113 protein-coding genes, 2 tRNA genes and 7 pseudogenes (2 of these 122 running past the window's edge) are annotated in these 110519 nt (G+C 68.8%); 52 read left to right on the top strand and 70 right to left on the bottom strand.

The window, feature by feature from the left end:
- Both RF645_RS04165 and RF645_RS04160 read left to right on the top strand, forming a co-directional pair.
- A protein-coding gene (locus RF645_RS04165) for an NAD(P)/FAD-dependent oxidoreductase (RefSeq protein ID WP_040561362.1) crosses the window boundary here: on the top strand, positions 1-921 show its 3' portion. The gene continues 468 nt to the left of window position 1, outside the view; 921 of the gene's 1389 nt are visible here — the last part of the coding sequence; its start codon lies beyond the left edge, outside the window; the stop codon is at positions 919-921.
- Between the two features lie 60 nt (positions 922-981).
- Positions 982-1058 (top strand) — tRNA-Leu (locus RF645_RS04160).
- A gap of 103 nt (positions 1059-1161) precedes the next feature.
- Here the strand turns inward: RF645_RS04160 and RF645_RS04155 are convergent.
- On the bottom strand, positions 1162-1584 hold the full coding sequence (locus RF645_RS04155; protein WP_006215493.1) for a YccF domain-containing protein: 423 nt from the start codon (positions 1582-1584) through the stop codon (positions 1162-1164).
- Between the two features lie 197 nt (positions 1585-1781).
- Here RF645_RS04155 and RF645_RS04150 point away from each other — a divergent pair, with 197 nt between their 5' ends.
- The 6 genes from RF645_RS04150 (at position 1782) to RF645_RS04125 (ending at position 8384) form a co-directional block, all read left to right on the top strand.
- Positions 1782-2360, top strand: coding sequence for a YceI family protein (locus tag RF645_RS04150; RefSeq protein WP_006215492.1), 579 nt, complete (start codon positions 1782-1784; stop codon positions 2358-2360).
- Positions 2361-2396: 36 nt separating this feature from the next.
- On the top strand, positions 2397-3131 hold the full coding sequence (locus RF645_RS04145; RefSeq protein WP_006215491.1) for a DsbA family oxidoreductase: 735 nt from the start codon (positions 2397-2399) through the stop codon (positions 3129-3131).
- A 202-nt stretch (positions 3132-3333) separates the two neighbouring features.
- Positions 3334-5646, top strand: coding sequence for a choline BCCT transporter BetT (betT, locus tag RF645_RS04140; RefSeq protein ID WP_006215490.1), 2313 nt, complete (start codon positions 3334-3336; stop codon positions 5644-5646).
- Positions 5647-5767: 121 nt separating this feature from the next.
- Positions 5768-6310 (top strand): YbfB/YjiJ family MFS transporter, encoded by a 543-nt coding sequence (locus RF645_RS04135; RefSeq protein WP_006215489.1) that lies wholly within the window; start codon positions 5768-5770, stop codon positions 6308-6310.
- A gap of 28 nt (positions 6311-6338) precedes the next feature.
- Positions 6339-6863, top strand: a complete 525-nt coding sequence (locus RF645_RS04130; RefSeq protein ID WP_006215488.1) for a YbfB/YjiJ family MFS transporter — start codon at positions 6339-6341, stop codon at positions 6861-6863.
- A gap of 108 nt (positions 6864-6971) precedes the next feature.
- Positions 6972-8384 (top strand): TIGR01777 family oxidoreductase, encoded by a 1413-nt coding sequence (locus RF645_RS04125; RefSeq protein ID WP_006215487.1) that lies wholly within the window; start codon positions 6972-6974, stop codon positions 8382-8384.
- A 1-nt stretch (position 8385) separates the two neighbouring features.
- Here the strand turns inward: RF645_RS04125 and RF645_RS04120 are convergent, their stop codons facing one another.
- The 15 genes from RF645_RS04120 to RF645_RS04050 all read right to left on the bottom strand — a co-directional run bounded on the left by RF645_RS04120 (position 8386) and on the right by RF645_RS04050 (position 17015).
- Positions 8386-9159, bottom strand: a complete 774-nt coding sequence (locus RF645_RS04120; RefSeq protein ID WP_006215486.1) for an SDR family oxidoreductase — start codon at positions 9157-9159, stop codon at positions 8386-8388.
- 336 nt (positions 9160-9495) lie between these two features.
- Positions 9496-10101: a hypothetical protein gene (locus tag RF645_RS04115; RefSeq protein WP_368818649.1), complete on the bottom strand. Its 606-nt coding sequence runs from the start codon at positions 10099-10101 to the stop codon at positions 9496-9498.
- 119 nt (positions 10102-10220) lie between these two features.
- Positions 10221-10412 (bottom strand): hypothetical protein, encoded by a 192-nt coding sequence (locus RF645_RS04110; RefSeq protein WP_368818648.1) that lies wholly within the window; start codon positions 10410-10412, stop codon positions 10221-10223.
- A 131-nt stretch (positions 10413-10543) separates the two neighbouring features.
- Positions 10544-11020 (bottom strand): hypothetical protein, encoded by a 477-nt coding sequence (locus RF645_RS04105; protein WP_368818647.1) that lies wholly within the window; start codon positions 11018-11020, stop codon positions 10544-10546.
- Between the two features lie 264 nt (positions 11021-11284).
- Positions 11285-11644, bottom strand: coding sequence for a terminase (locus tag RF645_RS04100; protein ID WP_368818646.1), 360 nt, complete (start codon positions 11642-11644; stop codon positions 11285-11287).
- A gap of 732 nt (positions 11645-12376) precedes the next feature.
- Entirely contained in the window at positions 12377-13231 is an 855-nt protein-coding gene (locus RF645_RS04095) for a hypothetical protein (protein WP_368818645.1), read from the bottom strand.
- A gap of 20 nt (positions 13232-13251) precedes the next feature.
- Positions 13252-13440 (bottom strand): hypothetical protein, encoded by a 189-nt coding sequence (locus RF645_RS04090; RefSeq protein ID WP_368818644.1) that lies wholly within the window; start codon positions 13438-13440, stop codon positions 13252-13254.
- Positions 13437-13634, bottom strand: a complete 198-nt coding sequence (locus tag RF645_RS04085) for a hypothetical protein (protein ID WP_368818643.1) — start codon at positions 13632-13634, stop codon at positions 13437-13439. The genes RF645_RS04090 and RF645_RS04085 overlap by 4 nt, the downstream gene beginning before the upstream one ends.
- Before the next feature lie 175 nt (positions 13635-13809).
- A complete protein-coding gene (locus tag RF645_RS04080; RefSeq protein WP_368818642.1) occupies positions 13810-14094 on the bottom strand; it encodes a WhiB family transcriptional regulator in 285 nt (94 codons plus the stop codon).
- Positions 14091-14429 carry a hypothetical protein gene (locus RF645_RS04075; RefSeq protein ID WP_368818641.1) on the bottom strand — a complete coding sequence of 113 codons (339 nt, stop codon included), beginning with the start codon at positions 14427-14429 and terminating at the stop codon, positions 14091-14093. Before RF645_RS04075 ends, RF645_RS04080 begins: the two co-directional genes overlap by 4 nt.
- A gap of 68 nt (positions 14430-14497) precedes the next feature.
- Complete coding sequence (locus RF645_RS04070) at positions 14498-15568, bottom strand: AAA family ATPase (RefSeq protein ID WP_368818640.1); 1071 nt, start codon at positions 15566-15568, stop codon at positions 14498-14500.
- Positions 15565-15807 carry a hypothetical protein gene (locus RF645_RS04065; RefSeq protein WP_368818639.1) on the bottom strand — a complete coding sequence of 81 codons (243 nt, stop codon included), beginning with the start codon at positions 15805-15807 and terminating at the stop codon, positions 15565-15567. Before RF645_RS04065 ends, RF645_RS04070 begins: the two co-directional genes overlap by 4 nt.
- Positions 15808-16069: 262 nt before the next feature.
- Entirely contained in the window at positions 16070-16363 is a 294-nt protein-coding gene (locus RF645_RS04060; RefSeq protein ID WP_368818638.1) for a hypothetical protein, read from the bottom strand.
- A 100-nt stretch (positions 16364-16463) separates the two neighbouring features.
- Positions 16464-16709: a hypothetical protein gene (locus RF645_RS04055; protein WP_368818637.1), complete on the bottom strand. Its 246-nt coding sequence runs from the start codon at positions 16707-16709 to the stop codon at positions 16464-16466.
- Positions 16710-16811: 102 nt separating this feature from the next.
- Positions 16812-17015 carry a helix-turn-helix domain-containing protein gene (locus RF645_RS04050; protein WP_368818636.1) on the bottom strand — a complete coding sequence of 68 codons (204 nt, stop codon included), beginning with the start codon at positions 17013-17015 and terminating at the stop codon, positions 16812-16814.
- Between the two features lie 130 nt (positions 17016-17145).
- Between RF645_RS04050 and RF645_RS04045 the strand changes: the two genes are divergently transcribed.
- Positions 17146-17781: a hypothetical protein gene (locus tag RF645_RS04045; RefSeq protein WP_368818635.1), complete on the top strand. Its 636-nt coding sequence runs from the start codon at positions 17146-17148 to the stop codon at positions 17779-17781.
- 53 nt (positions 17782-17834) lie between these two features.
- Positions 17835-19043, top strand: coding sequence for a tyrosine-type recombinase/integrase (locus tag RF645_RS04040; protein ID WP_368818634.1), 1209 nt, complete (start codon positions 17835-17837; stop codon positions 19041-19043).
- Positions 19044-19136: 93 nt separating this feature from the next.
- On the opposite strand, the gene RF645_RS04035 is transcribed toward RF645_RS04040, so the two are convergent.
- A tRNA-Ala gene (locus RF645_RS04035) sits at positions 19137-19209 on the bottom strand.
- Between the two features lie 74 nt (positions 19210-19283).
- Between RF645_RS04035 and RF645_RS04030 the strand changes: the two genes are divergently transcribed.
- A complete protein-coding gene (locus tag RF645_RS04030) occupies positions 19284-20309 on the top strand; it encodes a LysR family transcriptional regulator substrate-binding protein (RefSeq protein WP_285729058.1) in 1026 nt (341 codons plus the stop codon).
- Between the two features lie 30 nt (positions 20310-20339).
- On the opposite strand, the gene RF645_RS04025 is transcribed toward RF645_RS04030, so the two are convergent.
- The gene (locus RF645_RS04025) at positions 20340-21347 is read right to left on the bottom strand and encodes a mechanosensitive ion channel family protein (RefSeq protein ID WP_006215484.1); all 1008 of its coding nucleotides are present in this window, start codon (positions 21345-21347) and stop codon (positions 20340-20342) included.
- A gap of 151 nt (positions 21348-21498) precedes the next feature.
- On the opposite strand from RF645_RS04025, the gene RF645_RS04020 reads away from it, so the two are divergent.
- On the top strand, positions 21499-22314 hold the full coding sequence (locus tag RF645_RS04020; RefSeq protein ID WP_006215483.1) for a DedA family protein: 816 nt from the start codon (positions 21499-21501) through the stop codon (positions 22312-22314).
- Between the two features lie 79 nt (positions 22315-22393).
- On the opposite strand, the gene RF645_RS04015 is transcribed toward RF645_RS04020, so the two are convergent.
- Positions 22394-23398 carry a magnesium and cobalt transport protein CorA gene (locus RF645_RS04015; RefSeq protein WP_368818633.1) on the bottom strand — a complete coding sequence of 335 codons (1005 nt, stop codon included), beginning with the start codon at positions 23396-23398 and terminating at the stop codon, positions 22394-22396.
- 68 nt (positions 23399-23466) lie between these two features.
- On the opposite strand from RF645_RS04015, the gene RF645_RS04010 reads away from it, so the two are divergent.
- Positions 23467-24519 (top strand): glycine betaine ABC transporter substrate-binding protein, encoded by a 1053-nt coding sequence (locus RF645_RS04010; protein WP_006215481.1) that lies wholly within the window; start codon positions 23467-23469, stop codon positions 24517-24519.
- A 19-nt stretch (positions 24520-24538) separates the two neighbouring features.
- Positions 24539-25762: a pyridoxal phosphate-dependent aminotransferase gene (locus RF645_RS04005; RefSeq protein ID WP_006215480.1), complete on the top strand. Its 1224-nt coding sequence runs from the start codon at positions 24539-24541 to the stop codon at positions 25760-25762.
- 166 nt (positions 25763-25928) lie between these two features.
- Here RF645_RS04005 and RF645_RS04000 read toward each other — a convergent pair whose 3' ends face one another.
- Positions 25929-27509: an MFS transporter gene (locus RF645_RS04000; RefSeq protein ID WP_006215479.1), complete on the bottom strand. Its 1581-nt coding sequence runs from the start codon at positions 27507-27509 to the stop codon at positions 25929-25931.
- Between the two features lie 222 nt (positions 27510-27731).
- Here RF645_RS04000 and RF645_RS03995 point away from each other — a divergent pair, with 222 nt between their 5' ends.
- The gene (locus RF645_RS03995; RefSeq protein WP_006215478.1) at positions 27732-28277 is read left to right on the top strand and encodes a TetR/AcrR family transcriptional regulator; all 546 of its coding nucleotides are present in this window, start codon (positions 27732-27734) and stop codon (positions 28275-28277) included.
- Positions 28278-28286: 9 nt separating this feature from the next.
- Here the strand turns inward: RF645_RS03995 and RF645_RS03990 are convergent, their stop codons facing one another.
- Both RF645_RS03990 and xseA read right to left on the bottom strand, forming a co-directional pair.
- Positions 28287-28547, bottom strand: coding sequence for an exodeoxyribonuclease VII small subunit (locus RF645_RS03990; protein WP_006215477.1), 261 nt, complete (start codon positions 28545-28547; stop codon positions 28287-28289).
- Between the two features lie 36 nt (positions 28548-28583).
- The gene (gene xseA / locus RF645_RS03985; RefSeq protein ID WP_006215476.1) at positions 28584-29870 is read right to left on the bottom strand and encodes an exodeoxyribonuclease VII large subunit; all 1287 of its coding nucleotides are present in this window, start codon (positions 29868-29870) and stop codon (positions 28584-28586) included.
- A gap of 82 nt (positions 29871-29952) precedes the next feature.
- Between xseA and RF645_RS03980 the strand changes: the two genes are divergently transcribed.
- Positions 29953-31008 (top strand): hypothetical protein, encoded by a 1056-nt coding sequence (locus RF645_RS03980; protein WP_157796665.1) that lies wholly within the window; start codon positions 29953-29955, stop codon positions 31006-31008.
- Positions 31009-31087: 79 nt separating this feature from the next.
- Positions 31088-32170 (top strand): 4-hydroxy-3-methylbut-2-enyl diphosphate reductase, encoded by a 1083-nt coding sequence (locus RF645_RS03975; protein ID WP_040561387.1) that lies wholly within the window; start codon positions 31088-31090, stop codon positions 32168-32170.
- 21 nt (positions 32171-32191) lie between these two features.
- Here the strand turns inward: RF645_RS03975 and rmuC are convergent, their stop codons facing one another.
- The 9 genes from rmuC to RF645_RS03930 all read right to left on the bottom strand — a co-directional run bounded on the left by rmuC (position 32192) and on the right by RF645_RS03930 (position 39654).
- Positions 32192-33430 (bottom strand): DNA recombination protein RmuC, encoded by a 1239-nt coding sequence (gene rmuC, locus RF645_RS03970; protein ID WP_006215473.1) that lies wholly within the window; start codon positions 33428-33430, stop codon positions 32192-32194.
- Positions 33431-33516: 86 nt separating this feature from the next.
- Entirely contained in the window at positions 33517-34281 is a 765-nt protein-coding gene (locus RF645_RS03965; protein ID WP_040561360.1) for a hypothetical protein, read from the bottom strand.
- Between the two features lie 67 nt (positions 34282-34348).
- Complete coding sequence (locus RF645_RS03960; protein WP_006215471.1) at positions 34349-34963, bottom strand: response regulator transcription factor; 615 nt, start codon at positions 34961-34963, stop codon at positions 34349-34351.
- Positions 34960-36060, bottom strand: coding sequence for a sensor histidine kinase (locus RF645_RS03955; RefSeq protein WP_006215470.1), 1101 nt, complete (start codon positions 36058-36060; stop codon positions 34960-34962). The genes RF645_RS03960 and RF645_RS03955 overlap by 4 nt, the downstream gene beginning before the upstream one ends.
- Positions 36057-36890, bottom strand: coding sequence for an ABC transporter permease (locus RF645_RS03950; protein WP_368818632.1), 834 nt, complete (start codon positions 36888-36890; stop codon positions 36057-36059). Before RF645_RS03950 ends, RF645_RS03955 begins: the two co-directional genes overlap by 4 nt.
- 43 nt (positions 36891-36933) lie before the next feature.
- Positions 36934-37899 carry an ABC transporter ATP-binding protein gene (locus RF645_RS03945; RefSeq protein ID WP_051990499.1) on the bottom strand — a complete coding sequence of 322 codons (966 nt, stop codon included), beginning with the start codon at positions 37897-37899 and terminating at the stop codon, positions 36934-36936.
- A gap of 99 nt (positions 37900-37998) precedes the next feature.
- Positions 37999-38334, bottom strand: coding sequence for a hypothetical protein (locus RF645_RS03940; RefSeq protein ID WP_006215467.1), 336 nt, complete (start codon positions 38332-38334; stop codon positions 37999-38001).
- Between the two features lie 116 nt (positions 38335-38450).
- On the bottom strand, positions 38451-38975 hold the full coding sequence (locus tag RF645_RS03935) for an LppP/LprE family lipoprotein (RefSeq protein ID WP_006215466.1): 525 nt from the start codon (positions 38973-38975) through the stop codon (positions 38451-38453).
- A 97-nt stretch (positions 38976-39072) separates the two neighbouring features.
- On the bottom strand, positions 39073-39654 hold the full coding sequence (locus tag RF645_RS03930; protein ID WP_006215465.1) for an LppP/LprE family lipoprotein: 582 nt from the start codon (positions 39652-39654) through the stop codon (positions 39073-39075).
- Between the two features lie 151 nt (positions 39655-39805).
- On the opposite strand from RF645_RS03930, the gene ychF reads away from it, so the two are divergent.
- The 7 genes and pseudogenes from ychF to RF645_RS03895 all read left to right on the top strand — a co-directional run bounded on the left by ychF (position 39806) and on the right by RF645_RS03895 (position 47209).
- Entirely contained in the window at positions 39806-40885 is a 1080-nt protein-coding gene (gene ychF / locus RF645_RS03925) for a redox-regulated ATPase YchF (RefSeq protein WP_006215464.1), read from the top strand.
- A gap of 592 nt (positions 40886-41477) precedes the next feature.
- Positions 41478-42050 carry a hypothetical protein gene (locus RF645_RS03920; protein ID WP_040561382.1) on the top strand — a complete coding sequence of 191 codons (573 nt, stop codon included), beginning with the start codon at positions 41478-41480 and terminating at the stop codon, positions 42048-42050.
- Between the two features lie 108 nt (positions 42051-42158).
- Entirely contained in the window at positions 42159-43067 is a 909-nt protein-coding gene (locus tag RF645_RS03915) for an Abi family protein (RefSeq protein ID WP_235044770.1), read from the top strand.
- 452 nt (positions 43068-43519) lie between these two features.
- The gene (locus RF645_RS03910) at positions 43520-45067 is read left to right on the top strand and encodes an Abi family protein (protein ID WP_006215463.1); all 1548 of its coding nucleotides are present in this window, start codon (positions 43520-43522) and stop codon (positions 45065-45067) included.
- A gap of 344 nt (positions 45068-45411) precedes the next feature.
- A complete protein-coding gene (locus RF645_RS03905; RefSeq protein ID WP_040561356.1) occupies positions 45412-45966 on the top strand; it encodes a GNAT family N-acetyltransferase in 555 nt (184 codons plus the stop codon).
- A gap of 102 nt (positions 45967-46068) precedes the next feature.
- Positions 46069-46388 (top strand): annotated as a pseudogene (locus RF645_RS03900) (HigA family addiction module antitoxin).
- Complete coding sequence (locus RF645_RS03895) at positions 46388-47209, top strand: alpha/beta fold hydrolase (protein WP_040561355.1); 822 nt, start codon at positions 46388-46390, stop codon at positions 47207-47209. Before RF645_RS03900 ends, RF645_RS03895 begins: the two are co-directional and overlap by 1 nt.
- A gap of 274 nt (positions 47210-47483) precedes the next feature.
- On the opposite strand, the gene RF645_RS03890 is transcribed toward RF645_RS03895, so the two are convergent.
- Together RF645_RS03890 and RF645_RS03885 are read right to left on the bottom strand one after the other, a co-directional pair.
- The gene (locus RF645_RS03890) at positions 47484-47666 is read right to left on the bottom strand and encodes a type II toxin-antitoxin system RelE/ParE family toxin (RefSeq protein ID WP_327059365.1); all 183 of its coding nucleotides are present in this window, start codon (positions 47664-47666) and stop codon (positions 47484-47486) included.
- 78 nt (positions 47667-47744) lie between these two features.
- Positions 47745-47990, bottom strand: coding sequence for a type II toxin-antitoxin system prevent-host-death family antitoxin (locus tag RF645_RS03885; RefSeq protein WP_024291015.1), 246 nt, complete (start codon positions 47988-47990; stop codon positions 47745-47747).
- Between the two features lie 226 nt (positions 47991-48216).
- Here RF645_RS03885 and RF645_RS03880 point away from each other — a divergent pair.
- The 3 genes and pseudogenes from RF645_RS03880 to RF645_RS03870 form a co-directional block, all read left to right on the top strand.
- Positions 48217-48342: pseudogene (locus RF645_RS03880) on the top strand (IS3 family transposase); the annotation flags it as partial.
- Between the two features lie 51 nt (positions 48343-48393).
- Positions 48394-49291: pseudogene (locus RF645_RS03875) on the top strand (integrase core domain-containing protein); the annotation flags it as partial.
- 126 nt (positions 49292-49417) lie between these two features.
- Positions 49418-50635, top strand: coding sequence for a hypothetical protein (locus RF645_RS03870; RefSeq protein WP_051990497.1), 1218 nt, complete (start codon positions 49418-49420; stop codon positions 50633-50635).
- Positions 50636-51008: 373 nt separating this feature from the next.
- Here RF645_RS03870 and RF645_RS03865 read toward each other — a convergent pair whose 3' ends face one another.
- The 3 genes and pseudogenes from RF645_RS03865 to RF645_RS03855 all read right to left on the bottom strand — a co-directional run.
- The gene (locus RF645_RS03865; RefSeq protein ID WP_157796664.1) at positions 51009-51197 is read right to left on the bottom strand and encodes a hypothetical protein; all 189 of its coding nucleotides are present in this window, start codon (positions 51195-51197) and stop codon (positions 51009-51011) included.
- A 115-nt stretch (positions 51198-51312) separates the two neighbouring features.
- On the bottom strand, positions 51313-51942 hold the full coding sequence (locus tag RF645_RS03860) for an isochorismatase family protein (RefSeq protein ID WP_368818631.1): 630 nt from the start codon (positions 51940-51942) through the stop codon (positions 51313-51315).
- A gap of 86 nt (positions 51943-52028) precedes the next feature.
- A pseudogene (locus tag RF645_RS03855) lies at positions 52029-52346 on the bottom strand (hypothetical protein); the annotation flags it as partial.
- A 248-nt stretch (positions 52347-52594) separates the two neighbouring features.
- On the opposite strand from RF645_RS03855, the gene RF645_RS03850 reads away from it, so the two are divergent.
- Positions 52595-52846, top strand: a complete 252-nt coding sequence (locus tag RF645_RS03850) for an LLM class flavin-dependent oxidoreductase (protein ID WP_137801899.1) — start codon at positions 52595-52597, stop codon at positions 52844-52846.
- Between the two features lie 43 nt (positions 52847-52889).
- On the opposite strand, the gene RF645_RS03845 is transcribed toward RF645_RS03850, so the two are convergent.
- Positions 52890-53279, bottom strand: a complete 390-nt coding sequence (locus RF645_RS03845) for a heavy metal-responsive transcriptional regulator (RefSeq protein WP_006215441.1) — start codon at positions 53277-53279, stop codon at positions 52890-52892.
- Positions 53280-53384: 105 nt separating this feature from the next.
- Here RF645_RS03845 and merA point away from each other — a divergent pair, with 105 nt between their 5' ends.
- Positions 53385-54806, top strand: coding sequence for a mercury(II) reductase (merA, locus tag RF645_RS03840; RefSeq protein ID WP_006215442.1), 1422 nt, complete (start codon positions 53385-53387; stop codon positions 54804-54806).
- Positions 54807-55176: 370 nt separating this feature from the next.
- On the opposite strand, the gene RF645_RS03835 is transcribed toward merA, so the two are convergent.
- The 7 genes and pseudogenes from RF645_RS03835 to RF645_RS03805 all read right to left on the bottom strand — a co-directional run bounded on the left by RF645_RS03835 (position 55177) and on the right by RF645_RS03805 (position 61376).
- Entirely contained in the window at positions 55177-56076 is a 900-nt protein-coding gene (locus RF645_RS03835) for a hypothetical protein (RefSeq protein ID WP_040004151.1), read from the bottom strand.
- A 334-nt stretch (positions 56077-56410) separates the two neighbouring features.
- Positions 56411-56950 (bottom strand): annotated as a pseudogene (locus tag RF645_RS03830) (relaxase/mobilization nuclease domain-containing protein); the annotation flags it as partial.
- A complete protein-coding gene (locus tag RF645_RS03825; RefSeq protein ID WP_006358982.1) occupies positions 56947-57537 on the bottom strand; it encodes a hypothetical protein in 591 nt (196 codons plus the stop codon). The pseudogene RF645_RS03830 and the gene RF645_RS03825, both read right to left, overlap by 4 nt.
- Positions 57534-58955, bottom strand: coding sequence for a Rep family protein (locus RF645_RS03820; protein WP_040004150.1), 1422 nt, complete (start codon positions 58953-58955; stop codon positions 57534-57536). Before RF645_RS03820 ends, RF645_RS03825 begins: the two co-directional genes overlap by 4 nt.
- Positions 58956-59297: 342 nt before the next feature.
- The gene (locus RF645_RS03815; protein ID WP_006215448.1) at positions 59298-59546 is read right to left on the bottom strand and encodes a hypothetical protein; all 249 of its coding nucleotides are present in this window, start codon (positions 59544-59546) and stop codon (positions 59298-59300) included.
- On the bottom strand, positions 59546-59758 hold the full coding sequence (locus RF645_RS03810; RefSeq protein ID WP_006215449.1) for a hypothetical protein: 213 nt from the start codon (positions 59756-59758) through the stop codon (positions 59546-59548). Before RF645_RS03810 ends, RF645_RS03815 begins: the two co-directional genes overlap by 1 nt.
- A gap of 181 nt (positions 59759-59939) precedes the next feature.
- A complete protein-coding gene (locus tag RF645_RS03805; RefSeq protein WP_368818630.1) occupies positions 59940-61376 on the bottom strand; it encodes a recombinase family protein in 1437 nt (478 codons plus the stop codon).
- Between the two features lie 38 nt (positions 61377-61414).
- Between RF645_RS03805 and RF645_RS03800 the strand changes: the two genes are divergently transcribed.
- Positions 61415-62227, top strand: coding sequence for an LLM class flavin-dependent oxidoreductase (locus tag RF645_RS03800; protein WP_368818629.1), 813 nt, complete (start codon positions 61415-61417; stop codon positions 62225-62227).
- A 142-nt stretch (positions 62228-62369) separates the two neighbouring features.
- On the opposite strand, the gene RF645_RS03795 is transcribed toward RF645_RS03800, so the two are convergent.
- The 9 genes from RF645_RS03795 to RF645_RS03755 all read right to left on the bottom strand — a co-directional run bounded on the left by RF645_RS03795 (position 62370) and on the right by RF645_RS03755 (position 67606).
- Positions 62370-62948 carry a methylated-DNA--[protein]-cysteine S-methyltransferase gene (locus RF645_RS03795; RefSeq protein WP_235586766.1) on the bottom strand — a complete coding sequence of 193 codons (579 nt, stop codon included), beginning with the start codon at positions 62946-62948 and terminating at the stop codon, positions 62370-62372.
- Positions 62949-63001: 53 nt separating this feature from the next.
- Complete coding sequence (locus RF645_RS03790; protein ID WP_058871371.1) at positions 63002-63499, bottom strand: RNA polymerase sigma factor; 498 nt, start codon at positions 63497-63499, stop codon at positions 63002-63004.
- Between the two features lie 281 nt (positions 63500-63780).
- Positions 63781-64086: a hypothetical protein gene (locus tag RF645_RS03785; RefSeq protein WP_058871370.1), complete on the bottom strand. Its 306-nt coding sequence runs from the start codon at positions 64084-64086 to the stop codon at positions 63781-63783.
- A 123-nt stretch (positions 64087-64209) separates the two neighbouring features.
- Positions 64210-65238: a hypothetical protein gene (locus RF645_RS03780; protein WP_058871369.1), complete on the bottom strand. Its 1029-nt coding sequence runs from the start codon at positions 65236-65238 to the stop codon at positions 64210-64212.
- Positions 65235-65594 (bottom strand): PadR family transcriptional regulator, encoded by a 360-nt coding sequence (locus RF645_RS03775; protein ID WP_024290992.1) that lies wholly within the window; start codon positions 65592-65594, stop codon positions 65235-65237. Before RF645_RS03775 ends, RF645_RS03780 begins: the two co-directional genes overlap by 4 nt.
- 238 nt (positions 65595-65832) lie before the next feature.
- Positions 65833-66552: a CorA family divalent cation transporter gene (locus RF645_RS03770; protein WP_058871368.1), complete on the bottom strand. Its 720-nt coding sequence runs from the start codon at positions 66550-66552 to the stop codon at positions 65833-65835.
- 49 nt (positions 66553-66601) lie between these two features.
- On the bottom strand, positions 66602-67066 hold the full coding sequence (locus RF645_RS03765; RefSeq protein WP_058871367.1) for a hypothetical protein: 465 nt from the start codon (positions 67064-67066) through the stop codon (positions 66602-66604).
- A 5-nt stretch (positions 67067-67071) separates the two neighbouring features.
- Entirely contained in the window at positions 67072-67311 is a 240-nt protein-coding gene (locus tag RF645_RS03760; protein WP_006215424.1) for a PspC domain-containing protein, read from the bottom strand.
- Between the two features lie 85 nt (positions 67312-67396).
- Positions 67397-67606 (bottom strand): hypothetical protein, encoded by a 210-nt coding sequence (locus tag RF645_RS03755; RefSeq protein WP_368818628.1) that lies wholly within the window; start codon positions 67604-67606, stop codon positions 67397-67399.
- A 231-nt stretch (positions 67607-67837) separates the two neighbouring features.
- On the opposite strand from RF645_RS03755, the gene RF645_RS03750 reads away from it, so the two are divergent.
- Positions 67838-68785 (top strand): alpha/beta fold hydrolase, encoded by a 948-nt coding sequence (locus RF645_RS03750; protein WP_058871365.1) that lies wholly within the window; start codon positions 67838-67840, stop codon positions 68783-68785.
- 96 nt (positions 68786-68881) lie between these two features.
- Here the strand turns inward: RF645_RS03750 and hchA are convergent, their stop codons facing one another.
- A complete protein-coding gene (gene hchA, locus RF645_RS03745; RefSeq protein WP_058871364.1) occupies positions 68882-69742 on the bottom strand; it encodes a glyoxalase III HchA in 861 nt (286 codons plus the stop codon).
- 188 nt (positions 69743-69930) lie between these two features.
- Between hchA and RF645_RS03740 the strand changes: the two genes are divergently transcribed.
- The 3 genes and pseudogenes from RF645_RS03740 (at position 69931) to RF645_RS03730 (ending at position 70804) form a co-directional block, all read left to right on the top strand.
- The gene (locus RF645_RS03740; RefSeq protein ID WP_058871363.1) at positions 69931-70272 is read left to right on the top strand and encodes a HEPN domain-containing protein; all 342 of its coding nucleotides are present in this window, start codon (positions 69931-69933) and stop codon (positions 70270-70272) included.
- 1 nt (position 70273) lies between these two features.
- Positions 70274-70558 (top strand): annotated as a pseudogene (locus RF645_RS03735) (VOC family protein); the annotation flags it as partial.
- 114 nt (positions 70559-70672) lie between these two features.
- Complete coding sequence (locus tag RF645_RS03730) at positions 70673-70804, top strand: hypothetical protein (protein WP_006215416.1); 132 nt, start codon at positions 70673-70675, stop codon at positions 70802-70804.
- A gap of 111 nt (positions 70805-70915) precedes the next feature.
- Here the strand turns inward: RF645_RS03730 and RF645_RS03725 are convergent, their stop codons facing one another.
- Positions 70916-71110 (bottom strand): hypothetical protein, encoded by a 195-nt coding sequence (locus RF645_RS03725; RefSeq protein WP_201023878.1) that lies wholly within the window; start codon positions 71108-71110, stop codon positions 70916-70918.
- An 82-nt stretch (positions 71111-71192) separates the two neighbouring features.
- Between RF645_RS03725 and RF645_RS03720 the strand changes: the two genes are divergently transcribed.
- From RF645_RS03720 to RF645_RS03700, 5 genes are read left to right on the top strand one after another with little or no spacing between them, the layout of a single operon-like run.
- Complete coding sequence (locus tag RF645_RS03720; protein WP_161937526.1) at positions 71193-72590, top strand: sugar porter family MFS transporter; 1398 nt, start codon at positions 71193-71195, stop codon at positions 72588-72590.
- A 59-nt stretch (positions 72591-72649) separates the two neighbouring features.
- On the top strand, positions 72650-73756 hold the full coding sequence (locus RF645_RS03715) for an aromatic acid exporter family protein (protein ID WP_058871360.1): 1107 nt from the start codon (positions 72650-72652) through the stop codon (positions 73754-73756).
- Positions 73753-74565, top strand: a complete 813-nt coding sequence (locus RF645_RS03710) for an NAD(P)-dependent oxidoreductase (protein ID WP_024290980.1) — start codon at positions 73753-73755, stop codon at positions 74563-74565. The genes RF645_RS03715 and RF645_RS03710 overlap by 4 nt, the downstream gene beginning before the upstream one ends.
- Before the next feature lie 3 nt (positions 74566-74568).
- Complete coding sequence (locus RF645_RS03705; RefSeq protein WP_058871359.1) at positions 74569-75441, top strand: hypothetical protein; 873 nt, start codon at positions 74569-74571, stop codon at positions 75439-75441.
- Positions 75438-76613, top strand: a complete 1176-nt coding sequence (locus RF645_RS03700) for a winged helix-turn-helix domain-containing protein (RefSeq protein WP_368818627.1) — start codon at positions 75438-75440, stop codon at positions 76611-76613. The genes RF645_RS03705 and RF645_RS03700 overlap by 4 nt, the downstream gene beginning before the upstream one ends.
- Before the next feature lie 35 nt (positions 76614-76648).
- Here the strand turns inward: RF645_RS03700 and RF645_RS03695 are convergent, their stop codons facing one another.
- Complete coding sequence (locus RF645_RS03695) at positions 76649-77125, bottom strand: MarR family winged helix-turn-helix transcriptional regulator (RefSeq protein ID WP_368818626.1); 477 nt, start codon at positions 77123-77125, stop codon at positions 76649-76651.
- Between the two features lie 103 nt (positions 77126-77228).
- Here RF645_RS03695 and RF645_RS03690 point away from each other — a divergent pair, with 103 nt between their 5' ends.
- The gene (locus RF645_RS03690) at positions 77229-78491 is read left to right on the top strand and encodes an MFS transporter (RefSeq protein WP_368818625.1); all 1263 of its coding nucleotides are present in this window, start codon (positions 77229-77231) and stop codon (positions 78489-78491) included.
- A 110-nt stretch (positions 78492-78601) separates the two neighbouring features.
- Here RF645_RS03690 and RF645_RS03685 read toward each other — a convergent pair whose 3' ends face one another.
- Together RF645_RS03685 and tdh are read right to left on the bottom strand one after the other, a co-directional pair.
- Positions 78602-79789, bottom strand: coding sequence for a glycine C-acetyltransferase (locus RF645_RS03685; protein WP_368818624.1), 1188 nt, complete (start codon positions 79787-79789; stop codon positions 78602-78604).
- Between the two features lie 49 nt (positions 79790-79838).
- Positions 79839-80876, bottom strand: coding sequence for an L-threonine 3-dehydrogenase (tdh, locus tag RF645_RS03680; protein ID WP_368818623.1), 1038 nt, complete (start codon positions 80874-80876; stop codon positions 79839-79841).
- A 484-nt stretch (positions 80877-81360) separates the two neighbouring features.
- Here tdh and RF645_RS03675 point away from each other — a divergent pair, with 484 nt between their 5' ends.
- Both RF645_RS03675 and RF645_RS03670 read left to right on the top strand, forming a co-directional pair.
- A complete protein-coding gene (locus tag RF645_RS03675) occupies positions 81361-81939 on the top strand; it encodes a CAP domain-containing protein (protein WP_006215406.1) in 579 nt (192 codons plus the stop codon).
- 233 nt (positions 81940-82172) lie between these two features.
- Positions 82173-82442 carry a DUF3072 domain-containing protein gene (locus RF645_RS03670; RefSeq protein ID WP_171004084.1) on the top strand — a complete coding sequence of 90 codons (270 nt, stop codon included), beginning with the start codon at positions 82173-82175 and terminating at the stop codon, positions 82440-82442.
- A 136-nt stretch (positions 82443-82578) separates the two neighbouring features.
- On the opposite strand, the gene RF645_RS03665 is transcribed toward RF645_RS03670, so the two are convergent.
- From RF645_RS03665 to betT (RF645_RS03655), 3 genes are read right to left on the bottom strand one after another with little or no spacing between them, the layout of a single operon-like run.
- Entirely contained in the window at positions 82579-84189 is a 1611-nt protein-coding gene (locus RF645_RS03665) for a GMC family oxidoreductase (RefSeq protein ID WP_368818622.1), read from the bottom strand.
- An 8-nt stretch (positions 84190-84197) separates the two neighbouring features.
- Entirely contained in the window at positions 84198-85679 is a 1482-nt protein-coding gene (locus RF645_RS03660; protein WP_368818621.1) for an aldehyde dehydrogenase family protein, read from the bottom strand.
- A complete protein-coding gene (betT, locus tag RF645_RS03655; protein WP_368818620.1) occupies positions 85672-87903 on the bottom strand; it encodes a choline BCCT transporter BetT in 2232 nt (743 codons plus the stop codon). The genes RF645_RS03660 and betT (RF645_RS03655) overlap by 8 nt, the downstream gene beginning before the upstream one ends.
- Before the next feature lie 311 nt (positions 87904-88214).
- Here betT (RF645_RS03655) and RF645_RS03650 point away from each other — a divergent pair, with 311 nt between their 5' ends.
- The gene (locus RF645_RS03650; protein WP_058871357.1) at positions 88215-88727 is read left to right on the top strand and encodes a ferritin; all 513 of its coding nucleotides are present in this window, start codon (positions 88215-88217) and stop codon (positions 88725-88727) included.
- A gap of 78 nt (positions 88728-88805) precedes the next feature.
- On the opposite strand, the gene RF645_RS03645 is transcribed toward RF645_RS03650, so the two are convergent.
- Entirely contained in the window at positions 88806-95672 is a 6867-nt protein-coding gene (locus RF645_RS03645; protein WP_368818619.1) for a DUF4011 domain-containing protein, read from the bottom strand.
- 98 nt (positions 95673-95770) lie between these two features.
- Positions 95771-96559, bottom strand: coding sequence for an enoyl-CoA hydratase (locus RF645_RS03640; protein WP_368818618.1), 789 nt, complete (start codon positions 96557-96559; stop codon positions 95771-95773).
- Between the two features lie 54 nt (positions 96560-96613).
- Here RF645_RS03640 and RF645_RS03635 point away from each other — a divergent pair, with 54 nt between their 5' ends.
- Positions 96614-97507, top strand: a complete 894-nt coding sequence (locus RF645_RS03635; RefSeq protein WP_368818617.1) for a Dyp-type peroxidase — start codon at positions 96614-96616, stop codon at positions 97505-97507.
- A 94-nt stretch (positions 97508-97601) separates the two neighbouring features.
- Here the strand turns inward: RF645_RS03635 and RF645_RS03630 are convergent, their stop codons facing one another.
- Positions 97602-98240, bottom strand: coding sequence for an HD domain-containing protein (locus RF645_RS03630; RefSeq protein ID WP_024290963.1), 639 nt, complete (start codon positions 98238-98240; stop codon positions 97602-97604).
- A 102-nt stretch (positions 98241-98342) separates the two neighbouring features.
- Between RF645_RS03630 and RF645_RS03625 the strand changes: the two genes are divergently transcribed.
- Positions 98343-99314 carry a GlxA family transcriptional regulator gene (locus RF645_RS03625; protein ID WP_368818616.1) on the top strand — a complete coding sequence of 324 codons (972 nt, stop codon included), beginning with the start codon at positions 98343-98345 and terminating at the stop codon, positions 99312-99314.
- A 43-nt stretch (positions 99315-99357) separates the two neighbouring features.
- Here the strand turns inward: RF645_RS03625 and RF645_RS03620 are convergent, their stop codons facing one another.
- Together RF645_RS03620 and RF645_RS03615 are read right to left on the bottom strand one after the other, a co-directional pair.
- Positions 99358-99741 carry a hypothetical protein gene (locus RF645_RS03620; RefSeq protein ID WP_368818615.1) on the bottom strand — a complete coding sequence of 128 codons (384 nt, stop codon included), beginning with the start codon at positions 99739-99741 and terminating at the stop codon, positions 99358-99360.
- 116 nt (positions 99742-99857) lie between these two features.
- Positions 99858-100313, bottom strand: a complete 456-nt coding sequence (locus RF645_RS03615; RefSeq protein WP_053447028.1) for a hypothetical protein — start codon at positions 100311-100313, stop codon at positions 99858-99860.
- Positions 100314-100506: 193 nt separating this feature from the next.
- Between RF645_RS03615 and RF645_RS03610 the strand changes: the two genes are divergently transcribed.
- Positions 100507-101088, top strand: coding sequence for a mismatch-specific DNA-glycosylase (locus RF645_RS03610; RefSeq protein ID WP_368818614.1), 582 nt, complete (start codon positions 100507-100509; stop codon positions 101086-101088).
- Between the two features lie 51 nt (positions 101089-101139).
- Here RF645_RS03610 and RF645_RS03605 read toward each other — a convergent pair whose 3' ends face one another.
- Positions 101140-102450, bottom strand: coding sequence for an Nramp family divalent metal transporter (locus tag RF645_RS03605; RefSeq protein WP_368818613.1), 1311 nt, complete (start codon positions 102448-102450; stop codon positions 101140-101142).
- A gap of 100 nt (positions 102451-102550) precedes the next feature.
- Here RF645_RS03605 and RF645_RS03600 point away from each other — a divergent pair, with 100 nt between their 5' ends.
- On the top strand, positions 102551-103348 hold the full coding sequence (locus tag RF645_RS03600; RefSeq protein WP_368818612.1) for an alpha/beta fold hydrolase: 798 nt from the start codon (positions 102551-102553) through the stop codon (positions 103346-103348).
- A gap of 35 nt (positions 103349-103383) precedes the next feature.
- On the top strand, positions 103384-103914 hold the full coding sequence (locus tag RF645_RS03595; RefSeq protein WP_024290956.1) for an O-acetyl-ADP-ribose deacetylase: 531 nt from the start codon (positions 103384-103386) through the stop codon (positions 103912-103914).
- 1 nt (position 103915) lies between these two features.
- Here the strand turns inward: RF645_RS03595 and brnQ are convergent, their stop codons facing one another.
- A complete protein-coding gene (gene brnQ, locus RF645_RS03590; protein WP_368818611.1) occupies positions 103916-105352 on the bottom strand; it encodes a branched-chain amino acid transport system II carrier protein in 1437 nt (478 codons plus the stop codon).
- Positions 105353-105520: 168 nt separating this feature from the next.
- Between brnQ and RF645_RS03585 the strand changes: the two genes are divergently transcribed.
- Complete coding sequence (locus RF645_RS03585; RefSeq protein WP_368818610.1) at positions 105521-106375, top strand: arylamine N-acetyltransferase; 855 nt, start codon at positions 105521-105523, stop codon at positions 106373-106375.
- Positions 106376-106379: 4 nt separating this feature from the next.
- Here the strand turns inward: RF645_RS03585 and RF645_RS03580 are convergent, their stop codons facing one another.
- Positions 106380-106979: a hypothetical protein gene (locus RF645_RS03580; RefSeq protein ID WP_368818609.1), complete on the bottom strand. Its 600-nt coding sequence runs from the start codon at positions 106977-106979 to the stop codon at positions 106380-106382.
- Between the two features lie 60 nt (positions 106980-107039).
- Here RF645_RS03580 and RF645_RS03575 point away from each other — a divergent pair, with 60 nt between their 5' ends.
- The gene (locus RF645_RS03575) at positions 107040-107621 is read left to right on the top strand and encodes a PH domain-containing protein (RefSeq protein WP_368818608.1); all 582 of its coding nucleotides are present in this window, start codon (positions 107040-107042) and stop codon (positions 107619-107621) included.
- Here RF645_RS03575 and RF645_RS03570 read toward each other — a convergent pair.
- Positions 107596-107817: pseudogene (locus RF645_RS03570) on the bottom strand (arginase family protein); the annotation flags it as partial. The gene RF645_RS03575 and the pseudogene RF645_RS03570 overlap by 26 nt on opposite strands.
- 110 nt (positions 107818-107927) lie before the next feature.
- On the opposite strand from RF645_RS03570, the gene RF645_RS03565 reads away from it, so the two are divergent.
- Positions 107928-110150 (top strand): multicopper oxidase family protein, encoded by a 2223-nt coding sequence (locus RF645_RS03565; protein ID WP_368818607.1) that lies wholly within the window; start codon positions 107928-107930, stop codon positions 110148-110150.
- Positions 110151-110217: 67 nt separating this feature from the next.
- Positions 110218-110519, top strand: partial view of a bifunctional 2-polyprenyl-6-hydroxyphenol methylase/3-demethylubiquinol 3-O-methyltransferase UbiG gene (locus tag RF645_RS03560; protein WP_235444570.1) — the 5' portion only. 403 nt of this gene lie beyond the right edge of the window; the window shows 302 of its 705 coding nt (coding positions 1-302); it begins with the start codon at positions 110218-110220; the stop codon falls past the right edge of the window.

Here is a 110519-nt window from a genome sequence, read left to right as displayed (position 1 = left end):
GCCTCCCAGATGGAGGACGGTCCGGAGCGCCGCAAGGCCCTGACCTTCGTGCTGGTTGGCGGCGGCTTCGCAGGCATCGAGACCATCGGCGAGCTCGAGGACGCGGCACGCAGGGCCGCAGAGCGCAACCCGCGCGTGAAGGTCTCCGACCTGCGCTTCGTGCTGGTCGAGGCGGCCGGGCGCATCATGCCCGAGGTCTCCCAGGACCGCGCGGAGAAGGTCGTGGCCGAGCTGCGCTCGCGCGGTGTGGAGGTGTTGCTGAACACCTCGCTGGAATCCGCTGAGGACGATCACATCAAGCTGATCAACATGCAGGACAAGTCCCCGGCCGGCGAGTTCGACGCCGACACCCTGATCTGGACCGCTGGCGTCCAGGCGAACCCGCTGTTCAAGAAGAACACCCCGTTCCCCGTCGACGACCGCGGCCGCGTCCGCGCCGGAGCAGACCTGCGGGTCACCGGCGACGACGGCCCCATCCCGGGCGCCTGGACCGGCGGTGACAACGCCGCAGTTCCGGATCTGTCCGGTCAGGGCCCCGGCGGCTTCTGCGTCCCGAACGCGCAGCACGCCATCCGCCAGGCTAAGGTCATGGTCAAGAACATCCTGGCCGCTCGAGAGGGCAAGCCGCTCGAGGACTACTACCACGAGAGCCTCGGCACCGTGGCGGGACTGGGCCTGTACAAGGGTGCTGCCAACCTCAAGGGCGTCGAGTTCTCCGGCCCCCTGGCTTGGCTCATGCACCGCGGCTACCACGCCTACGCCATGCCGACTCTGGATCGTAAGTTCCGGATCCTCAGTGAGTGGGCCGCCAACATGGTCTTCGGGCGCAACACGACCCAGATCCGCCACGTGCGCGATCCTCGCCTGAACTTCGAGACCGCCACCGGTCAGGAGGTCGTGCGCAAGCAGGTCAAGCTCTGACCCTGCGGACATTGACCGGACGCCCCTTCCGCCCAGGCGGGAGGGGCGTCCGACGTCCAGGCCCCCATAGCCCAATCGGCAGAGGCAGCGGACTTAAAATCCGCTCAGTCTGGGTTCGAGTCCCAGTGGGGGCACCAGCCGACCCTCGGTTCGACGGCCCGCATCCGATCAGTGACAGATGAGCACCCCATCAGCGCTGATGGGGTGCTCATCTGTCACCAACCGGCAGATTGCCGGGGATCAGGCCCGTGCGACCGGGTACATCTGTGCGCGCAGCTGCGAGGCGGGGACCACCTCGCGACCGAACGGGAAGCAGGTCACGGGGATCAGCTTGAGGTTCGCCCATGCCAGCGGGATGCCGATGATCGTGACCGCCTGGGCCACTGCGGTGATGACGTGGCCGAGAGCCAGCCACCAGCCGGCGATCACGAACCAGACGATGTTGCCGAGCCCGCTGAAGGCACCGGCGCGTCGGGTGGTGATGACCTCGCGGCCGAAGGGCCAGATGACGAATCCGGCGATGCGGAACGACGCCAGCCCGAACGGGATGGTCACGATCAGCAGGCAGGCCAGGATCCCGGCCAGCGCGTAGCCCAGGAAGAGGGTCCATCCGGCGGTCAGGAACCAGATGATGTTGAGGATGAATGACAGGAGGCTTCTCATATACCGAGACTAGCCGACGGGGCGCTGCGGCCGCGGGTCCCCGTGACTGCCCGGTAATGCATCGCTCCAGTTCACAGGGCAGATGAGCGCCCCTGAACTGGGGACCGATAAGGTGCTATCGGGGTGGGGCCCGGTCCTACGATGGGGGAGCGGGTCTGGTCGCCCGCGCAGCTACGACGCAGGCAGAGGAGACGAACATGAGCGCTCAGAGCGAGCTGACAGGGACCTGGAGCATCGATCCGACCCACAGCCGGGTGGGCTTCTCCTCGCGCCACGCGATGGTCACCAAGGTCCGAGGCGCCTTCAACGACGTCTCGGGCACCGCGCAGCTGGATGCCGAGGACATGTCGCGCTCGCAGGTGCGAGTCGTCCTGCAGGTGGCGAGCGTGGACACCCGCAGTCCTCAGCGCGATGCCCACCTGCGCAGCGCCGACTTCTTCGATGCGCAGCAGCACCCCACCATCGAGTTCGACTCCACGGCGGTGGATGAGGTGGACGAGAATCAGTTCATCGTCACCGGCGAGCTCACGATCCGGGGCGTGACCCGCACGATCTCCGTGCCGCTGGAGCTGCTGGGCGTGGACACCGATCCGTTCGGGCAGCTGAGGGCCGGCCTGGAGGGCTCGCGGCGCATCGACCGCAAGGACTGGGGCGTCTCCTGGAACACCCCGCTGGACTCCGGCGGCGTGCTGGTCTCGGACAAGATCACCCTCGAATTCGAGCTCTCCCTGGTGAAGGATGCACCCGCAGGCGCCGATTCTGCCCCGCAGGGCTGAGCGGCTGCCGTCGCGGCCGACGGTAGTGTCCCGGACATGGATTCTCCCCTGAGCGCACCCGAGCCCGGCACCCTGAGCATCGACATCTGGTCGGATGTCATGTGCCCGTTCTGCTGCCTGGGCGATCGCCACCTGGAGCTGGCGCTGGAGCAGTTCGAGCACCGCGACGCCGTGCGCGTGCTCTACCACTCGTTCCTGCTCGCCCCGGAGCTCCCCGAGGGCGAGACCATGCCCATGATCCAGATGCTGGCTGAGCACAAGGGCATGAGCCTGGAACAGATCCATGAGATGCATCGTCCGCTGATCGCCCGAGGCCGCGAGGTCGGGATCGACTATGCGATGGATGACGTGATCTCGTCGTCCACGCGCAGGGCCCACGAGCTGGGCCATTTCGCCCAGGCGCGCGGCCGCGGTCCGGAGATGATGCGGCGCCTGTTCCGCGCCCACTGGTCCGAGGGCCTGAATCTCGATGACGTCGACGTCCTCGTCCGCCTGGCCGAGGAGGTCGGGCTGGATCCCGAGCAGGCCCGTACCGCTCTGCAGGAGCGCACCTGGCAGCGGGCGGTCGAGGACGATCTGACGGTGGCCCGCAGCCTGGGGGTGCAGGGCGTGCCGTTCTTCGTGCTCGACTCGCGCTATGCGGTCTCGGGAGCGCAGCCGCCGGAGGTGCTGCTGGAGGCGCTGGGCACCGCTTGGGCCGCCTCAGCGGAGGGCTCAGAGGCGGACGACGACGGCGCCGCGGGCACTGACGGGCATCGGTCCGCGCACTGATCGGCGGGACGTCAGACCGCTCCCACTTCGATCGGATACCTCGCTGTTTCGAGAGAATCCTTTATCATCGCAAGGTTGCTCGAATCGTAGGAGTCGCCTGGGAATCTCCCCATAGCAGTCGTCATGCCCTCTGGGCGAGGTGCTCGCACGCCCGCTCCTGCGGTTCGACCCGAGCACTCGAATCCAGCGAAGGGAGCACTGCGTGAGCGAATCCGAGCACGAGAGGACAGCAGGAGAAGGAGGACAGCGGACGCCGCTGGACCGCCAGCGCCTCGGCGGCACGGACAAGGACCAGCAGCGCGAGACCAAGCGCGAGGAGAGGCGGGCCCCCGTCTCCTCCTCGGAGCTCTCGGCCGGATACTCCGCCCTGACGCAGGACAGGGGCCCGCAGGTCAACTGGGTGGTGTTCCTGATCGCGGCGTGCGCGATCCTGGCGTTCTCCGCCTTCGCGATGGCCGCCCCGGACAGCGCTCGGGAGACCATGCACGGCATCGTGCTGTGGATCGCCGAGAACCTGGGCTGGTACTACGTCCTGACCGTGACCCTCGTGATCGGCTTCGTCCTGTGGGTGGCCTTCTCCAAGGAGGGCTCCGTCCGTCTCGGTCCGGATCATTCGCGCCCCGAGTACAAGTTCTTCACCTGGCTGGCCATGCTCTTCGCCGCCGGCGTGGGCATCGACATGCTGTTCTACTCGGTGACCGGGCCCATCACGCAGTTCATCCACCCGATCGACGGGGACCCGCGCAGCCTCGAGGCCGCGGAGGAGTCGGTCGTGTGGACCATGTTCCACTACGGCGTGGCCGGGTGGTCCATGTACTCCTTGATCGGCATGGCCCTGGGCTACTTCGCCTACCGCTGGGGCATGCCGCTGTCGATCCGCGCGGCGCTGTACCCGCTGCTCGGCAAGCGCGTGCGCGGGGCCACCGGCGATGTGATCGACATCTTCGCCCTGGTCGGCACCGTGTTCGGCGTGGCCACATCCATGGGCATCGGCGTGGTGCTGCTCTCCGTCGGGTTCTCGACGCTGTTCGGCATCCCCGATGGGCTGGGACTGCAGATCGCCCTGATCATCGTGGCCGTGGTGCTCACGATCGCGGCCTGCACGTCGGGCGTGGACAAGGGCATCCGCATCATCTCGGAGCTGAACATCTGGTCCGCTGCGGCCATGCTCGTCTACATCCTGATCTTCGGGCAGACCGCGTTCCTGATGAACGGCATCGTGCAGAACATCGGCCGGTTCATCTTCACCCTGCCCGAGCGCACGCTGCAGACCATGGGCTACAACCCGGACGGCGCGGAGTGGATGGGCTCCTGGACCCTGTTCTTCTGGGCCTTCTGGCTGGCCTGGGGTCCGTTCGTGGGCCTGTTCCTGGCGCGGATCTCCCGCGGTCGCACCCTGCGCGAGTTCGTGCTCGCCGCGATCACGGCGCCGGTGCTGTGCGACTTCCTCATCGTGACGATCTTCGGCAACTCCGCGCTGCACGAGGTCATGGTCAACGGCAACGAGGAGTTCGCCCAGCTGTCCATGGACAGCCCCGAGCAGGGCTGGTACGCGCTGCTGGAGATGTTCCCGGGGGCGACCTTCCTGATCGGGCTGGCCACGCTGTCCGGGCTGCTCTTCTACCTGACCTCCGCCAACTCCGGCGCCATGGTCATGTCGAACTACTCCTCGACCATCCCGGACCCCGCCGACGACGGCCCCAAGTGGCTGCGCATCTTCTGGGCCGTGCTCACCGCGATCCTCACGATCGCGATGCTGATCGCCGGCGGTGTGACGACCATGGAGTACGCCACGCTCATCTTCGCCCTGCCGGTGACGATCGTGGCCTACCTGATCATGGCCTCGTTCACGAAGGCGCTGCGCATGGAGAAGGCCGACCGCGAGGGCCGTGAGCTGCGTCGTTCCAACACCGCCGCCAGTGGCGGCCACGCCCCCGAGCGCAGCTGGCGCCAGCGCCTCGCCAACCTGCGCTCCTACCCGTCCAAGCGCCAGGTCGCCGAGTTCGTGACCAGCACCGTGCAGCCCGCGCTGAGCGATGTCTCCCGCGAGTTCGAGAAGCAGGGCTATGCATCCACGATGGCCGTCAATGAGCTGGCCGAGCACGGGATCCCGTCCTCGAGCATCGAGGTGGACATGGGCGATCATCGCCCGTTCCGCTACGAGGTCGCCGCCGTGGAGACCAACGTCCCCATGGTCGGCGCGCGCATGGGCCAGAACCCGGAGCGCTACTTCCGCCTGGAGGTCTTCACCCAGACGGGCTCCGAGGGCTATGACCTGATGGGTGTGACCCGCCAGCAGATCATCGACGACGTCCTGGACCGCTTCGAGTCCCACCTCGGGTTCCTGGACTACTCGACGCTGCACTCGACGGCCTCCGTGCTGACCCCTCCGCAGGAGACGGATCCCGCAGACGACCTCACGCCGGTGCCCGGAGATCTGCCCGGCCCGCAGCCGGATTCCTCGCGGGTGGTCATGCCGTCGCCCGATGCCCCGGATCCGGATCAGCGCCGCTGAGGCTCCTGACCGGACACAGGCCCCCGTCCCGACGCCGCGCGTCGGGACGGGGGCCTGTCGCATCCGCGGCTCCGCTTCGACGGCGCCTTCCGACGGCTGCCACGGGGATAGCCTGCTCGACATGAGCACGTCGCACGCGGGGCCGAGCACCGGCCCGAGGGAGGCCCCGGCAGGATCCCCCGCCGTCGTCCTGCGCGGGACCCTGGGGCTGGCGGTGGCCATGGGGCTGGGCCGCTTCTTCTACACCCCGGTGCTCCCGCTGATGGTCGCGGCCCTGAACTGGGGCACCGGGCCGAGCGCCTGGATCGCGACCGCGAACTACGCGGGCTACTTCCTGGGCTGCCTGGCCGTGGCCCGGGGCTGGCTGCGGCCAAGCTCCGCGCTGCTGCGCGTCGGGCTCCTGTCCACCGCCGTCCTGCTCGCACTGGTGGCGCTGAGCGGCGAGCCGCTGTGGCAGGCGTCGGTGCGCCTGGCGGCCGGAGTCGCCTCCGGGCTGGTCTTCGTGTGCATCACCCAGCGCATCCCGCAGGTTGCGCGACGCCCGCATGATGCCGGGCTGGTGTACGCGGGAGTGGGCACGGGCATCCTGGCCTCGGGGGCGCTGGTGCTGGCGGTGGGCGGCGCCGTCGGCTGGCGAGGCCTCGGGCGCCCCGGTCCCGGATGACGAGACCCCGGGCTCCCGGCCCGACGGCATGCTCCAGCTGTCCGTGGGCTACTTCTGCCAGGGCGCGGGCTACATCATCATCGGCACCTATCTCGTGGTGCTGGCCGAGCCCGTGTTCGGAGCGACGGCCGCCGCGGCGACCTGGCTCGTGGCCGGAGCGGCCACAGCACCCTCGCCGCTGCTGTGGTCGCTCGTCGCCGCCAGGATCGGCCTCCGCAAGGCATTGACCGTCTGCTACGGGCTGCAGGTCCTCGGCGCGGTGCTGGCGATCTTCGCCTCCGCGCCCGTCCTCCTGCTGGCGGCGGCGGCCCTGTTCGGCGCGACGTTCATGGGCGTGACCATGATGACCATCGGAGTCGGGACGCAGCTGGGGTCCCCGGTCGCGGCGGCCGAGCTCACGACCTGGTACAGCCTGGGGCAGATCACCGGACCGGCTCTGGTGGCGGCGGTGCTCAGCGGCACGATCATGGGCAGCTTCATCGTGGCCGCGATCGCGCTGGCTGCGGGCATGGCGCTGAGCCTGCTCGGGGCGCGGGCCGCGCAGGCTCGGTGAGCGCCTCCGGCATCGTCCGCGGCAAGGCGGCTGGCATCGTCGGCCCGTATCGAGGACAGTGAGGGGATCGGCCACGAGGCCGATGACCCGAGGCCGAAGGAGAGCATCATGGCGGTCTTCCACCATCAGGAGGTCCTCGAGCATCCGCTGGAGACCGTCTGGGACTGGCACTGCCGCAGCGGAGCCCTGACCCGGCTGAGTCCCGAGTGGGCCCAGACGGTGCTGCAGGAGTCCTGGCCGCCGCTGTCGACGGGTTCCCGGGCCCACCTGCGCACCAGCGCTCCGGGCACCGCCGGGTCGGTGCGCGTGCCGTTCGTCAGCGAGCACGAGCCCGGGCCCACGGAGCACTCGTTCGTCGATCGGATGGTGCGCGGCCCGCTGAGCAGCTGGGAGCACACGCACACCTTCGCCGCGCATGAGGACGGCGCGACGCTGATCGCCGATCGGATCGCCTACGAGCCGCTGCCGGGCCGCCTGGGTGAGAGGGCGAGGTTCGTCGCCTCCGCCATGCGCCCCACGCTGGAGGCCACGTTCCGCGCGCGCTCCACCAAGCTGCGCGCGGACCTGGACTTCCAGGGCCAGCTCGACGGGATCAGCGGAGGGCGCAGGCTCAACGTGCTGATCGGCGGTGCCTCGGGGCTCGTGGGCTCCCAGGTCGCGGCCATGCTCTCGACCGGTGGGCACAGCGTGCGCAGACTGGTCCGGCGGGCGGCCCAGCGCGAGGACGAGGTCTCGTGGGACCCGGGCACAGGGCACCTGAATCCCTCGGACGTTGCCTGGGCGGACGTCGTCGTGCACCTGGGAGGAGCGAGCATCGCCCGACGCCTCACCGAATCCGGCAAGCGCGCCATCCGCGAGTCGCGGCTGTCCTCCACCGGGCTGATCGCCGACGTGTGCGAGCGGCTGCCCGCCTCCGTGCGCCCGGAGGCCTTCGTGTGCGCCTCAGCGATCGGGTACTACGGCGGCCAGCGCGGCAGCGAGCAGCTGGTCGAGGGCTCGGCCTCGGGAGGCGGTTTCCTGGCCGAGGTCTGCCGCGACTGGGAGGCGGAGGCCGCCCGTGTGGAGGCCCTGGGCATGCGCCGGGTCAGCATCCGCACGGGCGTGGTCATGACGAGCCTGGGCGGGATGCTGCGGCTACAGCTGCCGCTGTACCTGGCCGGGCTCGGCGGCCCGCTGGGCGGCGGGCGCAATCACCTGTCCTGGATCTCGCTGGATGACCTCACCCGGATCTACGCCCGGGCAGTCGTCGACGGCGGGCTGGAGGGGCCGGTGAACGCCGTGGCCCCGGAGCCGGTGCGCCAGCGGGAGTTCGCCCGCGAGCTCGGCCGCGCACTGCACCGGCCCCGGATCGTTCCGACCCCGGCGCTGGGGCCCAGGCTCCTGCTGGGGAGGCAGGCGAACGAGGAGTTCGTGATGGCCGACCAGCTCGTGCGCCCGGCCGCGCTCGAGGCCCACGGGCACGCGTTCCGCCACCCGAAGCTGGCCGACGCCCTGGGGGAGACGCTGCCGCCGAGAAGCTGATTCAGCTACTCGGCTTGGAATCGCGGGCGAAGCGCTCCGCCTTGATGCGCTCGGGAAGGACGCGGTTCACAGCCGCGGCGCGCTTGGTGGCGGCGTCTCCGCCCACCACATGATCCTTGCCCGCGAACAGCGCGTCGAGGCCCTGCCGCGCGACGACGGACGGATCGTTCTTCCAGTCGTTCGAGCCGAACTTCGTGTCGTCCATGCCGGCCGTGTGGTGGAAGTCGGTGGCCGTGGCCCCGGGCATCAGGACCGTGACGCTCACGCCGAACTCGCGCAGCTCCTGGCGCAGTCCCTGGGCGAAGCTGCTCATGAAGGCGCGGGTGGGCCCGTAGATCGACTCGTAGGGGGTCGGGGTAGTGGCGGACAACGACGACGTGATCAGGATCCGCCCCGCTCGGCGCTGGGCCATGTGCCGGGCCACGTGCTTGGCCAGAACCACCTGGGAGGTCACGTTGAGCCCGAGCATGGCCAGCTCGTCGTCCAGGTCCGTGTCCAGGAAGGACCCGCCGAGGCTGCGTCCGGCGTTCAGCGCAGCGACCTCGAGCGGTGGATCCAGCTGCTGGACAGCCTGCCAGACCGCCTCCGCGCCCTCACGAGTCGACAGGTCGGCCTGGACCGGGTGCACCTCGACGCCCGGCAGCTGCTCGGGCAGGTCGAGGATCCGGTCTCCGGACCCGACGCCCACGATGTCGAAGCCGCGCTCGGCGAGGCCGTGGGCGAGCTGGAGGCCGATGCCCGCGGAGGCCCCGGTGATCAGTGCGAGAGAAGACATGCCACCAGCTTAGGACGTGGCGCGCCAGGCAGCCTTGCGGGGAGGCGCGGACTCACACTGAGAGGCCACTCGACCTGCTCGGGGGCTGGGCGCGGGGCGATTGCTGCAACAGGGCATGAAGAAGGCCCTCCTACCTGACGTCATGCCTGGTCGGAGGGCCTTTCACGGGGTGGAGCTAAGGAGAATCGAACTGCCGGGGGCCTGCCAGCATCCCGCGACCAGGAACCGCGCCAACATGCCTGTCATGGTGCCGATCGTGCCGCCGCTCCGAGCCGGAACAGCATCCTGAGACACCCCGCTACGTTGGCGGCGTTGCAAGGATTGTTGCAAGGATCCTCAGAGTTGCTGGATCCGGTCAAGCTTGATTCCAGGCGCTCGAGCTTGTCCCTCCCACGACACGACGAATCCCATGTCATTCAACACATCAATCGCGCATTGCGGATCATCTCTCACCGCGGCGGCCAGCTGCCCCCACTTGAACGACCTGCGCCCCTCGGCTAGCCGGTCTTCCCACCCCGACTCCGCATCGAGCTTGAAGTCGAGGATGATGGCCTCCAGGAAGTCCTCGAGGCTTGGCCGGAACCGGCGCCCTCCAGTCGGTAGGTGCAACGTCTCGGGCTTCGGCTTCTTCTTCGCCCGCGACCCTTTCCCAGCCAACCCCATCGCCTCCTGCAAGGCGGGGTGATGTGAATGGACATTGAAGTGCGAAGAAGGCACCTTCCGGGCGTTGCGGTCGTAGTCCAGCCTCAGCAGCGGCTCGCCGTGACCCTCACTCGAGAGCTGAAACTCGGACGACTCCACCGACAGGTACGTCCCCACTCCGTCCAGGCTGCACGAGTACGAGAGGTGCAACCGGTAGCGGGTCGCTCCATCAACTCTGAGGGGGAGGCCTTCGGGATCAGCGGCCGCCAACAAGCACGCAGCGTCATCCACGATGGTCAAGTGCAGCACTTCGCCGGATGGACCTTGGATCAGCGGCCCCAGCGCGGCGACGAGGGTCGCCTCAACATCGGCATAGAAGCCTCTCGCTTGGTCTTCAAGCGAACGACCAGAGCCTTGAGTCACGCAGTAAGCCGCAGGAGCGACGTGAGCTCACGGCACCGAGTCAGCACGTTGCGCTGCGGCACCGAAATGCGCCCCTCCCTCTCGCGCTCCGCAAGCTCCTCGGCACTCAGGCCGGTCGACGACAGGACCTGATCTCGCTCTGCCTCCAGCTCGTCTCGGGATACTCGCGTGACCGTAATGGTGGTCATAGCCCTCTCCTTACAGCTGGGGTCGTCGTCTGGGGACAACCTGTGGATAACATGTGGATTAGTGGATTCTATCAGCATTGGATAGCCCCTCCTGGTTCTGACTGAGTTCGTTACGGTCCTGTAATCGGTCATCAGTGGGCGGTGTACAACCGGCCCGTCACAGCGATGTAGCGCCCCGAGTCAGGCGGGTACGTCTCCACCCTGCGCCCGCCGGCTCGTTCCTTCGTGCCGCGGCCTGGCTCCATCGGCAGGAAGATGTGCAGCCCCCGGCCGGACTGCGACACCTCGATCAGCAGCGCCTCCGCCCGGTGAGCATCCACGAGCTCCCGCGCCCACGGCGCCAGCGCCCCAGACAGGCCGATGCAGTAATCGAGATCCAGGCAGCCGACGCCCTCACCGAGCACCCACCCCAGCCCCACACCGTGCCGTGAGCCCACAGCGGCCTCATACGTCGTCCAGGTCGCCGGGTTCGTGGACGAGGCGTAGCGGCCGTTGTCGGCCCGCACAGGGGCCTTCTGAGCGTCATGACGCACCCACCGGGCCGAGCCCGTCATCACCGCCGGGAACACCGGCTGCGCGGCCTTCTTCCGTGCCCTGTGCGCGGCCACACGACACGCACCAGAGCAGTACCGAGCACCAGCCCTGTACAGCTTCATCGACGCCCCGCAGTGCTGGCAGGACTGCTCAGTCATCGACGAACAACCGATCCCAGGACACCACGGTCCCCGCGATCACGTCAGCGAGAGCCTGTGCCTCCGCAATGAGCCCTGAGACGTCCTCAGCGCCCGTCTCCCGCGTCGACGCCGCGAAAGCCTCCGCCCGTGCCCGCAGAGCCGTCGGAACCTCCTGAGCCTCCACAGCACGCCGCCGCCTCACGACGCCGCCACCCTCAGCCCATACGCGCCACGCGCACCACCACGCCGCTGCGGCTGGTTGTCCTCAGCGTCCGGGATACGCAGAGAAGCGATGAGCTTCACGTACAGGGCGCCCTGCTGGCGGGCCTCCACCAGCGCAGGGTGCACCGTCTGGTCCCCGCGGGCATTTAGCACCGTGACCGGGTTCGCCTCAGCCTCCGCGAACAGCACATCGAGCCGGTCGGCCACCCGGCACGCCTCCCGCAGCGTCAGCAGCTCGTGTTCCTCGAGTTCGTGCTCTTCCACGATCGACCGCCAGAGCTTCTTCCCCGAGGTCGCCAGCCCTTCCGGTGCCCTCGGCGCCTTCTGTCCGTCCATGTTGATCCTCCATCCGTTCTGCCGCTCAATCACGGCGATTATCTGTTACAAGGATACCCCCTCAGAGGCCCCAGCGCACCCCACCAACACCACAACGGCCCAGCATTTCCCCTAGTCAGAGGCACCTTTGGGAAGTTTCAGCCCGCACGCTGTCCGAGGCCCTATAGCGCGAAGCGGCGTATAGGTAGGGGGACGGGTGGGGGCCGGGGTGCCTGTGAGGTGGTCGTGGCCGCTCAGCCCTGGTCCCTGGGGCGTAGCAGGCCTGGGTGGTCTTCTCTGCGGGCTGCTCGTGCGCGTTGGAGTGCGCTGGGTCCGCGGGGTGTGCGTGGTGCGCTTCCTCCCTCGGCGGATGACTTCGCGGCGTGGTGTGCTCGGCATAGCCATTGGAGGTTGCTGAGGCTGTGGTCGTCGCCGCGAACGATGTGATCGCACTGGTTGCCCTGTGCTGTGCATCGGATGCCGTCGATGGTGTGCTCGCACTGTCCGCCTGCTCGTGCTCGGACTTGTTCGCGGAGTCGGTGCCAGTTCTTTGGGAGTCGTGCTCGTCGTGTCGAGCCCTGCCAGTTCGGCATGGTGTCCTCTCTGTGGCGCTGTGTGCCGTTCTCCGGGCTTGGTGTGCCCGTGGTGGCCCCCGGTGGCCTCGTGGGCTGTGAGGCCCGCAGACGGGCGCACAGGGCTTCTGAGCATGGGTTAAGGCCCCCTGCCGCGTGTGTGCGACAGGGGGCCGGGTGGTCAGTGCTTCTTCTCTGCCCAGAACTGCAGGGCAAAGGTGGCGATGCTGGCGAGGTGTCCGCCTGCGCCGTTACCCCAAGCCTCGGCGATCGAGCGCAGCTGCGCGATCTCATGCCGCTGCTCGTCCGGGTCCAGGGCCTTGATGACCGGGCGGCCGTGGCGGCCCTGCGCGTGGAGGATCCGCAGCCAGCGGGCGATCGGGGCGATGTCGGGGGTGCGCATCCAGTCGTACGCGCTGCCATTGTCGGCGGCGCTGAGTGCCCACCCGTGGGCCAGGCCGGACGCATACCTGGTCATCTGGTCGACGGCTTCCTCTCCCCTGTCCGTGGGGTCGAGTCCTGCTCCTGCTGCGGCTGCGGCGTCGATCACGAGCGCGTGGGCGTCGAGGGCTTCGGCCGCAGCCGTGAGGTCTCGCCAGAGCTGTGCTGAGTGCTCGTTGCGGATCAGGGAAGCTGGGGAGAGCCGGGAGCCGCCGAGCTCGTCATACGCGGTGGTGAAGTCCTGGGCGGCCTTGTTGAATGCTGCCCGTGCCTTCGGGGCGATCTGGACCAGGTGGTCCTGTGCGGCGGCCTGGGCCGTGGCGTCGGCGGCTGCGGTCAGGCGGTTGAAGATGGGGCCGATCTGGTCGAGGCGCAGCGCCTGCTGTGTGGCCCATGCGGTGGTGGCGGCCTTCGTGTCGCCGTTGGCGAGGGCGCGCTCATAATCCACCTGGGCCGTCTGGCCGGCTTGGTGAACTTCGTCGCGGCGGGTGGCGATCTGCTGCTTCTCCGCGATGGCGTGCTTCACGTCGGCGGGGACTGGTGCGAGGTTGAGGGCCGCGGCGGTGTTGGCGGCGGTCAGTGCGTTGCTGTTCATGGTGGGGTTCCTTCCTAGGGTCACCAGGTGTTGGGCTGATCGAAGAACGCTTCTGCGACTTCGCGTGCGTGGTCGGGTTCGGGCGCCCAGCTTTGGGCGGGGTCGGGCTGCCTGTTGGGCGGCTGGTCCGGGTCGGGCGGTGGGGCTGCGGGGGTGCTGGTGCCGAAAGCGGCCGCGATCAGCTCTTCCCGTGTGCGGCGGTCGGTCACTGGTCGGTCTTCTCCTGGGCCTCGGCGTTCGCGGCGTCGATGAGGTCCGCGAGTTCGCAGCAGGTGCGGTATGCGGCCTCATCATCGAGAAACATGAATCCGGCCCCTCTCCGGATCATGTAGCCGCTCTCATCGCGGCCGTCGTCGTGCGTCCAGGTGTAGGGCTTCACGGTGAGGCGGTGCTTGGTGCTCACAGGTCCTCCTTCTCGATGTGCTCGGCTATGTCGACCAGCTCGTCCGCGAGGGCGTACAGCTGGTCGGTCGGGATGAATACGGTTCGCCGCTCGCGACTGGTGATTTGCGCGGAGATGAGTGCCCCGCGGGTGCTGCCGGCACGGTTCCGCCATGTCCAGGGCTGCGCTCGGACTCTCACGCGGCGGCCTCCTTCGCGGTGATCTCAGAGCGACGCCGCTGCCGGGCAAGGCCGGCGCGCTCGGTAGGAGTCGTGCCGCCCCAGACCCCGGCCGGCTCCTCGGCCTCGACCGCGTAGGACGCGCAGGCGACACGGGCGGGGCAGGACTGGCAGGCCTCGGCCGCGAACCACATGTCGGCAGGCGTTCCCGTGATCCATCGGTTCCCGTCCGGGCCTCGGCACGGGATGACTCGGGGGCTGTGCTGCTCGAGCTTCTGGAGCAGGCGATCGTGAGCGCTCATGCGTTCTGCCTCTCGGGAGCCAGGACGAGCCGGTCAATGAACTGCGCCCAATCGGTGTGCCCGGTCCAGGGCTTCTGCATCAGGTGCACCGTCCAGTGCAGGGCGTCGTGGACGGTGGTGATGCGGCCGGCGTCGACTTCGTAGGCCCGCCGGGTGGTGTCCGCGCAGCGGGTGTGTTCCACGCGCCAGCGAGCCGGGGGCGGTGGCCGTAGCAGATCGTCCACAGCGAGGGTCAGCTCGAGCGGGTCGAGGATCTTCTCGGCTGCGGCCCATGCCGCCTGGTGGGCCTGATAGGCGGCCTCGGCGGTGGCGAGGTCGTGGTCGTAGAGCCGCACTCCGCCGCGTCCGGCATGGACAGGGCGGGCGCAGTGCTCACAGGTCAGTCGAATTGGTGTAGTCGTGTTCATGCTGTAGCTCCCTCCTGAGGGGGTGTCAGTTGTGTCAGTTGTGTCAGATTGGGTGCCCCTGGTTCCTCAGAACTGACACTTCTGACACTTCTGACAGGGGTGTAGCGGCCACGGCCGGCCTTCTCGATCCGCCCAGCCTCAGCAGCTCGGCGGAGATAGGTGTCGAGCGTCCCCGGCTCCATGTGCATGAGGGTGAGCAGCTCCTGCCGGCGGATGCCCTCGGGGTAGCGGCCCACGACGTTCACGAGCTCCGTCATCTGATCCCCCAGACCTGCGACGGCCTCACGCTGGTGAGCGGCCTGTGCAGCGCCGGCCAGATCGGAGCCATCCAGCGTCCAAGACCCGTCCGTGAGGGTGACGGCGTACTCGCCCTCCCGTGCGTCTCGCGAGGTGACGTGCAGGACTGCGCCCTCGGACTGCCGATCTCGTCGGAGCACGAGGATGGAATCGGCAGCGCCGGCCAACCCCTGCGTACCGGAAACGCTGTCGAGGAAGTCCTGTGCCTCCGCCTTCTTGGTGTGGTGGACGACGATCAGGCTGGTGCCCGGCCAGGCGTCCACGAGGTCCTTCAGAGCCGACATCTGCCCGTAGTCCTTCTGATAGGCGTCATTCCCCGTGTACACGCCGCGGATTTTTCCCAGGGTGTCGAGCACGACCATTGGCCGCTGGTCGGCATGCCGCTCGAGAAACGCCGCGATCGTCTCCAACGGGGAGACGCCCGGAGGGATGCTCGTCATCATCGTCAGCAGCCGATGTCCCTGCGGGGCGCCGATGGTGCGCAGCCGGCCTTGGAGACGGCGCTGGCCGTCCTCGAGGGCGAGGTACAGCACGGGGCGCTGCTGGACGCGGATCGTGCCGAAGGCCAGGCCTCCGGTGGCTGCGGCGTAGCCGAGTCCGAGCACCATCCACGACTTGCCGATCTTCGGCGCCGCGGTCAGCATCGTGAGTCCTTCTGGAATGAGGCCGGGCACGACGTACTCCAGGGGAGGGAAGCTCTGTTCCATGAGCCAGGCGCTGTTGAACGCCCCGTCGAGGGGGTCGGGGCGGGTGGCTTCACGATCGGTCACGCGGCCACCTCCGAGACGATCGCGCCTGACGCATAGAGCGCGCGCCAGGCGGACACAGCGGCGTCTCTGACGGCCTTCCCGGCCTCGGGGGAGCCCTGATCCGGCACGGCCCGCAGACGCGGCTGTAGGGCCGGTGAGGGGCCGAGGTCGGCCCCGAAGTCCGCGGTGAGCAACTGGGCGCGGGCGCGTTCGGCGGAGACACCGGCCCGGTAGCCGATGTGCCAGACGTTCAGAGCCACGGGATCGTTGGATTCCAGGAGATTTTCTGTAACATCGGAGACAGAGCGCCCTGGTGCCGCTACGCTGGTCGTATTCATTCAGAGGTTCCTCTCAGTCGCCATGGTGGGCGACGGGATGCAGCAGCCCCCGTGGTGCTCGCCGGCGGGGGCTGCGTGCTATGGAAGTTGGATCAGAGGGTGACGAGGGCCTGGAGGCCTAGCGTGTTCATCCAGAACAGCCCCGTGACGGCCAGGACGGTGATCGAGGCGTCTCGCATGGTGCTCATGCCTGGGCCTCCGGTCGGGACGCGAGCTCGTGCTGTCGCTGCGCGGTCCGCAGCGCGTCGTGGATGCGCAGGAGCCGACACGCGTAGCCGAGAAGGTGGCCGGCCGGGATCACGTTGCCGTCGGCGTCGTAGGCCTGCGGCCCATGGTGGGGGTCGGAAGCCGTGTAGATATTCACCCCGGCCTCCCAGATGCTGGGCCCCATGGCGTGGGTCTGACGGCCGTTCTCGTCATGCTCAACGACCCACGCGGACGCGAGGCGGTGAAGGCGGGGATGCGGTACGGTGGTCATGATGAACTCCTGTCCTCGTGATGGGTGTTCGATCGGCCCGTCTCCTGCGTCTTGCCGGCAAGCGTTCGCAGGGGGCGGGTTTCGTCATTTCTTGCCTGGGTCATCGGGCGTACTCCCGCAGGATGTTGCGGATCGCCGTTGCTGGGGTGGGGTCGGCGTAGGTTGTGCGCCTCGCATCCCAACCGCGGTCCGCTCGAACGCCGTCCTGCAAGTCGAGAACGACCTTCGCGATGTCGCTGGCCTTCCGATTGGAGAGCGTCAGCATCGCCAGGTCGTACCCGTCTGCTCCTTCATCGGAGAGGTGCGCTCTGAGCTTCGCGGCTTCGTAGTGCACGCGCTGGCGCATGTCCGTGAGTCTGGTCATGGGGGATCTCCGTTCCGGCCCCGTCTCAGGGGACCTTCGGCACCAGGTGGTGCCTGCCGCGGCATGCGGACTCGGCTGGGTGGGTCAGGCGGCGGCGGTCTCTGTTCCGGTGAGCATCCGCACGAAGGGCTCACGTGGAATGACCACGCGCCGGCCGATGCGGATGGACGGGATCGTTCCGTCCTCAATGCCGCGGCCGAGGGTCCGGGGGTCGATCCCGAGGACTTCGGCGGCCGTGGCCTTCGTGATGGTCGCGGCGGGGCTTTCCCGCAGCTCGTCGAGGGTCATGTCGTCTCCTTCATCGGTGGTGAGGTGAGGGCCAAATGCCTCATCTACGAGCATCAGAGTACACGATCCGGTGCGCTTGTCCAACACCTCACCCGAGGCGCTTGTCCGACACCCCCGTTACCCTCGGCGCATGGACTCCACACCCAACGACGACGAGCACGAGCCCGGCGCCCTGGTCGTGCCCCTGCCCACCCCGTGGCGCTCCGTCGCAACGCTGAACCAGCGCGACAGCCAGCAGCTCGAGTCAGCCCTTGGAATCGACCTCACGGCCCAGGATGACCGCTACAAGGGGCAGTACAGGTGGGACCGCCTGGTCAACGAGCAGACCGGCGTGATCGCTTTCATTCGCGTCCACTTCCCCACGGACGGCCGTGCCACGATCAGCGCAATCCAGTTCGTCTCCCCAGACGGCGACAGCAGCATCACGCAACAAGACATGCGAGCCTTCCCGGTGGCCGCGATCAGCGACGCCTACGTTCGCGAGCAGGCCGAAGGTGACTACTTCCTGCGGGCCGCGATGGTGGCCGGTGACTTCGACCGCTCCCAGCCCCTCGGTCGCCCTGACGGCACCGATCGGTTCTACGCCCGCGTCGCCCAGCAGTTCCGCTACCTCGAGCACGAGTCCTCCGAGGCCCCGGCACGAGCGATGGCCGCGCTGAATGGCATCGGAGGGTCCACGGCCCAGCGGTGGATCACGGAGGCACGCAACAGGCACTTCCTCGCACCTGGCAAGCCGGGGCGCCGCGTGGGTCGCGGGGGTGCGTGATGCCAGCCAAACGGCGCTACGGCGGCGGGTCCGTCACGTCCTACAGCTACCAGGTGAAGGCCAAGAACGGCCGCGGCACTCGCAAGGTCATGCGGTGGCGCTGGCAGCTCCGCGTGCCCGTGGATCCCGAGCGGCCAGACGGGGCTACCCGGCTTGCCGGCAAGTCCGGGTTCGAGACCGCAGCCGAAGCCGAGGCGGCCCTCACGGATGCCCGACAGGCCCTAGCCGCCGGCAGCCCCGCTGAGGGTCCTAGGCAGATCACCATGAGCGACTATGCCCAGGAGTGGATCGCCGGCCTTCAAGTCACAGACGCCACCCGCGTCTCCTATCAGCGCATCCTCCGCAACCACGTTGTTCCCCAGCTCGGGCACCTGCCGCTGACCGGCATCACGGCGACGCGGCTGCGGAACCACTACGCGCAGCTCCGATCTCACGGGGCGAAGCGCGGGCCGAACGCCGGTGGGGGACTGTCGCCCAATACGATCTCCAAGGTCCACGCCGTCATCGGGTCGATCCTTGACTCGGCTTTCGATGACGACCTTGTGCGCGAGAACGTAGCCAAGAAGGCCAAGGTGGGCGCCCCCAAAGCCAAGGAGATCCGCGCCTCAAAGCCCGAGATCACGACGTGGACGCCTCAGCAGCTCCGTGCGTTCTTGGACTGGAATCGGGACGTGTCGCAGGACGACCTCAACACCTTCTGGACCGTGATCGCTCACACGGGGCTGCGGCGTGGTGAGGCTGTCGCGCTCCGGTGGGGCGATCTGAACACGGACGCCGGGACACTTGCAGTCAGGCGCGCAGCCGACGAGGCCAATCCTGGGCAGGTGAAGGTGCCGAAGTCATCGCGGCCGCGGGTCGTCGATCTGCGCTCGGCGGACGTCGAGCTCCTGCAAGCCTGGCGGCGGCTGCGCGGCACCATGTCCTTCGAGTTCATCAAGCCTGAGGCCTACATCTTCGGGAATCACCGGCACGGGGGTCTGCGGGAGACCGACACGCTGAGTCAGCGGTGGGCGCGACAGATGACGAAGGCGCGGGGGAGCGGCGAAGCCCCAGGGCCGCTGCCGGACCTGCCACGCATCACGATCCACGAGCTCCGCCACTCGCACGCCACGCACCTGCTCCAAGCCGGCGTGCAGCCCAAGATCGTCCAGGAACGCCTGGGGCACGCCTCCATCTCGATCACGATGGACACCTACAGCCACGTGCTGCCGTCGATGCAGCGGCAGGCAGTCGAGCGGCTGGACCAGCTGCTCGAGGGCTGAGCACGGGGCGATTGTTGCGAGGATTGTTGCAACAGGGCATGAAGAAGACCCTCCGACTCAGCGTCATGCCTGGTCGGAGGGCCTTTCACGGGGTGGAGCTAAGGAGAATCGAACTCCTGACCTCTTCATTGCGAACGAAGCGCTCTACCAACTGAGCTATAGCCCCGGAACGAACCAGATCAGCGTACGCCCCAGGGGGCTGGGCGTCCAACTCCGGGCGCAGCCTCTAGTCTGTGCGGCATGGAATCCCACGCGCACCCGGAGCCCGATCAGCCGGCCCCCACTGACCAGCAGGACGTGCCGGGGCCGTCGTCGGGCGCTTCCGACACCGCACAGGGCCCCGTCCTGCGGGTGGGCTACGAGACCGGGATGATGCCGGGCAAGTGGCTGCGGCGCTGGCGCGAGCGCGGTGACGGGCTCGAGGAGCAGCAGCTGGCACCCGGGCAGTGGCCGCAGGCGCTGGGGGAGACGGTCGACGTCGCCCTGATCCGTCTGACGCCGCACCCGCACACCGAGGCCGGGGCGGCGCTCGCGGACCTGACCCAGCTGCGGGAGTCGTTCCACGTCGTGGAGCTCTATGACGAGCAGCAGGTCGTGATCCTTCCGGTGGACGACGAGCTGACGCTGCTCGACGACGTCCCCGTGGGAGAGCTGGCCGATGAGTGGCTGCTCCAGGAGCTCGACCAGCTGCCCGAGCACCGTCCCTCCGCCGAGGGGCGCGGCACCGACGACGCCGGTGCGCCGCGCCAGCTGCCCGAGATCGCCGACTCCGGGGCCGCCGTAGAGCTTGTCGCGGCCGGGGTGGGCCTGTACGTCGCGCCCATGTCCGTGGCTCGGTGGCACCACCGCAAGGATCTGACCTACCGCCCGATTCAGGACCTGCCGCTCGTGCCGGTCGTGCTGGTGTGGCCGAAGGACCTCCCGGAGCAGACCGAGGCGATGGTCCAGGACTTCCAGGGCATCGTCCGCGGGCGCCGTGAGGGCAGCTCCCGCGGCAGCGAGTCCGAGGCGATCGCTTCCCGGGGAGACGAGGACCTGTCCAACAGCCGCGATCCCGAGGTGCAGCGGGCGGCCAGTGCGGCGCGCAAGCGCAGCAAGGCGAAGTCCGGCTCCGCCTCGGGCGGCTCCCGCACCGGCAAGGGCACGAGCCGCGGCGATCAGCTGGCAGGCAAGCGACTGGCCGGAGGGCGGCCGCGCCGCTCCGGCGGAGGTCGACCCGGTGGCAAGCCCAAGGGCCGCGGCGGAAGGCCCGGCCGGGGGCGCTGAGCAGGCGCTGCCGAGCAGGGTGCCCCGGCCTCAGCCCTGCTTCGGCTGCCCGCCGCCCACGATCGGCTGCGCTCCGGTGGGCGGGGTCGAGTCGTGCGGGGAGTCGACGGTCAGGCCGCCGCCGCGGATGACCGCCTGGTTGACCAGGGGCACTCGAAGGCCCTCGCGGTCGAGCATCTTCTTGATCCGCACGCGCAGCACCCGGGCCACGGCCCACTGCTGGGCCGGAGCGGTCTTCACGGCCAGCCGGACGGTCAGGGACTCGCCGGACAGGGCCTCCACGCCCCAGACCTCCGGCACGCCCATCACGTGCTGACCGACCTCGGGATCCCGAGGCAGCGAGGAGAGCTCAGCCTCGAGGCGGCGGATCATGTCGTCCAGGTCGGCGTCGTAGGGCAGGGGGACGTCGAGCACGCACTGCGCCCAGCCCTGGGACTGGTTGCCCACGCGCAGGATCTCCCCGTTGCGCACGTGCCACAGGGTCCCCTCCACATCGCGCACGCGCGTGATGCGCAGGCCCACGTCCTCGACCGTTCCCGAGGCCTCGCCCAGGTCCACGATGTCGCCGATGCCGAGCTGATCCTCCGCGACGATGAAGATGCCGGAGAGGTAGTCCTTGATCAGCGACTGGGCGCCGAAGGACAGGGCCACACCCGCGATGCCCGCTGAGGCCAGCACCGGGGCGATGTTGAACCCCATCTCGGCGATCACCATCAGCAGGGCGACGGCCCAGATGACGAGCACCACCACGGAGGAGAGCACCGCCCCGACGGTGCGGGCGCGCTGGGCCTGGCGCTTGGTGGCGATTCCGGAGTCCTCGACCCAGCTGCGTGCCCCGGACTCCTCGACCTTCGCGATCACGCGCGCGTGGGTGCCCTTGGCGATGCCGCGCGTGACACGGCGGATGATCAGCCGGACCAGGGCGGAGGCGACCAGGGCGATCATGATGATCAGCAGGATCCGGGAGGGGGCTCCGAGCCAGAAGGACCAGGTCGCCAGGTCCGCGGGGGAAGTCTCTGAGGAGGCCAGCAGCTGCATGCCGGGAAGGATAGTGTCCGCGGCTTGACGACAGCTGATGGCTCCCAGCGGATACCCGGTCCGGTCTGGAACAATGCTGCGACACAGCCGCCCGCCGACGTGCGCCCCGCATGCGCGCCGTCCGCGCGACCGACTTCCCGCAAGGAGACCCATGCCCCTGACCAGCTCTTCCGCGCTGACCATCGCAGCCCAGTCCGCACCGCAGATCGCTGCGCAGTCCGCTTCCGAGGAGGCCGGGCTGACCGGCATCGCCGGATGGTCCGTGGACCTGATGGATGCGATCGGCGCCCCCGGCGCGGGCCTCCTGGTGGCCGCGGAGAACCTCTTCCCGCCGCTGCCGTCGGAGATCATCCTCCCGCTGGCCGGCTTCACGGCCACCCAGGGCGGCTTCACTCTGTGGGAGGCCATCTTCTGGACCACGCTGGGCTCCGTCGTGGGAGCCATGGCGCTCTACGGGTTGGGCGCCTGGCTGGGCCGTCGTCGCCTCTACCTGATCGTGGACCGCCTGCCGCTGGTGGACGTCCACGACGTCGAGCGCACGGAGGACTGGTTCGACAAGTACGGCCCGTACACCATCTTCCTCGGCCGCATGGTGCCGCTGTTCCGGTCGCTGATCTCGATCCCGGCGGGAGTGGAGCGCATGCCGTTCTGGTTCTTCACGGGCCTGACCACGATCGGCTCGCTGATCTGGAACACGATCTTCGTGGTGGCCGGCTGGATCCTGGGGGCGAACTGGCACCTCATGGAGCAGTGGGCCGGGGTGTTCTCCAACATCGTCTACGTCGTGGTCATCGTCTTCCTGCTCTGGTGGGTCGTGAAGCGCGTCCTCAAGATCAGCAAGGGCCGCACCGACGGCTCCCGGGAGGAGTCGGTCGAGGAGATCCTCGAGCGCCGCGCCCGCAAGGACGAGCAGATGCGGCATCAGCGCGAGGAGAAGAAGGCGGCTCGTCGCGCCAAGCGCGCCTGAGTCCCGCACACCGCACGACGACGGCCGGTCACCTCCTCCGGGGAGGCGACCGGCCGTCGTCGTACTCAGGCACGAGCGCTCACAGCCAGTCCTTGTGCTTGAACACGAGGTAGAGCACGAGCGAGCACAGCGCCATCAGCCCCAGCGAGTACGGGTAGCCCAGCGCCCAGTGCAGCTCGGGCATGTCGTCGAAGTTCATGCCGTAGATGCCCGCGATCAGGGTCGGCACCACCAGGATGGCGGCCCAGGACGAGATCCTCTTGGTCTGGTCGTTGAGCTGCATGGCGGCGTCGTTCTGCCGGGCGGCGGTCAGCGTGGCGTCGAGCTGCATGGCGTCGTTGAGCGCCGCGCGCAGCGACTCCACGCGGCGGGTCACCGACACGGCGTGATCGGACACATCGCGCAGCAGGTGGCGCAGGGTCTCGTCGTCCCGGACCCGCTCGGCCCGGGCAGCCTGCCCGAGCATGTCCTCGAGGGGCTCGCAGGCGCGGTGGAAGCCGGTGACCTGCCGGGCGAGGCTGTAGATGCGCGGCGAGACCCGGTCCTCGCCGGCCAGCAGATCGTCCTCGATCTGATCCAGATCGGCTGAGACCCCCTGCAGGACCGGGAAGTAGTCGTCCACCATCTGATCGACGACGGTGTAGTGCACGGCAGCCGGCCCCCGGGCCAGCAGCTTGGGATCGTCCTCCAGGCGCCGAGCGGCTCGGCGCAGCACCTCCGACGGCTCGTAGCGCACGGTCACCGCGTAGTCGGTGCCCAGGAAGACGTGGATCTCCCCGATCCGGATCTGCTCCTGGGCATCGTCGTAGACGGCCGGGCGAAGGACCGTGAACATGTCCGGCCCGTAGCGCTCGACCTTGGGCCGCTGATGGGCCTGCAGCGAGTCCTCGACGGCCAGATCGTGCAGCGCGAAGCGCCCCTGCAGCTGGTCGAACTCCTCCCGGGTGGGCGATTCCAGGGCGATCCAGATGAAGCTGCCGTCGTGCTCGGGGGAGTCATCGAGCAGCCGGGCTCCTTCGCGGATCGAGCTCGGGGACGCCAGGAGGCGCCCGTCACGATAGACGGCGCAGTGCTGAAGGGGCATGGTGTCGATCCTAGGGGCGTCGGCGTCGGCGTCGGCGCCGGAGGTCGGGCTTCCCTAGACTGGCGCGCATGGGAATCAGCGGGCAGCAGGAGACCACGGCGCGATCCACCGGCAGGAGCCTCCGGCGCGGCCTGCTGGCGGTCTCGGCGACCGGGCTGCTCGTGCTCACCGGCTGCGGCGACCGCGGCGACGATCCCCAGCCGGCAGTCTCGGAGGAGGGGCCCGTGCTGGTCGGCGCCGGTCCCACCGTCCAGACGCAGGCCGTCGCGGATGCGTGGGTGCTGGCGCTGGAGGACAGCGGCATCGCAGCCGAGGTCCGCGAGGTGGAGGGAGGCCGTGCCGGCTACCTCCAGGCGGTCGAGGACGGCACGGTCGACGTCTACCCGGACTTCACCGGCGACCTCTACCTGGAGCTCGACGCCGCCTCGGCCGAGCAGTCCCCAGCAGAGCCGACCCCAAGCCCCGGGGGGGAGGCGGCAGCCGACAGCGGGGGACTGATCGATTCGCTGACCTCCCTGGTGGGACAGGACCCAGGAACCGCAGGGTTCTCGGATGCCGATGTTGAGGCAGCCGTGCAGGAGCAGCTGCCCGACGGCCTGACCCTGCTGGCCACGGGCTCGGCGGATCGCACCCGGGCCATGGCCGTCACCGCGGCCACGGGTGCGCAGCTGTCCGGCAGCACGCTGGATTCGCTGAGCGGGGACTGCTCGAAGATGACCATCGGCGTCCCCAACGAGGAGACCGAGCAGCCGGTCACCGTGCCGGCGCTGGAGGAGCTCTACGGCTGCGAGCCGCAGAAGGTCGTGGGCTACGGATCGCCGGAGGAGACGGTGGAGGCCCTGCTGCGCGACGACGTGCAGGCCGCAGTGGTGGTCACGACGCGTCCGGAGATCCAGGACAACGCGCTCGTGGTCCTCGAGGACGGCTCCGGCGCCATGATCCCCGAGCGCGTGGTGCCCGTGGCCGATGATGAGCTGCCGCAGAGCGTCCGGACTGTGGTCGATGACGTCGACGGCCGCCTGGATGCCGATGCCATGACCCTGCTGACGCGGATGACGACCTCCCAGGACCTGTACACGCCGTACGAGGCGGCCGATTACTGGTGGGGCACTCAGAACTAGGTCCGCGTATCGTGGGCGCATGCGCAAGATCACCCAGTCCAAGAAGCTCGCCGATGTCCGCTACGACGTCCGCGGTCCGGTCCTCGAGCAGGCGGAGCGCATGGAGGACGCGGGACACCGCATCCTGCGCCTGAACATCGGCAATCCCGCGCCGTTCGGCTTCGAGGCCCCGGACGCCGTGCTGGTCGACATGATCAAGAACCTGCCGAACGCGCAGGGCTACTCGGACTCCCGCGGCATCTTCTCGGCGCGCACCGCGGTCGTGCAGTACTACCAGACCCGCGGGATCATGAACCTCGACGTCTCCGAGGTCTTCCTGGGCAACGGCGTCTCCGAGCTGATCACCATGTCGCTGCAGGCGCTGTGCGACGACGGCGACGAGATCCTGGTCCCCTCCCCGGACTACCCGCTGTGGACCGGGGCCACGGCCCTGTCCGGCGGCACGCCCGTGCACTACGCCTGCGACGAGGCCGACGGCTGGAATCCGGACCTCGAGGACATCCGGGCCAAGATCACGCCCTCCACCCGGGGCATCGTGGTGATCAACCCGAACAACCCCACCGGTGCGGTCTACTCGCGCGAGACCCTGCAGGGGATCGTCGACCTGGCCAAGGAGCATGATCTCATCCTGTTCGCCGACGAGATCTACGAGAAGATCACCTACGACGGCGCCGAGATGATCAACCTGGCCTCGCTGTGCGGCGAGGACGTCCTGTGCCTGACCTTCTCGGGGCTGTCGAAGGCGTACCGCGTGGCGGGCTACCGCTCCGGCTGGCTGGCGATCACGGGCCCCAACTGGAAGGCCGAGTCCTACCTCGAGGGGCTCAAGCTGCTGTCCAACATGCGCATGTGCGCCAACGTCCCGGCCCAGCACGCCATCCAGACGGCCCTGGGTGGGTACCAGTCGATCAACGACCTCATCCTCCCGGGCGGGCGCCTCAAGGCCCAGCGCGATCTGGCCTACGAGCGCCTCAACGCGATCGACGGGGTGACCTGCGAGCCGGCTCGCGGCGCGCTGTACCTGTTCCCCAAGCTGGATGTCGAGAAGTTCGGGATCGAGGACGACGAGCGCTTCGCCCTGGACCTGCTCAAGGAGCAGAAGATCCTGGTCAGCCACGGCTCGGCCTTCAACCTCCCCACGCCCGATCACTTCCGGCTCGTGTTCCTGCCCTCGGTGGAGATGCTCGCCACGGCGCTGGATCGCATCGAGGAGTTCCTGGGCAGCTACCACCAGGTCCGCTGATCGGAACCCCTGACGACGCCGGCTCCCCGACTCCTCGAGTTGGGGAGCCGGCGTCGTTCCGGGCGAGGAGGATCGCGGCACCGCCGATGCGGCGGGCTGGTGACAGATCAGCAGGCCATCAGCTCTGATGGCCTGCTGATCTGCCACCAGCCGGGACTGCGGCGGATCAGTCCTCGGGATCCGTCGAGGCCGGGGGCACGATCGACATCTGCCCCGTGCGGGCATCGACGGTCGCGGTGAACGACGGGCTGCGCAGCATGCGCAGGACCAGCAGCGCGAAGGCCACCAGCACGATCGTCGAGACGACGCCCGTCATGTGGATGGCCTGTGTGTAGGCCTGCCCGGCGGCGTCGATCAGGCGCTGGCCGCCGTCGGACTGCGCGCCGATCGCGTAGGCGCCGCCCAGCGTCTCGCGAGCCGCCTGGGTGCTCTCGGCGTCGAAGCCGTCGGGGACCCGCAGGAAGCGCTGGTAGAGCCCGGTGACGATCCCGCCCACCAGCGAGGTGCCCAGCACGGAGCCGAGTTCGTAGCCGGTCTCGGAGATCGCCGAGGCCGAGCCCGACTTTTCCGGGGGGACCGAGCCGACCACGAGCTCGGTGGACAGCGTGGTCGAGAAGCCCAGCCCCAGCGACAGCACGGCGTAGCCGAGGGTCAGCGGCCACCAGGACTCGTTCGCGAACACCGCGATCACGCCGTAGCCGGCCGCGATGAGCAGCACGCCGGTGACCACGACCGTTCGGGGGCCTGCGGTGCCTGCCCAGCGGGCGCCCACCAGGCCGGAGACGATGGCCAGGGTCATGCCCGGGATGATCATGAGCCCTGCGGTGAAGGAGTCCATGCCCACGACGAGCTGCATGTGCTGGTTCAGGAAGAACAGGAAGCCGAACTGCGCCATGTTGGAGGCGATGTTCACCAGCACGCCGCCGGAGAAGCGGCCCGAGCGGAACAGCCCGAGCTCGAGCATGGGGTGGCTCAGCCGGCGCTGGCGCAGCACGAACAGGGTTCCGAAGGCCAGGCCCACGAGCATGGTCACCACGGCGGTGAGGAGAGACCCGGCGGTGGCCGCGGTCTTGATCCCGTAGACGATCGGGGTCATGGTCAGGATCGCCAGAGCGGCGGAGATCAAATCCAGCTTGCCGGGGTTGGGATCCCGCGACTCGGGCAGGACCAGCGGGGCCAGGACGGCGAAGAGCAGGCAGAAGGGAACGGGCGCCAGGATCGCGGCGTGCCAACTGAACCAGGTGAGCAGCCCTCCGCCGATGATCGGCCCCAGCGCCGCTCCGGCGCTGAAGCCCGCGGTCCACACAGCGATCGCGATGCGGCGGGAGGCGTCGGACGGGAAGAGCACGCGGATCAGGGACAGAGTGGCCGGCAGCAGCATGGAGCCGAAGATGGCCACGGCCACACGGGAGGCGATGAGCATCTCGGGGCTCGTCGAGAGCCCGCCGGCCACCGACGACAGGGCGAAGCCGACGGCGCCGATCATCAGGAGGCGTCGACGGCCGATGTGATCGCCCACGGTGCCCATCGGGATCAGCAGCCCGGCCAGGATCAGCGGGTAGATGTCCACGATCCACAGCAGCTGGGTCCCGGTGGGGCGCAGATCCGCGCCGATGTCCGGCAGGGCGAAGCTCAGGGTGGTGGTGGTGACGGCGACGGTGAGCACCGGGAGCATCAGGGCGGCTAGCCCGATCCACGCGCTGCGCTGGGTGCCCTGCTCCTGGGCGGCGGTCTGGGCAGTGGACACGCTGACCTCCTCACATGCTCTCGGCTCGCGATCTCGAGCGCGGCCGGGGCTGTGCCTCACCGGCGGCTCGGGCGAGCGGTGGCTTCTCGGTGCGCCGTGACAGCGGCGCCCGCGTAACTGTACCGTCTGGACGGTATGGTTTCACGCGAGTGTCGTGAGGCTCACCGCAGCGGCGCAGGACGATCGGATCGACCCGTCGGGTCGACGAGGGAAGGAGGCGGCGTGGCACGCAAGCCCCAGGCCCGGGAGCGGCTCCTCGACGCCTTCGACCGGATCGTCGTGGATGAGGGGGAGCGCTCGGCGACCCTCGAGGCCGTGGCGGCGCGCGCCGGGGTCTCCAAGGGCGGGCTGCTCTACCACTTCTCCACCCGGCAGGAGCTGGCCGACGCCTCGGTGGAGCGCATGCGGCAACTCGCCGAGGAAGGCACGCAGGCCATGGAGGCCTCCGCCGAAGGCTCCGCCCGGGCCTACCTGCGCTCCTCCCTGTGGGCCGATACCGCCCTGGACCGCTCGATCCTCACGACCTCGCGCCTGGTCCAGAGCGGCGATCAGGGTGCGCGGGAGGCCATGCTGGGCCTCGAGGCCCGCTGGTACCGGATGCTCGAGGCCGAGCTGGGCGATCCTGTGACCGCCCAGGCCGTGCTGCACATGGGCGACGGGCTGTATCACAACGCCGCGCTCGGGATCCTGGCTGATCGCGCGCAGGACCGCGAGGCGGTCATGGAGCAGCTGCTCGAGGCGCTCGAGCGGCTTCGCCCGAGCTCCTGAGCCGCGGTCTCAGTCCTGGTCCTCGGCGCTCTCGCGGCGCGCGCGGGCGGCATCCAGGCGGTCTCGGGCGCCGTCGAGCCACTGCTCGCAGCGATTGGCCAGTGCCTCGCCGCGCTCCCACAGCGCCAGCGACTCCTCCAGCGCCGTGCCGCCGGCCTCGAGCTTGGACACGGTGGCCACGAGCTCCTCGCGGGCCTGCTCGTAGCCCATGGACTCGATGTCGGAGAGGTCCGGGGCGGCACCGGGGGAGGACGGGGTGGTCTCGGTCATGAGTGCGGTCCTTTCGGGGAAAGCGGTGATCGTGGGTCAGTCGTCGCGCAGCTGTCCGGGGCGGCGCTCGGAGAGCTCGAGGGTCCGCACCGACAGCTCGCCTGCGGCCAGGCGCACCGTGAGCTCGTCGTCCACGGCCACCTGATCGGTGCCGCGCACCACGGCGCCGCTGTCATCCTGGACCACGGCGTAGCCGCGGTTGAGGGTCTCCTGCGGGGACAGCGCGCGCACCCGCAGCTTCATCTGCTCGATCGCGGTGCGGTCCCGTTCGATCCGGTGGGCGGTGGTGCGCTGGGAGCGCTCGCGCAGGCGGTCGATGTCCTCCTCGCGCACCAGGATCATGCCCTCCGGCTGGTCCAGGACGGGGCGGGAGCGGATCGACTCCAGGGCTCGCTGCTCCCGGTCGAGGAACTGGGTCACCGCGCGATCCAGCACCGCTCGGGCGCGGGCGACGTTCGCCTTCTCCTCCACGAGGTCCGGGACCACGCGCTTGCCGGCGTCGGTGGGCGTGGAGGCGCGGACGTCGGCCACGTGATCCAGCAGCGGCTGGTCGTTCTCGTGGCCGATCGCCGAGATCACGGGGGTGGTGGCATCGGCGACGGCGCGCAGCAGGCGCTCGTCGCTGAACGGCAGCAGGTCCTCGAAGGCGCCGCCGCCGCGGGCGATGATGATGACGTCGACGTCCGGGTGGGCGTCGAGCTCGGCGAGCGCGCCCATGACCTGGCCTGCAGAGGCGGCGCCCTGCACGGCGACGTTGCGGATCTCGAACTGCACCGACGGCCACCGCAGGGACGCGTTGCGCACGACGTCCTTCTCGGCATCCGAGTTGCGCCCGGTGATCAGCCCGACGCGCTGGGGCAGCTGGGGGATCGGGCGCTTGCGCTCGGCGTCGAACAGGCCCTCCTCGGCCAGCGCGCGGCGCAGCTGCTCGATGCGCACCAGCAGATCGCCCAGGCCCACAGGACGCACGCCGTGGCCGATCATCGACAGCCGCCCGGTCTTGGTCCAGTAGTCGGGGCGGACCTGGGCGACGACCCGCATGCCCTTCTCGAGCGGGGTCTCCAGGGCCTGCATCTCGCGAGGGAACAGGGTCACGGGGACCGAGATCTCCTGGTCGACGTCGCGCAGGGTCAGGAAGGTGACGCGCGGGCGCTCGTTGATCTCGATGATCTGGCCCTCGACCCAGGTGGGGTCGCACCGGGCGATGTACGCGTGGAGGTTCTCGGCCAGCAGCCGCAGCGGCCACGGGTTCTCCGGCGTGGTCAGCCCCGCGCGCGGGGCCGGTGCCGGGCGCTGATCGCCGGCGGGGGGCTGTTCCGTCATGTTCCATGCATACCACCCGAGTCGTGCAGGTCACGGGTCCGACGCCGGTGGGTGGACAGCCTGTCCCGGTAGCGTGGTGCGCATGACTGCTCAGCGCTCCGAGACCCCCGCCGGAGGCCTTCCCTGGGACCGGCCTGCGCCCGCGGCGCGACGTCGCGGTCCCGGTGCGCTGGGCGTTCTGCGCACCGTCGTGGCCTCGGTCCTGGCGCTGTGTGCCGGGCTGGCGGCGGTGATGGCCGTGGCGACCACCTGGATCGATGACACCGTGATGGATCGCGAGGGCTTCTCGGCGCTGTCGGAGGACCTGCTGGCCGATCAGCAGCTGCGCGGCGAGATCGAGGACATGGCGCTGGACTCCGCCTCCCAGGCCGTCCAGAACGCCGACACCGGGGACATCCCGCTGGGCGGGACGATCACCGGCTGGGTGGACCGCAGGGTGCAGTCGACCATGAGCGACTACTTCGACGGCGACGCCTACCAGCAGGACATGCGCGAGGTCCTCGAGGGCACGTACGACGCCAACGTCGCCGCTGCCGAGAGCCCCGACGGCGCCCCGGAGGACCTGCAGGTCGAGGTCGCGCCGGTCATGGACGGGCTCTCCGAGGCGATCAGCGACCGGCTGAACTTCGGCCTGGAGGTCGATCTGTCCTCGATGGATCTGGTGGGCATCCAGGACGGCGTGGCCGAGATCCCCGACTCGGCCACCGGCCCCGCGCTGGATCAGCTCTCCGAGGTCTCGGATCAGGCGCCGTACTGGTGGATCGCTGCTGCGGTCGCCGCTGTCCTGGCGCTGCTCATCGCCCGGCATCGCGAGTGGGCGCTGCTGGGGGCAGGCATCGGTCTCATCGGCGGCGTGATCGCAGCCGGGATGGTCCTGCAGGGCTTCGCCGACTCGGTCATGGCCTCCCCGGACCTGGAGGGGGTGGGTCGCACCGTGGTCGATCGGCTGTTCGCGGTGCTCGGTGCCGGCCTGGACCAGCGGCTGAGCCCCTGGCTGTGGACCGGGGTGGCGCTGACCGCAGCAGGGGTGGTCCTGGGCGGGCTGCGCCTGACCTGGCGCCTGGGCGGCGACGACGCCTCCGGCGGTGACTCGACGACCGGGCTGAGCCGAAGCGGTCGGCGGGTCATCGAGGCCTGATGCCGCGTGGCCGCCGGCAGTGATCCGGTGACACGCATGACATGTCCCCGGCACCTGTGGAGCCCGTAGAATGCGGGGCATGTCCGCACCCGTCGCTCTCTCCATGCCCGTCGTCCCCCGCGTGCGCCGCTCTCCTGAGGAGGTCGCGGCGGCAGCGCCCGTCGAAGGGGACAAGAAGGTCCTGCTCGCCTCCCCGCGCGGCTACTGCGCCGGCGTGGACCGGGCCGTGATCGCGGTGGAGAAGGCGCTCGATCACTACGGCGCGCCGGTGTACGTGCGCAAGGAGATCGTGCACAACAAGCACGTGGTCCAGACCCTCGAGGCCGACGGCGCGGTGTTCGTGGAGGAGGTCGACGAGGTCCCGGAGGGCTCGCTGCTCGTGTTCTCCGCCCACGGCGTCTCCCCGGCGGTCGTGAGCTCGGCCGCCGATCGCGGCCTGCAGACCATCGACGCCACCTGCCCGCTGGTGACCAAGGTGCACCGCGAGGCCGTGCGCTTCGCCAAGCAGGGCCGTCAGATCCTGCTCATCGGCCACGTGGGCCACGAGGAGGTCGAGGGCACCTACGGCGAGGCCCCGGACCGCACGATCATCGTCAACGGCCCGGAGGACGTGCCGAGCCTCGAGGTCGAGGACCCCGACAACCTCGTGTGGCTGTCCCAGACCACGCTGTCCGTGGACGAGACCCTCGAGATCGTCACCGCCCTGCGCGAGCGCTTCCCGAACCTGCAGGATCCGCCCTCCGACGACATCTGCTACGCGACCTCCAACCGCCAGGGCGCGATCAAGGAGATCGCGCCGCAGACGGATCTGGTGATCGTGGTGGGCTCCCCGAACTCGTCGAACTCCGTGCGCCTCAAGGAGGTCGCCGCCGAGTACGGCGCGGCTCGCGCCGAGCGCGTGGACAACGCGAACGAGGTGGACGAGTCCTGGTTCGAGGGCGTGCGCACCGTGGGCGTGACCTCGGGCGCCTCCGTGCCGGAGGTCCTGGTCCGTGACGTCATGGCCCTGCTGGCCGAGTACGGCTACGCCGACGTGGAGGAGGTCGTCACGGCCGAGGAGGACATCCTCTTCTCGCTTCCCAAGGAGCTGCGTGCGCGTCTGACGGCAGACGGCGACGCCACCCGCAACCTCGGAGGCCGCGGAGCGCGCCCGGCGCGCTGAGCCTGTCGGCCGATCGACAGGTCAGTCCTGCGGCCCCTCCTGCGTCTCCTGGTCCAGCAGCTCCGGGGCTGTGATCGCACGCGGGGTGGACTCGACCGTGGCCGTCTCCAGGCGGTCGTCGGCGGGTGCCGTGACATCCAGGTCGTTGAGCCGACGAGCCGTGGGCAGCACGCGGGTCTCGAGCGAGCCCACGAGCTTGTTGTAGGTCTCCACGGAGCGGCGGATGGACCCGCCCATGGCGCTGAGGTGCCCGCCCACGGTGCCCAGCCGGTCGTAGAGGTCCCGCGACAGCTGCAGCAGCTGCGACGCGTCCTGAGCCAGCGACTCCTGGCGCCATGAGAAGGCGACCGCCTTGAGCGAGGCAAGCAGGGAGACCGGCGACACCAGGGCCACGCTGCGCGCCGCTGCATGATCCAGCAGCGAGGGATCCGCCTCCAGCGCGGCCGACAGCGCCGACTCCACGGGCACGAAGCACAGCACGAGCTCGGGCGAGCCGACGGTCGAGGTCCAGTACTTCTTGGAGCCCAGGGCGTCCACGTGCGCTCGCAGGGCATCGGCGTGGCCCTTGAGCAGCTTGGTCCGGGCGGCGAGGGCCGGCTCCGAGCCGTCGTGGCCGAGGTCCTGGGCGCGCAGGTACGAGGCCATGGGGGCCTTGGCATCAACGATCAGCCGCTGCTCCCCGGGCAGCTTCACGACCATGTCCGGACGGTGCGCGCCGTCCTCGGTCTGCACATGGACCTGCTCCTGGAAGTCGACGTGGCGCAGCATCCCCGCGGCCTCCACCACGCGGCGCAGCTGGACCTCGCCCCAGGTGCCGCGGGCGGAGTTGGAGCGCAGCGATCCCGCCAGCGATCCCGTGACGCGCTGCAGCTCGGCGTCCGCCTCCCGAGCCTGCTCGAGCGCGCGGGAGACCTCCCCGAACTGCTGGGAGCGATCCTTCTCGAGCCGGGTCACGTGCTCCTGGACCCCGCGCAGCCGATCGGCCAGCGGAGCCAGAGCGGTGAGGACGTCCTGGTCCTGAGCAGAGCGCTCCTCCAGCGCGGCCACCCGCTCGGTCTGCAGTCGGGAGCTCTCCTGGGCCGCAGCAAGGCGGCGCTGCAGCTCGGCGTTGTCCTGCCGCATGCTCTCGAGCTCCCGGGCGTCCGCTCCACCGGCCGCACGACGGGAGGCCAGCAGCCAGCCCACGGCCAGACCGGCCACCGTGCCTGCGATGAAGAGCAGCAGGGGGAGGACGATGCCGAGGGAGGAGGTCTGTTCCATGCGACTCAGATTCTCAGCTCGCTCCGACAGCACAGCGGGGCCCCGTCCTCGGACGGAGCCGCGCTGCGACGAGAACCCTCAGTAGGTCAGAGGCTCCACTCCCAGCCTTCGGAGTCGAAGAGCGGGGCATACACCAGCGTGCCGGAGGAGTCGGTCACGTCGAGGATCAGTGATCCGGAGACGTTCTCACCCGGGCCGATCTCATCGGGCAGGGATTCGCCGGTGTCAAGGCACATGTAGCTGGCCACAGTGCCGATGTCATTGGCCGTGCGACCGGAAGAGTCCACGAACTTCCAGTCGTACGGATTGAACATCATGGAGTTGATGTAGAACAGCTCCTCCAGGTCCTCGGCGGAGCCGGTGCTGGCCATGATGTCGACCTTGACGAAGGACTCATTCTCCGGGGCCTCCGCGTAGGGGCTGGTGCACTGGAAGTCCGACTGGATGTCGGTGACCTCGAAGGACAGCGCTTTCTCCCCGGAGGAAGCGGTGAGGCTCGCCTCCTCGCCGATCTGCTTGGGGATGTTGCCGCGCTCGCTGAGGCCGGAGGCGTCGGCGGCAGGCTTCGCCGCCGCATCGCTATCGGCCGCCTCCGAGGCTTGCCCCGAGGCCTCGGCGGAATCGTCGCCTTCGGTCGAGGGGGAGTCCTCTGCGGCTTCCGGGGACGCCTCGGCGGAGGGCTGATCCTCGGCCGGGGCCGTCTGCGTCACCGTCACGGTCTCCGGGGCCGGCTCGGGCTCGTCGGAGGGCTGCGCAGTGCAGCCGGACAGCGCCAGCGTCAGCCCCAGGAGGCTCGCGGCGAACAGGGGGTGACGGGGGTGGGACACAGGGGCCTCCGGGTTCTCGGGCATTCGGCCATCGTTCAGGCTGTGTCCAACATCCTAGGAGGTTCTCCATGCGAACCGATGCACTGACAGCTCAGAGCCACCCGTTGTCCTGCGCCGCCCGTGCTGCCGCGGCGCGATTGGCCGTATGCGTCTTGCCGATCGCCGAGGACAGGTGGTTGCGCACCGTGCCCTGGGACAGGTGAAGGCGGGCGGCCATCTCCTTCACGGAGGCGCCGTCCAGGGCGATGCGCAGGACGTCGCGCTCGCGCTCGGTCAGGGGGCTGCCGCCGGTGATCAGCGATTCCTCGGCCAGGGAGGGGTCGATCACGCGTCCACCGACGTGGACCGTGCGCACCGCGGCGGCAAGCTGCTCGGCAGGCGTGTCCTTGACGACGAAGCCGCGTGCCCCCGCCTCCAGCGCCCGGCGCAGGTACCCGGGGCGCCCGAACGTGGTGACGATGAGGCTGCGGCACCCGAGCTGCGCGTCCCGCAGGGCGGCTGCGGTGTCGATGCCGTCGAGCCCGGGCATCTCGATGTCCAGCAGCGCTACGTCGGCCCGGTGCTCGCGCGCCAGGTCCACGACCTCCGTTCCCGAGCCGGTCTGGGCCACGATCTCCAGGTCCCCCTCGAGCTCCAGCAGCGCGGCCAGGGCGCCGCGGACCAGCGCCTGGTCATCAGCCAGCAGCAGGCGGATCGGGTCGGTCATGGCAGCCGCACTTCCAGTCGGGTTCCGGGTCGATCGGGGGAGGCGTCGGCGGCGCTGAGGATCAGCTCGCCGCCTGCCTGGCGCACGCGCTCGCGCATGCCGCGCAGGCCGTTGCCCGTGCCCGCGCCCGGATCGGTTCCGACGCCGTCGTCCTCCACCACCAGTCTGCCGGGTCCGGCCTCCACCGTGCAGACGGTGGCCTGGGCATGGCGGATCACATTGGTCACGGCCTCGCGCAGGCACCAGGCCAGCAGGGTCTGCTGCTCGGCCGGCAGACCAGCAGGGCCGGGCAGCCGTGCCTCGATCTCGGCGGCGTCCAGGGCCGTGCGCGCCGCCCGCAGCTGCGCCGCCCACTCGGGGCTGTGCAGACCGCCGACGGCCTGCCGCACCTCGCTGGCGGCCTCGCGGGACAGTGCGAGCACCTCGTCGAGCTCGGCGATCGCGCGCTGCGGGTCGCGCTCGACCATCCGGCGAGCGAGCTCGGTCTTGACCGTGATGACGGTCAGCGAGTGCCCCAGCAGGTCGTGGACGTCGCGTCCCAGCGATTCCCGCTGCTGCGCCAGGAGCAGTTGCTCAGCGAGGTCGCGTGTGCGCTCCTCGCGGTCTATCACGGAGGCCAGCACGGCCATCAGGACCGAGGACATGGCGATGACCGGGACGGCCCAGAACAGGTGCTGAGGCCACACCCAGATCAGCAGGGCCGCCGTCAGCGCGTCGAGCACCAGGATCCACATCACGCGGGAGCGCACCGAGGGGAGGCGGAATGCGAGCAGCGCCACCAGGAAGGGGAAGCACCCCAGCACCGACCCGCCCAGCAAGGGGGTCAGCAGGGCGAGGCACAGAGTCAGGCCGAACAGCCACATCAGGGTGGCCGGGATGCGCGGCAGGCGGCTCAGGGCGCCCGGCTCCCACCAGGACAGGACGTAGACGACGGCGAAGAGCAGCAGGAGCCCGACGCCGACGGCCATGGCCGCCGGGCCGTGTGCGCTGCGCAGCAGACCGACCACGGGGAAGGCCAGGAAGATCAGCCAGATGGAGGCATAGAGGGTCGATCCGACGCGCTCGTCGTGCGTGGTCTCGGCGGGGGAGAGGGTCATGCCCGTGCCTTCGAGCGTCGGGCCGCCAGCAGGGTGGTGACGGCGAAGATCGCGGTCCAGGCGAGCACGTTGACCAGAAGTCCCAGCAGGCTGTCCTCCTGTGCGGCGTTCATCCCGGTGGTCATCCCCTCCATCTGCGGCCAGGAGGCCAGTCCCTTCAGCCCGTACATGGGAGTGAACTTGGCGATCTCCAGCAGCGTCCCGGACAGCGGCATGAACAGGTTGCCGAAGAACGCGAGCACCACGAGCAGGCCCGAGGCGGCCCCGACGGCGGACTCCGAGCGGAACAGCAGCCCGAAGGTCAGCCCGTAGAGCGCGAACATGGCCGAGGCCGCCACGGTGATCAGCCCGGTGGAGATCCAGGTGCCGATCGGGCCGATGTCGGCGCCCGTCAGCGCAGCCACGATGAAGACGACGATCACCGGAAGCGCGGCGATGGCCAGCGCCACCAGGACCTTCGCGGCGGCGTACTCCGCCTGGCGCATGGGGGTCAGCCCGAGCAGCCGGCCCCATCCCTTGGAGCGCTCGACGGCTGCGGTGCCGGCGATGCTGGTCGTGGCCAGCGTGGCGCCGTAGACGGCCATGGAGACGGCGATCGTCCCTGCGACATTGCCTGAGCCGGCCGGGAAGTCGCCGAACTCCGTGAGGGCCCCGAACATCAGGTACAGCGCCGACGGCAGCACGATGACGAAGAACAGGCTCTCGACCATGCGCAGATTCCGTCGCAGGTCGTAGGCGGCGTAGCGCAGGACCGCCAGGACGGGGCTGCGTCGAGCTGTGGAGACAGGCGAGGGCGCTGCCTGCGTGCCGTGTGCGGTGGAGGTGGTCATGACGAGGGCTCCTTCATGCGGGCGGAAGGCTGTCCGGGGACGCTCAGGCGGCGTCGTCGTCGGCGGTTGTCGAGGTCAGTCCCACGAACGCCTCCTCCAGGCCCGCCTGCTCGATCAGCAGGTCGCTGGCCCGGGTCGTGGTCAGCAGCGTGCGGGCGATCAGGTCGGTATCGGCGCCGCTGAAGACGGTGCGCTCCGGGGTCTGTTCGATCTGCACGCCCTCCGGAAGACGGCTCAGCACGGAGGCGGGGTCGCCGTCGGCGGGGTCCCAGCGGCAGGTGACGCGCCGCAGCCCGCCCAGGGCGCGGATCTGCTCGGTCGTGCCGTCGGCGATGATGCGCCCGGCGCTCACCACGACGATGCGGTCGGCGAACTGCTCCGCCTCCTCGAGGTAGTGGGTGGCGAAGATGATCGTGCGCCCCCGCTGGGCCTCCTGGTGCATGGAGGCCCAGAACTCGCGTCGCACGGTCACGTCCATGCCGGCGGTGGGCTCGTCGAGCACGAGCAGCTCGGGTTCGCACAGCAGGGCCAGGGCGAAGCGCAGACGCTGCTGCTCGCCTCCCGAGCACTTGGAGACCTTCCTGCGGGCGATGCCGGAAGCCCCGGCGCGCTCCAGGGCCTCGTCGATGGGAAGGTGGCGGGGATGCTGCGTGGCGACCATGGCCACGGTCTCGCGCACGGTCAGGTCATCCAGCAGGGCTCCGCTCTGCAGCACCGCCGACACCCGTCCCTGGTTGACGGCCTGGCGCGGGGGAAGCCCGAGGACGCGGCAGGTCCCGGACGTGGGGTCGGTGAAGCCCAGCACCATATCCAGCGCTGTGGTCTTGCCAGCGCCGTTGGGGCCCAGCAGGGCGACGATCTCGCCTTGGGCGATCGTGAGATCCAGTCCGTCGACGGCTGCGACCCGGCCGGAGCGTGTGCGGAAGCTCTTGTGCAGGTTGTTCAGCTCGACAGCCGGGGGAGCGACGGGCTCCGAGCGGGGGTCTGGGGCATCGGGTGCTGTGCGCATGCCTCCATGGTCCACCGCGCGGGGCCCTGTCCGCCGTCAGGAGGTGTCACGACCTGGCCATGACAGATGGCCCATATGTGCGGGACGATCCCGACGGGATCAGTAGATGCCGTCGGGGCTGGTCGCCCTCTGGTTGTAGTCCTTGACCACGGAGGGGTCGAGGGGCAGGCTCCCGGGCTCGACGATGCGCCCGCCGGCGATGCTGCGGATCACCACCGTGTTCGTGATCCGGCCGGCCCCGCTGGTGCTCGAGGCGCCGTCGCGGAACGTGAACAGGATCTGCGGCTTCCTGCTGGAGCGCGATTCGCCCGTCACGCGGGTCCCTGCCGGGATCATCCACTGCAGGCGCGTGGTGCGGGTGGCGGGATCATATGCGGAGTGGAGGACGCGGCGACGCGAGATGGTCGACGGGGTGGGTGCTCCGAGAGCTGGCATGGACTCCTTTCGCGGTGAACTGCGCCCGGGTGTCGTCGAAGTCACGGGGTCCCGCACTCATGCGAGTGCGGGACCCCGTGGCCTTGGAGCCGAGATCTGAGATCTGTCGACACAGGTCAGGCGGTCGGCGGGAACTCGCCCTCGTGGTCGACGGAGTCGCTCGCGTCGTTCCAGGTGAAGGTCGACTCGGCGCGGCCCTGGGGTGCGGCGTTGGGTTCGTCGCCCTCCAGATACCGGTAGGTGATGGAGATCGAGCCGTCGTCGATCCGCTCGATCTGCGGGACGAAGGCCTGCGGCTCGGCCGTGGCAGTGCCCTTGTAGATGCCGTGGTGGAACAGCATCACGCTGTTGGCCGAGGAGGCGGTGCCGCCGTGCGGGACGACGATCCACGACAGGTCGGCGCAGCGGTCGTAGCCGGAGGTGTCGGCATGGTCGAGCAACTCCGTGCTGTCGTCGGCGCTGAGGACGAGGGCGCCCCAGACGGAGACGGCCTCCTCTCCGGTGAGGTCGGAGCAGGACTGTGAGGGCTGGTTCTGGGGTGGGGCGACGTCGGCGGCATGCGCTGCGGTGCCGGTGCCGAGCAGCAGAGCGGAGGCCGCTGCGCCGGCGATGACGGAGTCTCGGAGCTGGGTGCGGTTCATGAGTCTCACCTCGTGAGGGTCGATCGTGCTGAAGCGACTGGATTTCGGTGCTCAGAAAGGCCGCCGCCTGCCCAGGGGTCGGGCGGCGGAGAGGGGATCAGAAGGTGTCCGGGAACTCGCCCGAGTGCTCGACGGAATCGGACGCCTCGTCCCAGGTGAAGGTGGACTCCGTGGTGCCCTCGAAGCCGACGGCATCGTCGCGGTGGCCGTAGGGGTACTCGATGCTCAGGGTGTCGTCGTCCACCCGCTCGATCTCCGGGGTCCACTCGTAGGCCTCGGCGGTGTCCGTGCCCAGGTACTCGCCGTCGTGGAAGAGCATCACGATGAAGTAGCCCGGGCTGCCGGCCGGCACGCCCTCGTCGGTGGCGTAGCTGACGGTGATGGCCGAGAGGCCGTCGCAGGGGTCGTAGTGCTCGGTGTCGGCAATGCCGCTGTCGGCGGTCCAGGTGTAGTGGCCGTCGTCGGAGTCCGGCAGGTCGTCGGCCTTCTTGTCGAAGGCCTCCTGGCCGGTCAGTCCGTCGCACTTCTCGGCGGCGGCGGCCTGGTCGGCCTCGTACGGGTCAGTGGGGTCGGTTCCGGGGCAGGCGGGGGCGGCCTGTGCCGCGACGCCCGAGCCCAGGAAGAGCAGGGAAGCCGCTCCGGTGGCGATGGCGGTGCTGCGGATCTGCTTGCTGTTCATCGTGCTCACCTCGTCGATGTGTCCTGCATCGCGATTTGCGATGGCACCTACGTTTGCAGTCGTGATTCGCGGTCGCAAGGGGTTGTGATCGGACCGTGATGTTCGGCCGCTGGGCGGACCGCCGCGCCCGTCGCCGGTAGGGTGTCCTCCCGTGGCTCTTACTATCGGAATCGTCGGTCTCCCCAACGTCGGCAAGTCGACCCTGTTCAATGCGCTGACCCGCAACACCGTGCTCGCGGCGAACTACCCGTTCGCCACCATCGAGCCCAACGTGGGCGTGGTCAGCCTTCCGGACGAGCGCCTGGATGCGCTCGCGGGTATCTTCGGGTCGCAGAAGATCCTCCCGGCCACGGTGTCGTTCGTGGATATCGCGGGCATCGTGAAGGGCGCCTCCGAGGGGGAGGGGCTGGGCAATCAGTTCCTCGCCAACATCCGCGAGGCGCACGCCATCGCCCAGGTGGTCCGCGCCTTCGACGACCCCGACGTGGTCCACGTGGACGGGAAGATCGATCCCGCCTCCGACATGGAGACCATCAACACCGAGCTGGTGCTCGCCGACCTGCAGACCCTCGAGAACGCGATCCCGCGCCTGGAGAAGCAGGTCAAGATCAAGAAGGCGGACCCCGCCAAGCTCTCGGCCTATCAGGCGGCCTACGAGGTGCTCTCCGAGGGGCACACGATCTACTCCCGCAAGGACTCGCTGGAGCTCGATCAGATCCGCGACCTCACGTTGCTGTCGGCCAAGCCGTTCATCTTCGTCTTCAACTGCGACGAGGGCGTGCTCGGCTCGGCCGAGCGCCAGGCTGAGCTGGCCGAGCTCGTGGCCCCGGCCGAGGCCGTGTTCCTGGACGCCAAGCTCGAGTCCGAGCTCGTGGAGCTCTCCGAGGAGGAGGCTGCCGAGATGCTCGAGATGTCCGGGCAGGACGAGGCCGGCCTGGACAAGCTGGCGCGTGTGGGCTTCGAGACCCTCGGGCTGCAGACCTACCTCACCGCCGGGCCCAAGGAGGCCCGTGCCTGGACCATCAACAAGGGCGACACCGCTCCGCAGGCGGCCGGTGTCATCCACACGGACTTCGAGCGCGGGTTCATCAAAGCCGAGATCGTGTCCTTCGACGACCTCGTGGCCGCCGGCTCCATGGCCGATGCCAAGGCCGCCGGCAAGGTGCGCATGGAGGGCAAGGACTACGTCATGCAGGACGGGGACGTGGTTGAATTTCGTTTCGCCGTATAACCTCTGGCGTCCGTGACAGGTCGTGAACGGGCCTGTTAGACCGACGAACTGAAGCGCCAGCCAACAACATTCCTGTGTGAAGGCATCGGGACTGCCGCCCAAATGGGTGACATCCAATCTGGCTTGCCCGTTGGGCGGCCAGGAAGGATGCGCGCCACGGCTGCTCCCTACCCGAGTGAGTTCCGCGAGTGTGTCGTGCGCGTGGTTTGGCCCCGTGAAGACGGCGTTTCCCTCGCTCGGATCATTAAGGACTCCGGCATCCACGGGACGACGATCGACAAGTCGTTCCGTCAGGCCGACATCGACGGTGACCACCGTTCCGGAGCTACTCGTGAGGAATCCTCCGGGCTATGGGATCTCCACCGCCGGAACCGCCAATTGGAGCAGGAGAGCGAGGTCTGGTGCCGCGCGACTGCCTACCTCTTCTCGCAGGCACGCTTGCCGGAATAGGTTCTACCCGCTCGTAAGGGAGCCCACTGCCGATCGGATTCGTGCCGCGTTGTCCCTTGCAGATACCTGACCGCATAACAGTCCCCTTCCCGCAACGTAGCGATTCGCGATGTTCCTGTGCGGTCAATGGGAAGATGCCCGCATGGACGTCGCCGCCTTCGTAATCTCCTGCCTCTCACTTGTCGTTGCCGGGCTCGGCACCTGGTTGGCGAATGCTCGCGCCAAGGAAGCGCTTGAGGAGGCTCGGCGTGCGGCTGCCGATGCGTGCTGGTCCAAGCTCCAGGAGGCGGTGCAGCGGCTCATCGGCTTCGATCCCGCAGCTGAGCCAATCAACGATCGCCTGACAAATCTTCGCATCGCGATGACGGAGCTCGTCGAAAAGCTCGGCGACGAGTGGAAAGGTCTCGATCTATGGCTCGACTCCGAGCGGACCCTCGGCGTTACCTTCGGCCGGCTAGTCATGGAGCAGGCGAGGTCGGACGACTCGATCGACCGGCGACTGAAGAGCCTCGAACCTCTCATGTTCTGGGCGCAGGTGCTCGGCCAAAACCTCCGCTACCTCCGGTCAAAGGGCCATGACGGCCCGGCGCTCAGCGAACTCACTGAGCACGCCACGAGCATGACCCTCAGCGTTCACGAGCAGCAGGGCTGGGAGCCGCCTCGTACGTCCAACCCACGGGTCCGTCCGCTCGACGAGGACTTCCCACGGTCATGAAGGCGAGTTGTCGGCTGTCGGCCGCTCGCGTACACTGGCTACTACTAAGACCGGTTCCGCCTACCTCGGTAGGTCCAGGGCCGGTCCTCATTCTTTCAGGCGGTGTTCGTGGACAGTGGCGTCAAGGCGCACGAGTCCTACGCCCGGCAGGTCGAGATCCTCGCCGCCCGTGGCATGGACATGGGCGACCGCGAGTCGGCCGAGGCAACGCTCCGGCGAGTGAACTACTACCGGCTGAGCGGTTACTGGTATCCGTTCCGCAAGCAGTTTGAGGGTCGGCGCGAGGACGACTTCTACGACGGCACACGCTTCAGTGACGTGGTCGCGCTCTACGAGTTCGACGCTAGGCTTCGAGCCGCGACGTTCACAACGCTGACTCCCGTCGAGTTGGCCATCCGCGCGCTGCTCGGCCATGAACTCGGGCGCATCGATCCCTGCGCGCACCTCGACACGGAACTGCTCGGCCCGACAGCTCGCCAAGGCGATCGCTACCCGAGGTGGCTGAAGAAGTACCAGCGCGAACTCAACTGGTCACGCGAAGACTTCGTGAAGCACCACGACATGAAGTACGGCGGGCGCCTTCCGGTCTGGGTTGCCGTCGAGATCATCGACTGGGGGAGCCTCACGCGTCTCTACAACTTCGCGCCAGTCGGGGTTCGCGAGGACGTCGCCGATGCTTGCGGGCTCAGCCCTTCCCAGCTGGCGAGCTGGCTAAAGTCGCTCAACGTTGTGCGTAACACGTGCGCTCATCACGGCCGTCTCTTCAACCGGGTGCACACGCTCAAGCCGAAGCTCCCACCTGTCGGCCGTCACGCTGATCTCGACGCCAGCGCTGCGGACTGGAGTCGCACGTTCGGGCAGTTGACGCTCGTGCAGTTCCTATCGGACCGGCTGGGGCTCGGCCGCAGCAGCCTGCTCCGGGCCGTTCTGAAGAGCTATCCAGCAGTTCAGGCTGTGCCCGTCGCGCACATGGGCATCCCTGACGACTGGCAGACCAGCAGTCCGCTCTGGGCCTGACGAGGCTGTGTCGGAAGTTGAAGCCTAGAGGTTATTCGGCTACGGAACGTGGTCGAATTCAGGTTCAATGTCTAAGAATCGCCTTTGACCAGGGATTTTATCTTCTCGGCCCCCGTTTGGGTCCGATGGGTGAGTTCCGATCTACCATCAGTTGCTGAGCGTTAATGGCGCTGACCTTCGCTTTTAACCGGCCCCTGCGGAACCTCCGCAGGAGCCGACTGCCTCCCTAACGGAACCCAGGGCGCTTCACCAGCGCGTTGGTTCCAGCACCGAGGTCGTGGCCGGGGCAAGCAGTGCCCGGAGCTGCCGACGCTGAGCGACCGAGCAGTGTTTGACCTGCGCAGGTGGAACCCGTATCCTCGAAGTAACACGACAGGCTCGCTTCTCTAGATGAGACGCGGGCCTGTTCTCTTTCTACCCCCGGGTACCGGGGACAGCAGGACGATGCGCACGTGACGACCCCGAACAGCACCTACGCCAAGCCGTTCCTCACGGTCCCCGAGCAGATCCGCCGGCTGCGCGGGCGCGGCATGGACTGCGGAGACAACGCCTACGCGGCCGAGGTCCTGCAGCGATACGGCTACTACCGGCTCTCGGGTTACTGGCACCTCTACCGCGACCGGCCCGCTCCTCCTGCGCCCCGGTTCGACGAAGAGCACCGCGAGATCCGCCTGGACACGTTCGTGCCCGGGACCGGCCTCGCGCACGTGGTCTCGCTGTACGAGTTCGACCACGAGCTGCGCATGCGCCTCGGCGACGTCCTCAGTACCGTCGAGACGGCCTTCCGGTTCTTCATCGGCCACCGGCTCGGCAGGATCGACGCGTTCGCGCACAGGCACCCCTGGGCGCTCGGCGCGACGAGGCAGGAAGATCCCGGCGCGCCGCCCGAGCCGACCGCCGCCTACCGCGAGTGGCTCGAGGAGTACGACCGGCACGAGCAGCGCGCCCGGGGCGACTTCGTCGTACATTTCCGCCAGCAGTACGGTCCGCACCTGCCCATCTGGGTCGCGACAGAAGTGATGTCCTTCGGAGTGCTGAGCAGCCTCTACGACCTGATGCTGCAGCCCGACCAGGAGATCCTCGCGGCACGGTTCCAGGTCCGCACCGCCGACGGCCACGGAGATCGCGGCGCTCTCGGGAACTGGCTCAACAACCTCAGGAACGTGCGGAACATCTGCGCCCACTACGGCCGTGTGTGGAACCGCGCGTTCGATGTGCTCATCGACGCGCCGGGGCAGGCTCGAAAGGACGCCGACGACCTGCTCGCGTCGCTCGCGGAAGAAGGGACGAACAACAGGCTCTACGGAGTGCTGCTCGTATTGCGCCACCTCCTGCTGAGCATCGCGCCGGAGAAGGGCGACGTCGTGGACCTGGCCGACTTCGTCGAAGAGAAGTCCCGCACCGTCGGCTTCGGCATGGAGCAGCTCGGATTCCCTGACAGTTGGAGGAGCAGCCCGATCTGGGATCGGGCCTTCGCGCTCGACCGCTCACCGATGATGGCCGCGAGCCTGCTCGACCGAGCCGAGTGCATGACCGCCGCCGAGACCCGCGCATCGCTGACGGGGGCGGAAGTGATCGACGCGGAGCGGACACGTACCCCGGCGCAGGCGGCGCGCGCGAAGAAGGCCGCCCAGCGCAGCCTGCTGCGGACCTACCTCAAGCACAACGTCGTGATCGAGGTCGAGCTCGGAGGGACGAAGTTCTATCCGGCCTTCCAGTTCCGCGACGGGAAGATCATCGACGCGCTTGCCGAGATCAACCAGGCGCTCGCCCGGTCCTGCGGAGGCTCGGATCCGACCGACGTCGCCAGGGCGCTACTGGACTGGTGGCAGACGCCGCACCCGGACCTGCCCCATGGCGCGGACGGCTCGGACCGATCGCCCCTCGAGCTGCTGAGCTCGGCCACCGAGGAGGAGTTCGCCGCGGCGATCGACGAGGCGGACGCCATACGCAGCTTCGTCGTGCCGCACGACCTTGACCGGGGCAATGCGTGCGAGTAACGCTACGTGTCGGAGTGCCGGGGCACGAAGAACCATCCGCGAGCTGACTCGCGTCGAGGTGGAGGAAGGCGCTGGCCGAGGTCAAGGACAGTCGTACGGCGACCTCGAGGCTATCGACGTCGGCTTCGCGCCCGAGTGTGTGGCCGGCACATCAGGTGACAGTCTTCAGACGTTCGCTAACTGCGGCGACGTGGTCGAATTTCGTTTTGCGGTTTAACCTCTGAAACTACAACTCCTCTTGATCGAGGCTCTTCAGGGTGGCCTGCGCGAGGTCGGCAAGTGGCACGTCTGCGATTCGAGATGTTGACCAGATGCACGATGACGACGTCCGTAGACTTGGAAGCATGCCAGAAGTCGCGATCGAGATCGTTGCGCACGAGGAAATGGCGTCCAGTGACCTCGAGGGGTTGCGTCGACTCTTCGATGCCGAGTACCTGGATGACTTCGGTGAGTGGGACCCCGATAAGCCGTACGGGTATGCGCCTTACGCCCTTCATGTCATCGCGCGGAGAGGCGGGGAGATCGTCGGTCATGTTGGCTGGGCGAGGCGGACGATAGCCGTCGGCGGTGCTGAGATCGAGATCGGCGGTGTCGGGGGAGTGCTGATCTCTGATGCTATGAGGGGTGAGCGCGTCGGGAGTCGGCTCATGAGCGCTGTTGCGGAGTCGATGAGGGGAACCAACGGCGTCGCATTTGGGTATCTCGGCTGTCGAGAAGAGGTGGTCTCGTTTTACGCCTCGTGCGGCTGGACTCGGATCTCTGCTGAGGAGCGTTCGATCGATACGTCTGGCCGACCTCGCGAAGACCCGCCCGGCCAGCCGTTGCTGATCCTGCCGGTTGAGGGTGAGATCGCCGATTGGCCGGTGGGTGCGGTCGACCTGCGGGGTCGGGCCTGGTGATCGGTCGTAAAAGGTTGGTCGGCGATCGTCGAAGCCAGCACAGCATCCGCGTGAATGCCCAGTGCCGGACCTGCTTCGTCTGGAGAGATGGAGGTGCGGAAGATGTCGAACTCGTCGACTACCACTAGGCAGATCGGATCGAGACGATCCGCCTGGGAGAGATCCTGATGGAGGACTTCATCGAGGGTTTCGGGATCACGCAAAACAAGCTTGCGGTGTCGATCGGTGTGCCCCCGCGCCGGATCAATGAGATCGTGCACGGCAAGCACGGGATCAGTGAGGACACAGCTTTCCGTTTCGCGCGCTACTTCGGCACGTCCGAGGAGTTTTGGATGAACTTACAGTCGAACTATGAGCTGCGGCTCGAGCGTCGAGCGCTGCGCGACATGGTCGCGGCGATCACGCCACTGCGCTTGACGTGATGGACCGCACAGTGCTGCGCCCCGACGGCGTCTGGATCGCGGTCACCGACCTCGGTGGCGATGGCCCCACCGTCGTACTGTTGCACGGCCTCGCGGGGAGTTCACGCGAACTGTTGCCCACGGCGCATGCGCTACCGGGCTATCGTGTGCTGCTCGTAGACCAGCGGGGGCACGGCGCGAGCACGCGGCTTCCCGATGATCTGTCGCGCGATGCCTTCGTCGGAGACGTCGTCGCAGTGATTGAGGAACTCGTCCCTGGGCGGCGGGCGACGCTTGTCGGGCAGTCGATGGGAGCCCACACCGCGTTCCTTGTCGCGGCGGCGAGGCCAGACCTGGTCGAGGGGCTCGTGATGCTGGAAGGGCACGTGGCGGGCAACGGTGATCCGGGAGAGGCTGTCGGACTCGGCAGCTACTTCGAGTCCTGGCCGGTGCCGTTCGAAGACGAAGCTGCCGCGCGGGGGTTCCTCGGTGATGACGCGATCGTCAATGCCTGGGTGGCCGACCTTCTTCAGACCGATGATGGCCTGGTGCCGCGCTTCGATGCCTCGGTCATGCAGCGCACGATCGAGGCCGTCCATGAGCCGCGCTGGCAGGAGTGGGAGGTTCTGCAGGTTCCGACGCTCGCGGTCTTCGCAAAGCATGGGATGTTCAGCGATGCCGATAAGGACGAACTGGTCCGGCGCAGGCCCGAAACGGAGAGAGTAGATCTGGCCGACGGCAGCCATGACGCCCACCTTGACGCCTTCGACGAGTGGACCGATGTGCTCCATCACTGGCTGTCCCGCGATCAGACCGGGCCGTTGCGACCCAGCGGCCGCTGAGGTTGGTCCGTGCCGGAACTTGGTGGAGTTCCGGTTCAACGTGTGAGCGAGTCGCCGTTCACCCTCGCGACCGGGTGAGTTCCTCTGCGAACTCCGTCAGGAACTGGCCGCCAGCCGCCGTGCTGCGGGGGGGGCGACGGTGCCCAGGGGACATTGCCCTCGAGGTGATGTTACGCCGCGAGATGGGCGATGAGGGCCCGGGTGGAGTCGCTGGCGAGGCCTATGGTCTGGGCGCTCCGGCGCGCGTCAGCGATGCTCCGAGATCCGTCCCCGCTCATCGGTAGACCTCTCTGCGGTGCCCGACACGGAGGATCAGCACGACCAGCTCATCATCCACGACGTCATAGACGACTCGGTAGTCACCGATTCGGAAGCGCAACTCGCCCTCGCCGCCCTGAAGCTTGAGGCAACCGGGTGGGCGAGGGTCATCAGCAAGGGCGTTGAGTGCCTCGAGAATACGTCAGGCGGTCTGACGATCGAGCTTCCGAAGGGCTTTCGCCGCCGAGGCGACGTAGGTGACGCGATACGCCACGGATCAGAGTCCGAGCTCGGCGACCAGATCCTCATGGGAGACGCGCTCGGTCTCTTCACGCGCGGCCGCCGCCGCACGGATGTCGGCCTGATCTTCCAACGCCTGGAGTGCGCGATCGTAGAACTCCGGGGACACGACGACCGCGCGACGACCAGCGCCGCGCGAGGTGATCTCGACGGGCTCGCGCTGTGCTGCGGCGATGAGATCGGCCTGGCGGCTGCGGAAGTCGGAGAGCGTTACGGAAGTCATGTCCTGATGGTACATCTTGTACAAGATGGCGTGATGGTCACTTGCAGGGGCCGCTCTGCGCGGCGCCGTGATCGGGATGTCGAGGACCTGGGGATCCCGCCGGGGAACCAACCGTCTGGAGAGGCTTGCAGGCGATCGTCGCGGACAGCTCCGTCGGGCGGTCCGAGGCAAGGTGGCGCGCTTCCATGATCCCGTGTAGGTCGGGGCCCGAGCCCAGGGTGGCGAGATCGAGCTCGCGAACGCGATCTTCGAGCACATCGAGGTGTCCTACAACCGTCGTCGACGGCACTGCTGCCTCGAGTACGCGACACCCCACGACTACGACCTCGCCGGCATCCCGCGGGCACTGTGAATCGGCCCGGGTTTGATGCCGCTGCTGTTTGAGTCCGGAAGGATGGACAGCATGCCGAAGAAGATCGATCCCCAGCTGCGCGCCAGGTGCGTGCGGCTCGTCAGGGAGCACCTCCAGGAGTAACCCCACCCTCACTGCCGCGCTCGCCCGGCAGGAAGGCGCCTCGCTGGAGTCCGCGCGGCGCTGGCTCGCGCAGGCCGAGGTCGATCACGGAACCCGCCTCGCCGATCGGACCGTCACAGACGCCCTGGTCGAGGACAAGGTCCGCGACCTCGCCTGGAGGGCCAACCCCGTCACCGGGCAGGCCCCGATGACGCCCGAGGGCCTCTACGGACGGCGGAAGTGGGTCGCGCTGCTGCGCCGCCTGGAAGGCCTGGCCGGCACGTCCCGTGGGGCGGTGGACCGGGCGATGCGCACCCTCGGCCGCGAAGGTATCCGGCGGGCGAAGAAGCTCCGCACGACGATCGCCGATCCTGACGGGAAGCGAGCCGGTGACCTACTGAATCGCGACTTCACCGCTACCGCCCCGAACCTGGTCTAGGTCACCGACTTCACCTACGTCGGCACCTGGGCGGGGTTCGTCTACGTCGCGTTCGTCGTGGACGTCTTCGCTCAGCGGATCGTGGGCTGGCACGCGTCCTCGAGCTGCGCACCGATCTCGTCATGACGCCACTGCGGATCGCAGTACACGTCGATCCGGTACACCGAGCACCTCGACCTCGAGGGCATCACCCCGTCGATCGGGACCGTCGGAGATGCCTTCGATATCGCGCTGATGGAGACGATCAACGGGCTCTACAAGACCGAGTGCATTCGGGCCATCGTCTTCCACGCCGGCCCCTACCGGGCCCTCGCGGACGTCGAGTTCGCGACTGCCGGCTGGGTCGACTGGTACAACAACCGGCACCTCAACGGCTCCCTCGGGATGCTGACCCCGATAGAGTTCGAGACGCTGCACAACGAGGCCCTCACCCGAGAGCCAGCCCGCACCCACAAAAGCAGCGGCGGAGAAACCGGGCCGATTCAGAGAAGCCGGCAGGAGCACGCGAACTGACAACGCGGAAGGAGTCGACTTTTGACGACTCACAAGAGTGAACCCATCGGGACGACGCAAAGCCCGACGGGGGAGGTAGTGGTCGGGGTGATAGCCGACCCCGTCGCCACCGCCCTGACAGTCGCGAAGCATCTCGAACGGGAACTGCCTGGCCTACTCGCCGAGCAGCTCGTTGACGGTCACTGGAGAGTGGAGGTGCACCGAGAGAGGCTGCCTCCCAGTGACGAGAAGCGGTTTGAGATGATGGACCTGGCAGCTGAGCGTAAGCGGGAACATGGCTGGGACCTCGCGGTATGCGTGACCGACCTCCCACTGATGATCGACCGGCGCCCCGTCGTCGCTGACGCCGACCACAGTCGGAATGTGGCGGTGGTTTCACTGCCGGCCTTCGGGGCCATGAGCCTACGAAGGCGAGTTTCAGAGGTGGTGACACAGCTCATTGGGGACATGCGCGGCGGGACCATTCTGAAGGACGAGTCCCAGGCGCATCGGCGGTCACGGGTCTCGGCTCTGGGCGGCGCCTTCGAGCGGACGACCCCAGACCAAGACGGTGTCGACGTCCGTATCTTCGCGAACCGCGGGCGTCTGCGGCTGCTCGTGGGAATGGTCCGGGATAATCGTCCGTGGCGGCTGGTCTCCGGTCTCCGAGGGGCGTTGGTGGGAGCGTTCGCGTTCAGCGCATTCTATCTGTTGAACGCCACGCTGTGGGAACTCGCACTCACCATGGCAGCGTGGCAGCTGGTCGCCGTCGTCGTTGCCTCAATTACGGTGATGATCACTTGGCTCATCGTCTATCACCACCTCTGGGAACGAGCCAAAGATCTGCCGCCGCAGGAACGTGAACGAACGGTGCTGTTCAACGCGTCGACTGTATTGACCCTCGCTATTGGGCTGACGTGCGGCTATGCGGGGCTGTTCGTCCTGAACCTGACTGCCGCGCTGATCGTTTTCACTCCGGAGGTGTTCAGCCAGTACGCCGGAGACGAATACGGGCTGGGCGAGTATCTCCTGGTGACCCTGTTCGCGACCGCCGCTGCGACGATCGCGGGTGCGATTGGGTCTGGCTTCGAAAGTGAAGAGTCGGTGCTCGAGGCCGCCTATAGCTACCGGGAGCGCAAACGGCGCGAGGCGCGGCGCCGCTCACGCAGCGAAAAGAACAATGACAGCGCGGTCCACGACGCAGCGCAGAACGACGACACATCTCGCGTAGAGGACTCCGATGCAGGCCCGGACCACTGAGGAGGCAATAGGCCGGCGGTGGATGGCGGGGCTGAAGTTCTTGGCGTACGTAAGCCCTGCCCGAATGAATGCCCGCTGAGGGATCCCTCAACGAGCTGCTACTTTCGTTTTTGGTACGACATAGAAGCGATCACCACAGCCATAGTGAATCGGCCCGGTTTCTCTGCCGCTGCTTTGTGGGTGCGGGCTCTCTGGTGAGGGCCTCGTTGTGCAGCGTCTTGAAGCGCCCTGGGTTTCGTTCCGAGGCTGTCGGTTCTGGCTGGTGTCATCTCTCGGAAGATGCTTCCCACCCGCAGTCATCGCAGACTCCGGTGGTGTCGCCGATGCTGTGCACCGGGTGCAGGACAGGCCGCAGCTTGCGACGCTCGTAGAATTAGCGTTCGACGTCTCCGGCGGCTTCCATAGCTCGGCCTTTCGAGGAGAAGCCGCCGGTGTATTCGGGGTAGATGTGCAGGGCGGGGCCGTCGTCGCCGCGGATGGCCTTGATGTATCCGGTCGTGAGCTCGTATCCGCTGATCCCGATGGTCGAGGTGATGCGGCGCAGCAGCGGCCTGTTCTCCATCAGCATGCGCTTGGCCGTCAGGGCTTCATCGAAGGACGCAGCGCGCTGACGCTGTTCGGGTGCATCCGGGGTTCCGCAGAACGGGGTGCTGCGGGAACATGATGACCTCGGGTCCTCAGCCGTCGGCGCGGCCGTTTGCAGCAGAGGTGACGAGATCGCTCTTGCCCAGAGCCTGGCCGGCCTGAATGGCAGCGATCCATGAGTCAGTGTCAGCGACGGCGGCCCAGTTCGAGTGCAGCAGGGCCATGAGCGTCTCGTGCACCTGCTGGGCGGAGGCGCGGCCGGCGCCGTTGGCGATGTCGATCGCGCCGGTGGCGTCGGAGAGGACCTCGACGGCGAATCCGAGCGGCTCGGCGCCGACGGCCGAGCCGATGACGCAGTTGTTGGTCATGTAGCCGACCAGGGTGACGGTGCCGACGTCCTGCTCGCGCAGCCACTCCGCCAGTCCGGTCTGGGCGAAGACGCTGGAGAACTGCTTGCTGACGCGCTTGGCGGCCCGGTCCTCGAAGGCCGCGATCTCAGGGTGGTTCCCGACGGTGGCCGATCTGGAGGCGAAGATCGGAGCTCCCTCGGGCAGCTCGTGCTGCACGATGACCACGGGGATGTCGGCGCTCTCAGCGGCCTCGATGGTCGACCGGATGCGAGCGAGCGACTGTTCGCGGGGCGGGTGCTGGATCGGCAGAAGGCCATCGAAGTACTCCTGCTGGGCGTCGATGACGATGAGGGCACGGCGAGGTGCGGTCATGACGGGCTCCTGTTCTGAAGATGCGCGCTCGTGTTCCCCGCCATCGTCGCAGACCCACGTCGCGGCCGTCTGCCAGTTCCGACAGATCAGTGCGCGGACCCGAGGTAGAGATCGGCGGCGTTGTCCCAGAACACGGCGGAGACCTGCTCCGGGCTCAGCGACTGCGCTATGCGCTCGAGGTCGTGGACGCGGCGGGCCAGGGTCTCCAGGCCGTCGAGGTCCGCGGAGCCGCCGTGCGCGATGTTGAACCGCACGGCTCGGACGCGGGCGTCGTGCAGTGCCCGGATGTCGTCGTCGGTTGTGTCGCTGGGGATCTGCGTGACCCTCGCGAATGTGGGGCCCAGCGCGGCCAGCGCGTCGATCAGATACCCCTGGTCGAAGGCCTGGAACGATCCGGACACGACTGCGCCGCCGGCGCGGCCTCAGCTGCTCCTCCGTGGCGTGCAGGGGCGCTGATGGGAGTGGCGTGATCCATCGGAGAGCATCCTTGCTCGCCCGCAGGGGCGGAGAGGGCGAAGCGGCAGCGCGGACGTCGATGACGGCAGGGGAGCGCTGAGGCTGCTCACTCATCGTGCGAGTGCCCGAGGGCGCGGTCAAGAGTCGGCTCGAGCACCCCGGGAATACGTGACACGTCCACCAGGTTGACGGGGGCATGAAGGCATTCGGATTCCTCAGCTTCGGTCACTATGGCTCCGGGCGCGGCCCCGGCGATCCCGACGCGCGTCAGGTCCTCCACGACGCCGTCGAGATCGCCGAGGGTGCCGACGAGATGGGCGTCAACGGCGCGTACTTCCGCGTCCACCACTTCGCGCGGCAGGGTGCGGCTCCGGTGCCGCTGCTCAGTGCCATCGCCGCACGCACGCAGCGCATCGAGGTGGGCACCGGCGTCATCGACATGCGCTAGCGCATATCGGGGTTGTAGCGTTGGAGTCATTGGCTACCGTCGTCTACAAGTACCTACACACTTGATCGGTGCTGCACGTTTCAGGGTCCGGGTGCGCGGCGTCCTGTCTGAGGTCCGCGATAGTGTCGCGCAGCACGGAGAGCTGCGCGATCTGCTGCTCGATCTCAGCGAGGCGCACGTCAAGCAGGTCGCGCACGTGCTCGCAGGGCGCATGGCCGCCGTCGCGGATGTCGAGGATCTGGCGGATCTGGGCGAGGGTGAGGCCCGCGGCCTGGCCGCGGTGGACGAAGTCGATCCGGGCGACCGTCTCGGGTGCGTAGTCGCGATAGCCGGACTGCGTGCGCTCGGCCGGCGGAAGCAGCCCCTGCCCCTCGTAGAAGCGGAGCGTCTTCGCCGTGGTGCCCGCGCGTTCGGCGAGTTCTCCGATGCGCATCGCGGCCTCCGATCGTTCGGCAGGAGCAGGCTTGACCTTCCCCTGCACTGGAAGGTCCAGTATGGCTGAGACAGAGCAGAAAGCCAAGGACTGACAGGAGCAGCGATGCCTACCAAGTACGACCTCGCCATCATCGGATCCGGAGGCGGAGCATTCGCCGCCGCCATCCGTGCGACCACGCTCGGCAAGTCGGTGGTGATGATCGAGCGCGGGACGCTCGGCGGCACCTGCGTGAACACCGGCTGCGTGCCGTCGAAGGCCCTCATCGCCGCTGCCGACACCCGTCACGTCGCCGCCGACGCTTCAGGCCGGTTCCCGGGGATCGCGGCGACGGCTGAGACAGTGGACATGCCTGCGCTGATCGCCGGGAAGCAGGCGCTGGTCGAGTCGCTGCGCGGCGAGAAGTACGCCGACGTCGCCGACTCCTACGGCTGGCAGGTCCGCCGCGGCGATGCATCGTTCGCCGGCGGCCCAGACGCCCCGGTACTGGAGATCATCGCCGGCGACGGGACGGTCGAGACCATCGAGGCCGACCACTTCCTGGTCGCGACTGGTTCTCGCCCGTGGGCTCCGCCGATCGACGGCCTGGAGGAGACCGGGTACCTGACCTCGACCACGGCAATGGAACTCGCTGAGGTTCCTGAGTCGTTGCTGGTGCTCGGCGGCGGCTACGTCGCCCTGGAGCAGGCGCAGCTGTTCGCTCGCCTCGGCTCGCAGGTCACGCTGCTGGTGCGGTCCCGGCTCGCCTCGAAGGAGGAGCCGGAGGTGTCCAAGGCGCTTCAGGAGGCGTTCGCCGACGAAGGCATCCGCGTCGTCCGCCGCGTGGTGCCCACCCGGGTCTCCCGCGGCACGGGAGGCGAGGCCGTCGTGACCGCCGACGTGTCCGGCGACTCGCAGGAGTTCCGCGCCGAGCAGGTGCTCGTCGCCCTCGGACGCCGTCCCGTCACCGATGGCCTGAACCTCGATGCGGTCGGGGTGAAGACCGGGGACTCCGGCGAGGTGGTCGTCTCCGACCGGCTGCGGTCCTCGAACCCGCGGATCTGGGCCGCGGGCGACGTGACCGGGCACCCCGAGTTCGTCTACGTCGCCGCCCACCACGGCACCCTCGTCGCCGAGAACGCGTTCGCCGACGCCGATCGTGCCGTCGACTATTCCCGCCTGCCGCGGGTGACGTTCACCGGGCCCGCGATCGGAGCGGTCGGGATGACCGAGAAGGAAGTGCTTGCTGCGGGGATCCGCTGCGATTGCCGCGTCCTGCCGCTGCACCACGTGCCCCGCGCGCTGGTCAACCGCGACACCCGCGGGTTCATCAAGATCGTCGTGAACGCCGACACGAACGAGATCCTCGGCCTGACCGCCGTCGCCAAGGACGCCGGAGAGCTCGCCGCCGCCGGTGTCCACGTGCTCGGCAAGACCGTCGCCGAGATCGCCGACGCCTGGGCTCCCTACCTGACGATGGCCGAGGGCATCCGGATCGCCGCGAAGGCCTTCACCACCGACCCGTCGCTGCTGTCGTGCTGCGCATGACCGGCAGCGCAGGCAATCGGGGAGATCTCATCCTGAAGAGGTGCAGACGACGAGCGCCGATCAGGACCGCGACGAACGGCGCGCCGGTCCCGTCGTCGCTGCAGGGACCGGACTGCTCTTGCTGGCATGCTGCGCGCTTCCGTTGCTGCTCTGTTGCGGCCTGCCGCTCATCGCGGCGGGCGGAGCACTCGCGGGCGTCGGTGGGCTCCTCGGTAACCCCTGGATCATCGGTGCCGGGATCGCCGTCGTGATGGCCGTCACGGCGGGGATGCTCGTCAGGTTAGGGCGGCGGCACCGAGGCCGCAGGACCGGCTGCTGCGAAAATCCTTCGACCGCTGATCGGAACCGGTAGCTCGAGCGGATCCAGCCATCATCGCCACCTCGGCCACTTCGGCACCCCGCGACCCTTCCACGTCTCCACGAGACCGGCGGCCGAGCGGACGGACGCGAAGAGCCCGTAGCCGGCCCCGGCGAGACCCACGGAGACCACGAGCCAGCGCCCGATGCCGAGCCAGATGCGCCCGTCCACGTCGAGCGCCCACTGAGCGCCCGTGATGAGACCGGCGATGCCCATCCAGAGCCCGGCGACGACCACGACCACCGGCAGCAGGGCGAGGCACATCGCAGCGGCGGCCGACCAGAGCTGACGCGCTTCGAGCTTCGCCGTCGCCGCCATCATCCGCTCGGCGCGCTCGTTCGAGGCGTCGAGGTTCGCGGTCATCGTGGCCGAGGCCTCCCCGGCGACCTGCTCGACGGCCTTCTCGACCCGCTCCTCAGTACGCTTCTCGATCCGCTGCACCGCGCCGCCGACCTGGCTCACAAGCTTCTGGTTCGTTGTGGCCTGCACCTTCAGACCCTCAATCGCCGAGGCCGTAGCCGCGCGATTCTTCTGCGCCTCCGCGACCAAGGTTCGCGACGCGGCGTTCAAGCTCTCGCCGTTGAGACTCTGCGCGAACTCGCCGAGCGTGCTCGCGATCTCGTTCTGCCTGCTCTCGATACTCGCGATCCTCGCGGACACGTCGCTGGAGGGCGAGGAGGTCGACGCCGGGGTCGTGATCCGCTCCAGCCGCCTCGTCGTCTCCTCGTCCATGACCTTCACGAACCCCGCGAGCTTCTTCTGCTGCTCGGTCAGCGTGGCAATCCTCGTATTCTGCGCCTCGACGGCGGCGAGGATCGAGGTCAACAGCTCCATCGTCTCCGGACTGCCGAGCGGCTGCGGCGACTGCACGGGCCCGTTCTGCTGCTTCAGCCTGTCGAGCGCTGCGCTCATGTTCCTGCTCCTTCTGCTGCTGGTGGTAGTCGAAGAACGCCTGCGCGCCCTCCGGGGTGAAGTCCGCCGAGAGCGCGCTCGCGCGTTTGCGGCGATCGGCGCGGCCGGACTCGCCGCGGCGGTCCTCGATGTAGAGCGTCCAGGTCTCCTGCCCGGCGCGCTTGCCCTTCTTGCTGACGGGGCTGTGCAGCCGCATCCTCGGCACACGTTCCCCGGCGTCGTCGAGCTGCTGGTTCTGCTCCTCGATCACCGCTTCGAGACCGGCCTTGTCCACCACGCGGGGGTCGGCCAGTGCGGCGCTCATCCGGTCACCCATCTCGCGGTCGAGCCCGCCCTCCGCGAAGTCCTCGCGGCGCAGCTCCCAGTCCTTCGGCGCGTGCTCCAGCCGCTTCACGACCGAGAGCCCGTGCTCTCGCATCAGCTCGTCGTTCGCCGACTGCACGCCCCGCTGGTTCCCGGCCTTGCGATCGTGGAACGTCCGGTAGTCCGAGAGCGCCTTTCCGGTCCGGTTGCTGTGATTGATGACCAAGATGTGGTTATGCGGCTTTCTGCCCCGGCCATCCACGTGACTGACCACGAGGCAGTCCGAGTCGGGGTGCATCCTCTTCGCGAGCTGATAGCCGAGATCGTTCACCCGCTGCACGTGCTCCGGGTTCTTCGGGTCGAACTCCTCGTCGCTGAAAGACTGCCGGTAATGCAGCGCCTCGACCTCGCGCGTGGTGTTCTGCGTGAGCGCCCGTGCGCGCGCCGAGAATGCGCCAGGGCCTCCCGGCACTTCGCACGTGATCGCGACGCCCCGCTCGTCCTCCTTCCCGCGGATATAGCGCTCGGTGTCGGCGGCGCTGGTGCTCGGGCTGTAGTGGGTGGTGCTCATGCGGCCGTCCGATCCCCGAGCAAGGCGCGGACCTCGCGCAGCAGCTCGATCAGCTCGGGCACCTCCGACGACAGCGCCACCGCCTCACCGGCGCGCGCGCGGCGATCCAAGTCGTTGACGTTGATCGCCAGCGGGCGCACCTGGGCAGCCAGCTCACGAGCGTCCGCCGACGCCTGCACACGCGCCTCGACCCCGAGCAGGTGCGCCGCCACGGCGGCGTCCAACTCCTCCGAGCGGGAGGCGTGGAGGGCATCGCGTACGACGGTCCGTACCCACGTGCTCGGAGCCAGCCCGAGCCGCTTCGCACGAGTGCGAAGCGCCGCGAGCGTCTCCTCCCCGAAGTCGGTATCGAGCTTCGCGCGGCCCCCACGACGACGCTTCGCGCCGCCGTGACTCTGACGCACAGCCTCCGCATCAGCCCGACCGGTGTTCACCTGGGAGTCGGTCTGCTGCTCCACCTGTACGCCAGAGTGGCAAGCAGTAGGCCTGTCGGACACATCGCTGACGCTCGTGTCCTCCAGCCCTGCTTGCGAGGGGCCTCCGGCCCCCTCGACCCCCTGGAAGAGCGAATGCTGATCGGTGCTCATGCGGCACCTTCGATCAGCGCCAGCGGCACGTCCGGACTTCGCACCGCGAGCCCGCTGAGCAGCTCCGCGACCGCACCGTCCGCGTCGTGTTCCGCCGAGGTCTCCGGACCGTACGTCAGTTCCCGCGACCCGGCGTTCTGGTGGTACGCGTTGCCGTACATGCCGGGCGTGTGCGCGGCGGTCGGGATGCTGCACTGGTGCCACTCGTAGGGCTCGATCTTCCCGATGTGCTGCACGAGGTAGCGGTTGATGTCGTCGGCGCGGTAGACCTTCACGACCGACGCCAGGCGGCGGATGAACTGGTCCAGCGCCTCGTCCACGTTGCCCTTCTGGCGGGCGTAGTAGAAGAACTCGACCGGCTCGATCGTCGCCGTAATCACGATGAGGCGCGGAGCCACCTCGCCCTTGTTCTTGTACCGAGCCTTCGCAGGCGAGGCGTTATACGGATCGAGCAGCAGCAGCCAATCGTTCGCGTCCATCGCCGAGGCCCGCAGATCGTCCAGCAGCAGCACCTCCTCGCCCCGCCAGTCATCCAATGGGTTCCCCGTCGCGGCACGGTAGACCTGCCACCGCTCGCCATGTGCATTGGCCGCGCTAATCGCCTCGGTGATGAAATCCGTTGCGAACCGAGTCTTGCCGATCCCGGCATCCCCGTGGACGAACACCACGTGCGTCGAGAAGGCACCGGCGCGCAGCTTCGCGGCCGCCCGGTACGCGCGGCGCTGGCCGTAGGCCGACAGCGCGTCGTCGATCTCCCGCTGATGCCGCGAGTAGATGTCGAACAGTTCGTCCGTGAGCATGATCTGATCCCGCGTGATTTCGCCCTGCAGCACCCGCTCCCGCATGTCCTCGAAGTTCTCCGCGACGACCTTCTTCTTCACGTGGGCGCGCCCCTTGAGCCAGGTCTCCCGGCGCTGGGCGTCGATCCCGAGGTAGTCCGGCCCGCGCACCGTGGCGACCTCCGACGGCGCGTACTGATGCTTGTCCGCATACTTCACGTGAGTCAGGTACGACAGCATGTTGTCGAAGGCGTACCGACCGCGGCCCGGCTTCTCGACGTACTGGGGCTCGACGCCGATGCCGAACGCGAGCCGATCCAGCGGCGCGCTCTTCGCACGGCTGGCGAACTTGATGACCGCGTGCAGGTGATCGGGCTTCGGCTCGACCACCAGAGCCTTCTCCGTGTCGCTCCAGACCTCGCGCTCATCCTTGTCGTGCACGATTCCGTAGGCCTCGATGACCTCGCAGCCGATGGCCTCGAGCCGCTGCGCGACGTAGGCGAGGATCGCCCCGGCTCCCTGCTCGAGCAGCGCGGCCCCGTTCGGGTCCTCGGCAGCCCAGGTCCAGTACGACGGATCGAGGTACTGCGTGAGCCCGATGCTCGTCGGGTTGTTCTCCTGCTTAGCCACGGCGACCACCCCCGTCGCAGGCGGCGTGGAGGGCCGCAGAGGGGGTGCGGCGCCTAAATGACCCCGTATTGACCCCCAAATGAGACCTCAAATGAACCCGCGAGGCGACGCGACGCAGCGAAGACGGAATCGGCTTCTGACCAGGCGCGTTGTTGCAAGGCGCGGCAATCGACAAGCCCTTGCCGCGCCCGTAGGAACGAATGAGGCCCCCGAAACTCTTGGAGTGCGAAGCACGGCTGCGGACCGTCATCACGGCGATGGGCAGCCCGCCTTCGGCGGGTGCCAGGCCAGGCCCTCCGGGCGGGGTCAGGTCGGCGGGTGCGGTGCTGAGGTTGCGTGCGTCGGCGTGCATCAGCGACCACCGCCCCGGCCGTAGCGCTTGATGACAGCCTGATGCGTGACGCCGAGGGCGTCGCCGATCCTGGCCCAGGTCACCCCGTCGGCGCGGGCGTCGGCGACGGCGATCTCGACGGCCTCCTCCAGCACGGAGCGGAGCACGCCGAGGTCGTAGAGCTGGGCCTCGCCATCGGCGAGGGACGGGTCGCCCTGTCGCCAGCGGAAGCTGGTCAGGTGATCGAAGGCGGCGGAGTTCGCGCTCATCAGCGACCACCGCCCATCACGGCGGCGACGGCGGCGCGCTGTCGCGGCGTCAGCGGAGTGAGTGCCAGGCGCTCACCGGCTCGGCGACCGGCGGCGCGGGCGGCGGCAATGACGGGATCGAGCCCATCAGCATGCGGAACGGGAGACGAGTCCTGATCGAGAGCAGGGCAGTCAAGCGCGGATGCGCGGGGAACGTCGATAACGACAGACATCGGAAGTCCTCAGATATGAGTATCTTCCGGTTCCCCGCCACGGTAGTTGGGCTGTTTGACCGGCTACTCATCCGGGAGCAGAACCCCGCGCTTCTAAGTCGCGGCCCCGGTGGGATCTTCTTGTCTGCAACCACTCTCCCACGAGTCGACTCACCATTGCAATGACGAGTTGACTCATGAGTCAGTCGCGACGCGGCTCTATGCGAATGAGGTCGGGATCGAACTTCACGTGACCGGGCGCGATGGGCTCGATGGTCACAGTCACCAGCTCGTCCACGAGCATCCGGCGGCGGTCTATGTCCAACGCCTTCCACTTCGACTCGACAACCTCGCGACGCTCCGCGGTGCCGACCGCCTCCTCCACGTCTGCCAGCAGCTTCGCCGCCACGGATACCGAGCGGTCGAGCAGCTCCGCGTCGATCTCGTCGATGCGGACCTTCACGTCGTTGATCGCCGCGGTGATCTCCAGGACCGGCTGATGGATGTCGCGCAGCAGCGGGCTCAGCTCCTTTACGCGCTCGACCAGGGCGTTCCGCTCGGTCAGCAGCTCCTCGCGGTCCGGCCCGTCGTGCTCCTGCGGCATCACGAGGTCGTGCACGTCCACCGACGACAGGCGGGTGAGCACTGCCTCGGTGACCATCGCATCGACGGGCTCGCGTTGGCGGGTGAGGTGGAACTGCTCGCCGCAGCGATACGTCGGCTGCTTGCGGCTGTTCGTCCCCGAGACGAGCGTCGCACCGCACTTCCCGCACAGCCCGATCGTCGACAGGAGGTATTTCGGCTGGTTGCCCTGCCTGGCCGACCTCCGCACGTTGTCCTCCAGCTTCGCCACCGCGGTCCGCCACGTCTGCTCGCTGACGATGGGCGGGAACGCCTCGCCCTGCACCGGGTACAGCTCGCCGGATGCGTAGTGCTTGATGTAGCCACAGTAAAGCGGGTTCGCGAGCAGGTAGCGCACGGCATCGACGGAGAATTCCGAGCCGCGGGCGGTGAGGTGACCAGCGCTGTTCAGGTCCTCGCGGATGCGCCGGATCGACAGCGACGGCTCGCCGAGGAACGCGTCGAAGGCCCGCCGAACCGCGTCGGCCTCTTCCTCGATCAGCTCACCCTCCCTCGACCATCCGAACGCCTTCCAGGCGGACGTGGGGATGCCCTCGGCACGTCGGCGCTCGTTCGACCTGATCTGTCGCTCGGCCTTGCGACGCGCCTCGAACCGGGCGAGAGCGGCGAGCATCGTCGCCCGGAACTCGCCGTCCGCCGTCGAGAGATCGATCTCGCCGTCCACGGTGACGACGCGCAGACCGAGGTCGATCAGCGTGTTCAGGTCCTTCGTGCTGCGCAGGAGCCGGTCCATGTCCACGGCGACCACCATCGAGAACCGGCCCGCGCGGGCGTCGTCCAGCATCTCGGCCCACCGGGTGCCAGCGCGGCGCTTCTTCGTCGCCGACACCGCGTTGTCCTCGTAGACCTCGACGACGTTCCAGTCCTTGGCCTCGGCCAGCGCCCTGATCTTCCTCAGCTGCGTATCGACCGTCCAGCGGTCGCCCTTGCGGTCCATGGAGGCGCGGACGTACGCGGCCACCTCGTTCGTCTTCCTCAGCGCTACCAGTTCGACCATGCAACCAAGCTTACGTGAACGGGCGTTGCAACCACGATATGCGGTACGAGAACCCCCTCTATCTGGCCGAGGAGCTGGGGGCGCTGGATCTGCTCAGCGATCAGCGCCTGGCCATCGGCATCAGCCGCGGATCGCCCGAGCCGGCGCTGCGCGGCTGGGAGGCCTTCGGCTACACCGGTTCCACCGACCCGCGCGGTGCAGATATCGCCCGCCCCAAGTTCGATCAGCTGATGGCGGCCGTGCGAGGGGAGACGATGGTCGACGCCGATCCCGCCCAGCACGGACGGGGCATGCGGCTGCGCGTCGAGCCGCATTCGCCGGGTCTGGACGAGCGGATCTGGTGGGGCGCCGGCAGCCGTGAGACGGCCGAGTGGGCCGGGCGCGAGGGCGTGAACCTCATGAGCTCGACCCTGCTCACCGAGGCCACCGGCGCCGCATTCGCCGATCTGCAGGCCGAGCAGCTGCAGCAGTACCGGGAGGCGTGGAAGGCCGCAGGCCACAGCCGGACTCCGCGCACGAGCGTGAGCCGCAGCATCTTCCCGATCGTCACCGCCGAGGACCAGGCGCTGTACGGGCAGCTGCAGCGCGAGGGCCAGGACCAGATCGGCATCATCGACGGCTTCCGCAGCACCTTCGGCAAGTCCTACGTCGGCGAGCCGGACCGGCTGGTCGAGCAGCTCAAGGCCGACGCCGCCGTCATGGAATCGGACACCCTGATGCTCACGATCCCCGCCCACATGGGTCCGGAGCTGAACCTGAACCTGCTGGGCAGCTTCGCCGAGCACGTGGCTCCGGAGCTCGGCTGGGAGCCGAACGCCCAGGGCCCGGTCACCGGGTACCCGATCGGCTGATCGGTCCCCGGCCGCACCCGTCGTCGACGCCGCCGATGCTCGAGGCCCTGGCCAGGGCGAATGACGTGCCGGATGAGAGCCTCATCGAGCTCTACAGACCGGCTGTGTCGGAGGGGGCTGAGAAGTTCCCGGTCGTCGGCGCTCAGGCCGCCTTCTCCAATGAGAGCAGCGCAGTCTTGGCTTCCAGGCCGCCGATGTATCCGCCCAGGCCGCCGTCGCTGCGCAGCACGCGGTGGCAGGGCAGCACGACCGGCAGCGGGTTGGTCGCGCACGCCGTGCCGACGGCACGCACCGCCCGGGGGCTGCCGACGAGCTCGGCGATCTCCTTGTAGGACCGGGTGCGCCCGTAGTCGATGCCCAGCAGGCTGGTCTGGACGCTGCGGCGGAACCCCGAGGACAGGGCGAAGTCCAGCGGCACGTCGAAGCTGTGCCGGCGGCCCGCGAAGTACTCGTCGAGCTCCACCGCCGCAGCATCCAGGCGGTGCGGCGCCTCCAGCACCCGCGGACTGATCCGCTGCGCGAGCGACTCCAGCACTGCGTCGAAGCCCTCGCGCTCGAAGGCCACACGCACCAGCCCCGTCTCGGTCGCTGCCAGCAGCAGCGGACCCACGGGGGTCTCCAGGGTGCGATAGGCGACGTCGACCAGCCCCCGCTCGCCGGCCTGCGCCGACAGGCGCGATCGCAGATCCGCCACCGCAGAGGACTCGATCGGGAACAGCATGTCCCGCTCGGTCGCGAGGTCGTCGCCGGGGCAGGGCGTCGGGGTCTTCTCGGTCATCGGGAGGCTCCTCTCGTGGGGTGGTCCGCGCCCATGCCGTGACGCAGGTTCTTGAGGCCGTCGGAGACCGCTCGGCGCACCGCTTCTGCGCTCCCGCCGATGATCCGTGCGGTCTCAGCATGAGGAAGGCCGCCGAGGTGGTGATAGGCGATCGCCAGGCGCTGCCGCTGCGGCAGTGCGGCCACGGCCGTCCACACCTCGCGCCCGTCGTCGCCGGGCAGCTCCTGTGAGGCGCCTCGCTCGGGGAGCGCGTCGGTGGGGATCGCCTGCCGCCCGCGGACCCGGGTGATATCGATCGCCTTGCGGTGGGCCACGCGCACCAGCCAGGCCTCCACGTTCGTGTCCTGGGGCAGCTCGGGCCATGCCTGCAGCGCGGCCAGGAACGTCTCGGACCAGGCGTCGTCGGAGTCGGGGCCGGGCCCGAGCACGGCCCGGCAGACCCGCAGCACGGTCTCGCCGTGCCGCTGGACTGCTTGATCGAAGGGCTGATTCATCGTCATCGCCCTGAAGACGCGCGGGATGGGTGAGATGTGAGGTCCGGAGCGAGAAGATTCTGCGAACGCCCGTGCGCGGTCAGAGCCATGTGCCCCCGGTGGGGCGCCACTGCTCGATCACGCGCTCGGCATCCAGCGGGTCTGGCCTGTCGAGGTGGGAGAAGCGCACAGCGAAGATCGTCATGAAGGCAGTCAAGCAGATCTGCTGTGGTCCCCATCGGGACTCTGCGCGGCCTCGCGAGGCGGCCGAGCCAGCAGCTATGGAGACGAGGAGCGTCACCTCAGGCCAGGTCGGTCCCCGTGAGCTGGACCGCCTCGTCCCACAGCCGCCGCGCCAGCTGCGGATCGGCGGCCTCGGGGGAGCGAGCCAGCAGGGTCGGGGCGCCGCGCAGCGCCTTGAGCGCCCAGCCGGGGTGGGCCAGCATCAGGGGGATCCCGCGCGGGGCGAGCCGGCGGTTGAGCTCCAGGCCCCACAGCATGTCCGCGAGCTTGGAGCGCCCGTAGGCCCGGAAGGGGCGCCAGCCGTGGGTCTTCGTCATGCGCTCGGACTGATCGGGCAGGTCCAGAGGAGCCAGACGATCCTTCATGGGCTCAGTATGGCGGTGATCCAGTGCCCACCGGGCCTGTGCCGACTCTGCTCGCCACAGCATCGCGATCCAACGGAGAATCTCGTCATAACGGGTCTGATCATCGGCGCCGGCGGGAAGGAATCAGCTCAGCTTGCGCGCCCTGCGCCACTCCAGCGCGGCGATGACCACGACCAGCAGCAGCCACAGCACAGTCCACGGCCGCAGCTGCCCGTCGATCAGGCTGAGCACGCCGGTGAGCAGCGCGAGCCCGGCCACGCCGGTCATCAGCCAGGCCCGGCGTCGAGCCGCCACTGCCCGATTCGGCGCGAACCGCTGCGCGTAGGCCTCCGCCGCCCCGAACTCCTCGGCAGGCGAGGTGCCGGCCTCCTGGGCATGGGATCGCGCCTCGGTCAGGATCTCCTTCACCCGCGAATCCGTGAGGTCCCCGCGGCTGCGCAGTGCAGCGCCCAGGGCGTCGTACCAGGAGGCGTCGTCGTGAGGCGCTGCGGTCCTGGCGGGCCGCGCGGGCCAGGCCAGTGCGGTGGCCCAGGCGAGCAGCGCATAGGCGACGACCGCGCCCAGGAAGCCCAGCATGGCCGTGCCGGAAAGCGTCACGGGATTGCCGAGCGCGAAGACGCCCACGCTCAGCGCTATGCCGGGAAGCGCTGCGGCCACCGCGGCCAGGACTCCGGCGGTGTGCGATCGAGCCGCCGTCACCGCGGTGTGGACGGCTGCGATCGTCCGCGACGTCAGCGCCAGAGCAAGCGGTGCCAGCAGGAAGGACAGCTTCAGGGGGTCGGCCCAGGACCAGGTGATCAGCTCGTAGAGCAGGAACAGGCCGGCGTAGAAGCTCGCGATGATCAGCGTCTCGACCGCGAAGTTGCGCGGGCTGGTCGTCGGCGGCGCCTTCAGGGCCATGCCCTGCTCGCGCCAGGCCGCCTCCTGCCCCCGCGCCCAGGTCAGCGGGTCGCCGAAGAGCTCCTGCGCAGGCTCCTGTGCCGCGGCCACCTGCTCGGCGACCTCGTCGAGGGCCTCGACGATGCGATGCTCCAGCACCTCCTCCATCAGCAGCCGACCACCTGCGGTCAGCGCCCAGTCCTGATCCTCCTCAGCACCGCGGGCGGTGCCCACTCTGTCGACGGCGGCCTGGAAATCGCTCTGCGCGGTCATCGTGCGTCCTCCTGAGAGTGAGCTGCGGGAGAAGAGGGCTCGAGCGCTGCGACCAGGCGATGCCAGTCGTCGCGCTCCCGGGACAGGCGCTCTCGTCCGACGTCGGTGAGGCGGTAGGTGCGCCGCCCGGGGCCGCTGTCGCCCTGGGACCACGACGCCGCTATGGCGCCCTGCTGCTCGAGGCTGTTCAGCAGCGGATAGAGCGAGCCGCCCTTGGGGCGGCCGAGCCCGCGTTCGGCGAGCCGTTCGGCGATCGCATATCCATGCAGCGGCTCCTCGGCCAGCACCGCTAGCAGGGCGGTGCCCATGGCGGCGCGCACCCAGGGGGTCGGCCACAGTGGATCGGCGTCTGTCATGTATCTAAGTATGAAGCGTACCTAGTGCGCTGTCGAGCCCTCGCGGAGTCGAGTCAGGAGCTGCCCAGATCAGGGTCTCGGGCCGACGAGCGCTCAGCTCCTGCAGGCGCTGGAGGGGGCATAGTGCGGGCGCTCATCGTGAGGACAGGAACTGTCCTCACGATGAGCGCGGCAGATGTTCTCCTGCTCCGGGTGCTCGAGGTCGTTCCCGTCGAACTGCCCTGGGGCAGAAGCCGACTCAGGTCCGTCGGTTCAGCGGGCGCGGCCCGAACACGGTGAGCACCGTCAGGACGGCAGGGGCAAGGAGCCCGAGCAGCAGGAAAGAGGCCAGTGAGTCCAGACGGTCGAGCATCCACTGGAAGTTCATGCCGAAGAAGCCGGTGGCCAGGGTCAGCGGCAGGAAGATCGTGGCCACCACGGTGAGGCGCTCCGAGACCACGGTCGCCTGCTCGTCCAGGACGTCGCCGACCATCGCGTAGAGGCGCGTGGCGGTGGACTGGTTCGCCCTGAAGGTGGCTGCGGCCTGATTCAGGCGGCTGCGATGCTGCTGCTCGAGCATATCCGAGAGCTCGTCGTGGGCGATGAGCATATTGCGGTGCGCGGCTTGCGTCTGGCCGAGGCGGAACAACTCGGCGCGCAGTCGGCCCAGCTCCCGTCGTCGTGGTGTGGAGGCGAACCCCAGCGTCTCGTCCCCGAGCTGCTGGCTGTCCTCGTCGATCCTCTCCAGGGCGTCCTCGGCCTGCTGGGCGACCGCGGCCACCAGTCCGGCGCGGCCGTGCTCCGGCGAGGCCTCCACGGCGGGGCGCACGACGGCGAGGTCCTCCGGGTGGCCCACCAGCAGCGAGACGTCATCGTTCGAGACGATCTGGACGGGGCGATGCTCGCGCTGGTCCTGGAGCACCATCAGCAGATGACGTGCAAGGACGACTCCTCCTGCGGTGATGGGATCGAACTGCATCGTCCCCCGATCTCGCTGCCATCCCGGTCCCAAGGACCGGGCTGACGGGTCAGTCGGCGCGAGTCGCCTGAGGCCGCCGCACCGCCAGCCGGAGTAGTCCCGCCAGCGCCAGGGCGGCGATGCCAGCACCCCACAGGGCGGCACCGGCCGCGGGCTCCGCCACGACCATGCCGCCGGTGGGTCGGCCCTGTGCGTCCATGCCGTCCCAGAGCGCAAACGGCGCGGTGTCGATCATGTGCCAGAGGACGACGCCCCACACCGCCGCGACGATCAGCGCCGCAAGGGCCCACCGGCGCGAGCGGCCGATCCAGGCACTGAGCGCGCACAGGATCACGGCCGCACCGAGCGCGGCGAACAGCGGCCAGTCCGCCTTCAGCCCGCTCTCGGTGCCGCCCAGGGCGGTCTGGACCATGGAGATGCCGTCCTTGTCCCGTGAATCGAGGACGGGCGTGGTGAGGCTCAGGACCCACAGTGCGGCGCTGAGCAGCGATAGCACTCGCGAGGCCAGGACCACGGTCGTCAGCCTCGAAGGGCCCGCTCAAGCGGGATGCTGCCGTCCTGCCAAGGGGTCAGCACCCACACGAGCGCGTAGGCGCCCACGCCCAGCACAGGCAGCAGGAACGAGGCGAGCAGCAGCGCGCGGACCACCCACACGTTGATCCCGAGCCGCGCGGCGATCGCGCCGCCGATGCCTCCGGCGAGCCGCTGCGGTCCGCGTCGGAAGCCGAGGCCGCGCACTGAATCGAAGATCGTGTTCATGGAGCCAACGCTACTCGGCGCGTGGCGACGTACGGCATGCGTCAGCGGCCCGAGCTCGCCAGGGGCTGATCCGGTCTGGCGAGCCTCAGCCCTGGGGCCGTCCAGGGAGGTGCGCCTGCTCGCCGTCGTGATCGAAGACCGTGAGGATCTCCGCCGGCCCGCGGTGGGCTTCGAGCGCGTGCAGGGTCATGGTGGAGAACTCCGCGGCCTGTCCCGGGGAGACGCCCTTCGGGCGGCAGATCCCCACGAACCCGCAGGGGATGACACCGATCCCGGGGATCTGGAGCGCAGGCAACGCCAAGCCAGCCCATGACCATGGTGGTCTCGGCCGCCGCAGCCGGAGTCATGGCAGGCGCGGGGGTCCACGGCGAGCTGGCCATGACCGATCTGGCCCGTGCGGTGGACGGCAGCAGCGCCCGGCAGTGAGCTGCGGGGCGGCTGCATTCCACCGGAGCTGTCAGGTCGCGCCGAATTATGCTGAGGCTCCCAGCGCCGACCGGCGGCGCATCCAGCACAGGGGACCCCCATGGCACTGCAGGAGATCGAGTTCGCGTCGGCCAATGGCCGCGACACCATCCAGGCGTGGCTGCACACGCCGATCGCCGAGCCCAAGGCGATCGTGCAGATCGTCCACGGCCTCGGCGAGCACTCGCGGCGCTACCTCCACCTCATCAGCGCGCTGCTGGACGAGGGGTTCGCGGTTGCGGCGGGCGATCACAGCGGGCATGGTCGCACGGCCATGCGGTCCGGGATCTGGGCAGATGCCGGCGACGACGCCGCCCGTGTGGTCGTCGACGACGAGCTGGCGCTGCTGGCCAGGGTGCGCCAGGAGCTGCCCGGGGTCCCGGTGGTCGTGTTCGGGCACAGCTGGGGCTCGATGATCGCCCGCGTCCTGGCCGCGCAGCCGGATGTCGAGCTGGCCGGATTGGCCTTGGGCGGCATCGCAGCGCAGATGCGCGGCATCGAGTCGACGATCGACCGGGACATGCTCGCCCGCCTGTCCGCCGGAGAGGGCCGTGCCGAGCCGGCGCCGGATCTTCTGGTGGGACAGCTCTTCGACGGCTTCCTGGCCCGGTTCGGCCAGGACGCGGGCCCCACGGCCTGGGTGGCCCTGGACGCCGACGTGGTGGCCGACCACGGCCGCGACCCCTTCAACAACTTCGGGGCGCCCTTGAGCGCACGGTTCCTCAAGGGGTTCGTGGACCTCTACGACCAGGCGAACGACGACTCCTTCTACGCCGCTCTGCCCGTGGATCTGCCGGTGCTGATCCTGGCGGGGGAGCAGGATCCTGTCGCCAACTTCGGCGAAGGCGCGTTCCACGTGGCCAATCGACTGCGGGACAGCGGCCATGACGACGTCCGCACCCGCGTCTTCCCCGAGGTCCGCCACGAGGTGCACAACGAGCCGCTGACTCGCGCCGAGGCCGAAGAGGAGATCCTCGGCTTCATCGCCCGAGTCACCGCGCGGAGCTGAAGAGCCGGGGGCTTCATGGCCGAGCCCGCTCCGGAAGAGGCTCCGGGGCGGGCTCGGTGCAGGAGCTGCGATGGTGTGCCGACTCCAGGGGACGACTCAGTCGCCGAAAGACTCCAGCAGCGCGAGCGCGGACTCCTTGCCGAGCTGGTTCGCGGCCAGAGGGCTGTCGCCGGTCAGCAGATTGCCGTCGCGGGTGGTCGCTCCGGACATGTCGTCGTTGACGATCTCGAAACCGGCGGCGGTGAGCTGCTCGCCCAGGTTCCACGGCATCTGCCCGGGGAGGTAGCCGATCTCGATGTTCGCCCCCAGGTCCAGGGAATCTGGGAACGCGGTGATGCGGCGACCGGCCAAGGGGTTCTTCTCGCGGTCGATGCCGGCGGCCAGCAGGGCGGCGGGGCCGTGGCACAGGGTGATGATGAGCCGGTCCTGCTCCAGGAAGAAGTCCAGTGCCGACCGCAGCTCGCGGCTGTCGGGCAGGCCCGTCATGGCACCGTGGCCGCCGGGGATGAAGATCGCGGCGTAGTCGTCGAGCCCGTCGGCGATGACGTCGGCGAGCGCGCGCGGGGTCTTGAAGGACTCCTGGGCGGCCTCCCAGGTGCTGGCCACAGCCTGGTCCTGCGACGGGTAGGCCCACCACTCCAACTTGCCGGGCCCGCCCGTGAGCGTGGCGACGTCGATGCCGTAGCCGGCCTGGGCCATGTGGTGCAGCGGCAGCAGAGTCTCGACGGGGTGATTGCCGGTGGAGAAGAACGTCCCGTTGCGCATGCGCATGTAGCGCTCGTGGGCGGCGATCACCAGGACCTTCCAGCGGCCGCCGCGGTACTGCTCCTCGGTGGCCAGTCCGTCGAAGTCCGTGGTGGGAGCGGTGTACTGGGAAAGTGAGTACGGAGACGGGAAGAAGGCCCCGTCCTCCGCTGGGTCCTGCGTGGGCGTGCGGTCCTGCGTGGTCTCGGTCATCGGATTCCCTTCACGAGATTTCGTCGGTGCAGTGTATCTCGGCGCACGCTACAGGCCTGCTCTGACGTCGCAGCGAGATCTCGAGCGCACCCGTGACCATTCCCCTAAGTGGGAGGCGGATGAGCCCTCTCCCCTCGTCGAGACCATCCGCCAGCGTCCGGTCGTCGACGTGATGACAGGCGAGATCCATGACTGAACGGCCGGCCGAGATCGAGCAGATGCTGCAGGCGCGCAGGCTCGAGCGGGTGAGCGCCAACCCCGACCACGTGCGCAAGGCGCTGGCAGCCGTGCTGGCTCACCACGGTCTGCGTGTTCGGCCGGTGGGCGGGGCGCACGTGAACACCGGCGCGGCCGCCGCTGCGTATGTGTCCGACGATTCCGTGGCGGAGTTCGACTGGATGCGACAGGTCCGCAACAGCACCGAGTACCCCGATATCTCTGGGGCGCTCGCCACGAAGCAGGACGTCCAGGAGGCCATCGAGGCTGCCTCGGCGATCGTGGCGGCATGCCCAGCCGCTGTGGATGTGTGAGCGGATCGCCGTGCTGTCCACTCCCGACGGACGCGGCGTCCTGGAGCTGTTCGAGTACATCCACCCGCCTGCCAGCCCCATGCCACCGACCCAGCCGAACGACCTGGGCATGCACCGGGTCGCCTTCCAGGTCGACGATCTCGACGCCGCCCCGGAGAAGGCGGCCGCCCACGGCTGCCACCCGCTGCGCGGAGTCGCGGACTACCAGGGCGTCTACCGCCTGACGTACCTGCGAGGGCCCAGCGGCATCGTGGTGATGCTCGCCCAGGACATGCGCGGCGACTGAGGGTCTCCCGCCCGTCGGACGGGGTCCGTAGGCTGAGCCGGACCACGCGGTCCGCTACCACGGCACCTGCCGCTGACTCCGCGCCGGACCGACGACGCGCAGGAGGAAAACACCATGCTGAACTGGCTGTTCAAGGCACGACGGATGCGCGGCGACGCCCGCGCGGCCCAGCGCGGCCCCGAGGCCCTCGGCAAGCGGATGGGCCGCCGCGGCGCCCACCGGCTGCTGAGCCGGCTGCTGCGCTGAGCCCCGCGCCATGCGGGCCGCCTGATCACAGGCTGGTCTCCACCAGCGTCCTACTGTCCTTGTGCCGGCGCAGACGGCTTCCCGCCACCATGCGATTGATCGACGAGCGGCTCACGATGCCCACGGGGCGCGGTTCCTCGCCGTGCCGGAGGCGCTGAGCGCGCCGTGGACGCCGGCGGCCAGCGAGGTCCCGACGCAGCCCGCGATCTGGAAGCTCGTGGAGACGACCGTGACGCCGTGCTCACGGTCTCCGCCGACGCCCTCCACCGGGCCGCCGCAGGACTGCGCGGCTGAGATCCGGCTCACCTCGGGCGCGCGGGGGATCCGGAGCGTGGATACGGTGAAGGACAGCACCCTTCCTTCCCCTCCCCTGTCAGCGAGGTTCCCCGTGCCTTCTTCTGCGCCCGCCCAGGCGAGGCCCGCCGCCCGTCATCAGACCGTTTTCATCGCCGTGCTCGCGGTCGGCGCGGTGATCGGCGGCTTCCTGTTCGGCTTCGACATGTCGACCATGAACTCGGCGATCAACGGCATCGCGCCGTCGCTGGAGCTCAGCTCGTTCCAGACGGGGCTGATCACCTCGATCGCGATGATCGGGGCGGCTGCGGGTGCCTGGTTCTCGGGCGATGTCTCCGAGCGGATAGGGCGCACCCCGGTCATGACCCTGGCCGGCACCCTGATGCTCGTGGGCTCGGTTCTCACGCAGCTCGCCGACGGCTTCTGGCTGATCCTCGTCTTCCGCATCTGCACAGGCCTGGGCATCGGCGCCGCCAGCGCAGTGGTCCCGGCCTATGTCAGCGAGGTCTCCCCGCCGCGCATCCGCGGCACCATGGGCACTTTCTGGCAGATGGCGATCGTGCTCGGTCAGTTCCTGGGCCTGGTCTCCGGGTACCTGTTCGCCCGGGCCGCAGGCTCCGAATCGGCCCAGCTGTGGGGCATGGAGGCCTGGCGCTGGATGTTCGCCGTCGTCGCCGTCATGGCGCTGTCCTACGTGCTGATCTCGCTGCGCCTGCCGCAGTCCCCGCCCGATGCCGTGCGCCTGGGCGATCACGACTCGGCCCGCGCCTTCATCGAGCGCGCCGGCGGCGAGGACGCCGAGGGCCGCTTCGAGCGCATCCGCGAGAAGCTCGCGGACCGATCCGAGAGCCCGTCGCTGAAGGATCTGCGCGGCAGCCGGCTGGGGCTCCAGGGCATCGTGTGGGCCGGGATCCTGCTGGCCGCCTTCCAGCAGCTCGTGGGCATCAACGTCGTGAAGATGTACTCCAACACCATCTGGCAGTCGGTGGGCGTGCCCGTCGACGCCTCCTTCCAGGTCAGTATGCTCACCGCCGGGCTGAGCATCGCGGCCACGGTCGTGGCGATCCTGATCATGGACCGCGTCCCACGCCGGAGCATGCTGATCGTCGGCGGCGCGTTCATGGTCGCCTCCATGGCCGCGATGGCCATCGCCTTCGCCCAGGGCGGCGGCGCCGAGGGCGCTCTGCCTCGCGGGGCTGCGCTCACCGCCCTGATCGGCATGAACGGCTTCGCGATCTCCTTCGGCATCACCTGGGGGCCGGTCATGTGGCTCATGCTCGGCGAGCTGTTCGACTCGGACCTCCGCACCATCGCCGTGGCCGTGTGCACCGCCGTGAACTGGCTGATGAACTGGCTGATCACGCTGACCTTCCCCGTCCTGGCGGGCATCGGCCTGGATCTGGCCTACGGTCTGTACACGGCCTTCGCGCTGCTGAGCGTGTGCTTCGTGTGGAAGGCCCTGCCCGAGACCAAGGGCAGGGCGATGGCCTGAGGCCGCTGGCGCAGGGCGCCGAGGAGGACGGGTGAGGTGCGGTGGGATGGAGAGCTGAGGTGCGCGATCGGCTGCGCGAGGACGGGTGGACCATCCTGCAGCTGGCCGCCGCCGCGCTGATCGCCTTCCTGCTCGCCCGCTGGCTCGGGGGCCACTCGGAGCCGTTCTTCGCCCCGATCGCCGCGGTCGTGTCCCTGAACACGGATCTGGGCGAGCGCGGTCTCAACGCCCTGAAGCTGCTGCTGGGCGTCGTGCTCGGGATCGTGGTGGGGGAGCTGACCCTGCTGGTCGTCTCCGATCTGGCGCTCGCGCTGGGCATCGCGGTCCTCGTGGCGCTGAGCATCTCCACACTGGCCGGCGGCTCCCGGCTGCTGGTGGCCCAGTCGGCGGCCTCGGCCGTGCTGACCGTGTCGATCTCCGACGGCAGCGCCGGCCCTGAGCGGCTGATCGACGCCCTGATCGGGGCGGGAGTCGCGCTCGTGTTCACGCAGCTGCTGTTCACCCCGGACCCGCTGAAGATGCTGCGCGCGGCGGAGTCCGAGGCGCTGACGGCCGTGGGCTCCGGACTGCGACGGGCTGCCGAGGCCCTCGAGCACGACGACGAGGACGCGGCCGTCGACGCGCTCGCGGGCCTGCGCGAGACGCGCGACGACCTGGCCGATGTGGCCTCGGCGCGCGAGCGCAGCCAGCGCGTGGCCCGGCACTCGCTGACCCGCCGCTCCGGGAGGCGCCCCCTGGTGGCCATGACCGAGAACGCCGGTCATCTGGACCTGCTGGGCGATGACGCCATCATGGCCGTGCGCCTGGCCATCGCCGCGGACCCGTCGTTCCGGATGGCCCACGGCGCCTCCCTGAAGCGCTTCGCGGGACTGATCGAGCGCCTGGCCGAGGATCCCGCGAGCCGCAGCGCCCGCCAGGGCGTCGTCGACGACTTCCCGGCGGCGCTGTCCGAGCTGGGCTCCGCCCGGGACTGCGATCCCACAGTGCGGATGATCCGCCTTCTTGCCCTGGACGCGATGCTCTACGCGGGCGTGGAGTCCTCGGCGGCGCAGGCCGTGGTAGAGGGCGCCTCCCACGAGCCGTCGGTGGAGCGCGACCAGGATCCGAGCACGACCCTGCTGCGGCGCGTGCGCCGATCCATGCGCCGGGGGAAGATGGGGCCATGACCACGCCATCAGAGTCCTCCGCCCCGAGCCGCCGCCTCCTGATCACGGGTGCCACCGGCGGGATCGGGCTGCTGCTGGCCGAGCGGCTCAACGAGCAGGGCCCCGGCTACGAGATCATCCAGCACGGGCGCACGCCCAGGAACGAGGAGCAGGAGCGCGTGCTGCGCCCAGCGCAGATCACCGACCTGGACGAGATGCTGGCCCTGATGGATGGCGTGGACACCGTGGTGCACCTGGCGGGGGCATCGGCCCCGCAGGCCGAGTGGGACGACGTCCTGGACGCCAACATCGTGGGCACCCGCAGCGTGCTGGAAGCGGCCCGGCAGGCCGGGGTGCGCCGCGTGGTCTATGCGTCGTCCAATCACGCCTTCGGCATGTGGGATCGGAACGAGCAGTGGCCCGTGCTGCCCACCACGCTGCCTCGACCGGACTCGCTCTACGGGGTCTCCAAGGTCTTCGGCGAGGCGCTGGGCAGTTACTACCACGACGAGTTCGGCCTCGAGTTCATCGCCCTGCGCATCGGCTGGTACGCCCAGGATCCTCTGGAGGCCGACGACGAGCTGCTGCACGCCATGTGGCTCTCGCCCGACGACTGCGTCCAGGTGGTGCGCTGCGCGATTGAGGCGGATCGCAGCTTCGGGGCGTACTACGCGATCTCCGAGAACCCCAACCGGCGCTGGGACATCACGAACACCATGGTCGAGCTCGGCTACCGGCCGCAGGACTCCTGGACCCGCTTCACCGGCAGGTCCGAGGACGTGGTCGAAGGCGGAGCACCCGTCCGCGACACCTGGCCGTCGGGGTCCTGAGCGATGGGCGGATCTCAGCCCGGCCGGCTCAAGGCCATCCTGCTGCTCGTCATCTCCCTGCTGTTTGTCGCCGCCGGTGTCTTCGTCCTGCTCTTCGGCCCCGTGATGCTCGGCCTGGTCGTGATCGCCTTCTTCGGCGGCTGCGCGCTGATCGGGCTGACGCAGCTGCTGGGCGCCGATCACCCCGCCACCCCGATCCTCATGGGGGTGGGATCCATCGGCATGGGCCTGGGGTGCCTGGCGATGCTGGCCGGCGGGCTGAGCGGTGGGCCGAGCGACGCGGGGGACTGGGTGATGGTCGCGATCATGCTGATCGGTGCCCTGTTCTTCGGGGTCGGGGGAGTGCTGCTGATCCTGCTGCCGCTGCTTCGCCGCCGACGTTCGGTTCGACCGCAGGTGCCCTCTCCGGTGCTGCCCCTGGCAGAGGTCGAGGCGCGCCTGGAGGGGCGGCTCGCCCAGCTCGGCGGTGCGGGCGGAGGCCTCGGCGGCGGGGTCGGGGCCGGGATCCCCGGTGCCGTCGGAGGCCGCTCGGGAGGTGCGTTCGGTGCGCAGGTCGGCACCCGCCACCTCACGCACCTGGACGGGGCGCGGGCCCAGCTGCCGGTGGCGCTGGATCAGGACCTGGCCCAGCACGTGCTGCGGGAGGTCTTCGGCGGTCGAGCCGAGTGGGGATGGGCCCCGGACCGACCGGTCGTGCTCATGACCGGCATGGTCGGTTCGGGTGCGGCGGGGATGAATCCCTGCGTCCTGCAGGTCGTGTGGTCGCAGCATGGCCTCGAAGCCACGGCCCATGCCCGGGAGGGGCTGATCGGGCAGCGCACGTGCGCCAAGACCCTGGAGAAGCTGGAGTCCGCGCTGAACCAGGGGCCCCGATGACCGAGCTGACTCCTGCGGCAGCCCGCCGCATCGCCCTGGCCGCCCAGGGCTTCCTGGACCCGCGCCCGGCTCCGGGCGCTGTCACGGCGCGGCACCTGAACCGGGTGATCGATCGCGTGGGCGTGGTCCAGGTGGATTCGGTCAACGTGCTCACCCGCTCCCACTACCTGCCGTTCTTCTCCCGGCTCGGGCCCTATGACCGCGCCCGACTGGACCGCCTGCGCGACCGCTCGCCCCGGCGCCTCGTGGAGTACTGGGCGCACGAGGCCAGCCTGGTCCCGCCGCAGACCTGGCCGCTGCTGGCCTTCCGCCGCGCCCGCGCACGCGACGAAGCGTGGGGCGGCATCCGCCGGATCGCCCAGGAGCAGCCCGAGCTCGTGGAGCGCGTGCTGGCCGTCGTGGCCGCGCACGGGCCTCTGACCGCTCGGCAGTGCGACGCGCTCGTGGAGCACGAGATCCCCGGGCGCGGCAATGGCTGGGGCTGGAACTGGTCGGCCGTCAAGACCGCCCTGGAGTTCCTGTTCTGGTCCGGGCAGATCGTCAGCAGCGGGCGCAATCAGCAGTTCGAGCGCACCTATGTGCTGCCCGAGCGGATCCTTCCTCCCGAGCTGCTCGAGCGCTCGCGGCAGATGGATGCTCATGAGGCACATGTGGAGCTGATCCGCATCGCCGCTCGCGCCCACGGGGTGGCGAGCCTGCGCAGCCTGCGGGACTACTTCCGGCTGCGAGCCGACGAGTCCCGCGCCGCCGTCGTCGAACTGTTGGCGTCCGGCGAGCTGGAAGAGGTGACGGTCCGCGGCCTGGGGCCGGCGTACCTGCACACCGAGGCCCGACGGCCCCGCCGAGCCCATGTGGAGGCTCTGGTCAGCCCGTTCGACTCCCTGGTGTGGCAGCGCGAGCGCACCGAGTCGCTGTTCGGCATGCGCTTCCGCCTGGAGATCTATACGCCCGCAGCCCAGCGCCTGCACGGCTACTACGTCCTGCCCTTCGTCTACGGCGACACTCTGGTCGCCCGCGCGGACCTGAAGGCCGACCGCGCCGCGGATGCCCTGCGCGTGCAGCGTCTGACCTGGGAGGCCGACGCGCCGGCTGCGGCGCGGCCGGCGCTCGCGGCCCAGCTGCGCTCGATGGCCGACTGGCTGGAGCTCACCGACGTCGTCGCTGCCGGCTAGCGCGCTCGGCCGACGGCGCGTTCGATCTGGTCTGCTCAGTCGAGTCCGGGCCGCGGCCAGGGCTGGGCGCGGATGGCCTCGACGGATTCGTTGAAGCGGCGCATCAGGCGGGTCAGCTGCTCGACGTCCTCGTCAGCCCACTCGGCCGTCACCGCGGCGACGGAGTCCGTGCGTCCGCGGAAGTCCTCCCGGAGGCGGGCCGAGCCCTCCGAGGTGGGGCGGTGCTTGCGGGCCGATCCGCCGTCGGGGTCTGCGACGCGCTCGATCAGCCCGGCTTTCATGGCGGCCGCGACTTGGCGGTGGACTGTGGAGACGTCCAGGTCGAAGGCCTCGGCGAGCTCTCCCACGGACAGCGGCCCCGAGGCCTCCAGCCGTGCCAGCAGCACGGCGGCGCTGCGCTCCAGGGTCGCCGAGCGCAGGCGGGGAGCCGAGCCTTGCAGCGCGTGCCGGGACATCAGCATGTGCTCGTACATCAGCGCCTGCAGCGTCCGGCTCTCGCTCTGCTCGTCCATGCGGCGGCCCCCTTCAGCGGTGCGATCTCGTCGCCTCGAATTGTATCGTGCAAACTCAGTGCTAGATTTGCATCATACAAACCTCGATCCCAGGAGATGACCCTTGTCCGCCGCCACCGGTGAGATCCCGCGCATCGACCACCCGAGCGCTCAGCCCCTGATCACCCCTGCCTTCGTGCTGGCGTGGCTGGTGAACTTCTCGCAGTACCTCGTCTTCTACCTGCTGGTGACGACCATGGCGCTGTACGCCGTGCGCGAGTTCGCCGCCGACGACGCCGCCAGCGGCTTCGCCTCGAGCTCCTTCGTGGTGGGGGCGACCGTCGCGCGACTGGTCACCGGCTTCATCGTCGACAGGCTGGGGAGGCGCCGGGTCATGCTGGCCGCCCTGGCGGTGACGATCCTGGCCTGCGCCCTCTACCTCCCGACCGCCTCGCTGCCCCTGCTGATCGCGGTGCGCATCCTGCACGGATTCGCCTACGCCTTCGCCTCCACGGCGGTGATGGCCATCGTGCAGTCGGTGATCCCCGCAGCCCGTCGCGCCGAGGGCACCGGCTTCTTCGCCTTGGGCACCACGCTGGCCACGGCCGTGGGGCCGGCGCTGGGGCTCTTCCTGGTCGGCGCGTACAGCTACGGGATGCTGTTCGCCGTCGCGCTGGCGGCCACCGCCATCGGACTGATGCTGGCGCTGTTCCTGCGCCGTCATGCCGAGGGCACCCCGGCGCGAACGGACGAGGAGGCCGAGGAGCACGACGAGGCCGTCGCCGCGCGGAAGGCCGAGTTCTCGCTCTCGGAGATCCTGCATCCGGCCGTCGTGCCGATCGGGCTGTTCATGGTACTGATCGGACTGAGCTATGCCGGGGTGATCACCTACCTGAACGCCTATGCCGTGGAGCGCGATGTCGCCACCGGCGCCGGACTGTTCTTCGTGGCCTACGCCCTGGCCATGCTCGTGATGCGCTTCGTGCTGGGTCGCGTCCAGGACCAGCGCGGGGACAACATCGTCGTGTGGTTCGGCATCGTGTGCTTCGTCCTGGCGCTGGTCGTGCTGTCCGCGGCCCAGCAGGACTGGCAGGTGGTCGTGGCCGGTGCGCTCACCGGCCTGGGCTACGGCACGCTGATGCCGGCCGCCCAGGCCATCGCCGTGAGCGCCGTGCCTGCCGACAAGCTCGGCACCGGGATCTCCACGCTGCTGCTGCTGGCCGATGTGGGGATCGGGCTGGGCCCGGTGCTGCTGGGCGCCCTCCTCTCGGCGACCGGCTACGGCCCCATGTACGCGGGGCTGGCGGTCGTGGTGGTCGTGGCCGGCGTCTTCTACCACGCAGTGCACGGCCGGCATCAGGCGGCCCGACGCCGGCAGGTGGCCTGAGCACGACGACGAGATCCCTGTCCCGACAGCGACAGGCGGACCCGACGAGCTCGAGCTCGTCGGGTCCGCCTGTCGATGCGCTCTGGTGCGGGCCGCTGCGCGCGGAGGCCTCAGGCCACGGCGTCGCGCGCGTCGATGAAAGCCTGCACGCAATCCCGGACGTCGCGCTCCGAGTGCGATGCGGACAGCTGCACGCGGATCCGCGCCTTGCCCCGCGGCACGACCGGGAAGCTGAAGGCGATCACGTAGACGCCGGCCTCGAGCATGCGATCGGCGATCTGGGTCGCCTGGCGGGCGCCGTCGTCACCGGGGAACATGATCGGGCGGATCGGGTGCGTTCCGGGCAGGACGTCGAAGCCGGCCTCGCGCATCAGCGAGTCGAACAGCTCGGTGTTGGCCTGCAGCGTGCGCCGCTTGTCCGCCGAGGACTCGATCAGCTCGAGCGCGGCCAGGGAGCCGGCGACGACCGCCGGGGCCACCGAGTTCGAGAACAGGTAGGGGCGCGAGCGCTGCCGCAGCAGGTCCACGATCTCCTGATGGGCGGCCACATAGCCGCCGGATGCTCCGCCCAGGGCCTTGCCGAGCGTGCCGGTGAGGATGTCCACGCGATCCATCACGCCGAACAGCTCGGGGGTTCCGCGCCCGCCGTCGCCGATGAAGCCGACCGCGTGCGAGTCGTCCACGAAGACCAGGGCGCCGAACTTTTCGGCCAGGTCGCAGATCTCATCCAGCGGGGCGTAGGAGCCGTCCATGGAGAAGACGCCGTCGGTCACGATGACCTTCCGGCGCGCATCGGCGGCCGCCTCGAGCTGGGCGCGCAGATCCGCCATGTCCGCGTTCCTGTAGCGGAAGCGCTGGGCCTTCGACAGCCGCACCCCGTCGATGATCGAGGCGTGGTTCAGCTCATCGGAGATGATCGCGTCCTCGGCGCCGAAGAGCACCTCGAAGACGCCGCCGTTGGCGTCGAAGCACGACGAGTAGAGGATCGTGTCCTCGGTGCCCAGGAACTCGGAGAGCTTGTCCTCGAGCTGGATGTGCAGGTTCTGCGTGCCGCAGATGAAGCGGACCGAGGCCATGCCGAAGCCCCAGTCGTCCAGGGCGGTCTTGGCGGCGCCGATGATCTGCGGGTCATCGGCCAGGCCCAGGTAGTTGTTGGCGCAGAAGTTCAGCGCCTCGGACTTCAGGGTCGTGATGTGGGCGGACTGCGGGGAGGTCAGCTCGCGCTCGTCCTTGTGGAGCCCGGAGTCGCGGATCTCCCGCAGCGTGGCGGTCAGCTCGTCCTTCAGGGTGCCGTACATGGTCGTCCTTCGGGGTCGGAGGTGAGGGGAGGCGTTGTCGCCGGGCCCGTCAGGACCAGTCCAGGACGACCTTGCCGCACTGCCCGGAGCGGGCCGCGGCGAAGGCGTCCTCCCACCGCTCGGCGGGGAAGCGGTGGGTGATGACCTGGGAGACGGCTGATCGGAAGCGCTGCGAGGCGGCGATCATCTGGGACATCGCATACCAGGTGTCGAACATCTCACGTCCGTAGATGCCCTTGAGCGTGATCATGTGCGTGATGACCTTGCCCCAATCCAGATCGTAGGACTGGTGGGGCAGCCCGAGCAGCGCTATGCGTCCGCCGTGGTTCATGTTGGCGATCATGTCTATGACGGCCGGGCCCGCTCCGGACATCTCCATCCCGATGTCGAAGCCCTCCTTCATCCCCAGGTTCGTCTGGGCATCGGCCAGCGACTCGCGGGTCACGTTGATCGTCAGGTCGGCACCGGCGGTGCGGGCCAGCTCCAGGCGGTAGTCGCTGGCGTCCGAGACGACGACGTAGCGGGCGCCGGCGTGGCGGGCGATCGCGGCGGACATGACGCCGATCGGCCCGGCGCCGGTGATCACGACGTCCTCGCCGACCATCGGCCACTGCAGGGCCGTGTGGGTCGCATTGCCCAGGGGATCGAAGATCGCGCCCAGGTCCGGGTCCAGATCCGCGGGGTGGACCCACACGTTCGTGGCCGGCAGGACGACGAAGTCCGCGAAGGCGCCGTCGCGGTTCACGCCCAGGCCCTCGATGGCGATGCAGACGTGGCGGTGCCCGGCACGGCAGTTGCGGCAGGTCCCGCACACGATGTGGCCTTCACCCGAGGCTCGATCGCCGACGGCGACGCTCGTGACCTCCGAGCCCACCTCGACGATCTCGCCGTAGAATTCGTGGCCGATGACCAGGGGCGGGTCCACCGTGGAGCGGGCCCAGTCATCCCAGTCGGCCAGGTGCAGATCGGTGCCGCAGATGTCGGCGCGCAGCACGCGGATCTTCACGTCCCAGGCGCCGCAGCCCGGCTCCGGGTGGTCGAGCAGCTCCAGTCCGGGGTCGGCGGACAGCTTGGTGAGTGCGCGCACGGGGCTCGTCTTTCCTCGAACGGTCGGCCGGGTGGGGCCGCGGATCCGCCTCCGCCGGTGCGGTGGCACCGGGTCGTGGTCGCGTCCGATCCGATCAGGGCCAAGACGGCGACGACCGGGTGGAGGGTTCTTCGGAGCCTAGGGGCTGGACGACCTGCGGCGCGGCTCACGCGAGCATCGCGACGCAAGGTTGAGCAGAACCCGTGCGGCAGCGCGGACTGCTCGCGAGGCGGGGTGCGAGCAGCCGAGCTCACCGATTCTGGGGGAACTCCCAACTTTACGATGACGATCGAGGTGGGCGAGGACATCATCCCTGTCATGGCAGGGATGTGCCGTACTCAGCCACTGTTCAGGTTACAATTCCATCACGGTACAATCACGGTTTGATAACGAATGCGATTTGAGCGGGTCTTGCGTGACCTCCTAGGTTCTCTGGCGGACTCCGGGCAGCACGCCCGCATCGACATCCGCTGAGGAGCACGCCATGAAGAAGAAGACCACTCGCTACGCCGCAGCCGCCGCGCTCGCCTTCGCCGGCACCAGCGCCGCCGTTGCTCCCGCGCAGGCCGCGGTCTCCGTCTCGGGTGCCGAGACCCCGATGCAGACCCAGGCTCAGACATCGGCCGGTGAGGCTCCGGCCCCCGAGGCCGCGCCGGCCTCCGATGCATCGTTCTCCGCACAGGTCTCCCAGGAGGTCCTCGCCCAGATGAACGAGCACCGCTCCCAGGCCGGGCTGTCGCCGCTGTCGAGCAATGGGCAGCTCGACGCCATGAGCACCGACTGGTCGGGCCAGCAGGCCGCCGCCGGCGCGCCGTCGCACAACCCGTCGTTCATCGCGCAGACCAGCGCCGCGGGCTCGACCGGCATGGCCGAGAACATCGCCTACAGCGTGGGCTCCCAGGGCTCCGTCGAGGCCACGGCCTCGTACTTCGTGGACTTCTGGATGAACAGCCCCTCGCATGAGGCGAACATCATGAATCCCGAGTTCAACGCCGCCGGCTTCGGTCTGGCGGAGGGCGCCGACGGCAACGTCTACGCCACGCAGAACTTCGGCACCTTCTGATCCGCAGCATCCCGCGCGCACCGCGGCCCCGGCCTCTCCCTGAGGCCGGGGCCGCGGTGCGTCTGCGAGCTGCGGGCCCGATCCTCCGCGGCCCGACCTCGCGGGGCTGACGTCCCGTCGGTGGGCGGTGCCATGATGAGATCAGGCGCACAGGCGCAGGCCCGAGCCCGCGATGCGCGCCGATGTCCCGAACCGGTCGCCCTCGCGGGCGGCCGCAGATCCAGGAGGTTCCCATGTCAGAGAACACGCAGGGCGACGACGAGCTCTACACGCCCGTCACGGACGACACCGAGGGCGGCGCGGAGATGATGGGCGCCACCGGCGACGCCGGCGGCGCCTCGTCCCTGGAGAAGGACCCGGAGGAGTGGGTCAGCGGCGACGAGCCCATGACCGAGTCCCAGAAGTCCTATCTGGACACCCTGGCCAAGCAGGCGGGGGAGTCCGTTCCGACCGATCTGACCAAGGCGCAGGCGTCCGAGCACATCGACCGCCTCAAGGGCTGAGCCGACGCTGCACAGCGCGCAGCGCCTCGAGCCGTCCTCGGACGGCTCGAGGCGCTGCGTCATTCGAGAGCCCCGCAGATCACCGGATCTGCGGGGCTCTCGCCTCAGGCCGGCGGCTGACTCAGCCCATCGGAGCTCAGGAGCCTCGGATGATGTCCGACGCGCGTTCGCCGATCAGCATGGTGGTGATGTTCGGATTCACCGCGACCAGCTGCGGCATGATCGAGCCGTCGACCACGCGCAGTCCCTTCACGCCCTTGACCCGCAGCTGGGGATCCAGCGGGGACAGGTCGTCGTCCAGCGCACCCATGCGGCAGGTGCCGGCCGGGTGGTAGACGGTGTTATGGGTCTTGGAGACGTAGTCGGCGATCTCCTCGTCGGTCTGGGCCTCCTCGCCGGGGAAGAGCTCGCGGCCGCGGTAGGCGTCCATGGCCGACTGGGAGACGATCTCGCGCGCCCTCCGGATCCCGGCCACGGCCACGGCCATGTCGTAGCCCTCCTCGTCCGTGAAGTAGCGTGGATCCACCCTGGGCTTGTCCCGGTAGTCGATCGTGCGCAGCCGCACGGTGCCTCGCGACTTCGCGTGCGTGACGTTCGGAGTCAGGGCGAACGACTCCGGAGAGGTGGGGTAGCCCTGACGTCGTGTGTGCATGTCGAAGGGCACCGAGCCGTAGTGCATCATCAGGTCGGGAAGCTCCAGGCCCTCCTGGGTCGGGGAGAAGATCCCGATCTCCCACCACTGGGTGGTGTCTCGGGTCATGCGCTGGGTGCACTCCCAGGAGATCACGGCCTCGGGGTGGTCCTGGAGGTTCGAGCCCACGCCCGATGAATCCACCCGCACGTCGATCCCGACCTCTCGCAGGTGATCCGCCGGGCCGATGCCGGAGAGCATCAGCAGCTTGGGGGTGTCGATCGCCCCGGCCGAGAGGATGATCTCCTTGCGGGCCTTCATGATCGAGGAGCGGTCGAAGCAGTTGTCGATGTACTCGATGCCCACGGCCCGCTGGTCGTCGTCGAACAGGACCTGCATGACCTGCCGGTTCGTGAGGATCTCGAGATTGTCCCGCTGCTGGATGGGGTGCAGGTAGGACACCGACGACGAGGCACGGCGTCCGTCCGCCTGGCGGTTGACCTGGAAGAAGCTGGCGCCGTTGACCACGGTCTCGAAGTCGTTGAACGTGGCTCGAGGGATGCCCGCCTGCTCGCAGGCCTCAAGCAGGGCCACGCCCACGGGATCATTCGGAGGAGCGTCCATGAGCTCCACGGGGCCGTCGGTCCCGTGCCGCTCACCGGAACGGGACTGATTCGATTCGAGGCGCTTGATCAGCGGGAGCATGGTCTCGGCGCTCCAGCCCTCGGCGCCCATCTGCTCCCACAGGTCCATGTCCTCCGCAGGCGGATGGAAGGCGATGCAGGAGTTGTGCGACGAGCAGCCTCCCAGCACCTTGGCGCGGGCGTGGCGCATGAACGAGTTGCCGTTGGCCTGCGGCTCGATCGGGTAGTCCCAGTCGAGCCCGGATTCCAGCATCTCCGGCCAGCGGTTGAGCTGCAGGACCATCTCGTGGTCCAGGTCGTGGTCCCCGGCCTCGACCAGGGCCACGGAGACGTCCGGGTCCTCGCTGAGTCGGGCGGCGACGACGGCGCCGGCCGACCCGCCTCCCACGATGATGTAGTCGTATTCGGTGATCAGGTTCTCCGACACGGGCTCGTCGAGCACGCGGTCCTCCTTCTGCTGAGTGCGGGGCATTGAAGCGGTCACTTCTGCGGGAACCAGCCGGTCACCGCGGGCTCGGTGTTCTGGTAGATGTGCTTGGCCTCGGTGTACTCCTCCAGGCCGGTGGGGCCGAGCTCGCGACCCACGCCGGAGGACTTGAAGCCGCCCCACTCCGCCTGCGGCAGGTAGGGGTGGTAGTCGTTGATCCAGACCGTGCCGTGGCGCAGACGACGGGACACGCGGTTGGCCGTTCCGGCGTCCGAGGTCCACACCGCTCCGGCCAGGCCGTACTCCGTGTGGTTGGCGGTCTCGATGGCCTCGGCCTCGGTGGAGAAGGTCTCGACCGTGATGACTGGGCCGAAGCCCTCCTCGATCACCGCGGGGTTCTCCCGGTCGCACTGGTCCAGCACGGTCGGGGCGTAGAAGTACCCATCCTCATGCTCCTTGCCGCCCCAGTGGCCGCCGACCCGCAGGCGGGCGCCGGCCTCGATGCCGCGCTGGACGTAGTCGGTGACCTTGTCGCGGTGCTCCTTGGAGATCAGCGGGCCGGTCTCGGCCTTCTCGTCGAACGGACCGCCCATGACGATGTCGCCGGCGCGGCGGACGACCTCGTCGACGAAGCGCTCCGCGATCGAGTCCTGCACGATCAGGCGCGTGCCCGCCGAGCAGACGAGCCCGGAGTCCGTGAACGCGGCGTTGAGGGCGTTGTCCACGGCGGCATCGAAGTCGGCATCGGCGAACACGACATTGGGGTTCTTGCCGCCCAGCTCCAGGGCGACCTTCTTCACGCCGCGGGCCGCCGACTCGGCGACCCTCCGGCCGGTGACGAGGCCTCCGGTGAAGGAGATGAGGTCGATCTCCGGGTGGCTCGACAGCGGGGCACCGACGACTGCGCCGTCGCCGAGGACCAGGTTCGCGACTCCGGCGGGCAGCCCCAGCCCGTCGAGCACATCCACGATCAGGATCGCTGTGTGCGGGGTCAGCTCGGCCGGCTTGAGCACGAAGGTGTTGCCGGCCGCCAGCGCGGGGGCGATCTTCCACGCCGCCTGCAGCAGCGGGAAGTTCCACGGCGTGATCATGCCGCAGACGCCCACGGGCTCGTGGACCACCCTCGAGATGACGGTGTCGTCGCCCGCATCCACCAGGCGGCCCGGGCTCTGGTCCGCGATCTTGCCGAAGTAGCGGAAGCAGGCCGCGATGTCGTCCATGTCGCCCTCGGCCTCGACCAGGCGCTTGCCGGTGTCGAGGGCCTCGGCACGGGCGAACTCGTCCTTGCGCTCGAGCAGGGCGTCCGAGACGCGGATCAGGAAGTCGCCGCGCTCAGCGGCGGGGGTCTCCACCCAGGTTCGGGCTTCGAACGCCTTGCGGGCGGCGAGGATGGCGCGCTCGACATCCTCGCCGGTAGCCTCGGCGACGACGCCGACCTCGGTGCCGTCGGCGGGGCAGATGATGGTGCGGGCCCCGCCGTCGGAGGAGGGGACCCACTCTCCGTCGATGTACAGGGTCGAGCTGGACTCAGGCATGGCGCTCCTTCTGGGTTGCGGTGTTCACGGTCTCGGCGGAGGAATCTAGCCGAGGGGCGACGGTGGGGATCTGATCGGTGTCGACCCAGGTCTCAGGGGTGGTTCCGACCACCGCGCCTGTGGCGATCCCGCCGCCGTCGCCGCTGAGGTGCAGGTAGGCGATGTGTGCATCGTAGACATCCAGGACATCGGCGATGACCTGGTCCTTCGTGTATCCCATGATGTCGCGGCCGCGCGATCCGTGGGTCGAGAAGATCTCGATCCGGTAGTAGACATCGCGCACGGTCGACAGGTTCGCAGCGAAGCTCGGCAGCGAGTGGGCCACGGGGTAGGCCTGGTACTTGAAGTCCTCAGCCTCCGGGAAGGAGACCACGAGGTCCACGAAGCAGATGCCGCTGTCGGGGTGCTCGCCGCGGTGGCAGGCCACCGACAGCCCGAGCTCGGAGAGCTCCTCAGCGACCTCTTCCACCGCCGGTGCCGCGGTGTGCTCGACGAATGCCTGCGCATCGGCGGCGGAGGCATAGGACATCCGGTCGTGAAGGCGCTGCCGCCAGGTGACCTGCTGGCCGGTCTCGCGAACTCGGCTGGTGAGCAGGGCGGGCAGAGCTGCCTGCCTCGAGTCGAGGTTGATCTGCTCCGTGCGCAGCATCTTCCAGAGCCCCGCCATCACGATCCAGACGATCAGCGACAGCGGCAGTCCCACGACCACTGTGGCTGCCTGCAGCGTGTAGACGCCGTCGATGAACAGCATGACCAGCGTCAGCACGCCGGTGATGACCGCCCAGACGATGCGCAGCCACGGAGGGCCGTCGGAGTCCGTGTCCGTGGTCTTGGAGGACATGTTCGCCAGGACGAGGGAGCCTGAGTCGGCGGAGGTCACATAGAAGAACAGCCCGGTCAGCAGCGCCAGCGGAATCGTGAAGAAGGCCCCGGGGTGCTGCTCGAGCAGGTTGAAGAATCCGGATTCGGGCAGGGTCATCGTCAAGTCGAGGAAGTCCTGATCCTCGGCATTCATCAGGGTGGCGTTGCCGAAGATCGAAACCCACAGCAGGATGAATGCGAAGGGGATGAGCAGCACGCCGAAGACGAACTGCCGCAGGGTCCGGCCGCGGGAGATGCGGGCCAGGAAGAGGCTGACGAACGGCATCCAGGCGATCCACCAGGCCCAGAAGAACAGGGTCCAGTCCGCCATCCACTGATCGGCGGGGTAGGCGGCTGTCCCGTCGGTGTAGGCGAACGTGTTCATCAGCATTCCCGGGAAGCGAGAGAAGAAGTCGCCGATGTTCTGCACCAGGGCGTTGAGCAGCTCATGCGTGCGGCCCGTGAAGAGGATCCACAGCATCAGGGTGACTGCCAGCAGAACGTTCAGCTCGGACAGGCGTCGGATCCCCTTGTCCACGCCGGAGACCGTGGAGGCGACGGTGATGACCACGGCGACGGCCATGAGAGCGACCTGCACGCCCACGGTCGTCGGGACGCCGAAGATCGCGGCGAGCCCATAGTTCAGGAAGACCACGCCGATGCCCAGCGACACCGAGATGCCGAAGATCGTGCCGATCACGGCGCCGATCTCTGCGGCGTGGCCGACACCGCCGTGGATGCGCTTGCCGAAGATGGGTGCCAGAGCCGAGCGGATGCTCAGCGGGAGGTGATAGCGATAGGACACCAGGCCGACGACCATGCCCATCAGCGCGTAGAGCGCCCAGCCGGGAATGCCGTACTGGAAGATCGTCCACAGCGGAGCCATCCTGGCGGCTTCATCGGACATCGGCGCGACATCCGGGGGAGTGAGGAGATTCGTGGCCGGTCCGGAGATCCCGAAGAACATGAGATCCACGCCGATGCCGGCGGCGAAGAGCATCGCCGTCCACGTGAAGAGGTTGTACTTGGGCCTGGAGTGATCCGGGCCCATCCTCGTCTGCCCCACGCGCGAGAGCGCGACCACGATGACGAAGACCACGACGACCGAGACGGTCAGCACGTAGTACCAGCCGAAGTTCTCGGCAATCCAGGCCATCGACCCGAAGATCGCGGTCTCGGCTGCCGAGGGCCAGATAGCGGCCCAGGCCACGAAGGCGACGATGACGGCGGAGGCCCCGATGAAGACGGGCCAGTTGACGGCGGAGTGGCGGGGGCCGCCCTGATCGAGGGGCTCGCGTCTGAGCGGGTCGCCGGCTCCGTGGCCGACGGTGCCGGGTGACGGCGGTGCGGTGGATCCTGCCATGAGAGTTCCTTCCGGGTGGACGAGATCTTTCCGGCGTGCAAGCGGCTGATCTCCGCGCAGCGATGGTGCGCCGGGGGATCAGCCGACCCTTTCACTTTAGGGAGCCTCGACGAGAAACTCATGTCCGCGCTGCGGGTGCCTGTCACCTGGTGCGACGTGCACGACCGTCTCCTGAGCAGGGAAGAGGAGCGTTCGGTCAGGCTCATCTCATTGAGGTGAGGCTCATCACGCGAAGCTGAGCCTCAGCTCAGCAATGCATTTCACAGCGCATGCTCTGGCTTTCTGATGCGACCTCTCCTATAGTCCTTATTATGAAGATTTCACAGGAGATGGAAGCCAAGTTCAACGATCAGATCACCCTCGAGTTCGAGGCCTCGCTGGTCTACCGCCAGCTGGCCGTCGAGGCCGAGCGCATGGACCTCGTGGGCATGGCCGCGTGGTTCCGCCACCAGGCCGACGAGGAGATCGTCCACGCCAACAAGTTCATCGACTACGTCGATGCCCGTGATGGCCACGTCCAGATCGGCAGCCTGAGCGCCCCGGCGCAGTTCGCCGATCCGTCCGCTCTGGACCTCTTCGAGGCCGCCTTCAAGCACGAGCAGAAGGTCTCGGAGGCCATCCAGAACCTCTACCGCGCTGCTGAGGAGGCCGGCGACTTCGATTCCCGCCCCATCCTCAACTGGTTCACCTCGGAGCAGATCGAGGAGGAGTCCACGGTCGACGAGATCATCGGCCGCATCCGCCTCGTCGGCGACGACGGCTCGGGTCTGCTGCGCATGGACTCCGAGCTGGGTGCCCGCCCGGCCACGACCACCGAGGCCTGATTCGCTGTTTCGCACCAGCCGATAGCGAGGAACGCCGTCGATCCCTGCAGGGGTCGACGGCGTTCCTCACTTCTAGGCTCAGCTGTCGGTGAGCCTGACGACTGAATCCTCACGCTGGACTCTTCCTTGCGCCACCAAGCCGTCGACGACGGAGTGGTACGCGCCGGTGATGACCCTGCCCGTCCGGCCGAAGCCGAAGAGCGAGTTCAGCTTGGCCTGAAGGATGTTCCAGTCCAGGCCCTCAGGAGCTCTATTCAGCATCAGGACGACAGCGTTCTCGAGCTCGCGTGCGGAGATGTCGGCTATGGAACGGTCTCCTGCAGGGGTCCGTACGAATTGCCACGTCGCTTGGTCGACCCCTCGAGGCCAGTAGAACTTGGTGTGTGCTTGGACGAACCGTGGGCCATCCAGAGCCTCCAGGAGAGCGGTTCTGCGATTGAGCGTGAGTCGGCCGATCCCATAGCGCACGCGCATCATGTCCAGGAGTCTGTTCTGCGAGATAGGACCCTCCTTCTCAATAAGGTCCAGCATCTCGCTCTTCACACGCGCCTGTCGCTGTCGGCTGCCTCGAAGGTCGTAGAGGTGGTCTGGTCGGCCGACCTGCTCTACGTGGACGGGCTGGAAAGGGACCGTGACGATTGTGTCCGGATTCCAGATGGCGCCGCGGGTTGCAGACGGCCTGCTCGCCGATGGCGCAGGATGTGAGGCCGTCGGAAAAGGTGATGCATGCTGCTCGACGAGCGTGTGGACAGGCGACGCCTGCGCTTCCGGCTGTGAGGTCGATGGAACCTCCGAGGCATGCTCAGGAGAATGAACCGATGCGGTTTGCCCCTCGGTGGGTGGTTCCGGAACAGCCTCTCGAGGCGAAGCCATTTCCTCGGTGATCTTCATGGGCTCCGAAGACCTGCTGGGTGCATCTGCGGGTTCGGAATTCGGCTCTGGCGCGATAGTCGGCTCATCTGTCCGCGTGGGCTCGCCTTCCTTCGCCGCAGCGGATAAGGCCTCGTCGATGTCGCGCAGCAGCGAGTCGACGGCGGACTGACGATCGTGCCACCAGCTCGGAAGCCAGATGGGAAGCACCTGCGTCCAGCCCATCCGCGTCAGCACCTGGGCGGGCACTGCGTCCCTGTCCGAGACGATCGGTCGGCGCGCCCAGGACTTGCCATCGAGCATCACTGCGAACCAGAGGTCGGAGTCAGGGCGTCGGATCGCGAGGTCCACCTGGAATCTCGAGAGCCCGTACTCCTCGACGACCTCGAGGCCGGCTTCTCGCAGTGTCGCGGCTACATCCTGACGATGCAGCTCAGGACTCGGTCTGCGCAGCTGGGGCGTCCCTTCGGCCTCCGTCTGATCGCGGGCGAACTCCAAGTACTCCCGAAGGTGCCGCATGCCTTCGGAGCTGGTGCGAGCGAGGTCGATGTCCTCAGGAGCGAAGGATGTGTAGAGCATGACTTCCCGACGCGCACGAGTGATCGCCACATTGAGCCGACGCTGTCCGCCCTGGCGAGAGAGCGGGCCGAAGTTCATGCTCAGTTTCCGCGTCTCGGGATTCGGAGAGAATGCCAGCGAGAACAGGATGATGTCGCGCTCATCGCCCTGGATGTTCTCCAGGTTCTTGACGATCAGCGGATCGACCTCCCGCGCCAACGCATCCCTGAGCGCAGGGCTCTCCTCGTCTTCGAGCAGGTCCTGAATGCGTTCCTGCTGCTGGACGTTGAAGGTGACCACGCCGATGGAGGCTTCTGGGTCTTCGTGGAGTCGAGCGATGATGTCGGCGACGATCCGCTGCGCCTCGACCTCATTGGTCCGGGTGGGCTTCCGGGTCTCGCCCCGGCGACTGCCGTCGAAGGTCCCGTCCGCCTGGACGAGTCGTACGCCCAGCCCGGGTCTGGGGATGGGCGGCGCAGGGAACGTCGAAAGTCCTCCCTGGTAGTAGCGCTGGTTCGAATAGGCGATCAGCGATTCGTCTTGGCTTCTGTAATGCCAAGTGAGCATCTTCTGCTCGATGTTCGCACTGACGGCCTCAGTGAGGATCGATTCCTGGTCAGCAGCCGTCGCGCCGGATTCCTCATCAAGGTCGTCGTCCTCCGAAGTTCCTGCGGCGAACATGGACGACGGCGGCATCTGCTGTGAGTCGCCGACGATCACGACGGAATCGGCCCGACCCATCGAGCCGATGGAGTCGGCGACGCGGATCTGCGAAGCCTCATCGAAGATCACCAGATCGAATCGGACGCTCCCCACCGGGAGATGCTTTGCCACGCTCGCCGGACTCATCAGCATGCAGGGCGTGACATCCTGCACCGCAGAGCCCGCTGCCTCGAAGATCCCGCGGATGCTCCCGCCCCGCCGACGCTCGATCTCCCTCCGCAACCGGGTCTGCTCGCCGGTCAGTGTCCCGTCCTGTGCGAGTCGGCGGCGCTTCAGAAGAGCAGCCGGGAGCTCTTGGCGCAGTGCGTCACGGTAGTGCTCGCCTTGACCGATGAACCGGTCGACCTGCTTCTGCCGGGATGCAGGATCGAAGGACGAGAGTTCCGATTCGTCGAGACGATCCGCAAGCAGATCACGGGCGGTGGCCAGCTTGATCCTGGCCGGAAGGTCGGAGGGGTCCTCCTCGCCCCGTCGCAGTGACGCACCCAGGGACTCGAAGCCCTCGGCCTCGAGGTCCGCCACTGCGCGGTCGGCTCGACGGAAGCGGTTGAGATCGCTGGAGCGGTCCCTCTCGGCCTGCACCCGCCAGCTCTCTACGCTGCGATCGATAGCCTCAAGAACGGAGTTGTCCCGCTGCCATCGAGCCAATGAGGCCGGGGTGGATCCCAAGGCGTCCAGCAACTGGTTCCAGGCCGAGTGATACGCCGCCACGTCGATGTTCGTGCCCGTCGCCGAGAGCCCCTCCAGATCCTCATCGGAGAACCACTGTCTAGCGGTTCCGATCACATCGGAGCACTCAAGGATGATGCGGGGAATCTCAACGGTTCGGGGGTTCCACGGGTCCCACGGCGTATCAGCCGGCAGCAATCGTGCTGCCTCCGCGGACAGGTGAGCCGTCTGGGCTTGCGCCCAGCCGAGGCCGTTCAGGAAGGCTCGCGGATCATCCCAGATCAGTGACTCGTTTCCGGGCGTGACCAGGGGTTCCATGCGCTGTAGCACATGGTCGATGGCTTTCTGCTTCCGGATGAACTTGCTCTCGGCCGAATGCAGCTGCTCTCGGAGGTCTTCTACGTCGGCGTCACGGGATGTCATGCGCAGATAAGGAAGCAAGTGGCCCAGGCTGTTCCACAGCTCCTGGATCTGCTGGATGAAAGACTGCATCTCCCGGTCCCACCGCGGTGTCCGGGTCCAGACCTCGCGATGATGGGCTACGGACATATAGACGCCGCTGGCCACAGATGACTGCCAGGCCGCCAGATGGGCCCAAGCCCGGGCATCGGGGTAGCGGGTCAGAAGCTCACGTCCCTCCGCCCCAAGCGAGTCGTATTCCTTGAGGAAACCCCGCACTGCTGCCATTGGAGATGCGACCACCGCAGACTCGCGCTGCGAGGCTGTCTCGAGGCTCGTGGCCGACGACGATGCACTGCCGCCAGCCGGCCCGGCCAGCAGCCACGGGCTCTCGTTGAGCGGTGTCTCTCCCAGCGGGCGGAGGGCATTGACCACACGGTCCGCCAGATCCACGATCCCGTCGATGAGCGTCTTGTCCCGGATGACCCGAGCCGGCACGTGCAGCCCCCCGGAATCTGTTGCCGAGGAGCTGAGCCTGGACAGGCTTCCGATGTAGTTCTGGTGGGCTTCCCAGACGGAAGGCTGCGAATCGGGTGAATCGTGCAACTGGCGCGGATATGCATCCAGCTCGCGGATGAGCCGGCGGTACTCGTCCGCCAGCGCCCGGAACGACGCCTCATTGCCGACGGCCTCTGCATCCCAGGACTCCAGGAGCTGTCGACGGACATCGGCGACAGTCTGCCGCTTTCCGTGCATCTGAAGGGCCAGCGGGCCCAGCCCGACCCGCTGGAGTCGCGTGCGGACCACATCGAGTGCCGCCTGCTTCTCCGCTACGAACAGAACAGTCTTACTGCGGTTCAGGGCCTCGGCGATCATGTTGGTGATCGTCTGGGACTTTCCTGTTCCGGGAGGGCCTTCGAGGACGAAGGTGCGTCCGGCGCCAGCCCAGGTGATCGCCTCGAGCTGCGAGCCGTCCACCGGCACGGGCAACGCCGCCTCGGCCTCGAGCTCCGCTGTCACGGGGGCTGTCTCGATCGAATCCTGGAAGGACTCGTAAGGCTCCTCGACCAGGTGGTGGACGACGGGATTCTCGAGGAAGGACTCCCAATGCGCGCCCAAGTCGCGCCACATCTCGATCGAGGCGAACTGCAGGATCGCCAGGCGGACGTCGGGTTTCACCGCGAACGGGTGCTTGCTCTTCGCCAGGGCCGTGCGCACTTCGTGGAGCACGCGCGGCACATCGATCCCGTGCTCATCCTCGGGAGGCTCTTCAAGAACAGGGACCTCCAGAGCGAATTCTGTACGCAGCTTCTCGATGAGGGCCCAGTTCGGCTGTGCTTCGGCTCCCTCTTCGATGGAGAGATGGAATCGATGCTTCTTGCTGCCCTCCAGCTTCGCAGGCAGGAGGAAAAGCGGTGCGAGCGACTCCTTGCCCGTGGTCGTGCGCCAGCTCAGTGCGCCAAGCGTCACGAACAGCAAGTTGGAGCCTGTCTCATCTATCGCAGAACGTGCTATGCGGTGCAGATTCTGCAGACGAGTGCCATAGGAGGCTTGAAGGAGCCCCACATAGGCGGTCTTCTCCTGTCGCAGGATCTGATCCAGGGCGTCATCCCCGAGAGAGCGAGCTGATTCGAATCCGGCGGCCCGTCCGATATCGGAAAGGTCGTCCGTCGCGCGCAGGAGGATGCGGCTGCCACTGGAGAGCAGGTCCTCGAAATCCGCCAGGGAGCGCTCGGGCATGATCAGCTCGAGAGCGGACTTCTTCAGACTGAGCAGGGGATTGCGCAAGGACAGGTCCAGCAGCGACTGGCGCCATTTTCGAATACGCGGGGGCAGAAGCTGCTCTTGGGAGGCCCTGTAGCGATGTTCCGAGTCCTCCTCGTGCACCATGGCCGCATCTGGATTGGGCAACGGCGTCGCGGGGGCGCGCTCGGTGTGCATTTCGACGACGCCCATTGGGCCCTGGACAAAGCGAGGGAGCGGCTTGAATCTGCGATGCACGGAGGCGATGTCGAGAACATGATTAATCTCGGCATCGAAGTGGTGGGCCGATGCACGGCACGCCTGCTCGAAAGTCACCGGCGTGGTCTCGGCCAGGCTGGTCGTCTCGACGGGAACCAGCCGGGCCGTCCGGACCACGTTGTCGATCATCCCTCGGTCTTCCAGGACTGGCTGAGCGAGCTGCTCGTCGTGGGCCAGGTAGCCCGCGAAAGCGTGGCCGGGGACCAGGACGACCACGGGGTGAATCCCGGCCTGCTCTAGTGCTGCGGCGTAGAGCACGCTGAGGTCGAGACACGTCCCCATCCGGTGCTCGAGCATGTCCTCGATGCGACGGATCTTCTGACCAGTGTCTTCGAACGAGGCGGGAGGATTGATGTAGGTCAGTCGCTTCTCGCGCAATGCGTCGTACACCGACTCAGCGATCTGCCGCACTCGTTCCGGGCCCTCCTGATACCCGTTGAGGGCCGAAGAGCCCGTCTTCTCCTCGAGCAGCTCCGAAGCTCGACGGAGCACGGGCATCAGGGCCGAGCTGTTGGGCGTCACGAAGGCCGCAAGGCTCTCCGGCACTAGCTGTGCATGCCACTCGTCACGTGCAAGAAGCTCGATGTGGTGCGTCTGCGAGTGCTGCTCCGCGTCGATCAGGACGTTGAGACGAAGCGTGGTCATTCGGGCCTCGTCGAGCTGTGCGAACTGCTGAGGCCCAATCTGCCAGGCCACCTCGGACGGCGGGCAGCTGCGCGTGAAGGCGCTCTTCTGCTCGGGCAGCTTTGGCATCGGAATTGGGCCGATGCGCAGCGGGTCTGCGGTCACGTCATCCGGCTCCCCGAAAGCCACGGTGACTTGCACTGTGTGGTCGCCCTCATGATCGGTATGCAGAGCGATGACATCGTGGATCGGGCTGACCCTGTTATGGATCAGTGCGAAGTTCAGAGCATTGCGATAGACGACCCGGACCACGACCGGACCCGAGCAGAAGTTGGCTGCGCTGCAGCCACGAGGAACTGTGTGGTGCCCGAGCAGCTCCTCGAGGTGATTTGAGAGCGGTGCAGGACCTGACTCTGCGGAGAAGACCTCCGCGGCATCGAGCTCCGCCACAGAAACACCGGTCGCTGTTTCATCGGGAAGATGGTTCGACGGAGAGCGCTGCGATTCCTGGGGGGCCGAGTCGCCGTCGAAGAACTGCTCGAGTCCTGTGGCGTCAGCAGCCGGTGGCGTCTCTGAGGGAGGTGTGGGCTCCGACAGCTCCGACACGCTCGGCTCGGCCAGATCGCTCGTCAGCCCTCGAAGAGCTGCTTCGAAATCGTCGAACTGTTCGTCATCGACGGCTTCGAGCCGACGAGCCGCAGTCTCTGCGCCGACCGATTCGAGCAGCAGCTGCATGGCCTCGATGCCAGTGCTGACGGTCTTCCGACTGACGGCTCGGCCACCATGCGCGAGATGGAGCGTCTGGAGCGCAGTCTCTGCCCATTCCTGGTCCTGCGCCGTGAACCGTCCACCAAACTGCTCTGGATGGAAGCGGATGGCTTTCAGCAGCACACGCGGGTCGGTGAGGAGATATTCGGGGTCATGCCGACCGAGTCGCTTGGTATCTGCACGGGCGATCAGCGCGCTCCAAGATCCGGGATCGCCCGGGGTGGGGGCATGCCGTTCCACAAAGGGCTTGAGGGCATGCGCTACGACTTCTCCCGCTTGCAGCGCGATCTCATAGGGCTGGAGTGTGCTCAATCTGGGTTCGCCTTCGACTTGACCTAGTTCGCTTCAGGGTAAGGCGTTGAGGAGCCTGGATGATTTCGCAAACGGGTGTATGACGACTTGTGCAGGGCTCAGCGATGTGTGAACTCGGGGTCGCGCTTCTCGATGAACGCGGCCATGCCCTCCTTCTGGTCCTCCGTGGCGAACAGGCTGTGGAAGAGCCTCCGCTCGGCGACCAGGCCCTGTGACAGCGGGGTCTCCAGGGCTGTGTGCACCGCCTCCTTGGCGGCCATGGTCGCGATCAGCGACTTCGAGGCGATGGTCTGCGCGATCTCCAGGGACTCGTCCTGGAACTCGTCGGCGGGGAGCACGCGCGAGACGAGCCCGGCGCGCTCCGCTTCCTGTGCATCCATCTGGCGCCCGGTGAGGACCATGTCCATGGCCTTGGGGCGCCCGATCGCCCGCGTCAGGCGCTGCGACCCGCCCATGCCGGGCAGCACGCCCAGATTGATCTCCGGCTGTCCGAACTTGGCGGTCTCGGAGGCGATCAGCAGATCGCACAGCATGGCCAGCTCGCAGCCCCCGCCCAGGGCGTAGCCGCTCACGGCGGCGATGGTGGGCGTGCGGATCTCGGCCAGGCCCTGCCAGCCGGCGAACCAGTCGGTGGCGAACATCTCGGCGAAGCCCCGGTCGGCCATCTCCTTGATGTCGGCTCCTGCGGCGAAGGCCTTCTCCGAGCCGGTCAGCAGGATCGCGCCGATCCCCTCGTCGGCATCGAAGGCCCGGGCGGCGTGCAGGACGTCGGCCAGCACCTGCGAGTTCAGGGCGTTCAGGGCCTGGGGGCGGTTGAGGGTGATGATCCCGACCCGCCCCTTCGTCTTCACGAGGATGGTGTCGTAGGTCTGCTCGGTCTCGGTCATGGGGCGAGTCTACGAGCCGAGCCATGTGCATGTGGGGCGGTTCACATACTGAGATTGCGGGACAAGTTTGATCCCGAAGGTCCGAACGCCACCCCACGGAGGCCCCGACGCCGCTGCAGCAGATCGTCGCCCCGCTCGGTCTCCTTCCGTCGTCCCGACGACAGCCTGCAAGCCGTGGCCGGCATCGGCGCCCGGCTGTGGGATCGGCTCTGGGATCTTCCCCGCCCCAAGGGCCTGCATCCGTTCCAGGAGATCCAGGGCGCGCGCCACCGGGTGCCGTCCACGCCGGGCGATCTGCTCCTGCATCTGCGGGCGAAGAACATGGACGTGTGCTTCGAGCTCGCGAGCATGGTGACGGATCGGCTGCGCGGTCACGCCGAGGTGGTCGATGAGACCCACGGCTTCACGTTCTTCGACGAGCGCGACCTGCTCGGCTACGTCGACGGCTCCGAGAATCTGGAGGGCCAGACGGCCCAGGACTGGGTGAGCATCGACTCCGCCGAGGACCCGGACTATGCCGGGGCCGGCTATGTGATCGTGCAGAAGTACCTCCACGACATGCAGTCCTGGAACGCGCTGAGCGTCGAGCAGCAGGACGATGCCATTGGGCGCACCAAGGCCGAAAACATCGAGCTGCCCGATGACCGAAAGCCCAAGAACTCCCACGTGCACCTGAACTCGATCACGGACGACGACGGCCGCGATCTCAAGATCGTGCGCGACAACCGCCCGTTCGGCACGATCGGCACCGCCGAATCCGGCACCTACTTCATCGGCTACACCAAGGACCCGGCGATCATCGAGCGGATGCTGCGCAACATGTTCGTGGGCGAGCCTGAAGGCACCACGGACCGAGTCCTGGACTTCTCGACCGCGAAGACCGGCTCACTGTTCTTCGTGCCGACCGCTGCGTTCCTGGACGACGACCACCGGGCCGCCACCGGCTGATCCGACGGCGCCGGGGCGGTCCTCGCCATAGCGAGCCCCCTGTGCGTAGGCCGCGCAGGGGGCCCGCCGTGCGGTGCTCACGCGGAGCGCGAGATCACTCGGGCCAGTCGGAGCCGCGGATCTCGTCGACGAAGTTGCCGCGCTCGAAGCCCGGCATCTGATCGGCCAGGACATCGGCCTTCACGTTGCCGAACGTGGTCTGCGGGCGGTGGAACAAGCCCTGCGCGAAGGACTCGATGATGCCCTCCTTGAAGCGCGGGCGGGGGTGCACGGAGGTGATCTCCTCGCGCTGGGCGTCGGTGAGCTCGTGGTAGTCCACGCCCATCACGTCGAGCTCCACGCCGCGGGTCACCAGCTCGACGAGCGGGGACATGTGCAGCGGGACCATGGGGGTCGTGTGCAGCGCGATCGAAGCCCAGGCCTCCTCGGCGTCGTGCTGGCTGTAGCCGTGGCCGGTGAGGAAGTCCCGCACGACGTTCGCGGCGTCGATCTCGAAGCGCAGGTCGTCGGAGCGGTACTTCTCGGTCAGCCCGAGATCGTGGAACATCGCGGAGATGTAGAGCAGCTCGTCGTCGAATCCGCGGCCCAGGGCGTGCCCGCGCAGGGAGCCGAAGACGAACACGCGACGGCTGTGGTGATACAGCAGATCGGACTCGACGTCGCGGACCAGCTCAGTGGCCTCCCGGGCGACGGCGCTGTCGGGAATGGTGATGCCGGCGATGATCTCGGGCATGGGATCCATCCTTTCGGTGCGGTGAAGATGCTGATATCCACCCTGGTCCGCCGCATAGGATCGGGCCATGTTCCATCAGCCTATATCCCCTCGGAATCGGACATGACCGCCGGCGGTGCGGCTCCGATGCGCCGCGTGGACATCGTGGTGTTCGACGGCATGACCCTGCTGGATGCCACAGGTCCGCTGGAGGTCCTGCGCGTCGCCGATCCGTCCGGGGAGCTGTACTGCACGCGTCTGGTCTCCGCCGCCGGCGGCCGGGTGCGCTCGTCGGCGGGGCTCGAGGTCCTCACGGAGTCGCCCAGCGCAGAAGGCGCTGCGGACACGGTGATCGTCGTCGGCGGGGACCGGCTGGTCGCCGAGCCGATCGAGGACGAGCTGCTGCAGCTGGCGGGGGACCTGGCCCAGAACGCGCGCCGGGTGGCGTCGGTCTGCACGGGAGCGTTCGTGCTGGCCCGGCTCGGACTGCTCGACGGACGCCGCGTGACCACTCATTGGCGCCATGCGCAGGCGCTGGCGGACCGGTTCCCCCTGCTCGACGTCCAGCCCGACGTCATCCACGTGCGTGATGGACGCATCGCGACCTCGGCGGGCATCTCCGCGGGACTGGACCTCACCCTGGCTCTGGTCGAGGAGGATCTGGGGGCGGCTGCGGCGCGTGAGGCCGCCCGCGAGCTCGTGGTGCTCATGCAGCGCTCGGGCGGACAGGCGCAGTTCTCCTCCGCCCTGCGACAGGCGACCGTGGGCGATGCGGGGCTCCAGACGGTGATGGGCGAGGTGCTCGAGCATCCGGAGCGCAGTCACTCCGTGGCGTCCATGGCCGAGCGCCTGGGGGTGAGCTCTCGGCAGCTGCACCGGCTGGTGAGGGCGCAGACAGGCTTGTCGCCCATGCAGTGGCTCGAGGCCGCGCGGGTCGACGCCGCCCGCGAGATCATCCGCAGCGACATGCCGCTGACGTCAGTGGCCAGACGAGCTGGATTCGGGTCGGACGAGACGATGCGCCGCGCCTTCCTGCGGCAGCTCGGGGTGACGCCGAGCGGCTTCCGCGAGCGCTTCACCAGCACGGGCCCCTAGGCATGGGATGAGCAGGGGCGGCTGGTCCCCGGCGCCGCCTGCTTCAGCCGGTCGGTAGGCCCAGCGCTCGCAGCGTCTCCAGGACGTTCTCGCGGTCGCCGACGACGAACCTGCGGGTGGCGCCGTCCTGCAGCTCGATCTCCAGGCCCTTGAGCGCCTGCTGGGAGAAGGTGCGCACGACGCGGATCGTCTCAGCGGGAGCCCACCACTGCCCGCCGGGAAGGTTCATGGAGTGCGGTTCGAAGCTCACGCCGTTCGGCCAGATCAGCAGGTGGCCTCCGTCGGCCAGGTACCCGAATCCGCCGGTGATCAGCTGGACCGGGTTCCAGGCCAGCACCTTGCCGAGGCCATCGGTCTCATCGGCAGGGCGCAGGTGGTTGGCACTGAGCCTCAGCAGCGGCTGCGGCGGATTCGGAGAAGCAGTCATGGACAGCAGGGTAGGGGAGGGCTCGGCCGGATGCGGGGCCCAGGGCCGGAGACGACGAGACCCGCACCGCCCTGAGGGGGACGGCGCGGGTCTCGTGCGCTGAGGACGTCAGCCGATCACTGCACTGGCACGACGGGTGCGTCCTCCTCGCCGGGCAGCGGAGCCGTGGCGGTGAAGCCGGGCAGCTGGACGGAGTCGGTGACCTCCTGGCCGTCCTCCACGTAGTTCGCACCCACGAAGTACGAGCCCGGAGACATGTACAGCGGCACCTCGGCCTGGCCGTTCTCATCCAGCGGCACCAGCGGACCCGTGGGCACCCCGTGGAAGGTGATCTGCACATAGTCCTGCACGGTCGGATCGGCCTGCGGGAAGGTCACGACCGCAGCCAGATCCTGGCGGTAGTCGCCGTTGGTGGTCGGCTGGCCGTCAGCGGTGATGACGCCGGTGCCGGTCTGCTCGGCGGCGGGGGCGGACTCCTGGGCCGGGGCGGCGTTGGCTGCCGCGGCCGAGCCGGCCACTGCCGCAGCGGCCAGCATGGGGACGGCCAGGGTTCGGCGGATGCTCTTGCGCATATCTCACACCTCCGTGCGATCAGGCGGCCCCACTTCTTCCAGTGCTTCCTCGGGGCCGCCGGGGGAGTCCCCACCATAGGGAGACGAACCTGAATGTCTGGGCCCTCAACCTGGGAATCCGATCACCTTCCGATAACAATCAGGTGCTTGCAGCCGCATAATCCGCGCCCTTTCGAGGTCATAGCCTGGGGCCATGGGATTCACACGGGTGCAGCTGGAGGAGCACTACGGACGGGAGGTCCCGGACCTGCTGCCCGACCCTCTGCGGCTGCTGTTCGTGGGCATCAATCCGAGTCTGCGCTCCGCGGCCACCGGCGCGCACTTCAGCGGCTCCGGCAACCGCTTCTATCCCGCGCTGCACCGAGCCGGGATCACGGGGCACCTGATCCGGACGGCCAACGGATTCAGCGACGACGACCTGGCGGAGCTGACCTCGCGCGGCATCGGCATCACCAATCTGTGGCCGGAGGCCACGGCCCGGGCGGACGAGCTCACCCGCGAGCAGCTGCGCACGGGTCGGGACAGGCTCACCGCGACCGTCGCGGAGCATCGCCCGACGGTGGTGACCGTCGTCGGGATCACCGCCTACCGCACGGCCTTCGGGCGGCCTCGGGCGACGACAGGGGAGCAGGAGTCTCCGTGGGAGGGGACGCGGCTGTTCGCGGCCCCCAATCCGAGCGGACTGAACGCCCATTCCTCCGTGGACGACCTTGCGCGGGCTTACGGGGAGATCGCCGAGGCCGCGGGAATCGCTGCGGAGTCCGCGGCCGGCTGAGCGGGGCCCAGCGCAGAGGGACCCGCGGCTGTCGTCGGGACCAGCGGGTCGTCAGCCCAGCAGGCCCCCGACGGACTCCACGACCTGCATGGCGGCCAGGAAGCCGAAGAGCAGGAAGCACACCGAGAGCAGGACGTTGGCCGGTGCGCGATTGCGCAGCGTCTCGTGGATCCCACGGCGGTTGAGCAGCACCAGAAGGGCGATGGCCAGCACCGGCAGGATGAAGGCGCTGATCGCCGCGTAGATGAGCACGAGCGTCACCGGCCGGCCGGTGCCCATGATGGCCAGGGCGCAGATCGTCAGGTAGATCAGGGCGATGCGGAACTCGGGCGCCTTGGAGGACATGTCCAGACCCGGGGCGTCCTGATGGGGGTAGCGGCGCAGCACGCGCAGGCAGTCGGCGGTCACGTAGGCGATGCCCGAGAAGCCGCCGAGCACGCTCGTGTAGACCACCGCCAGGAAGCTGAGCAGGAAGACGAGACGCACGAAGCCGCCCAGGGAGGCCCCGAGTGAGTCCGCCATGGCGAACATGGCGCCGTTGTCCGAGATGGTGAAGCCCTGGCCGTAGAGCAGGAACGCCCCGACCATCGTCATGGCCACCGCGAACACGAAGACCACGCCGTAGCTGATGAGCAGATCCGTGCGGATCGTGGCCTTCCACTGCACGCCGCGCCAGGCCTTCTCCCGGATCCAGAACGAGTAGGCAAGGATCCCGGTGGCTCCGCCCACGCCGCCGATCAGTGACAGGACGGTGATCAGGGACCCGCCGGGCATGACGGGCACGAGGGTCTGCGTGGCGATCTCCTGAGCCTCCTGACCCTGGGCCGTGGTGATCGCCAGAGCGACGATGCCGAAGAACATCAGGATGCCGAAGCCCATCATGACCTTCTCGACGAACCCGTAGCGCCCGACCCACAGCATGACCATGGCCGAGGCCAGCACGACGATCGCGGTGGGCCAGAACGGCAGCCCGGGGATGAGGCTCTGCAGGATCATGGCGCACACCGAGACCACGCTGGCGCCGAAGAACAGCCCCACGAGCAGCTCGGCCACGAGGAACACCACTGGGAAGAGGCGCCCGCCGGCGGTGGACATGTGCGACATCAGCGAGCGGTCGCCGCTCATCTGCACGCGGGCCACGGCCTCCGAGAGCACGAACTTGAGCAGGATGCCGACCGTGAACACCCAGATCAGGGCCAGCCCGTGCTCGGCGCCCGAGTTCAGTGTGGTGATCATGTCCGAGGCGCCAACACTCGACAGCGCCAGGACGATCCCCGGCCCGATCAGGCGCAGCCTCCCTCGGGTGGCGCGGGGAGCCTGCAGGGGCTCATGCGGTGCGGCGGCTGAGGGCGGGATGGTCATGGCGCTGTCCTGGGCATCGGCGTCGAGGGCCTTCTCACCCTAGGGGTCCGCGGCCTCGCGCGCCGTTCGGGTGTCGTCACCCGCGGCTATCGTCGATCCCATGTCCGCACTGTCTAAAGCCGCCGAGTCCGTCACGATCTCCACCGTGGGCGATGGCCCCGTCGTCGTCGCGTTCCTGCACGGGCTGATGGGGCGCGGCAAGAACTTCACGCGCTTCGCCAAGGACCTCTCGGCCCAGTGCACGAGCCTGCTGGTGGACCTGCCGAACCACGGGACCTCGGGGTGGACGGACGAGTTCTCCTACGAGGACATGGCGGACACGGTCGCGGAGGCCCTGCGCGCCAAGGCCGGAGGGCGGAAGATCATGCTCGTGGGCCACTCCATGGGCGGCAAGGTCGCCATGCTGATCGCCCTGCGCCACCCGGAGCTGATCGAGCGGCTCATGGTCGTGGACATCTCCCCGGGCCGTTCCTGGGAGGGCGGCGGCGAGTTCCCGCACCTGCTGGGCAGCCTGCGGGAGCTGGACCTGGCGAACGTGGAGAACCGCGGCGACGCCGATGCCAAGCTGGCTGAGGCCATCCCCAAGGACTCGGTGCGCCTCTTCCTGCTGCAGAATCTGCGCTACTCGGACGGCGCCTGGGGGTGGCAGCCGAACCTCGAGCTGCTGTATCAGTCCCTGGAGGAGATCGGCGGCTTCCCCGTCACGAACCAGAGCTTCGACGGCCCCGTGCTGTGGGTGGCCGGCTCGGAGTCCGACTACGTCAGCGAGGCCCAGCTGCCGCTGATGTCCCAGCTCTTCCCGCGCGTCGATCTGCGCACGGTCCAGGGCGCGGGCCACTGGGTGCACTCGGAGAAGCCGGAGGAGTTCGAGCAGCTGCTGCACGAGCTGATCGACTGAGCGGAACGGGAGCGCCCCCGCGTAGGCTCGACGTCATGGAGCTTCGCATTCAGCCCGGTGACATCACGACCATGGACGTGGACGCGGTGGTCAACGCGGCCAACTCGTCCCTGATGGGCGGCGGGGGAGTGGACGGCGCGATCCACCGCGCCGGCGGCCCGTCGATCCTCCAGGAGTGCAAGCAGCTGCGCGCCGAGCAGCTGCCGGACGGCCTCCCCGCGGGCCAGGCCGTGGCCACGACGGCCGGGGAGATGCCCGCACGCTGGGTCATCCACACCGTGGGGCCCACCTATGCCAAGACCATCGACAAGTCCGAGACGCTGGCCTCCTGCTATCGGGAGTCCCTGCGCGTCGCCGCCGAGATCGGCGCGCGCACCGTGGCGTTCCCCGCGATCTCCGCCGGCGTCTACGGCTGGCCCATGGACGACGCCGCCCGCATCGCCGTCGAGACGTCGGAGGCGATGCGGGCGGAGGTGGGGCAGCAGATCGACGAGGTCGTCTTCGTGCCCTTCGGAGAGTCCGCGCAGCAGGCCTTCCGCACCGCGCTCTCGAACCTGGCGGACTGACTCAGGAGGCGGCGTCGACCCGCTCCTGAGCGGCCTCCTGCGACTCGCCGCCCACCGGAACGGGGTCGGAGGCCCCGCGGGCCAGGTCCACGACGAACCCGACGACGGCCGCGACGACCGTGGGCACGACCCAGCCCATGCCCTGCGCGTGCAGAGGCGTCCAGCCGATCAGCGTCTCGATCGGGTCGGCGCCCACACCCAGATCGCGCAGCGTCATGAGCGCGGCCCACACAATGGCCACCGCCAGGGCCAGGCGGAACGTCAGGTTCAGGCGCCGGCGCGTGAGCGGCTCGATCAGGGTGAGCAGGATCAGCGTGATGCCTGCCGGGTAGAGGAAGCCGACGATCGGTCCGGCGATGGCCAGCACCGTCTCCAGCCCGGCGGTGGAGACCAGGAACGCGATGACCGTGAACAGGATCGCCCACACCCGGTAGGACAGGGCCGGGACCAGCTTGTGGAAGAACTCCGAGGTGGCCCCGATCAGCCCCACGGAGGTGGTCAGGCAGGCCAGCACGACGATCAGCCCGAACACCACGGCCCCGGGTCCGCCCAGCACCTGGACGGCGGCCTCGGCCAGGAGCGAGGCGCCGTCGGGGTGGGACTGGCCCTCGGGCATCCGCAGCCCCACGATCGCCAGGCCGATGTAGACGGCGGCCAGCAGGACGCCGGCGATCACGCCGGCCAGGCTGACTCCGCGCACGATCGCGGGGCCGTCGGAGACGCCCTTGGCCCGGAGGCTGGCCACCACGATGATCCCGAAGGCCAGACCGGCCAGCGAGTCCATGGTGTTGTAGCCCTCCAGGAAGCCCGTGACGTACGGGGCGGAGGCGTACTCCTCGGTGGGGCCGTGGCCGGGGGCGCTCAGACGCAGCACAGCCATCGTGATCAGCACCACGAGCAGGATCAGCAGCGCCGGGGTCAGGAAGCGTCCGAGCCGGTCCACGATCCCGCTGGGGTCGAAGGCCAGCAGCAGCGAGATCCCGAAGAACACGGCGCTGAACGCCACGGCGATCCACAGGGACTCCTCGCCCAGGTAGGGGGCGACGGCCGTCTCGTAGCTCACCGACCCTGTGCGCGGCAGAGCGTAGAACGCGCCGATCGACAGGTACACGAGCACGGTGAACACGACGCCGAAGACCCGTCCGCCGCGGTTGGCCAGATCCTGCAGATCGCGTCCGGTGACGGCGATGGCCAGGATGGCCAGGACCGGCAGCAGGACGCCGGTGCTCAGGAAGCCGAGCAGGGCCGGTGTCGTGCTGGAGCCCGCCTGAGCGCCGAGCATCGGCGGGAAGATCAGATTCCCGGCGCCGAAGAACATCGAGAAGAGCATCAGGGAGGCGACCAGCACGGCGCCGGAGCGACGGCCGCTCGAAGCGGTCTCTGTGCTCTCCGGCGGCGGTGCGGAGGCGTGGGAGGAAGGGGTGCTCGAAGGGGACATCCGTCCATCATTCCAGCCGGAGGGCGTCGGAGGAGCCAGCGCGGACCGGGGAGACCCGTCTGACCTAGGCTCGGCTCAGCGCCGACAAGCGCCGACAAGCGCCGACAAGCGCCGACAAGCGCCGACGAGCGCCGACGAGCGTCGGCGCGCGGCTCGTAAAGGAGCACCATGCCCGCCGACCTCACCGGATCCTCGTGGCGCACTGAGGACTTCGACATCCCCGCCTATCTGCAGCGGATCGGCATCGAACCCGGCCCCGCGAGCCTCGAGCTGCTCGAGGCCGTGCACCAGGCGCACGTGCGCACGCTGCCGTTCACGAACGTCGACATCCTGCTGGGCACCTACCCCGGTGCGGCGCCGGCGGCCGTGCAGCGGCAGCTGATCGAACGACGCCGCGGTGGCTACTGCTTCGCCCACGGGCAGCTGATGGCCGCGGCCCTCGAGCACCTGGGATTCGAGGTCACGCGCCACCTGGGCCGGGTGGGCTCCCCGGATCGGGCGCGCACGCACACCTCGCTCGAGGTCCGGCTCGACGACGGTGCCTGGTTCGCCGATCCCGGCTTCGGCTTCAGCATCCGCGGCCCCATGCCCCTTCGCGACGGCGCGGTGCGCGACGAGGGCGGCCGGCTCTTCGAGCTGAGCCTGGTGGGGGAGGGGCCGTCCACGGGCTGGGCGCTGCACCGCGACGGCGAGTTCCAGCACGTCTCCGACAGGCTGCCCGTGCGCCCGGTCGACATGCACACCGGGGACCAGATCACCTCCGGCGGCCTCGCCCCTGGCCCGTTCACCGTGATGCTGATGGCCAACCGCTGGACGGATGAGGGCCACGTCTCCATCACAGACACCACCCGGGTGGTGCGCGCCGACGGGAAGCCGACGCAGCACCAGGAGATCACTGCGCGCGAAGCCGTCGACGCCGCCGTCGATCTCGGGATCGAGCTCAGCGGTGCCGAGCGCGAGGCGCTGAGAGAGGTGCTCATCGGGCTGCGGCGTCGGCGGGAGGCCGCCGAGCTCTCGAGCTGAGTTCTCAGCCGAACCGGCGGTGGGCGGCGCGCAGGGTCTCCAGCAGCTGCGTCGGTCCGTCGCCGATCTGGGCGGGGATGGCTCCGCGGCCCGACTCGATCTGCGTGGCGCGCTCGGCCCAGCTCGGGCGGTGCGCCGGATCGTCCAGGGCGGCGCGCTGCTCGTCGATCCGTCGGGCCGCTGCCGGGCGCAGCGTGTAGAGAACGTGCCCGGCCGCCCCGGGCAGCGACCCGTGGGCCGGGGCGAAGGCGACGATCTCATCCCAGCGCAGCTGGTGCAGAGTGGACCAGGTGCCTTCCGGCCTGTGCTCGAACACCAGGGACTCGTCCGTGAGGATCAGCTGGAGGCCGCAGCGGCGGATGCCCAGAGCGCGTCGCACCGCGAGGCACCCGAGGACCACGAGCACGGCACCGAGCCACAGTCCGGGCCGCAGGAAGATCTGTGCGACGGACTCCAGCCCGCGCCCGGCCTGCGCGCACAGCAGCGCCCCGACGGCCGAGACCATCAGACCGCCCAGAAGCCTCAGGGCGGTGCGGCGCGGGTTCGAGGGGATGATCAGCAGCCCGTCCTCCTCGAGGATCGCGAGCTGCTCCGTGCTGTGCATGGGGCCAGCGTAGGCATCGCACGCATGGCAGGGTGGAATTTGCTGAGGTAAACTCGGACTATGGCATCCGCACAGAGGGACCAAGGCAGCGTCGACGCGGGCTTCGTGTTCTACTCCGCGCGCTGCCATGTCCTCTTCCGGGTGCTCGCGGCGCTGTGCATCGGCATGCTCCTCGTACTGGCGGGCATCGTGCCGACCATCGTGCTGGCCAACGGGAGCTGGCGAACGGGCATCGTCCTGGTCGCTGTGATGGTGCTGCCGACAGCGGGGCTGTGCACGCTGCTGTGGATGTCGCAGCTGTGGCGCTTCACCGCCACCTCGCGTGGCCTGGTCGTGCGCAGGATGGGGCGCACTCGCCAGATTCCCTGGCCGGCGGTGGATCATCTCGAGGTCGACAGGAGCTTCTACTGGTCAGGCGCCGTGGTAGTGGTCCTGCGCGACGGTCGACGGCTGCGCTCGAACGGCACTTCCACGCGAATGACCATGCACCGCGGGGAGCCGATCGTGATCGACTTCCACGGCTGGCATGCCCCAGCCCGTCCGTTCCACGTGGCCGCGGAGATCCACCAGCGGTACCTGGCTGGTGAGTTCGACCGCGAGCTCGCCGCCAGCGGTCTCACCGGGTCCGCGCTGCCTCGCTGAGGATCGTGTGGATCAGCCGCGCGGCGGTGCGCGCCGTGCGGGAGTCCACGTCGAAGGCAGGATTCAGCTCGACCACGTCCGCGTGGCGCAGCTTACCGGATGCCGCTGCCGCCTGGCAGGCCGCCAGGATCACATGCGCGGGCACGCCGAGCCCGGCCGGGGCACTGACTCCGGGAGCCACCGAGGCCGGGAGCACCCTCCGAAGGTTCCGATCGCACAACATTGCAGCCGATAATATTGTGCGATCATGAATCACGGAGAAGGGTGAGAAGCGCACGCCGCTCACCTCGCCGAAGGGACACTGCCATGTCCGATCGATCCGCCTCTGCCGACCGCCCCGCCGCCGGCTCCTCCGCACCAGCTCCTGATCCTGCCGCGACTCTGCCCGAGCCGGGCACCCTCGAGTACGCGTTCCTGGCCGCCACCGGCTCGGCTCCGCCCCTGAGGGACGTGGAGCCGGGCCCGCAGGCGCCTGCTCCGGAGGCTGCTCCCCCGGAGGCCGTCCGCCCCGAGACCGCCCGGCCGGCGCCGTCCCGGGCCGGCGGCCCCGTGCCGTCGAACCTGATCCTGAAGAAGTTCGTCGACCGGCTCCCGATCCCGCCGGTGCTGCGGGCCTCGCGGCGTCCGTCGGGGCGCGGTCTGGAGATCCGCGCGGACGTGGTGCGGACCAGGCTGCATGCCGAGCTGCCGGAGACCGAGATCTGGGGATGGGAGGGCTTCTGCCCGGGGCCCACGATCGAGGTCGAGCGCGACCAGGCCCTCGAGATCGACTGGGTCAACAGCCTGGGCGACCGCAAGGGCGCCCCGGCTGCGCTGCCCTACGACGTCGTGCGCGTCCCGCAGCGGTCGGAACCTGGGCTCCCGTTCAACGGCGACCTCACCGAAGCCGTGAGCCCCGGCGGCTGGTCGGCATCGCGCGGCAGCGGACCGAGGGCCTTTCCTGCCCTGCCCGGCACCGAGCAGCTGCGCGGCTGGATCTCCGTCCATGTCCACGGCGCGCTGACCAACGGCCACGACGACGGCTGGGCGCACAACGTCCTGGCCCTGGGCGATACCGCCCGCACCCGCTATCCGAACCGGCAGAGCGCCCGGACCATGTGGTACCACGACCATGCCATGGCCGTGACTCGCTTCAACGTGTACGCGGGACTGGCCGGGTTCTGGCTGATCCGCGACAGGAACGAGCGCTCCCTGGGGCTTCCCGACGGGGAGCGCGAGATCCCGCTGATGATCGGGGACCGCAATCTCGAGACGTCTCCTGCGGGCCGTGGGCCAGGGGGCCTCACCGGACGGATGCTCTACAAGCAGGCGGGATTCACCTTCACGCCCGGCGGGCAGCCCGGGGAGGTCCCGATCGTCGGGCCGTACAGCCTGGTCAACGGGAGGATCTGGCCCTTCGTCGACGTCGAGCCGCGCTGGCATCGGCTGCGGCTGCTCAATGCCTCGAACTCCCGGGTCCTGCGGCTCGCGCTGCACGACCCGCGCCGCGATCCGGCAAGGACGGAAGGCTCCCGGGATGCCCAGTGGGCCTCGGGCGATGCGCAGGTGCGGGCGGCGCGCAAGGCCGCCTCGCGGCTGAGCGGGCGCCTGGTCGTGATCGGTGCGGATGCCGGACTGCTGCCGGCCCCTCACCGGCCTTTCGGCGACACGGTCGTGCTCGGGCCCGGCGAGCGGCTGGACGTGCTCGTGGATCTGCGCGGGCTCGAGGAGACCGCCGTCGAGCTGCGCAACGAGGACGGGGTGCTGCACGCCGTGCCGGGGGATGCGGAGGCCTCGATCCTGCAGCTGCGCGTGGGCCGCGCCCGCGGACGCGGCCGCGAGACGTGGGAGCCGCCGGCGGTGCTCGACCGCTCGTTCCGAAGGTATGAGCACCTGGAGGGAGGGCGCCTGCGTGCCGGCCACGAGATCGTGGAGCACCACGAACACCTCTGGGTCGGGATCATCCCGCCAGGACCGGCCGGCGGGGTGCACCCGGAGATGTGGGAGCTGGCGGAGATCCCGGCGGGCGAGACTCTGCCGGAGCGCGAGCTCATCCAGGTCGTGGAGCACGGCGGAGCGGTCCGCTCGCTGCGCCCGGTGGCCAAGCTCTTCGACGACGCCACGACGATCCGGCTGAACCGCGGGGACTGGGCCGTGTGGCACTTCCTGCACCTGGGCGGACCGGCGCATCCGATGCACATCCACATGGCCGACTTCCAGGCCATCGGCCGCCGCCGGATCGACCCGGCCTCGTGGGATCCGGTGCGGGCCCGCACCACGGCCCCGCTGGTGGGAAGGCCCGTGCCGCCGGAGGAGTTCGACGATCTGGTGCGCGCGCCCAAGGACACGTGGACCATGAACGCCGGCGAATGGTACAGCGTGGCCGGGCACTTCGAGGGGGCCTCGGGCAGCTTCATGTACCACTGCCACATCCTGGATCACGAGGACCACACGATGATGCGCCCCTTCACGGTCCTGCCGCGGGACATCATGACCTTCCACGCCGGTCACGGATCGTCCGAGCACGACGGCGGGCACCACCCGCACTGAGCGCGGCGACGGGTGCGGGCGGCCCCGGCGGTCCGGCCCGCACCCGTCGCGGTTCATAATCGTGGTCATGAGCGATTCGATGAGCACCCCGCAGCCGCACAGCCACTCCCACGACCATGACCACGGCGGGGGAGAGGACCTCGAGCTGCTGCGCCGCGGGAACACCGCCGAGGCATGGGATGCGATCTACTCGCCCGCCGAGCGTCGCTGGAGCGGCCAGCCGAACCAGGCGCTCGTGGCCGAGGTCGCCGGCCTCGAGCCCGGCACCGCGCTCGACGTCGGCTGCGGAGAGGGCGCCGACACCGTCTGGCTCGCCCAGCAGGGGTGGCAGGTCACCGGCCTGGACATCTCCGGGGTGGCCCTCGAGCA

The organism is Kocuria sp. CPCC 205260, from assembly GCF_040981045.1.
GTDB lineage: Bacteria > Actinomycetota > Actinomycetes > Actinomycetales > Micrococcaceae > Kocuria > Kocuria palustris.
The sequence above is the reverse complement of the archived record's forward strand: the minus strand, read 5'-3'. Positions and strand labels throughout refer to the sequence as shown.

Excerpts from the sequence above, each read along its gene's own strand:
- RF645_RS04155 (WP_006215493.1), bottom strand. The coding sequence starts at position 1,584 with ATGAGAAGCCTCCTGTCATTCATCCTCAACATCATCTGGTTCCTGACC.
- RF645_RS04150 (WP_006215492.1), top strand. The coding sequence starts at position 1,782 with ATGAGCGCTCAGAGCGAGCTGACAGGGACCTGGAGCATCGATCCGACC.
- RF645_RS04145 (WP_006215491.1), top strand. The coding sequence starts at position 2,397 with ATGGATTCTCCCCTGAGCGCACCCGAGCCCGGCACCCTGAGCATCGAC.
- RF645_RS04135 (WP_006215489.1), top strand. The coding sequence starts at position 5,768 with ATGAGCACGTCGCACGCGGGGCCGAGCACCGGCCCGAGGGAGGCCCCG.
- RF645_RS04130 (WP_006215488.1), top strand. The coding sequence starts at position 6,339 with ATGCTCCAGCTGTCCGTGGGCTACTTCTGCCAGGGCGCGGGCTACATC.
- RF645_RS04125 (WP_006215487.1), top strand. The coding sequence starts at position 6,972 with ATGGCGGTCTTCCACCATCAGGAGGTCCTCGAGCATCCGCTGGAGACC.
- RF645_RS04120 (WP_006215486.1), bottom strand. The coding sequence starts at position 9,159 with ATGTCTTCTCTCGCACTGATCACCGGGGCCTCCGCGGGCATCGGCCTC.
- RF645_RS04110 (WP_368818648.1), bottom strand. The coding sequence starts at position 10,412 with ATGACCACCATTACGGTCACGCGAGTATCCCGAGACGAGCTGGAGGCA.
- RF645_RS04100 (WP_368818646.1), bottom strand. The coding sequence starts at position 11,644 with ATGGACGGACAGAAGGCGCCGAGGGCACCGGAAGGGCTGGCGACCTCG.
- RF645_RS04095 (WP_368818645.1), bottom strand. The coding sequence starts at position 13,231 with ATGAACAGCAACGCACTGACCGCCGCCAACACCGCCGCGGCCCTCAAC.
- RF645_RS04080 (WP_368818642.1), bottom strand. The coding sequence starts at position 14,094 with ATGAGCGCTCACGATCGCCTGCTCCAGAAGCTCGAGCAGCACAGCCCC.
- RF645_RS04060 (WP_368818638.1), bottom strand. The coding sequence starts at position 16,363 with ATGACCACCGTACCGCATCCCCGCCTTCACCGCCTCGCGTCCGCGTGG.
- RF645_RS04055 (WP_368818637.1), bottom strand. The coding sequence starts at position 16,709 with ATGCGCCAGCGCGTGCACTACGAAGCCGCGAAGCTCAGAGCGCACCTC.
- RF645_RS04050 (WP_368818636.1), bottom strand. The coding sequence starts at position 17,015 with ATGACCCTCGACGAGCTGCGGGAAAGCCCCGCCGCGACCATCACGAAG.
- RF645_RS04045 (WP_368818635.1), top strand. The coding sequence starts at position 17,146 with ATGGACTCCACACCCAACGACGACGAGCACGAGCCCGGCGCCCTGGTC.
- RF645_RS04030 (WP_285729058.1), top strand. The coding sequence starts at position 19,284 with ATGGAATCCCACGCGCACCCGGAGCCCGATCAGCCGGCCCCCACTGAC.
- RF645_RS04025 (WP_006215484.1), bottom strand. The coding sequence starts at position 21,347 with ATGCAGCTGCTGGCCTCCTCAGAGACTTCCCCCGCGGACCTGGCGACC.
- RF645_RS04020 (WP_006215483.1), top strand. The coding sequence starts at position 21,499 with ATGCCCCTGACCAGCTCTTCCGCGCTGACCATCGCAGCCCAGTCCGCA.
- RF645_RS04015 (WP_368818633.1), bottom strand. The coding sequence starts at position 23,398 with ATGCCCCTTCAGCACTGCGCCGTCTATCGTGACGGGCGCCTCCTGGCG.
- RF645_RS04010 (WP_006215481.1), top strand. The coding sequence starts at position 23,467 with ATGGGAATCAGCGGGCAGCAGGAGACCACGGCGCGATCCACCGGCAGG.
- RF645_RS04005 (WP_006215480.1), top strand. The coding sequence starts at position 24,539 with ATGCGCAAGATCACCCAGTCCAAGAAGCTCGCCGATGTCCGCTACGAC.
- RF645_RS03990 (WP_006215477.1), bottom strand. The coding sequence starts at position 28,547 with ATGACCGAGACCACCCCGTCCTCCCCCGGTGCCGCCCCGGACCTCTCC.
- xseA (WP_006215476.1), bottom strand. The coding sequence starts at position 29,870 with ATGACGGAACAGCCCCCCGCCGGCGATCAGCGCCCGGCACCGGCCCCG.
- RF645_RS03980 (WP_157796665.1), top strand. The coding sequence starts at position 29,953 with ATGACTGCTCAGCGCTCCGAGACCCCCGCCGGAGGCCTTCCCTGGGAC.
- RF645_RS03975 (WP_040561387.1), top strand. The coding sequence starts at position 31,088 with ATGTCCGCACCCGTCGCTCTCTCCATGCCCGTCGTCCCCCGCGTGCGC.
- rmuC (WP_006215473.1), bottom strand. The coding sequence starts at position 33,430 with ATGGAACAGACCTCCTCCCTCGGCATCGTCCTCCCCCTGCTGCTCTTC.
- RF645_RS03965 (WP_040561360.1), bottom strand. The coding sequence starts at position 34,281 with ATGCCCGAGAACCCGGAGGCCCCTGTGTCCCACCCCCGTCACCCCCTG.
- RF645_RS03960 (WP_006215471.1), bottom strand. The coding sequence starts at position 34,963 with ATGACCGACCCGATCCGCCTGCTGCTGGCTGATGACCAGGCGCTGGTC.
- RF645_RS03955 (WP_006215470.1), bottom strand. The coding sequence starts at position 36,060 with ATGACCCTCTCCCCCGCCGAGACCACGCACGACGAGCGCGTCGGATCG.
- RF645_RS03950 (WP_368818632.1), bottom strand. The coding sequence starts at position 36,890 with ATGACCACCTCCACCGCACACGGCACGCAGGCAGCGCCCTCGCCTGTC.
- RF645_RS03945 (WP_051990499.1), bottom strand. The coding sequence starts at position 37,899 with ATGCGCACAGCACCCGATGCCCCAGACCCCCGCTCGGAGCCCGTCGCT.
- RF645_RS03940 (WP_006215467.1), bottom strand. The coding sequence starts at position 38,334 with ATGCCAGCTCTCGGAGCACCCACCCCGTCGACCATCTCGCGTCGCCGC.
- RF645_RS03935 (WP_006215466.1), bottom strand. The coding sequence starts at position 38,975 with ATGAACCGCACCCAGCTCCGAGACTCCGTCATCGCCGGCGCAGCGGCC.
- RF645_RS03930 (WP_006215465.1), bottom strand. The coding sequence starts at position 39,654 with ATGAACAGCAAGCAGATCCGCAGCACCGCCATCGCCACCGGAGCGGCT.
- RF645_RS03920 (WP_040561382.1), top strand. The coding sequence starts at position 41,478 with ATGGACGTCGCCGCCTTCGTAATCTCCTGCCTCTCACTTGTCGTTGCC.
- RF645_RS03905 (WP_040561356.1), top strand. The coding sequence starts at position 45,412 with ATGCCAGAAGTCGCGATCGAGATCGTTGCGCACGAGGAAATGGCGTCC.
- RF645_RS03895 (WP_040561355.1), top strand. The coding sequence starts at position 46,388 with ATGGACCGCACAGTGCTGCGCCCCGACGGCGTCTGGATCGCGGTCACC.
- RF645_RS03885 (WP_024291015.1), bottom strand. The coding sequence starts at position 47,990 with ATGACTTCCGTAACGCTCTCCGACTTCCGCAGCCGCCAGGCCGATCTC.
- RF645_RS03865 (WP_157796664.1), bottom strand. The coding sequence starts at position 51,197 with ATGGAGAACAGGCCGCTGCTGCGCCGCATCACCTCGACCATCGGGATC.
- RF645_RS03860 (WP_368818631.1), bottom strand. The coding sequence starts at position 51,942 with ATGACCGCACCTCGCCGTGCCCTCATCGTCATCGACGCCCAGCAGGAG.
- RF645_RS03850 (WP_137801899.1), top strand. The coding sequence starts at position 52,595 with ATGAAGGCATTCGGATTCCTCAGCTTCGGTCACTATGGCTCCGGGCGC.
- RF645_RS03845 (WP_006215441.1), bottom strand. The coding sequence starts at position 53,279 with ATGCGCATCGGAGAACTCGCCGAACGCGCGGGCACCACGGCGAAGACG.
- merA (WP_006215442.1), top strand. The coding sequence starts at position 53,385 with ATGCCTACCAAGTACGACCTCGCCATCATCGGATCCGGAGGCGGAGCA.
- RF645_RS03835 (WP_040004151.1), bottom strand. The coding sequence starts at position 56,076 with ATGAGCGCAGCGCTCGACAGGCTGAAGCAGCAGAACGGGCCCGTGCAG.
- RF645_RS03825 (WP_006358982.1), bottom strand. The coding sequence starts at position 57,537 with ATGAGCACCGATCAGCATTCGCTCTTCCAGGGGGTCGAGGGGGCCGGA.
- RF645_RS03815 (WP_006215448.1), bottom strand. The coding sequence starts at position 59,546 with ATGAGCGCGAACTCCGCCGCCTTCGATCACCTGACCAGCTTCCGCTGG.
- RF645_RS03810 (WP_006215449.1), bottom strand. The coding sequence starts at position 59,758 with ATGTCTGTCGTTATCGACGTTCCCCGCGCATCCGCGCTTGACTGCCCT.
- RF645_RS03805 (WP_368818630.1), bottom strand. The coding sequence starts at position 61,376 with ATGGTCGAACTGGTAGCGCTGAGGAAGACGAACGAGGTGGCCGCGTAC.
- RF645_RS03800 (WP_368818629.1), top strand. The coding sequence starts at position 61,415 with ATGCGGTACGAGAACCCCCTCTATCTGGCCGAGGAGCTGGGGGCGCTG.
- RF645_RS03795 (WP_235586766.1), bottom strand. The coding sequence starts at position 62,948 with ATGCTGTTCCCGATCGAGTCCTCTGCGGTGGCGGATCTGCGATCGCGC.
- RF645_RS03790 (WP_058871371.1), bottom strand. The coding sequence starts at position 63,499 with ATGAATCAGCCCTTCGATCAAGCAGTCCAGCGGCACGGCGAGACCGTG.
- RF645_RS03785 (WP_058871370.1), bottom strand. The coding sequence starts at position 64,086 with ATGAAGGATCGTCTGGCTCCTCTGGACCTGCCCGATCAGTCCGAGCGC.
- RF645_RS03780 (WP_058871369.1), bottom strand. The coding sequence starts at position 65,238 with ATGACCGCGCAGAGCGATTTCCAGGCCGCCGTCGACAGAGTGGGCACC.
- RF645_RS03775 (WP_024290992.1), bottom strand. The coding sequence starts at position 65,594 with ATGACAGACGCCGATCCACTGTGGCCGACCCCCTGGGTGCGCGCCGCC.
- RF645_RS03770 (WP_058871368.1), bottom strand. The coding sequence starts at position 66,552 with ATGCAGTTCGATCCCATCACCGCAGGAGGAGTCGTCCTTGCACGTCAT.
- RF645_RS03760 (WP_006215424.1), bottom strand. The coding sequence starts at position 67,311 with ATGAACACGATCTTCGATTCAGTGCGCGGCCTCGGCTTCCGACGCGGA.
- RF645_RS03750 (WP_058871365.1), top strand. The coding sequence starts at position 67,838 with ATGGCACTGCAGGAGATCGAGTTCGCGTCGGCCAATGGCCGCGACACC.
- hchA (WP_058871364.1), bottom strand. The coding sequence starts at position 69,742 with ATGACCGAGACCACGCAGGACCGCACGCCCACGCAGGACCCAGCGGAG.
- RF645_RS03740 (WP_058871363.1), top strand. The coding sequence starts at position 69,931 with ATGACTGAACGGCCGGCCGAGATCGAGCAGATGCTGCAGGCGCGCAGG.
- RF645_RS03730 (WP_006215416.1), top strand. The coding sequence starts at position 70,673 with ATGCTGAACTGGCTGTTCAAGGCACGACGGATGCGCGGCGACGCCCGC.
- RF645_RS03710 (WP_024290980.1), top strand. The coding sequence starts at position 73,753 with ATGACCACGCCATCAGAGTCCTCCGCCCCGAGCCGCCGCCTCCTGATC.
- RF645_RS03705 (WP_058871359.1), top strand. The coding sequence starts at position 74,569 with ATGGGCGGATCTCAGCCCGGCCGGCTCAAGGCCATCCTGCTGCTCGTC.
- RF645_RS03700 (WP_368818627.1), top strand. The coding sequence starts at position 75,438 with ATGACCGAGCTGACTCCTGCGGCAGCCCGCCGCATCGCCCTGGCCGCC.
- RF645_RS03695 (WP_368818626.1), bottom strand. The coding sequence starts at position 77,125 with ATGGACGAGCAGAGCGAGAGCCGGACGCTGCAGGCGCTGATGTACGAG.
- RF645_RS03685 (WP_368818624.1), bottom strand. The coding sequence starts at position 79,789 with ATGTACGGCACCCTGAAGGACGAGCTGACCGCCACGCTGCGGGAGATC.
- RF645_RS03675 (WP_006215406.1), top strand. The coding sequence starts at position 81,361 with ATGAAGAAGAAGACCACTCGCTACGCCGCAGCCGCCGCGCTCGCCTTC.
- RF645_RS03670 (WP_171004084.1), top strand. The coding sequence starts at position 82,173 with ATGTCAGAGAACACGCAGGGCGACGACGAGCTCTACACGCCCGTCACG.
- RF645_RS03665 (WP_368818622.1), bottom strand. The coding sequence starts at position 84,189 with ATGCCCCGCACTCAGCAGAAGGAGGACCGCGTGCTCGACGAGCCCGTG.
- RF645_RS03660 (WP_368818621.1), bottom strand. The coding sequence starts at position 85,679 with ATGCCTGAGTCCAGCTCGACCCTGTACATCGACGGAGAGTGGGTCCCC.
- betT (WP_368818620.1), bottom strand. The coding sequence starts at position 87,903 with ATGGCAGGATCCACCGCACCGCCGTCACCCGGCACCGTCGGCCACGGA.
- RF645_RS03650 (WP_058871357.1), top strand. The coding sequence starts at position 88,215 with ATGAAGATTTCACAGGAGATGGAAGCCAAGTTCAACGATCAGATCACC.
- RF645_RS03640 (WP_368818618.1), bottom strand. The coding sequence starts at position 96,559 with ATGACCGAGACCGAGCAGACCTACGACACCATCCTCGTGAAGACGAAG.
- RF645_RS03630 (WP_024290963.1), bottom strand. The coding sequence starts at position 98,240 with ATGCCCGAGATCATCGCCGGCATCACCATTCCCGACAGCGCCGTCGCC.
- RF645_RS03625 (WP_368818616.1), top strand. The coding sequence starts at position 98,343 with ATGACCGCCGGCGGTGCGGCTCCGATGCGCCGCGTGGACATCGTGGTG.
- RF645_RS03620 (WP_368818615.1), bottom strand. The coding sequence starts at position 99,741 with ATGACTGCTTCTCCGAATCCGCCGCAGCCGCTGCTGAGGCTCAGTGCC.
- RF645_RS03615 (WP_053447028.1), bottom strand. The coding sequence starts at position 100,313 with ATGCGCAAGAGCATCCGCCGAACCCTGGCCGTCCCCATGCTGGCCGCT.
- RF645_RS03610 (WP_368818614.1), top strand. The coding sequence starts at position 100,507 with ATGGGATTCACACGGGTGCAGCTGGAGGAGCACTACGGACGGGAGGTC.
- RF645_RS03605 (WP_368818613.1), bottom strand. The coding sequence starts at position 102,450 with ATGACCATCCCGCCCTCAGCCGCCGCACCGCATGAGCCCCTGCAGGCT.
- RF645_RS03600 (WP_368818612.1), top strand. The coding sequence starts at position 102,551 with ATGTCCGCACTGTCTAAAGCCGCCGAGTCCGTCACGATCTCCACCGTG.
- RF645_RS03595 (WP_024290956.1), top strand. The coding sequence starts at position 103,384 with ATGGAGCTTCGCATTCAGCCCGGTGACATCACGACCATGGACGTGGAC.
- brnQ (WP_368818611.1), bottom strand. The coding sequence starts at position 105,352 with ATGTCCCCTTCGAGCACCCCTTCCTCCCACGCCTCCGCACCGCCGCCG.
- RF645_RS03585 (WP_368818610.1), top strand. The coding sequence starts at position 105,521 with ATGCCCGCCGACCTCACCGGATCCTCGTGGCGCACTGAGGACTTCGAC.
- RF645_RS03580 (WP_368818609.1), bottom strand. The coding sequence starts at position 106,979 with ATGCACAGCACGGAGCAGCTCGCGATCCTCGAGGAGGACGGGCTGCTG.
- RF645_RS03575 (WP_368818608.1), top strand. The coding sequence starts at position 107,040 with ATGGCATCCGCACAGAGGGACCAAGGCAGCGTCGACGCGGGCTTCGTG.
- RF645_RS03565 (WP_368818607.1), top strand. The coding sequence starts at position 107,928 with ATGTCCGATCGATCCGCCTCTGCCGACCGCCCCGCCGCCGGCTCCTCC.